Below are 115,343 nucleotides of genomic sequence, written 5' to 3'. Positions count from 1 at the left end.
GCGCATATCCGGGCTTCCGAGCGCCTCATACATGTCTTTGCGGACCAAGAACGTTTGGTTGGAGGTAATGTTATCGCCAAACTTCTCATAGTCCTTCGGTGAAGAGGAGGCATTCGGATAACCGTAAATATTGCCGTCATCCTTGGTGTACCACGACACCTTCGCAGGGTCGGTTACTTTATAGAAATACGGATCGTATTGGTCTGCCAATTCGTTCAGCGGCAGAACGAGGTCGCCTTCAATCATTTTTTTGACAGCGTCTTCATACCATCCCAGCGTAATAAAATCAGGCAGTGTGCCGGAAGCAATCATCGTATTCATCTTCTCGACTTCGTTCCCTGCCGGTACGATGAAGTTGACGTTAACCCCCGTCTTCTTCGTTACGTATTGCGACGTAATATCCTCGCCCCATTTGTTCGGGAACCAGGCGAAGTTGATGTACCAATCAAACGTAATCGGGGAGGTATCGACTGCCCATCCCGGCTGATCCTGAGTCAATTTCACTTCTTCTGCCGGTTTGTCTTCCTCTTTTTCTTTTTCCGACGCGCCGCTATTATCACCGCCGGACGAGCATGCTGTTGTAAAGGCCATGACCAGTGCGAACATCAACAACAGAAGGCTCTTTGGCTTAAGCATCTTGCTCATGTGTTTACCCCTTTTCTTATTTAAAAATATGATTATATAGAACTCCCGCCGGATTAGGCAAGAGAAGCTACCGGTAAGATTTCCCCTCCCCGGGTCTCTCCGGGAGATGGGAAGGAAACATCAACGAACATTTTGTGATTCAACCTTTAATGGAGCCGATCATCATCCCTTTGACGAAGTATCGCTGCAGGAACGGATAGACGAATACGATCGGCGCCGTCGTTACGACCATGGTCGCCATTTTGATCGATTGGGAGGTGACCGTCTTGGCAACCCCGCCCGGCACCTGAGCCATCATCTGATTCGAGCTGGATTGAGCGACGACTTTATACAGATACGTCTGGATCGGCTGGAGGTCCGTGTTGTTGATGTAGATGACACCAGTGAAATAATCGTTCCATTGGAATACCCCGTGAAACAATGCGATTGTTGCGATGACCGGCATGGATACAGGCAGCACAACCCGGAGGAAGATGGACCAGTCATTAGCCCCGTCAATTTTTGCCGCCTCCTCCAGACCGTCGGGAATTTCCCGGAAGAAGGTCATGAAGATGATAAGATCAAAGAAACTGAACATAAACGGAATAATGTACACCAGGAAGCTGTCGAGCATATTCAAATCCTTGATCAACAGATAGGTCGGAATCAGTCCGCCGCCGAAAAACATCGTCACCGTTCCGAGCAAAATATAGAATTTGCCGCCGATCAGTCCCTTCCGCGAGAATGCATAGGCGACCATCGCGGTGAAGAGGACGTGGATGAACACGCCGATCACGGTTTTGGCTACGGTGATGCCCATCGCCGTCATGATGCCGGAGCTCTGGAACACCGCGCTGAAATTCTCGAGGCTGAACATCCGCGGCCACCAGTAGATTCCTCCGCGCATGGCGTCCTGCCCGTCATTGAAGGCATTCACCAGCACGTACCAGATCGGGTAGATCGTCAGAAAGCATACGATCAGCATGCCGAAATTGTTGAATATATCGAAGAAGGCTTCGCCTTTGGTTCTGCGTTTAAACATGGATTATTCGTCTCCCTTCTTGCTGGTCTCGCTAGAATAGTGATGTGTCGTTCAGTTTTTTGGTCACCTTGTTCGCGATCAACAGCAGGATAATCGCAATGACGGACTTGAACAATGCAACGGCTTGCGCGTAGGAGTATCGTCCGTTCTGCATCCCGGTGTGGTACACGAAAATATCGATGACGTTGCTCGCGCTTTCGTTCAGCGTGTTTCGGAGCACCAAAATCTGATCGAAGTTGGAGTTCAGCACACCACCAACCGCAAGAATAAAGAGGATGGATATGGTCGATTTGATACTGGGAAGGGTGATGTACCACATCTTCTGAAACCGACCTGCGCCATCTATCGTCGACGCCTCGTACATTTCAGGCGAAATGCTGGCAATGGCCGCCAGATAGATAATCGCGGACCATCCAAGCTCCTTCCATATATCCGAGGTGATAATGATTCCCCAGAAATATTTCGGTTCAGCCAGATACGTGATCGGCTCATCGATCATATGCAGAGCCATCAAAATATTGTTGATAATCCCGATATCCGCCAGCCAGGTCATCAGAATCCCGCCCAGAATGACCCATGACAAGAAGTGAGGCAGATAAGAGATCGTCTGAATAGTCCTCTTGTATCGAACAGACCGAATTTCGTTCAGAAAGAGTGCAAATATGATCGGAAGCGGAAATCCGATAAACAGCTTCAGCAAGCTGATCCCGAGCGTGTTCCGCATAACGTTCCTAAAGTCCTCGTCTGAGAAAAACTCCTTAAAGTGCGCCAACCCTACCCATGGAGCTTCGCCGATGGACTTCACGATATTGAATTCCTTAAATGCAATGATGACACCATACATCGGAATGTAGTTAAAGATGATCATCCACGCAACGCCGAGCAGCGCCATAATTTGGAGATGTCGTTGGCCGTAGAGCTTTCTGAGCCATCTTTTTCTGTCAAGCTTCTTCTGTACAGAAGGCTCCATCGAGGGACCGACACCGGTTTCGGAAACGTCGGCATGAAGTTGATTTTGCATGGGTTATGACCTCCAGGTTGATCCTATCATTTTGAAAACCTTTACATTCTCTATGTTTATATTGTAGATCGTCCTTTCTCTGCACGAAAGGTTTCAGATTTCGTTTCAAGGGGCTCATTTTTCGGGTACACTTCGCTATTTACGAAATAATGCAACTCAAAACGAAATATTGTACCCTCTACTCATTCCAGACACAAAAAAAGACATGGACAGCAGCCTCCACAGCTGCCATTCATGCCTTTCCTCTTGCTCTAACGATCTTTCGCCACAAGCGATCCATCGGATCGTTACGGCGGCGTTATCGTTTTTCGTCACGTATATCAAACGGTTTCCCAGTTATTCCCCTTTGTCTTCCTCACGTTGTTCCTGTTTGCTTTCGTGTTCCTGTTGGTATTTCTCACGCATCAGCTTCTGCATGATGAATTTCTCCTGATCGTTCAAGCCGCCTTGGTTATCCTGGATGATCATGTTGTCAATGTTCCTCTTCAGTACCTCGGTTTGCATGTTCAATACATTTCACTCCTTTGAATTTTGCGTCCCTTATCCGTAAAATCATTCTGAATCAGAATGAAAGGGTACACGTATTACTAACCATTCTCCTTCCAATGAAACAGAAATAGACGGATTTACCATAAAATCCGAAGGTAGCTTCAAGAAGAATTTGTGTTTGCCCAGCGCTTTCTCTAGGTATTAGCTGCTATTTGCGCTCGATCTGAATCCCCTTAGCCAGAGATTTCTGTTGTTTGTTGGTATTAACTAGCTGCGGCAGGCTTCTCGTTTCCTTGACCATAGGGGATTGACACAAATGGCATACCGGTTCCGTGTCGAACGCAAAATCGTCCCGCATCCACCCTTTGCAGTCTTCCTTAGTGCATGCCCAAACTTCCGTTATTTCTTCAGGAATACTCTCCATCGAGTTTTTACGCGAATACATGAACGCTCCTCCTTATTCTCGTCTTAGAAAATAGAAACGCCGTATAAAAGAAAACTGCCCTTAATGTCACACATTAAGGGCAGTCTTCAATTGTAATTACAATTTAACAACGTTCTCAGCTTGTGGTCCACGGTTTCCTTCAACAATGTTGAATTCAACGCGTTGGCCTTCGTCAAGCGTTTTGAAGCCGTCGCCTTGGATCGCGCTGAAGTGAACGAATACATCGTTACCGCCTTCAACTTCGATGAAACCAAAGCCCTTTTCAGCATTAAACCATTTAACAGTTCCTGTTTGCATGGGGGAATCCTCCTTGATATATATTTACATGACCTTTTTTCTTCGCAGACGGAATAAAAAAATTCACATATTGCACAAGGTTACCAGAAATGACAACCCTCTACAATATGTGAATTCAGGTCGATTTCGATATTCATATCTTAACACATTTGACTGCCGATAGCAAATACCAAAGCAAAAGATTCTGCGGAAAAATTAAAGTTATTTTCTTCGGCATCATTCCGATTAGGCATGGCAGGCATATACAACTCCCGGCATATGCCGGGAGCCTAGATCTTAAGCAGGTTTTTGCGCGTAAACGTTTACTTCCGCAATTCCTCCAGCGTTTCCTTCCAGCGCTGCAGGACTTCACCGGGGTCGTGCAGCTGAAACTTCACGGCCGATGTGATATCCGCATACTTCGCGATATCCTCCCGAACAGCCACGACCGTGGCTTCAAAACGCTGCAGCGGATGCCGGGCATCCGGCAGATCGGGAAGCGCTTGAAGACGCAGCCGAACATAATGGGCCGCTCCATCATGAATCGCCACCAAGGTTGCCTGTCCTGACCGAAGGAGATTGCCTGTCGTAGCCGTTCCCTGCCATAATGCAATCCGGAGTCGGCTCCGTTCCAAGGCCAAGACCTCCCCTACGCTGAGCATGGCCGTATGCGGCCATCCCTCTTCCGTTACGCTCAATAGCATCATCGCTTCGTGCTGTTTCGATTCCAGATTACTTCCATCCAGCCATTGGTGCAGCCCTTCCGATATTGCGGCCTGTTCCGTCACAGCGCCATCGCCCCTTCAACTTATAATTTTAACGCGCTTCGGTAAATTCCAGCCAATCCAGCTCGATTCGGCCCTTATTCACCATGAACACCAGATCCACAGGACCTTCCTCAATCGGCATAGCCTCAACCACTCTATGGATGTGCCATTGTCCTTCGCCAGAATCAGACAAGGAAATAAGCTCAGGCTCCCGATCCCCGATCTGAAGCATGATATCCACCTTACCCTCGGAAATCCGTCCCCGAATATCCAGATGAAAGATGTCTGCGGAAGCGCAATTCGCAGCATAAGCGAGCCAATCTCCCTCCCGGAGCTGCACGCATACCAGATTATCCTCTATCCACGGCTTGCCGCCTTCCGGAGCGTAGCTTGGTTTCTCTGCCTTGCCCGTTATCATTCGCATCGGAACACCGTCAGAAATCCGGAAACCGATATCCTGGCTGGCCTTTGTCTCAACATGATACGAAACGCCCTCGCCCCGATATCCGTAAAACTCCGCCGGAATCTGAATGGGCAGCCGGCGAAGCAACGACCGTGATATGTTCGGGTAAGCATCGCAAGCTGCCAGCGGAAGATGATCCAGGTATTCGCCCAGAATCGCTTCAGCTTCAGCTGAAGAGGGCCTCTCTCCGCCTTCCAGGTAACCCGTCAGCTTCTCCCAGCCTTTCGGCATGCGAATCGAGAAGGGTGAGTTTTGAGTGTTCATCTTCTTCCAGGTCCAGAAGTTCCAGGATATGTTATGGTCCTCAAACATTCGGAATGCGCCCGTATACCACTGCGGGTTATTCTCGCCGCCTTCACCCATGAAGATCGGCACATTCCATTCTTCGCGCAAATCCAGATACTTCTGAATGCTCTCCGTGTCGGGATTATTCCAGTATTTATGGAACTGAAGCATCAAATTATCGTCAAACTTGTCGTCAAAAATACTCCAATCCGTAGACCAGTGGACGCCTTCCAAAATGATCATATGGCGCTTGTCCACTTCGCGTATAGCCGCGGTGATTTCCTTATACAGCGGCATCACCCGGTCATTGTACTCGCTGAACCAGTCCGGCAGCGGTTCGTTAAGCAGGTCGTAACCGGCCACGATCCACTCGTCTTTATAGCGTTCCGCCAGCAAGCGCCATAGCGCCACCGTCCGCTCCGCGTTCCATCGGTCCGTGAACAACTCCGGCAAATCCCGCTCGGAATCGTCGATATTGGCGCCGGTCTGTCCGCCTGGCGCGCCATGCAAATCCAGAATAACATACAGCGAATACGTCCTGCACCAATCGATCACCTGATCAATAAGCCTCAGATGACCTTCATGATATACAAAAGGCGGGTGCTGCCCTTCCTCCATAATGAACCTCGCATTGATCGGTACTCGAATGGAATTGAAGCCTTCTGAAGCCATCTGCCGGATATCGGCTTCCGTGATATAACGCTCGTAATAGGTCTCCCAGAACGCAGCCGCCTTCTCCTCACCGATCAGCTCCCTGACCATGCCTTCGATGCGCCGCGGACGGTCTCCCTGCTCCGGCATTTTCCACATGTATCCTTCCGGCAGCAGCCAGCTTCCAAGTCCGACTCCCTGCAGCAGAATTTCCTGACCCTCCCCATTGACTAAACGTTGGCCGTCCGCCTTAACGAAACCGTTTACTAAAGAATCTCTGGTATCCTTCATATTGGCACCCCTCCGGTTATCATGTCTGTAACGAATGTAATTGACCTGTGCTTAGCAACGACTTCCTTCCGCCAACAGACCGAACATCAAACAAAATATAACATGACGTCCCTAGTGATGAGCCTCATTGCCGAAAATCAGGGTATCATTCTGAAATATCGCCACCCGGGCAAAAGAAAAAGGCGCTCTCCTCTGTTCGAGGATTGCACCTTTCCACTTATCAAACTTACGAAGAAACCTCCGTAACCGGCTTGGCCGGAACAGGGTGACTTGGTGATCTTCCCTTCCGCAAGGCGCCCGGCAGTTTACCAAAGAAGATCCAGGTCCAGCTCCCGAGACGACTCATGCTGTACACCACCATATACGAGACCACAAGTGCACTGATAAGTCCGCCAGCATACCACGCCAGAAGCAGCCAGGAGTTCTCCGTCTGCGGAGGAAAGTCCCGGTAGAGGAGCAGAACCAGCGGATGCACCAGATACACACCGAAGGAATACACGCCGAGCCGCCTGAACCCGTTCAACCACCGTGCCCTCTTATTCCCGAAATGGAGAGCAACCTGAAGCATGACCAGTGCGGTGGTCAACGTATGCACATTCCAGAAGGCATCGTAGAGCAGTGGATGATACTCCGTCCCCAGCAGCCGCTGATTGTATCGAAGGCCGATATGCACCAGCGCGGCGCCCAGCCATACTGCCCAGAGCACGATCCAGCCCAGCTTGCGCAGCGCCGGTCTTGCGGCAAACTTCGTTGAAGTTAGCCAATCCTTGACCCGGTCATAATAAATACCGATCCATGCCCCGAGAAAATAATACGACAGAAACGACAGCGACCAGCTGTTCCGGTTCGTTACGTCCCACCAGGCATCATTGCCGATATAGAACAACCACTGCAGTACAATGCCGACCAGCACGCAGACCGCCGCGAAGCCGCGGAATCGCTTCAGCAGCATCAGCACGAGCGGGAACAGCAGATAGAACTGGATGTTAATGAAGATGAAATATAAGTGCGTGTAAGATTTCCCCGTTGCCAGCTTGGGCCAGAAACTCTCCAGCATTGCCGCCAGATTCGGCTCGCCTCCGCGATGATACCAGGCCACCGTAAAAAATATCACCGAGAACAGCAGGTACGGCACTAGTATATACATCAGCCGGTTTTTGAAGAACCGCGCCAGGTCACGGCCTCTGAACGGACGGTGATAGTAGTTATAGAACAGCACGAAGCTGCTCAGAAATACGAAGGTCGTCGTTCCAACCTTCGAGAATATGTTCAAGAAGTTATACAAGCCAAAAAAATCGTCCCCGCGCATCTGAACTGTGGCGAACGACGTCGCATGCACCATCAGCACGCCCATCATCGCAAAGCCCCGAACCAGGTCGATTTCGGTTATTTTTGCACGTTTATCCATGTTGCCTCCTTCATATGAATACGCCCCCTATTATATCTCACTCCCCACCGCTTGGATACTAAATTTTCCTAAAAGTGGCATGGAACAAGCTCCCTTTGCCATACCAGTGTAAAAAGGGCCTGGCACCAAGACAGGACACAAGCTTACATGATGCAAGCGTCCAATTCGAAGTGAATAGGAGGGGATCTCTACTGATTGAATTTAGCCGTGTCAACAAATTTTTCGGAACCTTCCATGTTCTGAAAGAAATCGACCTGACCATTTCCCAGGGGGAAGTCGTTGTCATCGTTGGACCTTCCGGCTCAGGTAAAAGCACGCTGCTGCGGTGCATCAATCGGCTCGAAAGCATTACGGATGGCGAGCTTGTCGTGAATGGCGTCAAGCTGCATGACAAGAAGATCGACATTAATACGTTCAGGCGAAATATCGGGATGGTCTTCCAGCATTTCAACCTGTACCCGCACAAAAAGGTGATCGACAATATCATTCTCGCGCCCATGAAGGTGCTGGGGATGTCCAAAGCGGAGGCAACGGAAAAAGCAATGACGTACCTGCAGCGAGTCGGAATTGCGGACAAAGCGGACAGCTATCCCTCTCAGCTCTCGGGGGCCAGCAGCAGCGGGTTGCGATTGCCCGCGGATTGACCATGAACCCGAAGATTATGCTGTTTGATGAACCGACGTCCGCACTCGACCCGGAGATGATCGGCGAAGTGCTGGATGTCATGCGTTCACTCGCCCACCAAGGCATGACCATGGCCGTGGTTACCCATGAGATGGGCTTCGCCCGCGAAGCCGCGGATCGAATCGTCTTTATGGACGAAGGCCGGATTATCGAGGATGCGCCCGCCTCCGATTTTTTCAATCAGCCGCGGGAAGAAAGAGCACGGGCGTTCCTGAGCCGCCTGCTGCATCACTAACCCGGACTTGGTGCGTAGGGGCGGAAAGAAATTGCCGCTTGGCTCTTTAGGAGCTTGCTTAGTAAGAGAAATCATATCTTTAAGGGGGATCTGGTGTATGAAGAAAAGATTGACGAGGACCTTCAAGTGGAGCGCGGCCCTGCTAGCTTTAGTCATCATGCTGGTCGCATCCGGATGCGGAGGTTCCGGGAATACGGACACCCTCGAGGCGATCAAGAAACGGGGCAAGCTTGTAGCCGGGGTGAAATATGATACGAAGCTGTTTGGGCTGCAGGACCCTGCCTCCGGCAATGTGGAGGGCTTTGATATCGACATCGCCAAAGCGCTGGCCAAAAAAATTCTCGGTGACGAGACCAAAGTCGAGCTGAAGGAGGTTACCTCCAAAACCCGGATCGACATGCTGAAGAACGGGGACATTGACATCATTATCGCCACGATGACTATAACGGAGGAGCGCAAGGAGCAGGTGGACTTCAGCGATGTGTATTTTGAAGCCGGCCAATCGCTGCTCGTGAAGAAGGGAAGCCCGATCACGGGTCTGGAAAGCCTGAACAAGGATACGAAGGTGCTTACCGTAAAGGGCTCTACCTCTGCGCAAAATATCCGCGAGAAAGCGCCCGACGCGGTCATTCTCGAATTCGAGAACTATCAGGACGCCTTCACCGCCCTCAAAGCGGGACAGGGCGATGCCCTGACCACCGACAATTCCATCCTCCTCGGCATGCAGCAGCAGGACCCCAGCTTTGAGCTGGTCGGCGGCAACTTTACGGATGAACCCTACGGCATGGCCATCAAAAAAGGGAATCCGGAGTTCGTGAAAACCGTCAACGAGCTGTTGAAGGAGCTGAAGGATAGCGGCGAATACGACAAACTGTATGAGCAATGGATGGGCGTAAAACCGGAATAACCGCAAGCATATAATGGTCGGCCGGGCTTAAGGTGTCATGGCTCCAATCAGGTTCCCCCCTATTATCGGACGGAACAGCCTGGCTACTTTTGACCGGCTAAACGACCATCATCCCCCATTGGAGGTGAGGCATTTTGACCTTGTGGGATTTTAACATTCTGGTTCAGCATTGGGATCAATTCATGGCTGGCCTGGGCCAGACCATTCTCGCCAGCCTGCTTGGGCTGATCGGCAGCCTGGTGCTGGGCACCTTGATCGCTATCCTGCGGATTGCCCCATTCCGCATATTGAAAGCCATCGGCGCCATCTATGTTGAGTTTATCCGCAACATTCCGCTCTTGGTGGTTGTCTTTTTCTTTTTCCTGGGCCTGCCCTCTCTCGGCATACCGGTTGACCCGTTTACTTCGGGTACGCTTGGGCTGATGGTGTATACGGCCGCCTTCATTGCCGAAGCCATTCGGGCGGGGATCCAGGCGGTACCCTCCGGACAGTCGGAGGCGGCTCGCTCCTCCGGGCTGAGTTATATCCAGAATATGCGCTACATCATTCTTCCGCAGGCGATCAAAATCGTACTGCCGGCGATCGGCAACCAATTGATCAATCTGGTCAAAAACTCCTCGGTCCTCGGCGTTATCGCCGGACTGGACCTGATGTATTATGCCGATCTGATTAACCTGAGCACCTTTAAAGGCATTCCCGTCTATACGTTTGTGGCCCTGTTCTACCTGCTCCTGACCATACCGCTCAGCCTGGCCGTCCATTACATGGAGCGCCGCTTTGCGAGAAGCAATTGACGTTAAACGCAAGTTTGCCTAATAAACAGGAGGTGGCATGAGATGGATTTTATCGGTGCGTACTCCTGGCCGAATCTGCGATATCTCCTTCAAGGCTTTTGGATCACGGTGCAGGTTGCCGGCTTATCCATTGTATTCAGCTTCATCATTGGAACCGTGCTCGGGACCGTGAGATATACGAAAACACCCTTCCTGTCGAGGACAACGGCCATATTCGTGGATATAATCCGCAATCTGCCGCTCTTGCTGATCATTTTCTTCATCGGCATGGTTCTGCCGCAGACCGGGATTCGAATCCCCACCTTCTGGGCGGCCGTCGTCGGCCTGAGCATCTTTGAAGGAGCCATGATCGCCGAAATTGTCCGCAGCGGCCTCGTATCGGTGGATAAAGGCCAGATTGAAGCGGCCCGGGCCTCGGGTCTCTCTTATATGCAGACATTGCGGCACGTGATTCTCCCGCTGGCGCTGCGCCGAATGTCCCCGCCCATGGTGAGCCAGTTCATCTCGCTCATTAAAGACACATCGCTCGCCGTAATCATTTCACTGCCTGAGCTGATGCGCAATGTGCAGATTCTTAGCGGTTCCAGCTATGACTATGTAATACCCGCCCTTGTTTTTGCGTCCTTGCTGTACTTCACGCTGAATTATCTTCTGTCCGTCATCGCCAGACGGCTGGAAGCAAGACAGATCTAACCTGGCCTGCTGTTCCTGCTTCTATTCTGGACTACTAACCATCATCGTGAAAAATGCAATCGACCCGCGATACGCGCGCCCAGGTTCAACCCTGCTCCGCAGCCATTTGGCTTGCGGGGTATTTGCGCTTCCGGCAGAAACTAAGAATTTGATACTTAATCCTCCTCGGAGCCATCTAGCATAGAATTTTTTCCAAGTAACGCTGCAACAATGGCGAAATCCTCCTCGTCTAATACATAATCATCCAAAAAGGAGACTACGAAAAAAATACAACCATTCTCCTTGCCATACGTATACAACGTATAAGAACTGCGTTTAGACGACAGGAGGATGAGAAATGATCAAAAGATTAATGTTGATTTCACTTGTTCTGGGAGTTCTCTCCGGCTGTTCCTTGGTGGACAGCGTGAACAATTCCTTGGATTATACGAAGGAAGCCACCACTTTTATAAATGAAACAACCCAATTTGCCGAGTCCATTCCGGAGCTTGCCCAGCAGGCCGCCACGAATACAGATGCCAAGGAAACGCTGACCCAAGAGCTCGAGGCGATGAAAACCCGGATTTCGGAGTTTAATGGCATTGATGCCCCTGCCTTTGCGCAGTCCATCCATGAACAGCTGGTCGGTTTAAACGACACGCTGCTGACCGACATCAACGGCTACATGGATCAAATCCAGAACGGAGTGACCGACTTCCAGAATTCCAACATCGTTCAAACCATCACTAAAATTAACGAAACGATGGATATGCTCCAAAATCTTCAGCCGTAATTTGCCAAGGTCATGACGATAACATAGAAACCCTGCTCTGATGAGCGGGGCTTCTATGTTTACTAAGGTTTATGTATATATTTATTCCTCATCTAAAAAATGATTCCAGATTGGCAGTAAGCGTCTGCTTTACCACATATCGAATTCCGTCTTCGCCAGGCGCCATAATCCAGTATGTCCCTTGGTATCCTGCTTCATCCTTCGGGTCCCAAGCCACAATGAATCGCCATGCGTCGCCAAAGCTTTTATTATATTCTTCTCTATAACTCCCAGCCAAATTCTCCTGCGGAACCGATTCGATTGAAATATGCTGCACGCTTTCAAAAGCTCTCATCCATTCCGTAAATTCCACCATGTCCCGGACGTACTGACCCGAAAAGTATCCCTCGTCTCCACCCGATATCGCATAAAAGGTTTCCGCATCCTCCGCCTGTGCTGCCTGATACAGCAAGGAAACGGTCTGTACCGGACTCCATACAGGCTGCTTCGCTTTTGCTGCCAGAAATGTCCTGTCTTCCGCCGTATGCTGGATCTCTATAGCGATAAGCTCTTCCATTGTCGCCTCTCTTCCAAGCTCATAGGCCCCGGGGTAGATCGTGGATTGCTCCACCACTTTAAGCCCATCCGGGAACGCCGTCACAAACCACAAGTTATGATCGCCCTGACTTAGCTCCTCCAGCACAACCTCGGCCTGGCTGCCGTACGTAAGTGATAGCAGCTGGCGACTTTCCCCATCCAGCCCCTCCTTATCAAAAAGCTTGAATCGTTCCGGTCTCACCTCACGCTTGCCGGCGTCTTCGAACAACACCTTCAGCATGGCGGGGGACATACGGACGCTCGCAATGTCAGCATGACGGAAATACGATGCAGAATCGTTAGCCTGAAGAGCCTCATACATGTTGAGAACCGCTTCAATCGGATCATGGTTGGACTCCCCCGCTGGCGGCTCTACTTCTTGCTTAACCTGGTGATGGCTTTGCTCTTCCGAATGGAATGCCGTACGCAAACTCTCCCTAGCTGGCGGCTGCATTTCCGATGCATTTCCAGCTTCTCCTGCGCTCAGCGTGGCGGCGGTTTGCTGTACGGATACGGATTCCGGTACCTCCTTCGTGCATGCCACCATTAACATCATCGTCATGACAGCCATAATTAGGATCTGTCCGGATCGCAGATACGGCCTCTTCCTCGTCTTCACTTCGTTCACCTCCATATATAACGAATACAATCGTATTTAGGATTGGCGCTGCACCGATCTCTTTATATTCATCATCGTCATAACAGAGGGGAATGTTTATCATTGTAGATGAAAAAAAGCTCCCGCCAGATCTAAAGACTTGCAGCGGGAGCTCCTTCTCATATTATGCATCATTTAAAATCGATTATAGCTTACAAATTCCAATACAGGCTTGCGATAGCCCCGGGGACGTGGCTTTCTTGCATCCTCCTTGCCAATCGCGATCAGCATGGCAGGCACATAAGAATCCGGAATGTTCAGTTCCTTCTGCAGAATCTCGGGATCAAAACCGATCATCGGGCAGGTATCCCACCCCTTGTCTTTAGCCACCATCATCATTAACATCGCAGATAGGCTGGCATTGCGGATGGCTTCATCCCTCATGAAGGATTCTCCGCCCGCTTCATAAAAGTTCGTGACGGATTCAACCGTCATGTCATATTCGAGCTTGTCGATCACGCCCAAATTCAGGAAACCCTCATTCATTCTCCCGATTTCCCGGTAGGCCTGCCGGTTCCCCAGCACAACGATGACGGCCGACGCGGTGAGTATCTTATGCTGCTTGTGGGCGGCTTCGTAAACCTTGTGCTTGACATCGGGAAGCTTAACTACAACATAGTGTGTATGCTGCAAATTAAAAGCCGAAGGCGCATATTTAACTTCATTAAATATATCATTCAAATCCTGATCCGGAATTTCGATCCCTTCCATAAACCGATTGGCCGATCTCCGGCTCTTAATTAATGTTGTCAGATCACTCATATCCGCACGCCTCCATCATCGATTAGTTAAAGATTACCGCATCCAGTGAATATGCACCCGCACCCGTGAATACCAGTGCAACTGCGACTGCGATCAACAGCAGATTATACTCGTACCCATTCGCTGTAGACCAATACCCGTTTCGGCCATGCACCTTCACGATTGCACCCAGCATCGTCAGCGTGATGAGCGCTGCACCGAGCACCGTGAGAAATCCAGCCGCGAACAACAGCCCGCCAACCAGCTCCATCAGTCCTGACAACACCGCAATTGTGACACCAGGCTTAATGCCAACCGATTCCATCCAGCCGCCGGTCCCTTTGGGGCCGTAACCGCCAAACCATCCAAACAGCTTCTGCGCGCCGTGCGCCATGAACGACAAACCAACCACCAAACGAAGTAACAACAATCCAATATCTATAGCCATTTTAATCGCCTCCATTTTATTTTTCATTTTCATAATTTATAGAAATCCATCGACACCGTTCACCGATATCTTGATTTAAAGATATATACATATAGAATGATTAACCAGCTTCATCTTCGCTAACGTTTAAACACTTTAAACTTACCCCTTTCAATCAACTAACTTTTATATAGTCACTTAACTTAATATTAAGATATATGAAATACATCCTCCTGTCAACCGTTTATTTAAACGCCAATACAAAAAGCGTGCAGACGGTAGTCTGCACGCATAACTCATGATTCATCGTGTAAAGTCATTCCGCCAGCTTCTTGATTTCGCTGTCGGTTAGCGCCACGTTGTAAATCCGCACCTCATCCAAGCTCCCGTTAAAATAAGGGTCGGCCGCAAAACGGCTTTTACCTAAATAAGCTTCCGTTGCCAGCAGTTCATTCGGATTCAGCTTCATATGATCACCGGATGCTACGACTTGACCGTTCACGTACAGCTTACCGGCATCCCCTTGCAGCGTGACCGCAACGTGCGTCCATTCATTGCTCGGCAGTGGTGCCTTTGACAGGAGGCTCTGATCTCCCATGCTGCCATGAAGCGTGAATTGAAGAACGCCCGAATGTTGGGATGGTGTCAGAAACATATGCCTGGCAAGTCCGTTCCCTACGTCCAGCACTCTCTGCCACGGTGCTCCACCCTTCCAATATACCCAAGCAGCAAAGGTAAAGTCCTCTGTATCCGCAACCCGATTCGGCAGTTCAATATAGCCGTCCGAGCCGCCAAAGTCCATTCCGCCTCCCTGCCGGCTCTTCTCATTCCACTGGACTCCTCCAAGGACCTTGCCATGAAATCCATTATCCGAGTTGTCTAATACCGAGCCGCCCTCATTCTCACTGAATGGATAATTCAGCAGCAGCGGCCCTGCTGACTGCTGCAACACGGTCACGTCAAAGGTCTTGGAAGTCTTCGCTTTGCCTTTCGTAATCTGAGCGGTCAGCGTAACCTTCGCGTCCCCGGCCCCGGCAGCAGGACGATGGACCTTCCCTTCCGCTGATACGACCTGGGAATGAGAGGAACTCCAGCGAATAACCGCACCGCCGGAACCCTCTGACGGCAGATCAAGATCGTAGAAAACCCCGCTCACATCCCCGAGAGACAGGTCCTTCTGCACGGCATCCACGAGTTCCTTGTCGCTTCGATCAAGCTGACGTGCGCCCCACACAGCTGTGCCATCGGCCGAGAGAGCCGTAAAGGTCATCGCCTGCCGCTTCCCTTCCGGGTCCCACTGCAGAGTCAGTACGCCTTTATAACTCTCTCCATCCAGAGTAAGCAGCACATCCCGCTTGCCGCTGATCTTCCATGTCCCGGATGCTCCGCCCGTCACTTTACCGTTCTTATGAAGCTCAATCGGCATCGATTCTTTAATAACGGACGAAATATCTTTCCCATGTTGAATCAGCTTGTAGTCTCCGGCTGCATCATTCGGCGTAATTTTCTTGGCTTCTTTGGCTTCTTCACCCGCATAGCGGTATGGAGCCGCTACCGGCCAGCCGTCCTGGTTCATATACAATTCATGCACCCGGATTTCATGCTCTTCTCCCCGCTGCGGAAAGCGGCTGTGAAAGATTAGGAATGTTCTTCCGCTCTGTTCATCATAATAGACGGAGTTATGGCCCGGCGATACAGCCCCGGTGCCGATCCCCGTTCCCGGATCGCCGATCAAGCGCTTGAACAAGTAGTTGCCCATCAGTTTCACGCCATACGGCTCAATCGATCGGTCATCAAAAATCGGAAGGGAAGGATCGGCCTTCACCTCTCTCATATCGTTGCCCTCCGCATCGTAAAAAGGACCATCCGGATTTTTGGAGCGGACGACCCGCATATTGTAGCCGCCAACCGCATCCAATCCCCCGTAGGACAAATACAGGTAGTAATAGTCCGTGGTCGGGTTGTAGAGCATGTACGGCCCTTCAATCCGGCTGTGGTTGCCGCCGAGCAGCTTCTTGCCGTATCCCTGTCCAGGCAGCGGTTTTCCGGTCTTAGGATCCAGCTCCATTATAAAAATCCCGCCGGAATAGGAGCCGTATACCATCCACAGCTTGCCGTTCTTATCAAAGAACACATCCGGATCCACCACATTCGGGTGCTTCGTTGCATCATAGACGGTTCCATCCTCACTGATCTCGTCCCACATGCCGGATTTCAGAATAATGCCGGTGTCCTTATACGGGCCTTCGATCTGATCGGCTACAGCGATGCCCATAGCCGAGCGGGGGGAATCCCCTTTGCAAGCATTGTAGTACATATAGAATTTGCCGTCGGCAAGCTGAATCACATCCGCTGCCCACAAGGTATCGCTCTGTGCCCATTCCAGCGTTTCTTTCAATTCCTCCGTCACGTTCGGAATCAGCGGGTTGCCATTCGAGACCCCCGACGCCACCATGTTCCAGCTCATCAAATCCTTCGATTTTGCGGCGGCCAGATGAGAACCGAACACATAGTATATATCCCCTGTCTTGATGACGGACGGATCATGGACGGATGCCTCTCGGAATATAGGCGCTTTCTCTCCCTTCTTCACCTGCGTCTCCTGCGCCTCCTGCGCGTATACCTCAGGACCGCTCGCTGCAGGTCCTTGGCCTGAAGCGCCTAAACCTCCCACCATTAAAACTGCGGCTATCCCTGCCGCAGCCGTCTTACTCAGCATGCTCTTGTGCATATGATTCTCCCTTCGTCCCCGTTTTTTGTAAACCCTTACATAAATGAAAAACCAAGATGTTTGTTTCGTAAATTCGTCGCTGTTTAATTTAGATTAATATAAAATGTTTTATATTTGATAAGATATTAACACTGCTCGGCATGAAATATCAATGCAAATTCTTATTATTTATGGCTACAAATCAATTATTGGTAGGAAAGACCTAACAAAACCCTGATCCAATGCGGATCAGGGTTTTGTTTTATGTTTACATAAAATTAAAGGGCGTCATGCGTTAATATGTCCACCAGTTACCCGACATGACGATCATCGAGAACAGCTTGATGCTTTCCTCATAATATCCCTCGGCGGATGCATTCGCCGTGTAACTCCATACCGAATTCAGCCAGCTCTGGTGGCTGGACGAAGTCATCGCACTTACGCCAAAAGGAGCATAGAACGCCCCACTATTATAAGTCACCAGTGCACTGCCGTTCAGGTTATACCCTGCCTTGATGTTGGCAGGACTGCTGCTTGTGGCTGATTTAATGAACGTGTTCATCTTGTTCAATTGATTCAGCGCGCGCGTATCGCCGGTCATCAGATAGTCGGTCGTAATCCGCCAAGGGGTCCGGGACGAATTATAATAATACTTCCCGTCATTTGCCCCCTCCAGGAATCCCGCTTCTGCAGGCTGATAATTGCTGTCCGACATGACTACGAAATCCGGAAGCAAGCCGGTATTGGAGCTGTAGCCGTTATAGATGGAGTTGATGATGGTATAGGTTTTATTAATGACGTTATCCCAGCGGGCATCGCCGGTAGCCGCACGGAATGCCTTCATATGGTTCAGCATGAAATCCGATGGCCGCGTAGCGGTGTCGAAGATGCCGCTTGTTGCCCAATCGCCTAAGCGCAGCGTCCACTGCGACTGATTAACGTCATTGCTCATGATGGCATTGATCATATCCTTTGCTGCCTGCAGGTAATTGATCGCCCCGCTGCTTCCCCACTGCTTGTCCGCAAGCAGGAGTGCGTAGGCAATGTCCATATCGCCGTCCGTTGCCGAATTGGCTCCCCCTATATTCTGAAAGCTGCTGTTCTGCTTCCAAGCCATCAGATACGGATTGTTATTACTCGGATGCGCTTTATAATAGCGATAAAGTCCGTCGAAATACGACTGGGCATTACTATCGTATCCCGCCATCAGAACGGTGAAGAGCATCCCGTAGCCATGAGCCTCGGACACCGTCTCGCCCGCCGAATTGTATTTTACGTAATATTGCCCTGTCGCTGCAGGCTTCAGGAAAGACCCTTTCCAGCTGTTCCATTTGCTCTTGACCGCATTGTCCATCGCTGACTGCGTCACATTGTTCGGTTTAATCGAACCGCTTGTATACGACGTATGCTGGGGAAACGGCTTGTTGGCCGCCAGAGACAATCCGGCTGGCAAGATCAGTAGAACAGCGCAGAACAACACAGCAGACTTACGGATGATCGAATTTCGGAATACTTTCATCACGCTTCGCTCCTTTGTTTTTCGAATTGGAAAGCCATTACCACTACAGCCTGGTAAACCGGTTTCGAATCAACCACCACCCTTCCAATAATCGATGGAAACGAGGAACGCTGCTTATATGTATTAATATCAAGAAAATTAGATATGTAACTGCCTCCATATAACAAAAGATATTATTCATATCTACTACTAGTATAATAGAATTGTATATTATTGTAAATTAATAGTTTGACGGAATTGATTCCGACGCAAGCAAAAAGCCGCCTTTCTGCAGCGCCATCACTGCTCGGAAAGACAGCTATCATGTTTCCTCTTCCATTCCTGTGCCGGAATCCCATTCCCGGAACTCAAGCGTTGTCCGCGTAGTTAAATATCGTCCCCAGCGTCGTTGATCCAGGGCCATACCGCTCATAAGCCTTGTCCGCTTCATCCACGGGGACCACATGCGAGATCAGCGGTTTAACCGATATTCTCCCTTCCGCCAACAGACGAATATACTCGGCGATGTTGCGGCCTTCCGTCCAGCGCACAAAGCCGATCGGGTAATCCGTATTGTTGAGTTCATAGCTTGCGTCGTAACGGCCCGGACCGCCTGCTCGCGATATGAGCACCTGCGCCTCCTTGCCAAACATCCGGTCCCGGGCGTAAGTCATGGACAAATCGCCGACAATGACGATTTTTCCCTTATCCCGAATCCATGACATCGAAGAGTTGATGAGTTCCTCCCCGGGACCGCTTGCGCACAGAATAACGCTGTCGGCTCCATATCCGCCCGTCATAACCTGAATCTGCTCCTCAAGCTGCTCCCGGTTATCATAGGCATAAGGAATATGCCGCTTCATCCCCTGCACCCGCTCCGGGTTCAGGTCAAATCCGGCAACCGGGCAAGCCGCCGCGTGCGCGATCTGGGCAATGATCTGCCCCAGGATGCCAAGTCCGACCACCACGACCGATTCGCCAAAGCGCAGATCTGCCACCCGCAGGGCATGGATCGCAATCGCTCCCAGTCCCGCAAAAGCCGCTTCCTGCGGATCCACGCCATCCGGAACCATCGCTGTTAGGTTGGAAGGCACTGTAAGCCACTGGGCATGGCGCACGTAAGGAGCCCCATAACAGGCCACCCGTTGACCAACGGTTAGCCCCTGCACGCCGTCCCCCATGTCTTCGACAATTCCAACAGCGCTGTAACCCATAATGACCTTCTGATCCGATGCTCTTCGTATAAAAATCATCTCCGTGCCCGGGCTGACCGCCGAGTATTCGGTACGAATCCGCACATGGCCTGCCGGCAATTCAGCCGGCTTCTCGATTTGATCAACGATCACTTTTCCATGAATCGTGGCAACAGCCTTCAATATGAACCCTCCTGCTCCACCTCTTATTTTCCTGATGCTTTCCGATATTCGCTGGGCGATACGCCGCTATACTTCTTAAACGTCGTCGTAAATGTGGAAGAGTTCGAATACCCCGTTTTCTCTCCGATTTCGGCAATGCTGAGATCCGTGTTCCGGAGATATTCACGTGCGTGCGATAGTCGGACCTTGTTCAAATACTCCACATAATTGACGCCAAATGTCTTCTTGAAATAATTCGAGAAATATTTCGAGCTGGTATCCAGCACTTCAGCCATATGGTCCAAATACAGATTCTCCATATAATGAAGTTCGATATATTGGGAGATGAAGGCGGGATTCAGCTTGCTCCGCGGATCATGGTTCCGCGTATTGGCCACCACGCGCATCACTTCCATCAGCGCCTTCTGAATCTCTTCATAGGTGTAGGCTTGATCGACCTTGCGGATGAAATCACTCTCCAGCCGAAACAGCTCATTGCGATCAACGGACGGCGAGTCCGCCTGCTTCATGACGAGAAAGAACATACTCTTCGCAATGTGCACCAGCTGATGATGATGGATGTGAAGATCCGCATTCTGCTGAACAATGTCACTCACGATCTGGAGTCCTTCGTCCACCTTGCCGCTCAGCATGCAGTTGCTCAGCTTCTCAATCTGCTGAAGCGGATAATAAATATCCGGGACGTAGCGGATTTGCTCCGTGTCGACCATATCCGTGTCTGCCTTCACATTCCGGTATAACCGGCCATCCTTAATATTCCGGTATGCCTCGCAGCAGTTGCTGATCTTGGACTCATATGTCCGGCTAACGCAGCCCCACACCGTGAACATATCCGTATACTCCTGGTTGCACAGACGGATATAGTCTTCGAATTTCCGTACCAGCTGCTTGCGGTCCGACGGCTGATCCAAACCGATAAGCGCAAGGAATCTCAGTTCTTCCACATGATAAACCACCACATGTTCATAGCGTTCCTGCAGGCTGCTTCGAATCTGGGCCGTCAACTCCTCCAGGACAAAGTCCGCCTGGGCCGCTCCCTTGCCGGCAGGCTGCAAATACACGGCCGCCATCATGAAATGCCGGCACTGGAAAAAATGCGTGTAATGCTTCTGCATCTGCATTTCCTGCTCGCGCGAATGGTGATGGCCATCCAGGGTTTGCAGAAACACGCCGCGGCGAATATCCTCATCCACCAGGTCCATCTGCTTCTTCAGGGATTCATTCTCCCGCTGGACCTTGATGATGCCGCTCTGGATTTTTACAAAATCATTCCCTTTCAGAGAACTGCCTCCGAGCAGCTGCACAATGTTCTTCACCGGCCGGTACAGATAGATGCTGAGCAGCACCGACAAGATGACGTTTAACGCAATCGCGCCGTACATAATCCAGGTATTGGCATTCGTGACGGAATCGATATTTTGAAACTTATACGGCAATTTATTGATATATATAAAACCGTTATAGTCCGATTTGTAGAAATTGTACTCAAAATCGTCGTGCGTGAGGGAGGCTTCCTGCGACGGATTGAAGTATACGTCGTTCAGAATGCCTACCAAATCCAGATCCTTCTCGGTGCTCAAGATGACGTTCCGGTTCGCATCCAGCACGATGAGCGAGGCGCCGGGAATCATCGAGTTCAAATCGATCCCTTTCAGCAGCCGGTTCACGTTGATCAGGACCATGAGGTTTTTGTTCGACATCCTGACCTTGTTGCCGTCCACGGCTATCATCAAATTACGGCCATATCCGCTGCTCTGATCCGCATAAACCTCTGCCGGAAAGATGGTAAGCTCGTGCTCCGATCGGGTAAACGTCTTCCAGAACATCGAGTTGAACTTCTGGGACTTGTACCGCCTGTCAAACAAGGCGTCGAGGTTGCTGGTTCCGCGCGTCGTAATGGCCAAATCATGATTGTCGAACGAGATGACCACATCCTCCACGATGTCCACGTTGGACACAATGCTGGAGACGCTGTCCTGCAAGGAGATGACTTTCTCCATGTCCAGCATGCCGTTCTCCATCAGCATCCGATCTGAAGGAAGCGCATGGATATTAAAAATCAGGTTGTTTACGGAGGAGAAACTGGTATCAAACGACTGAATGATATTTCTGATCACCATCCGGTTGTTCTCGCTCACCTTGTCGTAAATTCCGGTAATGGAATTCTTGTACACAATGTAATTGAATATGAACATGATGCCGACGACCAGTTGCAGAGCGAAGAAAATCTGGAGCAAACCTCTGTTGGCGATCAATCGATTCATACGGATTCACCTCTCTTGGATGTCATCCCTTCATATTCAACATGAAAGCCCTCGTCACCTCCCCGTTATCCCTTCTCGGAACCTAGCATGACCCCTTTGGCAAAATACTTCTGGGCAAACGGATAGATCAGCAGCACCGGAATCATCGACAGCACGATGGTTGCATTCTTCATGGCTTGCGGAGCAAGCGCCGACGCATCCACCAGACTCGGGTTGCTGCCGTTCTCGCTGAAAATCAGCATATCCCTAAGCACGACCTGGAGCGGATACATATTCGCATCGTTCAGATAAATCAGCGGGATAAAGAAGCTGTTCCAGTGACCCATGAAGTAAAACAATCCGATTGAGGCCAGCGCCGGTTTGGACAGCGGAAGCACGATCTGGAACAGAATACGGTACTCGGAAGCGCCGTCAACAACAGCTGCCTCACGCAGAGATTCCGACATGTTCTCGTAGAAGCTTTTGAGGATTAACAGTTCAAAGGTCCAAATCGCATTCGGAAGCACGAGCGCCCATACGCTGTCCAGCAGGCCAAGCTCCGATACAATTAGGTAGTTCGGAATGATCCCCGGATTCAGGAACATGGTCATGATGATTGCCAGCAGAAAGAACTTGCGCCCGAAAAAGTTTTTACGTGCGAGCGGATAAGCCGCTACGGCCGTAAGCAGCAGATTAATCACCGTACCGAGCGCGGTATAAAAAATCGTGTTCAGGTAGGCGCGAGGCACCCGGTCATCATTTAGCACCTGGGCATAGGCATCCAGATTAAATCCCTTGGGAAACAAGGTGATATTCCCTTGCACCACTTCGGAAGTTGCACTGAGGGAAACGGCGGTGATATACACGACAGGGTACACGGTAATAATGGCAAGGCACGTCAGAATCAGCGTATTGATGATGCCAAACAATGAGATATTCCGAAGGCTGAAGCGTTTGTTGTTTACCATAATCCGCTACCTCCCAGCCGCTTGCTGAAGTAGTTGGAGGACAGCAGCAATATCATGGCAACCACGGCTTCAAACAAGCCCACGGCTGCGCCATAGCTATAGTTGCTCTCCAGGAGCCCTTTCCGGTAGACATAAGTCGAGAATACGTCCGCTACCTCGTAGGTCATCGGATTATAAAGCAGCAGTACCTTCTCGTATCCGATCCGGAGCATCGATCCCGTCTTCAAGACAAACATGATAATAATCGTTGGAAGAATGGCGGGAATCGTAATTCTGAAGATCATGTGGCGTCTTTTGGCACCATCCACCTTGGCCGCTTCGTAGAGCGACGGGCTGATCCCTGCGATAGCAGCCATATAGATAATGGCCTCATAACCGACGGTTGCCCATATATCCGAGGAGACATAGATGGTTCTAAACCAGCTCGGTTCTATGAGAAAGTAAGTCTTCTCAAAACCTAGCGCGGCGATAAGCTGGTTAATGATCCCCTGATTGGGCGACAGGAAGTCGATGATCATGCTGCTGATAATGACGACCGACAGGAACGAAGGCAGATAGCTGAGTGTTTGAACCGACTTTTTGAACCATTTCACTCTGACCTCGTTCAAGAGAATCGCCAGAATGATGGGAAAAGGAAAACCAAAAATGAGATTATACACGCCGAGAAGCAGCGTATTTTTGAACAACAGCCAGAAATCTGGACTGTTAAAAAATTTCTCAAAATGCTTGAGCCCCACCCAGTCGCTCTCCAGGATGCCGGTGAATACGCTGTAGTCCTTGAAGGCAATGATTAAGCCGTACAGGGGCCCGTATCGGAAAATAATATAAAACAACAGGCACGGGATAAACAAAATCAACAGCTGTCTGTCCCGCTTCATATGCTGAAAGGCCGAAACCATTCTTCTTCCAAGCCCGCCGCGGGGATTGGCGAGATTCGTCTCTGTCCCTGCACTTGACATGGTGTCCCCTCCTTAAGATGATGAGCAGCACCCGAGCGTGGTACCCGGATGCCGCCATCACTCCTATTTCTTCTGCAGATTAATTCGTGGCTTCATCCAATCTCTTCTGGGCTGCGTTGAAAATATCGACGAGCTGTTTAGCTCCCTGCTTCTCAGCCTGAACCTGCCATTGCTGCCACTCGGCATCGCCGTAGTTTTTGTTCAGAATGTATTTTGCGTTAAATTCATCCGCCAATTTCTTCAGCGAGGTTTGGATTTCCGCAATCGTTGCGGTTTCGTCATCCGTAAAGTTCACAACCGGATCCAGCGGCTCGAATTTATTTCCGTTCAGCAGCTTATCCTGAGCTTCCTGCTCCTTCTCCGTGTAGTTGAAGTACACGCTGCGCTTATCGGAATTGACATACAGACCTTGCAGCCACAGACCATAACGGTCCTCCAGCACGCTGATATCCACCAACGGCACGTCGGTCAGCTCCGGATAGACGGCTTTATCGCCTTCCATCTTGAACGTCTCGCCTTCCACGCCCATCGTTACCAGCGTTGCGCCGGACGGGCTCGTCAGGTAGTCGAGCAGCTTCAGGGCAGCTTCCTTGTTGTCGTTGTTTGCTACCGCGATGCTGAAGCCGTTCGTGATGCTCTCGATCGTTTTGCCGTTGCCGGTCGGTCCAACCGGATTTCCGTATCTCAGGTCATAATTCGGGTTTTGATCCTTCACCTGGTTGTAGAACAGGTCCAAACGTCCGATCCAGTCATAGGTCACAAAGGATTTATTGCCTGACGTCATTTTCGCCGTCCAGGAATCGTCGGTATCCGTCATGAATTCCGGATCCAGGAGTCCCTCGTTATACAGCTTCTTCATAAAATCGAGCATTTCTTTGTGCTCTGGCTGTATCGTAGCGTATTTCCACACCTTCGCCGTCTCGTCGTAATACGTCGGATAGTTGGCTCCGCCGATTCCCCAGCCGAAGGCCCAGTCGCGGAAAATGTGCTCCTTCGTCTTGGAGGCGTAAGGATAGGAGTCCGGATAGGCTTCCTTCAACTTCTTCAGAGCCTGGTAAAACTCATCGGTATTCGTCCATTCCTTGATGCCCAGCTCATCGAAAATATCTTTGCGGTACAGGAAGCCGTGGTTGACGTCACGGTTAATGTTCGCAACCGGCCAGGTATAGATGTTGCCGGATTCGTCTCCGAAGGACGGAATGACCCACGGGTTCTCGTCCACATACATTTTTTTGAAGTTCGGCAGCATGTCGAGATATTCGTTAATGGCAACAACCGCTTTCTGTTTGCCGATCTTCTTCAGCTCCGGAGGCGTCAGCCCATGGATAATGTCCGGGAGCTTGCCGGATGCAACGGTTACTTTCAGTTTGTCTTGAAACGTAGCCGAGGAATAAGCCTGGAAATTCACTTTGATTCCGGTTCGCTTCTCGATTTCCTTGGCAAGCAAGGAATCGTTCAGATTGGTTTTCTCGCTGACGACCATCCAATTGATCGTTGTCGGTTTATCGACCAATGGAAGCGCGAGGCCTCCTGTATCTCCATATTGATCGGGATCTGCCGGTGCCGTTGGAGGTGCTGTGTCTCCGTCCGTTTCGGGAGCTGCCTCTTTATCTCCTCCGCTGCATGCGGCCAGGATCGAAATGATTAATGTAAATACGAGTGCCATGCGAAACCACTTTTTTGTCATGTTCGTTCCTCCTCATAATTCATCATTTAAATCAGGCTGTCTGAATCTGTGCGATCGCTACTCTACCCCCGTCATTTCCACTCATCTGTGTATGTTTGCTTACTTATCCGGTCTGCGCTGCTGATGCAAGTCGCTTTCTACCATTCCTCCTTGTTGGCGAAGATCCCCAGCTGAGCGCAGGGAATATTCTAAAATCATTCGGGCAGCCGATGCCGATCCCCGGCACGGATTTTTCTACCCATCCACATCATAAAAACGCTTCCACGATTCGTAAAGAAGCGTATTTCTGCGAGATGGTGTTTTTTCTCGATCAGGCGGATAAAAAGCCAAAAACCCGCATGATATCAGGCTTTTTGGGCAGGTGGAAAATGCTAAAGCGGTAGAAATAGATAAGAAAAACCTCTATCGAAGCCAATTAAGAACGAGCGACCGCGATTCAAAGGTAAGTTTTCTTGCGATATAGAATTTCATCAGCGCAGCAAGATAACTTATAAATTCTAGATCTAAAAAAAATGAGGGATTTCATAAAGAAATCCCTCACGGAGCATGTTAAATTTTTTCTCTTCCTCACAGATACATTAGAGAAGCTAAACGCCTTGGTCGTTATATGAAAATGGGAGTGAATTCATTCACCCATTTCGTCTTTCTTGGCTTTGGCACCCTTTTCCCGTAATTTCTTGCCTTCCTTGCCGTACAAATCCTTCAAGATTTTTTTTCCTGTCGGCGTCTGCGCAAGTCCGCCCTTCGCCGTTTCCCGGTGCTTGGCCGGCATAGCCGTGCCGACTTCCAGCATCACGTCAATCACTTCATCCGACGGGATGACGCTTCGAACGCCGGCCAGCGCCATATCCGATGCCGCCAGCGCGGTCACGGCGCCGAAGCCGTTGCGCACGATGCAAGGAATCTCGACCAGTCCGCCAACCGGGTCGCAGATGAGCCCTAAGGAATTTTTCAGTGCAAGTCCAACGGCATGAACCGCTTGCTCCGGCGTGCCGCCCCTCAGCTCTGTCAGAGCGCCTGCCGCCATGCCGATGGCTGAGCCCACTTCGGCTTGACAGCCGCCCTCCGCACCGGAAATAAACGAATTATTGGCGATCACGTAGCCGATCGCGCCTGCGCTAAACAGCCCCATCACCAGACGCTCGTCTTCCCAGCCGAAGCGCTCCTGCGTGCTGACGAATACGCCGGGGATAATGCCGCAGGAGCCTGCTGTCGGCGTGGCCACGATGCGCCCCATGGAGGCATTCACTTCGGACACGGACAGCGCGTAGGCCAGTGCCGTGCAAGCGTCGGTACCGAGCGCAGGCACCCCGTTGCTCATATATTGATGGACGCGCACGGCATCCCCGCCGGTCAGTCCGCTTTTGGAAGGAACAGGTTCATGGATCCCCCGGTGCACCGCTTCCTTCATAATGCCGTAATAATCGGCCATTTGTTTAAACGTCTCTTCCTTGCTCTTGCCGGTTTCCTTGATCTGCTCATTCAGCATCAACTGGCCGATTGTAACCTGGTCCTCCCGGCAGCACGCAATGATTTGCTCCAGCGTAGAAAACTTCATGACTGCGCCTCCTCTACTGTCAAATCCGCAACGACGACGCGGTGCACGCTCGGCAGCCCTTCGATATGCTTCATCAACTCAGCCGGGACCGCTTCATCCGACTCCACCACCGTCATGGCATCGCCGCCTCTTCCCTTGCGGTCCACGTCCATATAGGCAATGTTGACGCCGCCTGCCTCCAGGAGCCGGGTGATATGCGCGACCATGCCCGGCGTATCATCATGAAAGACCAGCAGCACCGGATAATTCATCGTAAACTTAACGTCGAAACCGTTCACGCGCAGCATTTCCACACTGCCTCCGCCAATGGAAGCGCCTGCAATGACGTCGGTATGATCGCCGTCCGTCAGCCTCAGCTCAACGGTGTTCGGGTGAAAGGCCACATTCTGTGCCGTTTTGAAATTAAGTTCAATGCCTGCCGCCTCCGCAAGCTCGATCGAATTCCGGATACGCATATCATCCGTGGCAAAATCGAGCAATCCGCCCACGACAGCCAGATCGGTGCCGTGGCCGCGGTAGGTTTCGGCAAAAGAACCGTAGAACACAATTTCCGCTTGATCGGGGAATGCTCCAAATATGCGCCGCGCAGCCCTTCCGATCCGCACGGCCCCAGCGGTATGAGAGCTCGACGGCCCCACCATACTGGGCCCAATAATAGAAAACACATCTTTAAACCGCATGCGCGATTCCCCACTTTCAACTATTCTGCCCTCATTGTATCAGTCCGCCAGCCAACTTTCCAAGTGCTCTTGTATAAAATCGTCATCGTTCAAATGCGGATAATCCCGGTAGACTCTGTCAATCTCTTCGGATTGTCCGGGAGACAGCGTTTCATGCGGATTCAGGCACCATGTGCCTTGCAGCAGCCCCTGCCTGCGGAGCACCTCATGGATGCCCGGAATACAGCCTGCAAACTGATGTGCGGGATCAAAAAAGGCCGCATTGGAGTCGGTAATCTCCACATTGCGTATGAGCCACTCCTTCGCGAATTGCTTCTCTGTGCGTGCCTCCTTGATTTCTTCCAGCAGCTCTACCGCTTTCTTGGTCCAGACCGCCCAATGACCGAGCAGACCGCCGACGATAGGCTTGGTGACCAGCGTCCCGTCCACTTGGAATTGATACGTCGTCAGCAAATCGTTGACGATGTTATCATCATTCCCCGTATAGAGCGCAATGTCATCTCTGCGGCTCGAATAACAGACGGCACGGACGACGTCAATCGTCTGATAGCGGTTGAAGGGAGCCATCTTGATTGCCACGATATTCGGAATTTCGGCGAAGGCGCGCCAAAAGTCGAAGGAGAAGATGTTGCCGCCAACCGACGGCTGAAGGTAGAACCCGATCACCGGCATCCTCTGCGCAATCTTCTCCGTGCGCCTTAGAATGTCTTCTTCACTCCAGCCGCTTAAACCGCCCATGCTGAGGAGGACGGCGTCATAGCCGAGCTTGCGGGCGATCTCCGTTTCCTCTACAGCCTGCTCCGTGGGGCCGCAGACGCCGGCCACCATAATGAACGGCCGATCGAGCCCCGCTTTTCGAACCTCTTCTGCCGCAAGTCGCAGCACGGGTTCATACAAGTCGATGCCCTTGTCACGGATCTCGAATTGGGTCGAATGAACGCCGACGGCAACACCGCCCGCACCGGATGCCGCATAATAGCGCGTTAATGCCCGCTGGCGTCGTTCGTCCAGCTTTCGGTTCTCATCCAAAGCAAGCGGGTGAGCCGGTATGACAAGCCCTTCATGCAGAGCTTTAAGCTTCTCGGGGGCTAAACGTTGAGTTGCAGGAACCTGTCCGCTCATTAGAATTTCCCCTTTCTCTCTTGGAAGTGAGTCGGCTTATTCCAGCTCTCGCCGCCCGATTGCACCCATGCTGCGGTCCAGTCCAGCATCTGCAGCAGAGACACCTTCGGATAACCGAACAGCTGGTGGGACTTCGCAGCATTGTTCAGGAGTGCGGTCTCGGATTCCGTACCCGTAAAGGTCACTTCCTTGCCCATCCGTGCCGCCATTTCCTGTGCCGCCCAGCGGATCGACATCGTCTCCGGTCCGGTAATGTTGATGATCTCCGGAGGAGAGCTGCAGTGCAGGAGCGAACGGAGCGCCATCTCATTGGCATCTCCTTGCCATATGATATTCGCATGCCCCATCGCCAGGTGAATCGGCCGGTCCTCGTGAATCGATCTGGCCAGCTCATGCAGAACGCCGTACCGCATGTCGATGGCATAATTCAGGCGGTAAATCGCCATCGGCGTACCATTCTGGTGGGAAAAATATTCAAAGACGCGCTCTCTGCCGAGACAAGACTGCGCATACTCTCCAACCGGCTCCGGCGCAACGGATTCGTTGACTCCGCCACTGCCCACCGGTGAGAACGGGTACACATTTCCTGATGAAAATACGACCATTCTGGATTGCTTGAATTTCTCGGCCACCCGGCCCGGCAAGTACGAGTTCATCGCCCAAGTAAAATATTCACGCCCGGTCGTGCCGAATTTATTGCCCGCCATGTAGATCACGTTCGGAGCCTCGGGCAGCTGCTGCAGTTCCCCATCGTTCAGCAGGTCGCACGACATCGTCTGAACGCCCGCCTCCTCCAGCTCACGTCTAGCCTCCTGGTTCGAGAACCGCGATACGCCGATGATCCGTTTGCCTCCACCGCCTTCCCGAACGGCGTTGGCCGCCAGCCTTGCAAGGCTGGGACCCATTTTCCCGCCGACGCCCAACACAAGAATATCCCCCTCCAAAGATGCCAGATCGGCAACAAGCTGTGCTGAAGGCTCCGCCAGCTTCGCTTCTAATTCCGCAACGGTTAACATGAACAATCTCCTCCTCCGATTGATGATTCTTCTTCATCATACGGCCCCAATTGATATAAAGACAAATCTTTAAATCGTCTTTAAATAGGTAGATAGATCGTGTTTAGAGGAAGTTTTACCTGCGAAATAAAGATGCTAAGCCTCGGATGTTTATATTTTCTCATCTCCTAAAAAAAGCTCCCTGGTTTCAGGGAGCAAACGAAACGTTCAGCACGATGTGTCGAAGCACGAGGAAGGCAATGATAAAGGAGGCTGCCAGCCCCAGCATCGTGAAGATGACGATTTTCTCAACGCGAGTAAATTTGACCTTCGTTTTATTCATCACGATCACCTCGCCCTCCATTATAATACATATCTGATATCCTATTCCAGAATGGTGAATCTGAAGATTTGCCTTTGCCTTCCTCGGGATTTTATGATTGTTTTTTGATGTATTTGGTCTGCTCCTGCCGTTATTCGTCTTTCAATCGTTTATCCTCGTCCTTGTGGCCTTCCGGATATCCTTGCTCCGATGTCACGCCGTTATTGAGCAGCTTTCGTATTCGGGCTGCCTCTTCCCGTTTCCGCTGCCCCGATCTTCGTGCCAGCCATAGGATGAGCAGAACGAAGGCCGCGATGACCAATAAGGGAAGTGAGCCGGAAAGGATGACGATAATCCATTGGATGATGATGGTGATCACATCGATGCTGCCCTGAAAAGCTTGGGAAACCCGCTGTCCGAGCGGCGCTTGAATGGCGGACGTTTTGGGATCATCCTTTTTTTCGGGCGACTCGTAAAGCCTGATTTCTACCGTGGAGTAAGACACGTTTTGATCAATGTAACGCATCCGGCCTTTCATCTGCTCGATTTCGGATTGAATGCGCTCCAGCTCGTTGGCAAAAGCGACAAGGTCGGTCGTTTTTGTTGCTTTTTTCATGAAGGCGACGTACTGCTCCTCCATGATTTGCTTGGCCTTAAGCCTGGATTCCAAATCGATGTATTCCTCGGTCACGTCCTGCCCTTCGATGCTTCGCTGCAGGCTTTCATGCGCAATGTTCTCCAAACGGTCTATAAAGGAGGAGAAACCGTTCGCAGGAACTTTCACAATAAACGTGCCGCCTTTTTCGCTGCTGGACTGGGTTTCGCTGAAATTAACAATATAACCGCCGGAAAGCGTCACTGTGTTCCGGACTTCCGACTGCGCTTTTCCATAGTCCTGAATCTCCATCACGATATTCGCTTTGTACATCAGCTTTTGGTTGAGGCCGCGTGACAAATCCTGCGAGTTAAACCCTGCGCCGGAAGTCTGGGCAGGCGATGGCATATTCGGAAGCTCAGCATCCGCCGATGCCGGCTCCTCGGCGCTGTTCTTGCTCTTATCCGCCGTTGCGCTTTCGGCTTCCGCCGCACCTCCGTCTGTTTTGTTTGAGGCATGATCCGTCGATGTTACTTGCTTTTCGACGGGCGCGGCACTTCCGGCGCTTTTGTCTTGAGAACCCGAAGAGCAGCCGCTGACCAGCAATACGATAAGCATCAAAGCAGCAATCCATGAACCCCGCTTTCCCATACTTCAGCCCCCTGTAGATAAATATTTCCCATTTTATCTACTAACGGTTCCATCATCTGGAAGGTTGCAGGCGCGCTAAAAAAACTCTCCTAGCGGGACCATTCCGGAAAAGCGCCTCCTCCGTCGCATAACGGAAGAGGCGCCAGTGTTCCCAAAGTTATTTCACAACGCTACTCCAAAAACGTGAATCTGAATATCTGCCTTGGCCTTCCCCTTGGCACCTTCTCGATTCCGGCTATCTCAACCAAGTCGTTGTCGGTCCACAGTTGGAGCAGCCGATGTGCACTGCGGACGGTAATGTCCAGCAGGTGAGCGAGCTCATGGACCTTGTATTCATATTTACCCGAACGGGCACGCTGGTTCAGCAGCTTGCTCAAGTAGGCGCTCGTCATCCCTGCGTCCTCTGCCCGCTTGATCAGCCCTGCATCCGTAAAGGACAGCACCTCCTGCACAGGGTCGGACATCTCCAGCGGTCCGATCAGCGTGCCGTCCTCACGCACGATAAAGCAGGCGTTACCGCCCACCTCCTTGGATTTCCGCATCGCGATTCGCGCATTGGTTCCCGCCATGCTGGCCGACTGGCCAAAACCCATGCCGATGCTGAGCGAAATGCCATAGGTTTTGTTCACGTCTTTAGCCAAGGGGATCGTTTTATAGCCGCCGGTTTCCCGTTCAAAGATGCCGCGTGTCGTGAAGAACAAATACTCGTCCCCGCCCAGATGGGTCAGATATCCGTCCAGCGATTCCACATAATCGAGCACCATCCGGTGAATGTCCAGCTTCAGCTTCTGCACCTCATGCTCATTATTCCGTCTTAACGCCTGGGTTCCAAAATCATCTATATTAATCATCCCAACAACGATTTGGCCTTCCCTGCTACGACGGGATGCCGTAGACAGCAAAGCCCGCTCCAGCGATACCACGATATCCTGATCGGAAGGCAGCAGCCACTCATTAGGGACCCCGAGCCTCGTCAGCTCATGGGCCACCGCTTCCACGCCCGTGAACGCAACGGAGCACGCGCCGGATTCATATTGTAAACGGTGAAAAGCAACCAGGTTCTCCTTCGGGGCATAAGCCGGTCCATCGTAAATGGCGGCCTGTACGGCCGGGATACCCAGATCCCTTATCGTCCGGACCACCATCGTCTCGGTTAAAGTATCCACCGATATGCCGCCAGCCAGTCTTCCCCGCTGCCCGGCATGGAACAACGCTTTATATAAACCCGCGTCCGTGACGGGGACATAATGCACAGGGATCGAGACCTGTCCGAGCTCCTTCACCTTGCGCTGGGTCAGCGGATCCGAGAGGAACAACACCTCAACCTCGCCTCCGATCCGCTCAGCCAGGGCCGGCGCTTCGCCATCATCCTGAAAAACAAGCGGTACGGGGTCAAAGGAAGGAAAGGTTTCAATGACCTTCATAATTTTATCAACGATCGTCTGGCTTCCGATAATACCGATACGAATTTGCTGGACAGGGAGTTGCCTCCGCTCCGTCATGTTTCATTCACTCCCATCTTTCCCATTGCCGGGAAGCCGCTTATCGGCAAGCCGGGATGGATACCTAAATCATACCCGCTATCGGAAATTTGGCAAGTGAAAGAACCAAAAGCGAAGCAACTCCCACTTTTGGTTCTCAACCGATTCGTCATTCCACTCCAGTTCTAATTACTGCCATTTCTCCGGCACTTTCGACTGATGGCCGTTCTTGATTTCAGAGAAGAGACTAGCAGCGGAGCTGGTCTCCGATTGAGGTGTGGCAGGGACAGGGACAATCTGGCTAATGAGCGCCATAAGCTGGTTAATATCCTCTTTTGTAGCCGGTTGCTTATGGCTCTTCAAGGTGTATCCCAGATTTCCGCTGACCTCCAGCGTAGCCCACTCCACGTCCGATATATTGGCGATTCCCGCCTGTCTTAGCCTCATCTCCAGCTTATCCACCGTGAGTCTCAGCTTGTCGAGACTGGCCTCATGAAGTTTGCCGTGTTCAATGACCACCACCGATTTGCCGGAGATTAACGTCTCCAGCCCGTCAGCCTTATACTCGATGTACTCCATAATAACCATAGAGAGAATGAGGACGGCAGCAACCCCGATCGTAACCCAATAGCCCTGACCGCTTAGAGGCTGTACGAGCAATGAACCAATCCCGATCATAATGACAACCTGCGTAATGGTCATCTGTGAGATGGATTTTCTGCCGCCGATCCGAAATAGGATGGTTCCGGCAACAATAATTCCCACCGCCTTCAAAATCATGATCCAGCTCACCCTTGGACCTCCCTTCCTTTTTAGGTATAGAGTTTCCTTATTGGTACAATCTATCCATCTGCTACACACCGTAAATAGGCTTCTGACTGATCAGACTCCAAACCTCCTATAAAATACACACGGTGAAGAAACTAAACGGCTTATACGCCTGCTGCCTGCCTCTATAAACCCCCGCAAAAAAGAGCCATTACGGCTCTTTAATCGACTTTCTTTCCTGGGCATATAACGATTCCATGCATCATGCGTAACGGTACAGTCCAGCCGGATGCTTGGATGCTGTCGGCCATATGCCGATTATTCACCCTCTGGCTACCAGCCTAATTCCAGCGTCTTCCCCGTCTCCGCATAGGTCTTCAGAATGCTCATGGTCATCCACCAGCCTTCCGCTGCCTTGGCACGGGACGGGTGATTTGGCGTATATTGATCATTGACGAGCGTCAGCTTGGTACAATTCCCTACCGGCTCGAGAGTGAATGTAATCCGAGACTCCAGCTCCTCATGATTGGCATAATACGACGGCCCCGGATGCTCGGACAGACTCAGTGTCTTCTGCGGCTCATAAGCCAGAACCTTCCCATAGACATGAACCGTCTCCTCCCCGTCATTCCCCGGACCCACATAAGCATAAGGCTCCCCGACTTCAAATGAAGATCTCAGTTCGCTCCCGAAAAAGGTGGCCCGCGTACCCTCCGGCGAAATTAAGACATCCCATACCTTCTCCGGCGAAGCACCGATATAAAACTCATATTGCAACGGCTCCATGCAGCTTCCTCCTACCCTCTATAAAATGCGCAGGAAGACCGACTTGTCCTCCTGTGATATGATGATGTTATCAAGCAGTTGCGATCCAAGTATTGTAAAAATGCGACAGGCTGCAACCTATGGAATCACTTCAAATCACTTCAAATCACAAGCACAAGTCCCGTATGGGGCCAGTGATCTATGGTCTATCGATCCAGGCCTGCTACGGATTAATTGGAGGTGTTTATGTCCATGATTCAGCATCCTCATCAGTCCAGCCTTGGCATTTTGAACATGAAAAGAGCCGGAGAGAAGTTCCAGCTCCTGCGAATTCCCCCATCCAGCGACCTTTCCTATTTCATCAAGCATTACTGGATCATTCATTGGGATTTAACCGGTCAGGAGCCTCATCTGCAGGATGTTGTTCCTAATCCTTGCGCAAACTTGGTCGTCCAGCTTCATCGAACCGCTTTTTACGGCGTATCCAGCACCAGGCATTCCCACCATCTGGAGGGGAGGGGCCAAGTATTCGGAATCAAGTTCAGACCCGGCGGATTCTATCCGTTCGTGAACACATCCATGGACCGTCTGACGGATTCCTCCATAGGGACCATGGAGATTCTCCGAGTCGACTCCCATACGCTGGAACAGCAGCTATTGACCGCAGAAGAACCGGAGCAAAAAGTCAGGTACATGGAGGAGCTTATCCGCCGTGTTCTCCCCGAAGAAGACGAACATATCGAACGGATTCATACCATCATCGATCACATTCATCACAACCGGGACATCATCCGAGTCGAGCAGGTTAGCGAATGGTTCCAGATGAGCCCGAGATCACTTCAGCGCCTGTTCAAGCAGTACGTCGGGGTAAGCCCTAAATGGGTGATCCGCCTATACCGGCTGCAAAATGCCGCCGAGATGCTTGAAGGCCTTGATCAACAGGATGCACTGCAATTGGCCATGGACATGGGCTATTACGACCAGTCGCATTTTATCCGGGATTTTAAAGCGGTGATCGGTAAAACGCCGGAAGTTTATATGAAGGAACGATAACCTAAAAGGAGGTTAACGCATGTATACGATACAGGCAATCGGAATGGTCCATAACGAAAGAAAGGCGATTCAGGATGATTACTGGGGGGATGTCATCTCGGAGATCAAGCTGGGCGAAGCGTGGGATGAAAGCTCCCTGGATGGGATTGAAACGTTCAGCCACCTCGAAATCATCTATGTATTCCATCTCGTCCAGGACGACAGCATCCAGTACGCGGCGAGACATCCGCGAAATAATCCGAGCTTTCCCAAGGTCGGTATCTTCGCCCAGCGGGGCAAGAACCGACCCAACAGACTAGGAGCCACCATGGTGGAGTTGGTAAGCAGAGAGGGCAGGTCCGTTTTCGTAAAAGGGCTGGATGCCATAGACGGGACTCCCGTCGTTGATATCAAACCTGTCATGGAGGAGTTTTTGCCGAAGACGCAGACCAAGCAGCCCGAATGGGCTACGGACATTATGTCCCGTTACTGGGAATAAGGATGAAGTACTTCATCCTATAACAAACAGCGCTGGCATGCCCTGTCCTTGAGTTCTAAGGACTGGCTTGGCCAGCGCTGTTTCTATGGAATCCATATCGATTAAGCCTACTCCTCGTGCATGACGAATTGAGCGATGTTCTTACTGTGGTCTCCGACACGTTCCAAGTTGCTCAGAATATCCAGATAGACCGCTCCAGAGTTCCCTGTGCACAGATTCTGGTTCAACCGCTGGATATGACTCTTGCGGAACCTAACTTCCATCTCGTCTAATTGCCGCTCATAGTCCAGCACCTCTTGAGCCGCGGCCACGTCATTATGCTCTAACGCAGTCAGCGCCCGTTCCACCGCCTTGTCGGCTAAGGACAGCATTTCCTTCAGCTCGCGCCCGGCTTCCTCTGAGAACTCAACCTTTTTATTAATGCTGAATTCGGAGAGCTCCACGATATTTTCCGCATGATCGCCGATCCGCTCAATATCGTTCACCAGTTGGAACCAACCGGAGGCTTTTTCGGACTCCCCTTCCGGCAATCCGTTCTGCTGCTGGATTTTCACCATATAATCCGTAATTTTCCGATTCAATTCGTTGATAAGCTCTTCCTTCTGCAGGGCGAGTTCCCCCACCCGGGGTTCCCTGCTGAAAAAGAAAGCAGACGCATCATTGAGCGTCTCTCGGGCATATTGCCCCATGCGCAGAATTTCATGCTGGGCTTGTCCAAAAGCGACAGCCGGTGTGGCCAGTAAACGTTCATCCAAATAAATCGCCTTAAATTCAATTTCCTGCATTTTGCCGGGAATGATCTTGGTTACGATCCAGGCCAGAGTCGGAATTAGAGGCAGGAAGATCAGGGCATTGGTCGTATTGAAGATGCCGTGAGCGTACGCGATTTGCATCCGAATATTAACGCCTTCACCCAGCCACGCCACCAGAGAATGCACGGGAATCAGCAGAATCATAAAGATAATGGCACCGATGACGTTAAAGATGACGTGCACCAAGGCTGTTCGCTTTGCGGCGACTGTTGCGCCAATCGAAGCAAGCACTGCCGTAATGGTGGTCCCGATGTTATCGCCAAACAGGATCGGTAGCGATCCTTGGAGGCTGATCATGCCTTCGTCTGCAATCGTCTGCAATATACCGATAGTCGCGCTTGAGCTTTGCACAATCACCGTGAACAAAGTACCAACAATAAGAGCCATGATCGGTTGGTCCTTTAGCTGGATCATAAAATCCGTGAAGGCAGGAAGCTGACTAAGCGGCTTCACCCCACTGCCCATAGTCGACAACCCTAGGAACAGGGTACCAAAGCCAAAAATCACTTGGCCAATATATTGAAATCTTTTCTTGTTAAAGAAAAATAAAAAGAACGCTCCTACCGCAATAATGGGCAGTGCATATTCTTCAATTTTGATCCCCACGATAAATGCAGTCATGGTTGTGCCAATGTTGGCGCCCATAATAACGCCTATGGCTTGTCGAAGTGTCATCAGTCCCGCATTGACCAGTCCGATCGCCATCACGGTCGTTCCTGATGAGGATTGAATCAGAATCGTGACACCGACACCGACCAGCACGCCCAGCACCGGGTTGGACGTGTATTTCTCCAGCAACCCGCGCATTTTGTCTCCTGCTGACTTCTGCAGTCCGTCCGACATGTACTTGATGCCGAACAGAAAAATGCCCAAGCCGCCTACAAACTTAAATAGGATATCCTGCCAATCCAAGAAAAAAATCCTCCTTTAGATGTCAACCTCGTAGTGTGGATATAAAAACCCTCTAATAATTTAGCATAATATCACAACAAGTTACACCTATCTAAGTATCGACATATTACGAGATCGGCAGACTTATTTCGACCGATGTCCCTCGCTCTTCCTCGCTCCGGATGACAATCCTGCCATTATGGCTCTCCATGATCCGATGGACGATCATAATGCCAAGGCCATTGCCGTCCGGCTTGGTCGTATGAAATGGCTCCCCAATCCGCTGGAGCACATCGTCCGTCATGCCGGAGCCGTTATCCGTAAAGATCACGCGTTGATATCCTTCCTGCACATCCAGATGAATGTGAATGTTCCCGCCATGCGGCAAGGCTTCCATCGCATTCTTCAGAATATTAAGAAAAACTTGCTTAATCTGGTTCCGGTCGCATAGAATCGTAGCATTCTGCCCGATGTTTCGGGTCATTTCAATCCCGCTAAGCTCCGCCTGGATCGCAAACAAGTGGAGCACCTCATCCAGAATTTGACCGCAGTCCTCAAGCTTAAAGACCGCAGCCTGGGGCTTGCCCAAAATCATAAATTCCCCTACCATCAGATTGGCCCGTTCCAGCTCGGACATGATCAGATCATAGTGCCGAAGACAGGCCTCCTTATTCGCCAACTGGAGCATTCCCTTCACCGTGGTGAGCGGGTTACGCACTTCATGGGCGATGCTTACGGCAACCTGACCGGCAAACACCAGCTTTTCCGTATTCCGCAGTACTTCCTCCGTACGCTTCAACTCCGTAATATCACGAAGAAAACCTACCACCCGCATGAGCTGTCCCCCACGGTCGTAAGCAGGCTGAACATCCAGTATATAATGATTCATGTTTCCGGATATCTCAAGCGAAAGCTCTTCTCCGATGCAGATTTGCTGCCGGTGTATCACCTGCTCATAATACTCGCCAATCGGCTTAATACCAAACACCGAGCGACCCACATATTGGGTTCGTCTCCGATCACTGCCGCCTTTGTACAGCAGGCTTAAGCTGGTTTCGTTCATCTCCAGAATCTGACCCTTTGCATCGGTAATGATCACGCCATAATGATTCGTTCCGAGAAGCACCTGATTCAAGGTTTGCAGCTGCGTGTTCTGTTTGCGGGTAACCATCTCCCGTTCCAGGGAATCGGCCATCGTGCACAACAAAGCATGCAAATGTGGGTGAACAAACTCCCTGTTCGTCATTAGAGAAATGGTTCCTAGGATTTCCTTCCCATCCACGCTGTGAAAGGGAGCCGAATAACATGCCATACGGTGCAGAATGTGATGAAAATGATCCTCTCCTATCAACGTAAACGGACGTTCGTACCGGAGACACAGATCAATAGAGCTTGGACCATCTTCTTGGGAATAGCCGTTGCCCTCGGTGATACCCAAATACCGGGCTGTTTCTATGATGGTCGGGTCCCCTTCCATATCAAGAATGAATCCCTCGTTATCCGTAATCGTAATCACGACAGGGTTTCCTGATCCTGAAGAAAGAAACTTATTCACGAAAACCTGTATCACTTCGATGTATTCTTTATATTTTGCACGCCTTGCGGCCAATACTTCGTCATTCAATCGATTCGTATGTGTTGGAATCAGCTCCGGGTTCATCCCCTTGTCTATACACTGCTGCTTCGTTTGCCGAATGATCTCCTGATCGGTTATTTCACCACATCGATTATCCAAAACCACATGCCCCTTTTTATCATACTGCCACTTTAACGTAACCTAACGTTTATTCTATCACTTTTATCGGCAAATGGAGCCTGCCAGTAAAACTTAATCGAATGTGAACATGGCAGCTTTCATCTTAACATTTATCAAGGTATACGGGATAAGCAGATATTTGGAAACATATTCTTATGTTCTCCTCCTGTTTATGTAACTATTTACAGCAAATATCCGTTTAGGATGTAAAGGAGATGAGAATCCATGTTCAAACCCAATATGGCTTACTTGTTCCTCATGGCTGTCCTATTTCTTGTAACAGCCTGTTCGAGCAATCAAGCTGAAGCGCCGGCTCCATCATCCAAACCTCCGACAACTGCAGTGGCGGACTACAACAGTACGGCGGAAAACGTATTTTCATTATATGAAGGAGAAGACATGAGTACCGAGGATAAAGTCACGAACATGCTTGCTCAATTGGAAGGCATGGACTGGACAGAATACAACCGCCTGAGCAGTGGCAAAACATTGGAGACTCTTGAGCTGCTGTATACCCACCGGTCCCTTATCAAACCCGAACATTACAGGAGCCTGTTCATGGCAACCACCAATCTCGACGGTGCCTCTGCCGAGCAATACGCCGCCATTGCAGGAGAATTGTTTGCCAGAGACACGAAGGGCGTGGTTCGAGCACTCGCTGATTTGAGTGACAACGATATGAGGCAAAGCGTCATTTCCAATATTGCTTACCATCTTGGTTATCAGAATGTTACACAGGTGGAGGAAGAGCTCGAGCAATGGCAAACGAACAAGGAGCTGGATGATCCCGAGAAGAACGTCATCGCCTCTCTTATAGCTGCACTCAACAATCCATAACACCAATCACACCCTTGCTCTGCTGGTCATATGTTGCAAATAGACTCACACGGTTTCATAAGCCTTTATCTACGACATCCGTCAGAGATAATCGACAGCACCAAAAAAGAGCCGACCAAGATGACATCTTGGTCGGCTCTTCGTATCGATAAAACAAGGGTACACCTTATTGGTTCAGCAGGAACTCTTCTCCGGCAATACCTGGAGATGTCATATGATAAGGGTCCAGAATGACCTGGATCTGTTCCTCTGTCAAAAGACCCTGCTCCAGAATAATCTCCCTGATGCTTTGACCTGTCTTCTGCGCTTCCTTCACGAGTCTGGAGGCTACGTCATAACCCAGATGCGGGTTCAATGCCGTAATAATGCCGTAGCTGTTATCCACGAAGTACTTGCAGCGTTCCTTATTCGCCGTAAGATCGACCATCAGATTCTTGTAGAACACATCCATGCCGTTCTTCAGGATTTTGAGGGAATGCATTAAGTTGTTCGCTGCGACAGGAACCATGACGTTAAGTTCGAATTGCCCGGCTTCGCATGCCAAACTGATCGTATGGTCATTGCCGATAACTTGGAACGACACCTGGTTCATGACCTCGGCCATCACCGGATTGACCTTGCCCGGCATAATCGACGAACCCGGTTGTCTTGCCGGTACGTTCAATTCGTTCAAGCCCGCTCTCGGACCGGAAGCCATCAAGCGGATATCGTTGCACATTTTCGAGAAATTCACGGCACACACTTTGAGCGCAGCCGACAATTCCATATACGCATCGGTGTTCTGGGTGGCATCGACCAAATCTTCGGCTTGCTTCAAGGAGAAGCCTGTCTGCTCAATTAAATGCTGGACGACACTGTGCATATAGTCCGGTGTTGCATTAAGCCCCGTACCTACCGCGGTCGCCCCCATATTAACGACTAGCAAGCCTTGCGCGGCCCGCTCGATCCGGTTGATGTCACGTGTCAGAACATTGGCATAAGCCCCGAACTCTTGTCCGAGTCGAATCGGTACCGCATCCTGCAGATGCGTGCGCCCCATCTTGATGACATCATCAAATTCCTTGGCCTTCTCCTGAATGCCGGCAACCAAGGTCCGGAACACCTCAAGCAGATCCTGCGTCAGACGGTAAGACGCGATGCGGATCGCCGTCGGGATGGCATCGTTCGTGGACTGCGACATATTAACATGATTATTAGGATTGCAGTAGAAATACTCGGCCTTCTGTTTCCCCAAAATCTCCAGCGCCCGGTTCGCCAATACCTCATTCATATTCATATTGATCGAAGTACCTGCTCCGCCCTGGATGGAATCGACAATAAATTCGGAACGGAGATTACCCGCGATGATCTCGTCTGCCGCCTCTATAATGGCACTGCCTATCATTTTCGGCAGCAGGCCAAGCTCCATGTTCGCCAGGGCAGCGGCTTTCTTAACTTCGCCCAGTGCAGATATCAATTCTGCATGGATGGGTACCCCGCTGATCGGAAAATTCTCTACCGCCCTAACCGTATTAATTCCGTAATAGGCTTCCACAGGAAGCTGTTTTTCCCCCAGAAAATCTTTTTCAATTCGATACTGCATATCCATGGACAACATCACCATCGCCTTTTGATTATTTTGTATCATGCTTGTCACCTGTTATCATCCAGCTTGCCCGGATATATACAGAATTCTGCCTTCCCACTTGAAATCCTCTATAGCTTACGCGTTTTGTTAGAGAATATTGAATGATATGTGCGAACGCGCAAAAAAAGAGGCCTTATCTAAGTATAATTACCCAGAAAAGACCCCTCTTACCCTATCTTTATGATTCTGTCTGTAGACCTAGATGGGGACACACCTGAACTAGAAGACGGTGGTCTTCCTATGCGGAGGGAAACCAACCGATATGACGGCCCCTCCCTCCGTTCGATTCCCTGCCGTGATCAGACCTCCGCAGCGCTCCACGATGGCGCGAGCAATGGCCAGACCCAGACCGGACTCCCCATTCTTGCCCTTCACAAACCGGTGGAACAAATACGGAAGCAGTTCCTCGGATATGCCCTCGCCATCATCAGAAACGGTGAGGAATACCCGGCTATTTTGGATACCGGCTTGAATGTATATATGCTTGCTCGCGTGCCTTGCTCCATTCGAAACGATATTCAGCAGCGCTTGCAGCAGCTTATCCCGGTCAGCATACACCATTAACGATTCGTTATCGCCATAGGAAGGATGTACGAACAGTCCTTTTTTCACCAAGACCGGATTGACTCTTTCGATCGTTTCCTCCACGAGCTCCTTCAAATTGACCGCCGTTGCCTTAAAGATGTCGTCCTCGCTGTCCAGCTTCGCGAGCAGCGTCATCTCGGTCACGATATTGGTCATGCGGCTGCTCTCACTCATAATGATATCCAGCCCTTTGCGGATCTCCTCCCCTTCGAATACCCCGTCCCGAATTCCCTCCGCATACCCGGAGATGGACATGAGCGGCGACTTCAGCTCGTGGGATGCGTTCTGGAAGAATTGCTTCTGCACATGATTGTACCGCTCCAGCTCACCCGCCATTTCGTACACGGACTCTGCAACTACGCCGATCTCTCCGCTTGCCGATACCCGCTGAACTTCGGAGAACTGGCGCTCTTTCACCTTCTTCAATTCCTCCCGCAGCAGCATGAGCGGCTTAATCAATCTCTTGGTGATGAACAAGCTTAAGATAACCATGATTACGCCTCCCACAGCAAATACGAGCATCAAACGCCCCATCAGCGCCTGCTCAATGGCCTTAATCTTGCTGATCGGAGTGATCAGTGTCATCGTCCCTTGAGGAACCGCCGTCACCTCGGTGAGGAATTGACCTCTCCCCGCTGCGGATGAGTACGGAGCCACATAGTCCGGACGAATCGCCTGACTTACCATGAATTGAGCGGAGGGAGTTACCGGAATCGAGCTGACCACATTCCCTTCGTTATCCTGGATGATTACGCCTACTTCCGCTACCTGTGCCGAGGTCAAGCCGCTAACCGCCAAAGGAGCACTCTCAATAGGAATGCTCTTGGCAGCGGCAGTTTCGAGTTTTGCCGTCAGCTCAGCCCCTATGGTCTGCATGTCCTTTCTCTGCGTCCCGATAAAATGGTCCATCAGCACATAATGAATCACAACCGCCGTCACGGAGAGCACGAGTATTAGCGACAAGGCAAACGCAAGATTGATCTGATGCACCAGCTTCATATCGATGATTCCTCCCCATCCACTCTCATTCGGTATCCATGCCCCCAGATAGCCTCGATCGGCAGCTGCTCCACCTTCTTGCGAAGCCGTTTAATGAGATGATCGACCGCACGGTCGCTTCCAAAATAGTCGTCGCCCCATACGGAGGTTAGCAGCTCATCCCTTGTAAACGCACGGTTCGGATGCTCGGCAAACACTTTCAGCATCTCGAATTCTTTGTTGGTCATATCCACTTCTTCCCCATCCCAGAATACACGCCGTTCCTCCAGCATTAACTGAAGGCGTCCGTTGCTAAGCTCCGGAGAAGCCGGCGCAAGCCGCGGAACACGCTCCTCATGATGGAATTTGTACCATCGGTTCAGCTGTCGTTTGATTCGGGCAACCAACTCGCGCGGGCTGAACGGCTTGACCATGTAGTCATCGCTTCCCAGCTCAAGCCCCAGTATTTTATCCACTTCGCTATCCTTGGCAGAGATCATGATGATCGGGACCTCGGCCTCTGCACGGATCCGTCGGCACAATTCGAAGCCGTCCATGCCGGGCAGCATAATATCCAGCACCCACATATCCGGCGGATTCGTTCTCCACATCTCCCAGCCCTCCTCTGCCGTGCCAAGGCCAACCGTCTTGTAGCCCTCCTTGCGCAAATAAGCTTCCACCAAATTACGTATATGCTGATCATCGTCAACCACGGCGATGAGATAATTTTGGTTCATATATAGACCTCCGGGCTTCATCTCCTTTCAGTATACCAAGCTGTAGGAAGATGAAGGGGATTGCCATTATTTTTCCACAAATACACCAATGTTCTGCCAATGCTGACTCGTACACTGGGTACTGTAAGACAAACCAACCCCACAAGGAGTGTTAAACGATGAAACACAAACTGTTTGGCAAGCTCGCCCTGTCCGCCGCCCTGCTCGGAACGGCAGCCGTCCCCGTACATGCATCAGGAGCTGACACAAGTGATGTACCAAAACAACCAGGCAAAAGCGCACCTATACAAGCCGCCACTACCATCTCCATTCTGCCGAACCCGCTGGAATTGGCAGAGAAATATGCACCGGAAACGGTACAGGATTAGAAAGAAACGCTTGAGAAGTACGGCAAGCTTGCCGGAGCCGAGGGAACCTTCTTCTTCTCGGAGGCTGCAGCTGTCGACGCAGACAACGGTGATGCACAGCCGGTTACGGGTGATGGCGAATTCGGAATTGCAATTGCCGTGAAGGCTACTCCGGCTGTAGATATCAACGGGTCCCCGGGCAGCGGGGATATCAAGGAATTCAAAGCGATCCAGATCAAGGAGTTTACTCCACTAGAAGGTACGGCAATAGAAGTAGCCGAAGCTGTTAAAACCGATGCCGGCATAGTGAAACACGACGTGATCCATAGCGAGGCAGCTGGTTTGGAGGCAGTGAAAATCAGCGATGAAGATCTGGCTTTCATCCATGCCAGAATCGACCTCTTCAAAGCCGTAGGTTCCAAGAACTCGGATGCCATTAAAGAGGCATTGGCGAAGCTGCTGGACCAATACAAGGAACAGATCGCTATGCTGGAAGCTGAAGCGAAGTAAACTTATACGTCAGCAGCATCTAGCATCGGTCGGAGAAAGCCAACCGTACTTAACAGACAAACAAGCCCTGCCGGTGCCGCGGCAGGGCTTGTTTTGGCATAGACTTACGTTTTTTTGGCCATTGCCTTCATCAGCTTCATGGCCGAGCGCACGCGCGGCTTCTTTAAATGCTCCTCTACATAACGGTAATCCGTCAGAATCACCTTGGCATCCCGCAGTCCGTAAGCAAAATCGTCATCGAACAGCAGCCGGTACTCCCATACCCGCTTCTCCCAATGCGGGATATTCGCCAGCATCCATTCATCTTCCGCTCCGGGATGGACGTAGGTTTCACTGACCCCTTCAGGGAGTCTGTACAGCTTATCAATCAGCGATTGCTTGAAGCTCTCGTAAGTCTCTCCCTCAACAACAGGAAACGGATGAGAGAGCAGATAATCCGGGATCGGCACGCCAAACGTGTCAGCAAGGCCTGAAGCGAGCGCGACCGGACGCTCGATATTCGGCAGCGAGCTGAGCAGTGGATCCTCCGGGTAGATATAGCGGAATAGTCGCGCGGGGAGGCGCCAACGCGAAGTCTTCCACAGCATCTGCGGAATGAGGCTTCGCCCCGTTTCCATCCCGTACAGGCTGCCCATGTGATTATCCACATGGCTGATGCGGATCCCGGCCTGGCTCGCCAACCTATACTGCGCCTCCAGCTCTTTTAACACGGCACCCGTCTCTGCCCCGCGTTCAAACTCCTGAACGGTCCGGTATTGATGGCCGCTGGCATCATGAAGGGAGGAATGCCCTGTTAAGCTGCTCCATCGCAGAGCCTCGAATTCGCTCGTCATGGTGAGGTGCAGCCCCACATTCGGTTGGCGTCGGCGTGCCGCCCAGGAGGCCGCCTCTTCAAAGCCGGGAGCCACGGTCATAATGGTTGCCGAAGAGACTTTGTTCTCCTCCAGCAGATGCCGGATCGCCTCATTCATGGCCTTGCTCTGCCCGAAATCGTCACAGTTGATGATCAGTCTTCGCTCCATGGTCGTGCCCGCCTCCTATGGTTTTTGAGAATTCGATTTTGGTTGCAAACGATAACAGGAAGGAAATCGCCAGCAAGCACAATGGAACGACACTAATCAAATACCTGAAGGTCGATTCCGGATCGCTCCCCGGGTTGTCACCGCTTTCATACCCGAATATCATGCCTACCACAAAAAATGCCAGGGCAGAGATCAATCCGCTGGAACGCGTAATAAATCCGCTGACAGCCGTATAGATCCCCTCTCTGCGCAGCCCCGTCCGCTCCGCATCTTCGTCGATGATGTTGCCGCTCACCATGGCCGGCGTTACCAGAAATCCCGCAAGACCGAATCCCACGCCGATGCCTGCCAGAATCCCGCTGATCAGATCATAGCCAAACCACAGAGGGATGACGGATAACCCATATACTCCTAGCGACAAACGCCATGCCTTCACGCCGTCCATCCGGCGGATCATCCAGTACCAGACGGATACCAGCGGAATGACCGATACAAACACAGCTGCCAGCAGAATAGATACTTGATTATCCGGGATGTTGAGCACATATTTTGCGTAAAAAGGGATCGTCGAGCTTATTAGTCCATTTACCGTCTGGGCGAATGAATTGGAGATGTTAAACACCCAGAACTTCTTGTTGCGCAAGGTTTCGCGGAATGCTTGGACAAGCTTGAGCGGCTCGCTGGCGCTGTAGGCCTCCTGCTCCCGGACGCTCATCATGCAGAGGAACATGAACACGCCGAACAGCAGCGCGTACAGAATCGCCATACTCGAAAATCCCATGGCGTCATAAATAATCGGGGTCAGCGCGGTACCGATCAATAACGCCACAACCTGGTAGCCCTGCTGAATGGCCGAGGCTTTCGCCCGGATGCGGTCTCCGCGGAACAGCTCAGGAAACAGCGCTCCATAATTGACCCATAATACGGTCGCTACCGCTTCATACAGGATAAGGGCAACTAAGAACCACAAGAACAGTCCGTTCTCAGACAATCCTTCCGGCGGCGAGAACACCAGCACGAAGGTCAGCATAAACAGCGGAATGGCGCCGAATACCCACGGCCTGCGCCGCCCCAGCCGGGTCTTCGTACGGTCGGACCAATACCCCATCAGCGGGTTATTAACCGCATCCCAGATCAGGAATACGGTTCGTGCCAGGGATGCCAGCCCTATGCCAAGACCCAATGTATCCACGTAGAAAAAGATGTAAAAGGAGCTGAACGCCTGGCTCGGAACCATCATGGCAAACATGCCAAGCGAATATGAATACGGCGAATTCACCCAACTGCGCTTCATCCGTTTCCCTCCATCCGTCATGGACGATTTTGTTGTACAGTATTCTGCGCATGGCACGAATATACCTGCTCTTGCTGGAGGGAGGGAAAGAGGTCTCACTATAAAGTTCATGCAAGGCCATTTTGCAACCATAAGTTTAGATGATCTTCCGAAAGGGTCTGTGCCATGGAATCCCTCAAATCCCCATTCCCCCGCTTTACATTAACGACTAAGAAGCCTGGCGTATCCGCCAGGCTCCTTGTTTTCATTCCTTATTGAAGAACGATTTTGATCGCATTGCCGATCGGCGGCAGGCTCTTGGTGAGCACCGGGCTGTAATAACCGATAATCTCTGCATTATCAGCCAAATCGCTTGCTTTCAATGTTTTTCCGTCTTTATTCACGACAACCGTCTCAGGCGTCAAATTCAGGACGACTTCATTCGGCGATTGTTCCGTTAATCCCTTACCCTTAATCGTTACGCGCAGGCTGCCGCCATCCGCATTGATGTCTGCGATGGCACCGGCTGTAGCGAGCTGCTCCGTCTCTTCCTTGTCCGACTTCACGCTGATTTCATAAGCATAGGTCTGCGGAGGCAGGCTCATAGTCATCGCCAGGCTGTGAACGGCTTCAATCTCCATCCCCTTCGCAAGATCCTTAAACTCGATGTCCTTGCCTTCTTCACCGCGGATAACGGTGTTCTCATCCACGTTCAGAAGGATTCCTTCCGTTCCCGTTCCGTTTATGTGAACGGCTTGGCGATCTTCGTTATTGATAATTTCGGTGATTTTGCCAGTGACGGTTTCCTTCTTCACTTCTTCCTCGGACGAGATGCTCACTTTCGTGCCATCGGCCGAGACGTTAACATGGAGCACTTCGCTGAAGAAGTTAGCCGGAACATAAAGCGTACCCTTCACATTCACCGGCGCAGCGCCGAGGGACTTATACATTTTGTTAACCGCATACTGGTCTTTGCCCGTTTGCACGAGAGTCCAGATCGGGGATCCCGGTTTAGTCAGCTCCGCAGAGCGGTCCTGTTGATTCCAGCTCAGTTCAAGTCCGAGCGCCTCGGATACACTCCGCAGCGGAATCATGACCTGCTTCGCATCGGCGTTCATATAACCGGTGCCCGCCACTTCCTTACCGTTAACCAGAACGCCATAATCCATTACAGCCGAAATTACGACCGGTTTCTGTTCCTGGCTGCCTCCAGTTTGGGGTGCCGCATAAGCCGCTGCTCCACCGGAGACAGCGATGGCCGCAACCATCAGTGTCGCTGCTTGCTTCTTCCATTGTTTGTTCATGCTCATCATCCTTTCTAGGTGCCTTAACTTATCATGTACTACTATACTGACGGGCGTATTTGCCAAATGTTGCAATGAAATGATAAGTGAATGTGGAAGATAGCACGCAAAAAGGCCGTTCCGGGTTAGACTTATCAAGTCTTCCGAAACGGCCTCTATTATCTGACTTAGCGATGAATAAACAGCGGGTCAACAAAGCTTCTGCAGTATTCCTCCGCTATCTGCTCCGCGCTGTATCCCACATCACGCATGTATAGAATGATATCCGCGCGCGGCAGAGATGCGAGCATCACAGAGGTAAACTGAGGGTCTAGCGGCATCAGTACTCCCTGCTCCGCCGCACGCTCCAGCAGGCGCTTGATCTGAAACCGCAAAAACGTGAAGGGCGGGTTCTCACACATAATGTTCTTGGTGTCCTCCAGCCGGTCAGAGGTCAGCATTACCCGTAGCCACTCCAAATCTTCATTGAAATGGAGAATGACCTTCGTCATCACCGTCCGCAGCCGATGAGCCACCGGTTCACCTTCGCTGCTCTGAAGGTAAACCTCCAGCCCCTCCATAAACCGATCGATCTTGGCTTCCATCAGCGTAAAGCAAATCTTGCTCTTGCTGGGGTAACGGCGGTACAAGGTGCCTTGCCCGATCCCGGCCGTTTTCGCCACTTGATGCATGGAGACGTCCTCGACTCCGTATTTATTAAATAAAGCCTGAGCCGTATCCAAAATCTTTTGACCCAACTCGTCATTCTCTTTCGGCAATGCACGCATCCCTTTCTAATTTGAACACACGGGAACCTTATGCAGCAGACTGTTCTTCTTCAACGGGTGAAGTTGTGCGTTTAACAAATAATCCCAGTACTAAAGCGATGATTGCAAGAACAAGTCCGATTACGAAAGCATTATGAAGACCGGCAACCATGCTCTCTACCGGATTGAGATCCCCGGTTGTTTCAACGTAATTTTTAGCACCTGCTGTCATGATGCTGATAAAGAGCGCCATACCTACGGCTCCTGCTACCTGCTGCAGTGTATTCATGATGGCTGTTCCATGCGGATACAGCAAGCGCGGCAGCTGATTCAAAGCTGTAGTCTGGGCCGGCATCATAACCATCGAAATCCCTATCATCATCATAACATGAAGGAAGATAACATAACCACCGGTCCATGAAGCGTCGATGCGCGAGAACAGGAAAATAGCGATACTCAAGAGAGCAAGACCTGGGATAATCAGAACCCTCGGTCCGAACTTATCGAACAGCTTCCCTGTAATCGGAGCCATCAATCCGTTGATGATACCACCAGGCATCATAACCAGGCCTGCCGCAAGCGCAGTTAAGCCCAGTGCGTTCTGCAGGAACAATGGCAGCATGATCATGGTGGAGAACATGCTCATCATTAGCACCAGCATCAGAACGGTCACGAGTGAGAACATCGGGAATTTGAAGGTACGCAGATCCAGCATCGGTTCCTTCATCTTCAGTTGGCGCCATACAAAGAACAGCAAGCTGATGGCCCCTGCCGCAATGCACCAAATCACCTTCGGATCAGACCAGGTGCCTTCTCCGGCGCTGCTGAATCCATATACGATACCCCGAAACCGATGGTAGACAGAATAATCGAAATATAATCGACCTTCGGCTTGGTCAGTACGGATACGTTCTTCAGGAAAACCGCAGCAAATATGATGGAGAACGCAGCCAATGGAATGACCAGATAGAACAACCAGCGCCAGTTCAGCGCGTCCACGATCAAGCCCGAAAGCGTCGGTCCGATCGCCGGGGCCGTCATGATGACAAGACCGATCATGCCCATAGCAGCTCCGCGATTCTGAGGCGGATAAATACTAAGTATGGTGTTCATCAGAACAGGCAGCATGAGCCCCGTTCCGACCGCTTGCAGGATACGCCCTACCAGCAGCACCCCGAATACCGGTGAGAAGCCGCAGATAATCGTACCTATAAGAAATAGCGTCATGGCGCCTATAAACATCTGTCTTGTCGTGAACCACAGCTGCAGCAGCGCCGTGACCGGCACCAGAATACCGACAACCAGCATATAGGATGTTGAAAGCCACTGAACCGTCGACTCTCCAATACCAAACTGCTCCATCAAGCTTGGGAAAGCGATGTTCAGCAGTGTCTCATTCAAGATGGAAACGAACGCGCCGATAATCAGTGCGGCAACAATCGGCCCTCTCTTTATTTTACTTAAATCAATCTTGGCCGAACTTGGCCCCACTCCCATATCCAAGACCTTATCCTCCCTTATCTCTGTATACGGACAATTGTCCGGTAACGCGTTTTTTATTCTAACGGACAATTGTCCGCAGGTCAACTGAAAATTTTCATTAAATTTTCAAATTCGGCAATCCGAATAAAGCCCGCCGCATTATCCGCTAGTATAAGCAGCAGAACACGCAGGATATCAGATATTTAAACCCATTAATTAACACAGGACCTGCCCCCGCTCCAAGACCAGGACAGATCCTTTGATACATACACCTGCCTACTCCAGGGACCGTCAACGGGCGTTTCCCCTAACCTTATAAATGCAAGCGGCGCCTTGTACATATCACCCAGCTTGCGCATCAGTTTTTCTGGAGCCGTTAGGCGTTCAGCGCAATCTTCTCCTTGTATACTCTGGCCCAGCCCTCCAGATTGTTCGTAACGATCAAGAGCTCAGGGTATTGGGCAAGAGATGCCAGTACAGCCTCATCGTCCGGCGTCCAGACAATGAGCTGGATGCCCCGCTTGCGCGCCTCCTCCATAAAGGAAGGAGTCACGTACACATATTTGACGGACACATAACGAGCCCCGATCTTCTCCAGATAAGGGAACACCGATGGCGTAGCTCCATAAATCACAAGGCCCAGCTCAATGTCAGGATCCAGGGAGCGTGCCCGTTCAATGGAATAATGATCGAAGGAGGTGAGAAACACCTGCTTCTCCATGCCCGTATCCTTAATTACGTCAATGACCTTCTGTTCCAGGCCGGGGTAGGTATCCCCCATCTGCTTCAGCTCAATGTCAACGATCATCCGATCCTTGGCAAAACGCAGTGCTTCCTCCAGCGTGGGAATCACTTCTCCTGAACCTGCATCCAGCTTGCGTATTTCCTCCAGCGTGAAGGCATTGATTGCCCCTGTTCCGTTGGTCGTCCGGTTTACCGTCGCATCATGAATCACAACGGGCACGCCGTCCTTCGTCAGCTGAACATCCAGCTCCAAGTGCGAGAAGCCAAGCTCCAATGCTTTCTGAAAGCCCAGCATCGTGTTCTCCGGGTATTTCAGCGGATACCCTCTATGAGCCAATCCACGTACTTCCATGTGCAATTCCTCCATATCTAGTCGATTGATGGCCTCGATCACGCCAGTATCTTACGGTAACGGACTGACTTACGTAATCGGGGTGGTATTTAAAGCTCTATAGGACTGTTCGCCATGAACTTTCCGATCCCTGCTGTCTGCAGCAGATCATAACCTTCGGGAGAATACAGAGAGACGGCATAGCGGTGTATCCTTGCCCACCGTTTCCATGCCGTCTTGAATACCGCTTCATTCGGTTATGTGGTTATTTAAACGTTGAATTCGCCATCGCGGCCACAATATGTTTCTGCATGACCGTAAAGACCAGTACGATCGGGATAATCGCCATGACGCTGGACGCCATAATGACATTGAAGAACATCGCTTCATTTCCGGCAATGGAATCCCGCAGCATCGCAATACCTACCGTAAGCACACGCATGTCGTTGTTGTTGGTCATGATCAGCGGCCAAAAATATGAATTCCAGGACGAAATGAAGATCAGCACGCCCATGGTGACGATCGTCGGCATCGCCATCGGGAACAACAGCCTGTACAGAATGGAGAACCGACCGGCTCCATCCACGCGTGCCGCTTCCAGCACGTCGTTGTTAATCGATTTGAACGCCTGCCTGAGCAGGAATATCGCATAGGCGGACGCCCCGTGAGGTACGATAAGCGCCCAGAAGGTGTTCAGCCAATCGAGTTTGGACATCATGACGTACACGGGAACGAAAATCACCTGCTCCGGAACGATCAACGCGGCAAGCACCAACAGAAACAGCGCGTCCCGTCCCCAGAACTTCCCCTTCGCGAATGCATAAGCGGCCATGAGCGCCACGTTCAGCTGCAGAATAATGGTGCCGACCGCCATGAGCAAGGTATTGCCGAAGAACCGGGCGTAAGGGATAACCCGGAAGGCTTCGGCAAAGTTCTGCCAGGCAAAGTTTTCCGGCCAGAATGTAGGAACGGCCATTCGCATCTCGGACTGCGTCTTGAGCGCGCTGATCAGCAGCCAGTACACCGGAAAGAACATGACGAGGGTCACGATCACGGCTCCGATCACGCGGAGCGTCATCATGGCCTTCCGGTTCTTGGCGGATCCAGCCATATAATTATCCTTCATAGTGCACCTTCTTCCTGCTGACCACCCATTGTACCAATGTTAACAGCAATATGATTACAAACAGAATCATGACAAGCGCCGAGGCTCTTCCTGTTTTGAATTCATCAAAGGCCATCGTATAGATCCAGTACACAATCGCATTCGTTGCCTTGAGCGGACCGCCGCCCGTCATGACGTCGATCGACTGGAACACCTGCATAGAGGAGATAAAGCTGGTGATGACCAAAAACAGGGTCATAGGCGACAAGAGCGGCAGCGTAATGTTGCGGAACTGCCGGAACTTGCTGGCTCCATCAATCGAAGCTGCCTCATAATACTCGGCCGGAATCCCGCGCATACCTGCAATAAAGAGGATCATCGCAAAGCCGACGCCCTTCCATACGGAAACGGCAACCAGCGCCGGCAGTGCCGTCGAAGGGTTGGTCAGCCATTCGACCGGCTCCATGCCGAACCAGGAAACAATGGAATTCAATAGCCCGTATTGTCCATTGTAAATCCATGTAAATACCATGGCCGCGACAACCATCGAGATGTAATAGGGCATAAAAATGACGCCGCGCATGAATCCGAACAACCGTGACGACGACACGTTGAGCAGCAACGCCAGCAGCAGTCCGATGACAAGCGTAAATACAACGTCCATCACGGTATACAAGAACGTGACCTTCAAGGAGTGATAGAAATCCGAGTTCGACAGCAAGCGCGTATAGTTATCGACGCCCACGAATTTCTTCACGGGACGGGTCATGTTCCAGTTCGTAAAACTAATGTACACGGAATAGCCCAGGGGATAATACAAAAACACGCCCATGAATAACAACGCCGGAACCGCGAACGAAAAGTCCTTCCACTTCTCGATCAACGTATGAGACATCCGTTTAGAGACCGAAGCGGTCGCCCGATTGGACGCCGCCTTTGTCACTTGTTTATTGGTCTCCATAGGCATCACTCATAGTCAGCCAGAATATCGTTGATCTTTTTGGCTGCATCCTGCATAAGTGGTGTCGGATCTTTTTTGTTCAGCACCATTTCCCCTACGACTTCCTTATAAACTTCGCTGAATTCAGGGTAAGCCGGGTGCTGCAGACGCGGCGTTACTTCATCAAAATGCTCGTATACCGCTCTGTATTGCGGCCATCTTTCGAAATATTGATTGCCTTCCTCAGACTCGATTGCGGATTTTCTTGTCGGCAGGTATCCAACGGATTCAGCCCACTTAATGTTTTGCTCCGCCGAAGTCATGAACTCGATAAATTTCCAAGCCGCTTCTTTCTCCAGATCCTCGGCACCGTCCATCATGACGATCCCCGCGCCGCCAATGTTGGAGGTCCGAACTTTATCGCCAGGGATAAAGGATACGCCAACCTCAAAGTCCGCATTCTCGCGGTACATCTTGAGCAAAGCCGATGAATGCTGAACCATGGCGATCTCGCCGCCCAGGAACATTTGGCGCATATTATCGGAAGCACCCTTCCCGAAGCCCATATGCATGTGGCCTTCATTTTGCCATTTGTAGAAATTCTGAAGATAACGAAGCGACTCTTCATTCTCAACGGCCGATGCACTCAGGTCCTCGGTCAGGATTTGTCCGCCGCCGTTAATGTTCCACGGATCGTAATACCACGTATCCCAGCCAGGAACGGAGAAGGCATAACGCGTCGTTTTGTCGCCTTCTTTTTTCGTTACCTTCGCATTAAAGTCATCGATCTCATCCCACTTTTGCGGCGGCTCTACACCCAGCTCGTCCAGCATCGTTTTGTTGTATACAAACACACTGGTACTAACGATCAGAGGGAACCCATATTGCTTGCCGTTGAATGCATATGCATTCAGCATTCCTTTGGCGAAATCGTCCATCTTCACTTCATCGCGCTTAATCCATGGGCCCAAATCAGAGAACACACCGCTGTCCGCAAAGTTAGGCAGGGACGCAACTTCAACATTCGTTACAGCCGGCACGTCATTCGCAGCCACTGCAGCCGATAATTTTTTGTGAAGATCAGGATAGCCGCCCTGGAACACCGGCTCTACCGTAATATGCGGGTACTTCTTCTGGAATTCTGCGATCATGTAGTTCAAGCCTTCCAGTTGAGCATCCGCGTGGGCATGCCAGTACTGGATTTTGACAGGTGTTGTATCATTCTTCATATCCATCGAAGCGGCTTCCACATCGTCGAGCGAAACCTCTCCTCCGGCGCTTTCACTTCCACCGCCGCCTCCGCAAGCTGTGGTAATAACCATAAATATGGTCAGTAACATTAACAACCATGATTTCTTTTTCATAGATGATCAATTGTCCCCTTTCGAATCTACTCATCATTCATCTTCATCACTGCTGTCCATCCACTTCAACAAAATGGCCGGTTCAACGGCACGCGGATCCTAAAGGAATGAGGGAAATCTCCCATCCACTCAACCCGTCTACCCCTTAAAAAGCGCACAAAAATAGAGACGTCAAAAAGAGCGCAACCTAAGAGCCACCACCTCCTATAAAAGCTAAAGTAGCTGCTACTCGGGTTATCTCATCGTCTCCACCCCTAGCAAATATGTAATTATAGTTAATCCATCACCGTACAGGGAACCTTACGTCCAAAAACGCGTATCTCCTGTAGATACGAGGTCTGCACCGTTTGCCAGCGCCTCATCGATTTCTTCCTCGCTTCGTAAAAAACCTCCCACAATAAGCGGACAGTGAATTTCCTTCTTCAGGTCGCGGATTACGCGGGGCATGAGTCCCGGCATTAGTTCCACCTCATCCGGACGGGCTTGTCCGATCATTTTCACTGCGGTTCTTAAAGCTGTCGTATCAATGGCAAACACTCGCTGTATTGAGCTAATGCCCGCTTGGCGCGAAGCCAATACCGTATTCGTCTTCGTCGTAATGATCCCGTCGATCTTGTACGAATCGGCCAAATACTGCACCGCCGAATTATCCCGGCCAATGCCGCTTACCATCTCCAGATGAACAAACACTTTTTTGCCTGAGGAGTGAAGTCGATTCACGATATCCCTGAGTTTCAAAATATCGCCTGTCATCAGGTTCACCCGTTCCACCGTGCTGTTCACAGCCGCATCGATCTGTTCCAGCTTGGTAATCGAAGCGATTACGGGAAGACGCCGTGTCCTTTGTTCTGCCATAAGTGCGTGTCCCCCTTTTACCGAACACTCTTATGGTAAGGCGTTAGGATCATGAGAGTATTAACGATATGTAAAATCTGTGTTAACGGCACTCATCAAGGCTTCGACACATCATGTATGCGCTTACCATTCAATTAACGGATTCTGCTATGTCCCCTGGTTTGGTGGATTCCCCCTAGACTTAGGATCATTCGGTTCAGCGAAGATCAGGATAGCGCTTTCAGAATAGCTTGCCAAGCTATTTAATATCTATCATAGAGGAATGATTTAGCCGTAGTCTATAGCGAAATTTGTATTATTTTGTCGAATTTAAAAGAATATCAATTCAATGTAACAAATATCATGGCGCGAACGACGAATTTATGATGCTGCAAGATATAAAGGACCCGAATCCGGAAGGGAAATTCGAGTCCATGTAAACTTAAATCTATGGTTAATATCTGCACAATTCGCTTCGAAGGGTTTCCGAACCGGCAACAACCGCTGTATGTTGAGCGGCTTTACGTCCCGATCGTTGCGCGGCCCTGCCTTGATCTCCTCTTCCTGGCGAAAACTATTCGAATAACGGAACCTTCGGATCCTTCCCGTTACAGTGAACCAGCATCGCATGCAGTTGTCCTCGATGGTGATACAGATGGGCGACGATTTCAAGCAGCCATTCATACCTTGAATAGGTGACGCCCCAGTAGGAAGTCTTCTCTTGATGGAGCTCTTCTTCCGTCATGTCTCTGAATGCCTGCTCCAAATGTGAATAGCTGCTTAACAATTCGGCCTGTATATCCTTCAGGTTATTTAACGACACGCCCTCATAATAAGCATCCATCTCCTCTTGCGTGGCCCCGCCCGATATGTAAAAATCAGCCCGGCAGATCACTGCAATATGCTTGAGCAGCTCTCCAACGGAATGCTTGTCTTCTGTCGGTTGAACGAGCAAATCCGATTCATCCAGCCTGTCGATAATCGCAACAACAGAGATGACAGCCACCTCGATTTGATGCAATGCATATGTACAATAGGAATTCATAGGTTCTCCCCAATCTGGTATGTATAAAACACTTATAGGTTCAAACTCGCTTCATCATTATAGAACATACGTTCCTGATATTTCAACAAAAAACAACCTGATCTTAAAAGCTAAGAGACAGGTTGCTCCTCCATACATCGTATGACCGATCGGCCAACGAGTTGAAATCCGGTTGCATTCTCAAGAACTAACGCCGCAATCAGCTTTTTCTCCAGACTTAAGTGAAGCATTTTCTGCATTAGTTTCTTCATGAGGGTGTCTCTCTCTTCTCGTTGTTCATTATGATCGTCCTTTATCGCGCCGTACCGCTGATCCGGAATTGTCTCGGCGTCATCCCCGTAAAATTCTTGAATAATTGCGTATAATAACTCTGGCTGCAAAACTTGAACGTAAACGCAATTTCCGATATCGACTGATTCGTATTGGCCAGCAAATGCTTGGATTCCTCGATCTTCCGCCGATTAATAAAGGTTGTCAAGGGTTCGCCCGTCTCCCGCTTAAAGCGATCGGACAGATAACTCGGATGGACTTTCAAATACTCCGCAACCCTCTGCAGGGACAACTCCTCGAAAATATGCTCCCGGATGTAATAGATCGCCAGATTCACAATGTGAGAGAACGACACGTCTTCCTTCTCGGAGCGAATCATCGACACAAACTGCACCAGCATCTCATATTCAAAATGAACCAGCCGCTCCACATCGGTCATTTTCTCAATCTCAAGGATCATCGTATCACTTAAATGAAAGGCAATCTCAGGATCTACGCCGCCTTTGATGATCGCCCGGGTAAATAAGGTACAGGACGCAATCAGGGCATTCTTCTTCGACCGAAGCGGATACGTCGCAAGCACAGCCGCTTCCAGCTCGTTAATCTTACGAAGCATATCCATGGCTCTATTCTCATCGCCGAAGCGGATCGCTTCCAGCAGTTCGTGCTCATAATCAAACGGGGGATGGATAAAATTCTCGCGCAAATAATGCATACGGGAGGACAGATAAAACGGACGGTTTCCCGAGCGTGAAGGCCCTTTCATTATTTCTACACCACCTAAAAATATTGATAAAAACCTTGATACTTTAGTATAACATAACCCCGATTGGCTCTAAAATTCAAGCATAAACCATGCTAGGAAGGAAGTGTAGAACATGACCTGGAATATATCAAATCCTGATTTGTCGCAGCAAGCCCTGCTGAATATGGAAAGTATTTTTGCACTTGGAAACGGTTACTTGGGTGTACGCGGCAATTTCGAAGAAGGCTACGGAGAGAGCATGTCCACCATCCGCGGTACCTACCTGAACGCTTTCCACGACGTGATTGAAATTCCTTACGGCGAGAAGCTCTTCGCCTTTCCTGATACACAGCAAAAACTCGTTAACAATATTGATGCCCAGACGGTCCTGATCTATCTAGGCGACGAAAAAGAACCTTTTTGCCTCGATCATGGAACGATCACTGCCCATGAACGCCGCTTGCATATGGACAAGGGGTATTCCGAACGCATCGTGCAGTGGATATCGCCCGAAGGCAAAGAGATCAAGCTGACCTTCCGACGTCTGGTGTCCTTCGCGCACCGGGAGCTGTTCGCCATCGACGTACGGATCGAACCGATTAATTTCAACGGCCAGGTTCGCATCGTTTCCACCGTCAACGGCAAAGTGAAGAACTATACCAATGCCAACGATCCCCGGGTAGGCGCAGGGCATGCGGAACGGATGACCGTCATCGATACAGGCGTCAAAGGCAGCGATGCCTATGTCGTTGACGAGACGATGGCGTCCAAACTGCGTGCAGCTTGCGTGACCCGTCACCGCTTGGATGCCGATGCGGACATTCGGCTCGAATCCGGAACCGGAGAAGTTACCTTCACGGCTGTCCTTCCATTGACCGGACCGATCCAGTTGACGAAATACAATCTGTATACCGACAGTCTTCGTCACGGGCAAGACATGATCGAGCGCGGCATTCACCTGCAGGAGGAGTTGAAGGATACTACGTTCGAGGACTTGCTTGCCGAACAGGCCGAGTATCTGAACGACTACTGGAAATCAGCCGACGTCGTGATTCAGAACGATGACCAGCTCCAGGAAGGCATCCGCTTCAATCTATTCCAGCTGCTGCAATCCGCCGGTCGGGACAAGCACAGCAACATTTCCGCCAAAGGACTGAGCGGTGAAGGGTATGAAGGCCACTATTTCTGGGACACGGAGATTTACATGTTCCCGGTATTCCTGATGACGCAGCCGGACATTGCGCGCCAGCTGCTGCTGTATCGCTATTCCACGCTGGAGCAGGCGAGAGGCAGAGCGCGGGAAATGGGACACCGGCAAGGCGCACTGTTCCCGTGGCGCACGATCTCGGGAACGGAATGCTCCTCCTTCTTCCCATCGGGAACGGCGCAATACCATATCAGCGCAGACATCGCATACAGCTATATTCAATATTACCTCGCCGAACAGGACCGGGATTTTCTCTTGTCCTACGGGGCCGAGGTGCTGATCGAAACCGCCCGCCTCTGGGCCGACATTGGTCACTATTATAACGGCGCTTTCCATATCGATGAGGTGACTGGGCCGGATGAATATACATGCTGCGTGAATAACAACTATTACACGAACGTCATGGCAAAGCATAACCTGAAATGGGCCGCCAAGAGCTGCGCCATTCTGGATTCCTATGATGCCCAAGGCTTCAAAGCCCTGTGTGAGCGGCTCGGCGTAACCGCGGATGAAATTTCGGCTTGGGCGAAAGCGGCGGATGCCATGCTCCTCCCATATGATGAAGCACTCGGCATTAACCCGCAGGACGATACGTTCCTCCGCAAAGCGGTATGGGATTTCGATAACACGCCGGAGGACAAATATCCGCTGCTGCTCAACTATCACCCGCTCACCATTTACCGTTATCAGGTGTGCAAGCAAGCGGATACGGTACTCGCCCACTTCCTGCTGGAAGACGAGCAAAGCTTGGAAACGATCCAGCGTTCGTATGATTACTACGAAGGCATCACGACGCATGATTCGTCGCTGTCTTCCTGCATCTTCAGCATCATGGCTTCGAAGATTGGGAATATGAACAAAGCGTATGAGTATTTCATCGAGACGGCTCGCCTGGACCTGGACAATACGCACGGCAACACGAAGGACGGCCTGCACATGGCCAACATGGGCGGCACTTGGATGTCCATCGTCTACGGCTTTGCCGGCATGCGCCTGAAGGAAAGCGGACTATCCCTCTCCCCGGCCATTCCGAAGGACTGGGAGAAGTATGCGTTCCGCCTGAACTTCCGCGACCGCCTCATCGGCGTATCCATCGAGAAGGAAGGCGTCACCTTGGAGATCGTCGAAGGCGAATCCATCGAGATCAAGCTGTACGACGAGGCCGTTATGCTTGAAGCCGGGAAACCTGTGAAACATTCATTGCAGAGCATATAACAATAGGCCATGAGGCGATTGCCCTCCCCATGCGCAGGGCATCAATCCCGGCTTACGAGGAAGACGATCGATCGACAAAATTCCCGACAAAATTTCCTATGAAAACAGACTGCGACTAACCGTCATTTTTCTTGCGATACCCAGAATGTCCCTGTTTCGGGTTTGTACTCTTCGATATCTCAAAAAGGAGTTATAAGATAATGAACGAAACACGAAAGCTGAAGGCTGTCATCTTTGACTTGGACGGTGTCATTACCGATACCGCGGAGTACCATTATCAGGCATGGAAAGCCACGGCAACCGAGCTGGGCATTCCCTTCACGAGAGAGTTCAACGAGAATCTCAAAGGCGTATCCCGCATGGATTCCCTGAAGCTCCTGTTAAGTCAGGCGGAGACGCCTGTAAGCTATTCCGATGAAGAGCTGGTACAGCTGACCGACCGCAAAAACAAGCTGTACGTCGAGCTGATCGAGACGATCACGCCAGCCGACCTGCTGCCCGGCATTACGGAGTTTGTGGGGGACATCCGGTCGGCCGGCCTGAAGACCGGCATCGCGTCCGCCAGCAAGAACGCCATTGCCGTTTTGACCCGGCTTGGCGTCATGGATCAATTCGACGTGATTGTCGACGTAACCAAGCTGAAGAACAACAAGCCGGACCCGGAGATCTTCCTCACCGCTGCTGCAGAGCTTGGCGTAGAGCCTGCCTACTGCATCGGCGTGGAGGATGCCGCATCCGGTGTTGACGCCATCAAGGGCGCTGGCATGTTCGCCGTCGCGATCGGCAACGCCGCGCATTTCCCGCATGCAGATGTCGTGCTGTCCAGCACGGCGGAGCTGAATTTCAGTGAGCTAGCTCAGAAATTCGAAGGTTGATAAAGAAATTGTAAGGGTGCTCCCTTAGGAGCGCCTTTTTCGTATGTCCTCCCATTTTTTGCAACCACCCGCGATCTTCGTTAGACTGTAGTTGGTAGTGAGTACAGTAATCTTCCGGTATGTAAGCATAAGCATCATATCGAGAATACGATAAAGGGGACTTTCCATGGAACAGGCTGTCTTGGATCAAGGGGCCGAACGATTCGGCCAAGGTTCTTATTCGCTGAAGTTACTTGGGGGATTCGATCAGAATGTATTTGAATACAACGGCGAAGACGGACGCCGCTTCATTATTAAATTTTTGAACGCATCCAAATACCGCAAAGCCTCGATCATTCGCAAGCTTACGTGGATGGCCTATCTCGCCGAGCAGGGTCTGAACATGGCCGAGTCCATTCGATCTGCCCAGGACCTTCTTATTGAAGAGGTAACCCACGATTCCAAGCGTTACCATGTCATTGCCTTTACGAAGGCTCCCGGCAGCCCGTTAACGGATGTAACATCGGATTTTTCGATAATCAAGCAGTGGGGACGCGGGATGGGCCGTATGCATAAGCTCGGCAAAAAGGACGCCACCGCTTCCTCACTCGTGCACCGAATGGCGTTTCCACATTGGAATGAGCATGTGATTTTTACCGATGCGTTCCCGGAGGCTGCAGGTGAAAGAGTCCATACGCAGTGGAAACAGTATCTTAAGGAATTGGAGTCGCTTCCGCAGGATCAGGAAGGCTACGGCATCGTCCACAATGACCTCCACCATCACAACTTTCACGTACATAACGGGGAGATTATCTTTTTCGACTTTGGGGATGTCTCGTACCATTGGTTCGCCTACGATATCGCCATCGCCATCTATCATGCAGTCCAGACGGTTCCGGAAAACCGGAAAGCCGAGTTTGTGGCCCGATTCTTCGACTCGTTTTTATCCGGCTACCTTCAAGAGAATACGCTGAGTGAGGATTGGATCGAGCGAATTCCATATTTCATCGACTTCCGCAATATCTACTCCTTTGTCTATTTCTCCAAATTCGTAAATTGGAATGAGATGGATGAACGCACCCGGAAATATCTGTTGGCGATGAAAGCGGATATTGAGGAAGGCAAATCCGTTGTAAAGCTGTCTATATAATAAGAGAAGGAAGATTGCTCTGCCATGAAACCAAGATCTAAACCTCACCGCAGGCTCTTATATATGGGCCTGGGGCTGCTCCTTTCATCCATTCTTCTATACCTGCTGTTCCTTCGCCCCACGCCCATCAAGGTGGGTGGATTTACATCCTTTACGGATGAAAACACCATCATCTTCGAGGTTATCAATGAAGGATTCGTCGATGTGGAGCTGCTGGACGTGCGGGTGAATACTGGCATGAAGCCTGCCAAGGCCGAGCTAGGCGTCAGTTATTCTCTTCATCTGGTCGGCGGCGGAGGCCTTGATGAAGATCCCGATATCGAATTCGTGGATATTCGGGAGGTGCCGTTAAAGCCTGAGCTCTCGCCGGACGAGAAGAGAGCCGCGCTCAATCAAGGTTCGCGCATTCCGCTTAATTACGGTGTCCGTCTTTATAACGATGAGCCCATCACCCAAATTGAAGTGAAATATAGGTATGGGGGGATCACTTTTACGAGAGAGATGCCGATGGGGCGATTTTTCAATAAGCCATAATACTCAAAGATATGTTTGCTGTTGGAAGTAAATAAGTAAACCAAAGCCTCTATCCGTGTCGGATAGAGGCTAATATGATAAAGACCTATTTCCGCTGATAGCTTTCCTCCGATACAATCTCGGCCCAGCGGGATAACGACTCCTCAAATTAAGATGACACAACATAATGATTCACAAAATCCCGCAGTGCAGCTTCCATATCAGACTCCCCATCGTCTTCGAGCCATGAATCCTGAAGAACAAGATAACGGCAGGCGCTGCTCTGCAAATAGCTGTAGATGATTTGTGCAGCATCGATATCTTCCCGGGTAACCTCGGCAGCATCGCATCCCGTATCCTTCGTGAAATAGCTGAGAATCAAGGCTTTGACCCTCCGCCTCAACGATTCAATATCCACTGTTGCAGCCACAGAGCATCGCTCGCTGTGCAGCACAACGTTCCCCTTAATCAGGAATAACTTAATCGTATCTTCGTTTAAATATTCGTAAACAACGATGCTGTGATTCTCTTCGGCGAACTCGATCACATCCCGTTTACTTAAAAGCAGGTTCACCGCCTCCATGCCATCCCTGTATTTTGCAGCCTGCTCAAAATCGAAACGCGCTGCGGCGCCCAGCATGTTTCGCTCCATTTCATCATATAAACGTCGGTCGTCCCCTTGAAGCAGAGCAATGAATCGATCCATGATGTCATCAAATTGCCGCGCGCTTTCGCCGCCAAGACACTTGCCAAGACAGAGGCCAATCGAATAATTCAAGCAGGGAGCATTTGCCGAAGAAGCGGCAGGTGTATGATTGCAGGCGATTTTACAGCATTCTTTAACCTTTTGCACTGCATGTTCAAGACTATGTCTGCTAGCTGTATAGGGGCCGAAAAAACGAGATCGGTCAGGGCCGCCTTCATCCAGTGTATCCGTAAATTCCAGCCATCGCCAATCTCGCTTTTGCCGCAATACGATATAACTATAACCTAGCGGATTTTTCATTTTTCGGTTATACATCGGCTTTATGTCCTGAATGAGCCTGCATTCCAGCATGAACGCCTCAAACTCCGTGTCGGTGACGATATGCTCCAGGTCTTTGACATGCTGAACCAGCCTCTTCACTTTTGGGGAGTGCGATTTATTGTTGTAAAAATACGATTGTACTCTCTTCTTGAGACTTTTGGATTTGCCAACGTAAATGACCGTTCCCCGCGAATCTCTCATGAGATATACGCCCGACGACAGCGGCAACTCTTGTATTTTTGTTTTCATATTGACTGTCGATCCTCTCAACGAATCTATCAAATATGGCGTTTTCGTTCACTTCCAAGATACCATATGCACACCAAAAAACACCACAGCCACGAGCTAATCCAACTCGATGAACGCGGTGCCTCTATTAGGGACTAGGGCTACAGCCTCTATGCGCAGAAATCAGAGCCATACACAAAGGCTGGGCTAGCTCCTCGCTGCAATAAAATAGAGACTATCTATTATCTTAATATAGCGTTTTCTAGTACACCAGAAAGAAGACATAGTCTATTCCTTTAGCTTCGCATTCGATACTGCTTCCTGTATGCCCTCGGCGACAGCTGAACCGTCCGCTTAAACATCTTCCCGAAATGGGAGAAGTTGCTGAAGCCTGATCGCCAGGCGATATCCGTGATGGAATCATCGCTCTCTCGCAGGAGGCGCTGCGCTTCCTTAACCCGAAGCAGGTTCAAATAATCGCTAAAGGTAAACCCCGTTGTCTGCTTGAACAGCCGGCTGAGATAGTGCGGGCTGATTCGGAACGCCTCCGCTACCTCGGGCAGCGTTAAAGCCTTCTGATAATTATCGTTAAGATACCGGACCACCGCCTGGGTCTTCGGATGAAGAACCGGCTCCGTATCGGCTGAACGAACCGTACCCAAATGCCGGCTGCGGTAGGCGAAGAGCAGCAATTCGACCGTTCGGTGCCGCAGCAGCCAACTGCTTCCCGCTTGAGGATGGATCATCTCATTCACCATTTCGCCGACCATTTGCTCCACCGCTTCACTCGCTGGCGAAGGAAGCCTTAGAATCGGAACATCCCAGCCGAACGGCTCCTTCAGCCCTTCGGCCAGCTCAGGCGGTACGGCCAGATCCGCGAACAATTCCGGGCTTATATAGAGGACAAGGCGATCATGGTCGGGCCGGCCGCTGTCCAGCGTCTTATGAACGGCATTCCGGTCCACGAAGACAAGATCACCGGCCCGAACTCTGTAAGAGCGATCCTTGATGAAGTAGATCCGCTCGCCCGATAACAGGTAGTACAGCTCATAATGATCGTGGAGATGGTCGACCGTCATTGAGAAATAGCCAATGCGGCGGTCATACTCCATGTTCAAATATCCGGTGGGATCGTGGTAATCTGCTCGAAACGGCTTGGTCATGCGACTGCCCCCTTTCCTTGGATTATAGCAAAATATGCGGCATTTGAAAGCGATTACGCATGAAATGCGGCGAAAGCAGTGCTCCCTTGTTATAGGCTAGAGCTATATTCAAGGAGGCGATAGAGATGAGTGACAAGAAACGTTATGTATTGGTCGGTACCGGCGGCCGCGCCGAATTTTTTTATGGCGCACTGGCCCAGAATTTCCGCGACAAATCCGAGCTTGCTGCCTTTTGCGATATCAACCAAACTCGCATGAATTACGCGAATCAGCTGCTGCGGGAAAAATATAATTACACCGAGGTGCCTACCTACCCCGCAGACCAATTTGACCGGATGATCGAGAACGAGAAGCCTGACTTCGTCATCGTGACCAGCATCGACCGGACGCATCACAAGTACATCATTCGCGCAATGGAGCTTGGGTGCGACGTCGTGACCGAGAAGCCGATGACGATCGACGAGGAAAAATGCCAGGCCATTCTGGATGCCGCCAAGCGGACCGGACAAAATATCAGGGTCACCTTTAACTACCGTTACGCCCCCCATCATACCAAGGTACGGGAATTGATCATGAATGACACCATCGGCCAGGTGACCTCGGTTCACTTCGAATGGCTGCTGAATACCCGCCACGGCGCAGACTACTTCCGGCGCTGGCACCGGGACAAGCGGAACAGCGGCGGATTGCTCGTCCATAAATCCACCCATCACTTCGACCTGGTCAACTTCTGGATCGGTTCCCATCCTGAAACCGTTTTCGCATTTGGAGATCTCATGTATTATGGTAGAGAGAATGCCGAAGCGCGGGGCGTTACGCAATTCTACAATCGCGCAACCGGGAACCCCATTGCCAAAGAGGACCCGTTCGCGCTCCATCTGGATTCGGATGCGCATCTCAAAGCCATGTACCTGGATGCCGAGCCGGAGGATGGCTACCAGCGGGATCAAAGCGTATTCGGGGACGGCATCAACATTGAGGATACAATGGGCGTCCTCGTGCGGTATCAGAACAAGGCCATATTAACGTATTCGCTGGTCGCCTATCAGCCGTGGGAAGGCTATCGCATCGCCATCAACGGCACCAAAGGCCGGATCGAGATGAACATCGTTGAACAATCCTACGTCAATTCACTGGGCGACAAAAGCCAAGAAGGCGCGTTAATCGGGAAAACGCTGCGGGTGCTTCCGATGTTCGATGCCCCGTACGAGGTTCACGTCGAGGAGCAAAAAGGCGGACATGGCGGAGGCGACCCTGTGCTGCTGAATGATCTGTTCGGGGAACCGGTGGAAGATCCGTATGCCCGTGCGGCCAACCATATCGATGGGGCGAGATCCATACTGACAGGAATTGCAGCCAACCGCGCCATCGCCACCGGCATGCCTGTACGAATCGACAATCTGGTTCGTTTCTAAGCCGTACACGGCTGCTTCAAGCAATTTTCCCTTCAAAGGCTGCGTATTTGCGCAGCCTTTTTTCACATGTCGCAGACCGCCTAGAAATCCGCTTTTCGTAAAGGAGGAAATGGATGTTCTTCTCATTAAAAAGCCGTTTGATCGCCTTTATCGTCGCACTCTTCGTCCTCTCTTTCGGCACGCTCTCCTTCCTGCTGTTTACGGAATCGCGCACCGTGATCCGCTCCTACATCGAATCCTCTGCCCTCGAGAAGATGGAGGAATACGGCTCCTACGTCGATATGGTCCAGATGCAGATTTATGATGTCGCTTCCCTCGTGTTCAACAGCGACACGGCCAAGAACTGGGATAACGCCATCAGTGACCCGCTGCTGCCCGAAGGGGAGAAAATGCTGGCCAATCTTGCCATGAGCCGATTTCTGACCCAGGCGACCAACAGCTACACCAGTATCTCCGATGTGTCCATCTACCGGCGCAGCGGACTTCGGATCGGCGGCGAGAACCAAGTCGAAAGCGACCCGGCCTTTTTGCGGGAATCGTGGTACACGAACTTCTTCGCGTCCGGAGACCGCTGGCTGCCAGCGCATACGGACCAGCATGAACGTGTCCGGGATCACGGCAATCCCGTCGTCAGCCTGCTGATGCCCATCGGGACCTTCCATCATGCCACGGCGCAGAACGTGATGAAGGTTAACGTCAGCGAGTCTTATTTTCTGGAGCCGCTCACCCGGATCCATCTGGCCAAGAACAGCACGATTTTTCTGTTGAACGAGCAAGGAAGCCCGATTCTATCCCAGCAGGCGCATGAACTTGGCACCGAAGCCCTATCGGAGATCGATCGCATTCGAAACGGCCCGCTGAAATCGGGCGTTGTCTATCTGACCAACGATGAAGGGCAGCGGAACATTCTGGTTTACAAGAAGCTGGGGCGCACCGGCTGGATGCTGGCTGGACTAGCGCCAGAAAAGGAGCTGTACTCCTCTCTTCACAAGCTTCAGAGCACCATCCTGGTGGTTACGGTCGTTCTGATTCTGGTCTCCCTGTTTGCCGCCGCATGGCTCTCCTATGGCGTCACCAAGCCTTTAACGCGTCTGGTCCTGGCGATGAGGCAGGTGCAGCGCGGAGCATTCGACCAGGCCGAGTCCGTACTGCCTCCCGACAAAAACGTAAAGAGCGAGGTCAGTTACGTCATCTCCACATTCCGCTATATGATCAGCCGCCTGCGGCAGCATATCCAGAACGAGTTCGAGCTGAAGCTGCTCCGCCAGCAGGCCGAATATAAAGCGCTGCTCATGCAGATCAATCCCCACTTCATGTTTAACACCCTGGAGCTGGTGAGCAGTCTTGCCATGCAGCGCCGGACGGACGATACCGTGCAGGTGATCGAGGACCTGGGCAAAATGATGCGCTTCTCCATGAATACCAGTGACGACCGGGTCCTCTTAGCCGAAGAGCTGGCTTATGTCCGCCACTATATCTCCATTCTGCAAACCCGCTTCGGGCATAAACTCGACATCTCCATCCACGAGGAAGGCCGGCTGGATTCACTGGTGATGATCAAGTTCATTCTGCAGCCGCTGATCGAGAATGCGGTCAAGTACAGCTTTCAGCATCAAACCACGGCACAGGTGGACATCCGGATCAGCAGGCAGGGCAATCGCCTGCACCTCCACGTCGCGGATAACGGTCCAGGCATGCCCTCCGAGATCATCCGCAAACTCCAGGATCCCGCGGCGACCTCTCAATTAGAGCCGATCCTCCGAAGCGAGAGCTGGCACATTGGACTCGGCAACGTGATTGCACGCTGCCGCTTGCATTACGGCGACTTATTTGCCGTTCATATTCGGAACGGGAGCGAAGCCGGCACATGCATCGAACTGATTCTACCGGTACAGGAGGAATATCATGTACAACGTATTGATCGCAGATGACGAGATCGAGGTTCGTGAAGGGCTAAAGCTGAAAGTCGACTGGGAGAGCATGGGCTTTTCCATTTCTGGGGAGGCCGGGAACGGCCGGGAAGCTGAAGAGCTCTTGAAATCCCATTCGTATGACCTGCTCATTACCGACATGAACATGCCCGTCATGGACGGCGTCCAGCTGCTCGACGTTTGCCGGAGCCACAATCCGACCATCCAGATCATCATCATTACAGGATACGAGGATTTTCAATACGCCAGAGCGGGCGTCCGCAGCCAGGCCATGGACTACTTGCTGAAGCCCGTAGCCCGGGACGACCTGAAATCCGCCTTAAGCAAAATCAAACAGGAATTGGATAAGAACCGCAAGGTACGGGACGATTCGGAAATGATGCAGTGGCGGCTATCCCAGTATTACAAAGAAATGAAGGAGCGCTTCCTGCTGGATCTCGTTCGCGGCAATCGTCTCCCCCCCGCCTCCCTGCCGGAACGGATTCGACTGTTCCACCTGGAGGACTGGCAGGACGGGTGCGTTTGCTTCATCACCGCGGGCATTAGGGAATGCAGCATGCAGAAAGCACCCGAAGGCCGCGCGCCCGAACATCTCCGCCTTCCGTTTCAAATGGTCTGCCATGAAATCGCCGAGTCTTATCCGGGCGGCGTTCAAGTGTTTCATGATGCAGCTCATCCCGGCATCATGCATTTCATTGCGCTTGACGGCATTCAGCATGAATTCGCGGATAAACTCGCCGCGCAGGCATCGTCCTATTTAACCGTGGAGGTGCAGGTGGGACTCGGGCTGCCCGTGTCGGGACTTGAGCGATGGAAAGAGGGGTATATCCACTCCCTCCTGGCCTGGAATCTGGCAGGACGCCAGAACGGACCGGATCAAGCACCCGTAACCGACCAAAGTCCGCTGCTGCCGGAGGAAACAAGCCGCGCGCTGCATCGCTGCCTGATCCGGGGCGAATTGGAATCCTTCCGCAGCATCATCCGGAGGGAGCTGAGCGAGGCATTCCGGCTATCGCCTTCCCGCTTGGTACGGAGCCTTTTTCAAATCACGCTGATTATGGAATCCGCCGCCGTCGACAACATACGGCATTCACAGGGAGGGGGGCCTCTATGGATTTCACCCGAATGGGTTTTATGGCTTGAGACCCCGGAGCAGGCGGAACGCCTACTGATGCAGTGGGCACAGGATTTTGTTGACCACCACCTGGAATCCGGAGACAAAGACGCTACCCTGATTGAATCCGCCAAGCGGTATATCGAGGAAAATTACATGCAGGAATTATCGCTGACCTCGCTGGCCGAGCAGTATAACTACCACCCTACCTACTTCTCGGAAATATTCAAGGAAGGGGCTAGGGTCTCGTTCATCCAGTACGTTACGGAAGTTCGGATGAAACATGCCGTACGCCTACTGCAGGAGACCCGATTGACGGTATGGGACATAGCCGAGCTGACGGGCTTCTCTTCACCCGGCTATTTCAGCTCCAAATTCAAAAAAATGTTCAATCAAAGCCCTTCCGAGTTCCGACTGTCGCAATCCGAAAAAATCGAACACGATGATCCGAAGAAATGAGATTCCGTCCTCTCGCCTCCCCCGGTATGATGTGTTTACCGGGCGAACCGACATCCCGATTGTAAGCGAATTCAAGCCGTCAGGTAACCGCCCATGCTCATCCATCCTGAAGGGAGGTACATTATGAGAAAGCTGTCCAGGCCCTTATACGGCCAGCAGAATAAGACAGCCTACTTGTTTCTTCTGCCTTGGCTCATCGGCTTCTTCTGTCTGACGCTGGGGCCGATGATTGCATCGCTGTACTTATCCATGACCAAATTCAACCTGCTCTCATCGCCGACTTGGACAGGACTCAGCAACTATGTCCAGATTTTTACCGAGGACGATACGTTTCAAAGATCCTTGTGGCTAACGTTCTACTATGTGTTCTTATCCGTGCCGCTGAGACTTGCGTTCGCGCTGCTGGTCGCCATGGCCTTGAACAAGGGCATCCGCGGACTCGGCATTTACCGGACCGTGTATTATATCCCTTCCTTGTTGGGAGGCAGCGTTGCCATTGCCATCGTCTGGCGCCAAATCTTTGACGGCAGCGGTCTGGTCAACCAGTTCCTCGGCTGGTTCGGCATCTCGGGCCCCTCGTGGATCGCCCACCCCGACTATGTGGTGTATACGATTATCACGCTGTCCGTCTGGCAGTTCGGATCGGCCATGGTCATCTTCCTTGCCGGTCTGAAACAGATTCCGACTGATTTATATGAAGCATCCGGCGTAGACGGTGCCGGAAAGATTCGTCAGTTCTTCGGCATTACGCTGCCGATGCTGTCACCCGTTATCTTTTTCAATCTGATCATGAGCATGATCAATTCGTTCCAAGCCTTCACGCCGGCCTATGTCATCGGAGACGGGCGGGGAGGGCCGCTCGACGCCACGATGTTCTACACCTTGTACCTGTATCTGAAAGGCTTCTCGTTCTTCGATATGGGTTATGCCTCGGCTCTGGCATGGATCATGCTGATCATCATCGGCGTGTTCACCGGAATCGTTTTTCTCACATCAAAGTTCTGGGTCTTCTACGGGGATAACCAGGAAGGGAGGTAATGGATATGCCGCTTAAGCGACAACTCGTCCAAGCCGGGAGGCATGCCGCCATTATCCTCCTCGGCCTGCTCATGCTGTATCCGGTGCTGTGGCTCGTCTTCAGCTCGTTTAAACCGAATCATCTCATCTTTACCAACAGCAGCCTCATTCAGACTGCCTTCACGCTGGATCATTACGTGAACGGCTGGAGCGGGCTTCAGGGCATTTCCTTCGGCCGATTCTTCGGCAACTCCGTGCTGATCTCGGTCATGAGCGTCATCGGGAACATCGTCTCCTGCTCCCTTGCAGCCTATGCCTTCTCGCGATTGAAATTCAAATTCAAAGGCCTGTGGTTCAGCATCATGCTGGTAACGATTATGCTGCCTTACCACGTAACGCTCGTGCCTCAATACATTCTGTATAACGAGCTGCATTGGATCAATACGTATTTCCCGCTCATCCTGCCCAAATGGCTGGCGCACGACTCCTTCTTCATCCTGTTGATGGTTCAGTTCATCCGCGGCATTCCGCGGGAGCTTGACGAGAGCGCGACCATCGACGGCTGCGGACAATCGCAGATCTTCTTCCGCATCGTGGTGCCGCTTCTCGTCCCTGCGCTGATTACGACGGCCATCTTCACCTTCATCTGGAGCTGGGACGACTTCTTCAGCCAGATGATTTATTTAAGCAAGATCGATTTGTTCACTGTACAGCTGGGGATCCGATCCCTGTTCGATCCTTCGGGGCAATCGGATTGGGGGGCGCTGCTCGCCATGTCCACGCTGTCGCTGCTGCCTGTGACAATCATCTTTCTGGTGTTTCAACGGTATTTTCTCGAAGGCATTGCCACGACCGGCCTGAAGTAGTCTCAGAAGCTGCCTGTCGTGGTGCGAAGGCGTGCTGCAAACGAACCAATTATGATTAGACTGGGGGATTATCCATGTTGAAGAAATGTTTCGTTGGAATATTGGCTTCGCTCCTGTTATTCGTCACCGCTTGTTCCGGAACGGATCACACTGGAGAAGGCGGGAGTACGGGCGCAGGGGCCGAGCCGAGCGGCCAGGTCGAGCTGCGCATGATGTGGTGGGGCGACCAGAAACGGGCCGATATTACGAACGAAGCCCTGAAGGTGTTCCAGAGCAAACATCCGAACATCAAAATCGTCGGCGAATTCTCGCCTTCCTCCGGATATTTCGATAAGCTGAACACCCAGCTCGCTTCCGGCACCGCGCCGGATATCTTCTTCCTGGGCGGAAACGTGGTGGACTATGCCAAAAAAGATGTGCTGCTAAACCTGGATCCGTATGTCGGCAGCGAACTGAAGCTGGACGGCATGGATGCCACCATGGTGGAATACGGCCGTCTGGATGGGAAGCTGCAGCATATTTCTGCAGGCGCAAACGCCCGGGGAATCGTCATCAACAAGGCACTATTCGAAAAGGCAGGCATTCCTCTGCCGGAGCAGGATTGGGATTGGGAGGAATATGCCGCCATCAGCAAAGAATTGTCCGACAAGCTTGGCGACGGCGTATACGGTACTTATAATTTCACCGTCGACGGAATGGATATCTTCCTGAAGCAGCGCGGAAAACAGCTGTATGATATGGAGAACGGAAAGCTCGGCTTCGCGAAGGAAGACATTCAGGAATGGTTCGAGTATTGGGAGCAGGCATCGAAAGCCGGCGGTGTCGTTACGCCTGAACTTCAGGTGTCCAATCCGCACGATGATACCAGCAAATCCTTGTTAATTACGGGCAAAGCGGCCATGAGCCTTCTCCCTTCCAATCAACTGGCCGCATTCCAGAGCCTGACGGAAGATCCGCTCATCCTCCACCCGGTACCTAGAGGTCCGAAGGGAACGGGCGTAGTATTCGAGTCCAGCCAAGGACTATCCGGATATGCCAACACCAAGCATCCGAAGGAGGTCGCCACGCTCATGGACTTCTGGATCAATGATCCCGAAGCGGCCAAAATCCTCGGTAACGACCGCGGCGTGCCGGTAACGGAAGCCAACCGCAACCTTCTCCAGGAGGAAGCAGGCCCCGTGGAAGAGATTGTGTACAATTACACGAGTCTCGTATCAGAAGCCACGAAAACCGAGCCTTTTGACGTAAGTTATAATCCGCCGGGATTCGCCGAGTTCTCCAAGCTGGCCCAGACGACGACCCAGGAGATCGGTTTCGGCCGGAAAAACGTCGAGCAGGCCGTTGCGGACTTCTATAACGGCACCGTGCGCATATTTGAATCGAATCAATAACAAGTTTTCAAGGAGGCGGACATGACAGAAGTTATGCTGGACCGGCTGCACCGGATTTCGATACCGGACCGGGTGCAGCCAGGTAAACGGGAAGATCGGAAACTGCTGCAGGAGTGGCAGACGACTGGCGTCCGATTCGCGGCATCGGGCGGACTGCTCGAAGCGGCTTATTATACGGCGCTGGAGAAGCTGCTGGCCTGCATCGTGCCGATGAACGGCGGCGATCCGATTCTGCAGGAGGGCGGTATCTATCTCGGCTGCTGGCTGGAGAGCACCGGCACCATCAATGCCGAACTGCTATCGCGACTGATTCCTTCGGTCTCGGAAACCACCTACCTCGCTTTTGCGGATCAGCAAAGGGAGGATGGGCTGCTCCCTTATAAACTGACGGAGAACGGCCCTTCGTTCCGCCAGATCCAGCTCGTCACACCGCTGGCGCGCTGCGTCTGGAACCACTATGAGCTTCATGGAAGGGACCTCTCCTTCCTGAAGACCATGTACCAAGCCATGTCGCGTTACGACGATTGGATTGCGCGTTACCGCAGCACCCGGGGGACCGGCTGCGTGGAGGCTTTCAGCACCTTTGATACCGGGCATGATCTGTCGCCCAGGTTCTGGCATGTTCCGGACACGCCCTATAGGAACGATGCCGCCGCCTTCCACCCGGACTCCCCGGTACTGCCCTTCCTGGCACCGGATTTGACGGCCAACATCTACTGCCAGCGTATGTATTTGGCGCGCATGGCCGAAGAGCTCGGCGAATCCGGAGCCGATTGGAGGGCCAAAGCCGAAGCCAGCCTGAACAGCCTCTTCCGTTACTGTTATGACGTGGAGGATCAATTCTTCTACGACCGAGATCGGAACGACGAGCTGGTCCGGGTCCAATCCGACGTGCTGCTGCGCGTGATGGCCTGCGAGGTGGGCGACCGCGAGTTGTTTGACAATATGCTGCGTCGCTATTTGCTGAATACCCGCAAATTCTTCGCCAAATATCCGTTTACGTCCATGGCGATGGACGATCCGCGGTTCGATCCTTCCTCCTCTTACAACAGCTGGGGCGGGCCGTCCAATTTCCTGAGCTTGATCCGGGCGCCGCATGCCTTTGAACATCACCACCGCTATGTCGAGCTGACCTGGGTGCTGCAGCCCATTCTGTCCGCCTTGTCCAAGGCGAAGCGCTTCCCGCAAACCTTGAGCCCTTGGACTGGTGAAGAGGGCTTTACCGAGGCGTATTCCCCTTCCATTCTGTGCCTGCTGGATTACGTGGAACGGCTCTGCGGCATCATGCCGATCGGATCGGATCGGCTGTGGTTTACGGGACTGCTTCCCGTCGACATGGATCATGGCGAAGAAGTTGCCGGCAACACGGCCTATAGCCGAACCGTGAACGGGCTGCACTACGAATTGGTGAATACCCCGGACAACGTCACCGTATACCGGGAAGGCCGCGTTCATATTCAAGGCCCCGCCGGGATTCGGCTGGTCACGGACCGCAGCGGACAATTGGAGGGCGTGATCGGCATGAGCGTGCGTACCATTGAAGGCGAGCTCCGCTATCAAGGCACATCCATTCCGATCCGGATCAAAGGCAATGAGATGCAGTTGTATTCAGACGGAGATTTAAAGACGGAGAGGGATATCGGCATCATCTATCCTGCCTATCGTTAATTGAAGGAGGTAAACGGCTTAAGCGTGAAAACTCAAGACATTCAGCTTCGGGACCCCTACGTACTGCCTGACCCGGCACAGCGAATATACTACATGTACGGCAGCACCGACAAAAATATTTGGAAGGAAGGGACCGGCTTCGATGTCTATATCAGCCGTGATCTCGACGATTGGGAAGGCCCTTACACGGTCTTTCGCAAACCGGACGGTTTCTTTGCGGACGTGAACTTCTGGGCACCCGAAGTCTACTATTACCATGGGCATTACATCATGTTTGCCACCTTCCGCCGAAAAGATAACGATCGGCTGGGCACTGCAGTGCTGTCTGCAGAGGAGCCGATGGGGCCCTTCTCCCTCCATAGCGAAGGGCCCGTAACCCCAGCCGACTGGAGTTCCCTGGACGGCACGCTCTATATCGACGAAACGGATCAGCCGTGGATGGTGTTCTGCCATGAATGGCAGCAGGTCGGGGACGGCGAGATCTGCGCCATGCGCCTGAGTCCCGATCTCACGGAAGCAGCCTCGGAGCCCGTGACCCTGTTCCGTGCCTCCGAAGCCGCTTGGGCCACGCCGTTCCACTCGCCCCGCTTTCCCGGATCGGGCAACTACGTGACGGACGGACCGTTTCTGTTTCGGACAACGTCAGGGAGTCTGCTCATGTTATGGGCCAGCTTTGTGGACGGCCGATACGCGCTCGGCGTTGCCAAGTCGACAACCGGCAAGCTGACGGGGCCCTGGCTCCAAGAGCCAGAACCCTTATATGCCAGCGACGGCGGGCACGGCATGGTCTTCCGTACCTGGAACGGTCAGCTGATGCTGACCGTGCATACCCCGAACCGCACGCCGGATGAACGGCCGATCTTCATCCCCGTCACAGAGGATGCAGACAGCATCAAGATGGATGGGATGTATCGGACAACACGTATGCCCAAGTAAAATCTCTATACGCGAATAGGTCGCTCTCCATGAACATGGCAGAGCGGCTCTTTTTATAGGATTAACTTCCCAAAGCTATGCGTTACTGTCCCGTAGAAACAAAAGGAGGCCGTACGCGTACGGCCTCCTTCTACACTCATTTATTACAGCTTCACGATTTTACCCGTCTCTTGGGATTCGAATGCACCCAGGATCACGTTCAAGGAACGCAGTCCTTCCTCACCGGAAATGCTAGGCGGCGTGTTCGTGAGAATGGATTCGACGAACGCGTCGATGACGCCGCTCGGAACCTGCTTCTCATTGGTTGCCATGGCGCCAACCTTGTAGGTCTCCACCGTACCGTCGGTCAGCTCCACAACCACCTCGTCGCCGTTAACGGTACCGATCTTCATGGCACCTTTCTCGCACCACAACACTGTTCCGTTATCGCCGGATCTGTAATGCGTCCAGCTTGCCATCAGCGTGCCCACGGCCCCGCTCTTCATGCGAACGATGCAAGTCGCGTTGTCGTCCACATCGGTTCCTTCTTTATGGACCGTACCGATGAAACCTGCCACCTCCACGATTTCATCGTTCAGCAGGTAACGGATAAAGTCGGATTTGTGCACGCCGAGATCGCCCATGGCGCCCATAATCGCTTCTTCTTTACGGAAGAACCAGCTGTCGCGTCCATCCAGACTCCAGCTCTCCGGACCGCCGTGGCCAAAGGAAGTACGGAAGGTAAGCACTTTGCCGAGCTTGCCGGAATCCAGAATTTCCTTCGCTTTTACGTGCGGAGGCATGAGGCGCTGATTGTGGCCTACCATCAGGTACACCCCGTTCTTGCGGGCGGCCTCGATCATTTGCTCTCCTTCTTCAGCCGTTGTAGCCATCGGCTTTTCCACCAGCACATGAAGGCCGGCATTCGCAGCCGCGATGCTCATCGGAGCATGCAGATAGTTCGGCGTACATACGCTAACGGCGTCCAGCTTCTCGTTCTTCAACAGTTCTTGGTAGTCTGTATAGGCTTTACCGCCATACTGAGCTGCCATCTCTTCGGCGCGTTCTTTTACCGGATCGGCAAAAGCAACCAGCTCCACGTTAGCATTGTTCGCATATTCAGGAATATGTCTGCGCTGGGCGATCGCGCCGCAGCCAAACACTGCCACTTTAATTTTGCTCATTGAAAGTCTCCTTTGTGCTCATAAATTAAAATTGGTTCAGGTAGTTCTGCTTCAGCCAGTTCATGCTGTTCTCCACGCTTTGCAGCGGCGGATTCTGACATACGTCCTGCTCGACGATCAGCCATTCCGTACCTGCATCGGATGCAGCCTGAATGACGCCCGGCAGGTTAACCGAGCCTTGGCTCAGTTCCAGCGTTTTCATGTTGCCTTCCGCATCCTTGCTGAAATCTTTCAGGTGAAGCAGCGGAAGACGTCCTGCGTATTTCGGAATATAGGCAAGCGGATCTTGTCCGGCGAATTGTACCCAGCATACGTCCATCTCCACTTGCACGGCTTCCGGCGTCGTTGCGGAATACATTGCATCAAAGACGAACTGGTCATCAACCTCGGCTTCGAACTCGAATGCATGGTTATGGTATCCAAAGATCAGTCCCTGCTTGCGGGCTTCAGCCCCTACTTCCTCAAGGAAGGAGAAGAGGTTCTTCCAATCCTCGGCATCTTTACGATCTTCTTCGGCCACATATGGACACATCATATATTTAGCGCCAATGGTTTTCAGGTAATCAATTTCCTTCTGCAGATCTGCGCGAAGCAGATGCAGGCCCACGTGACTGCCGATTGCTTTCAGGCCAAGCTCTTGAAGAAGCGTTTTCATTTCCTCGGCCGGAATGTCTCCATAACCTGCGAATTCCACGCCTTCATAACCCAATTCAGCGACTTTGCGGAGCGTACCGCGGAAATCCTGTGCCGTTTCATCGCGCAGCGTATACATTTGCAAACCAATGTTCATTCTTCTCATTATAGCGCACCTCGATTCCAAAAATGAGTTACTGCTCTATCTGCTACTATCATACATGCAAATAGGCTAAAATGAACATAAACAATATTGCTGCAACATGAACTATCTGCTTATATTTTTACTGGGGGTTGTTACCATTATGGAAGCAAGGCTGCTCATCTGCGACTATTCCTATCACTTTCAGCAATTCAGCAACAGCCATCGGGGCGGCTTGACAACCTATCTGTTCCGACTCCAAACCGAAGGCTCCTGCGAAATCTACTGCAACGGCATCGAGCACCACGTGCAGGCAGGCGACCTGCTGCTGCTGAAGCCCGGAGATGAATACGAGCTGCGGGTAAAGGAAGACGGCGAGGATGGCCGCGTGTCCAGCGGGGATTATTTTATATTCTGCGATGGCTCCTGGATTGATAATTGGTGGAACCGCATCCCCCGCCCTGTCGTCAGTCATGTCGGGCTCGACGATTATTTACTGGGTCTGTGGAGACAAATGCTGCTGGAGAAGCGGCGCGGCCTGGAAGGGGAAATCGGGGAACTGACCGACTACCTGCTGCGCAGTCTCTGCCTCTGCCTGGACCGCGCCATTACCGAGATCAAGCCGACCGATCGCCTTGCCTTCACTGCCCTGCGGCTGAAGCGATTCGTGGAGGAGCATGCCACCCTTACCTTCAAGCTGGAGGAGGCCGCTTCCCATGTCGGGCTAAGCTTATCCCGGGCGGTTAAGCTGTTTAAGGAGTATTACGGAAAAACCATGATCCAGTACGCCCTCGAGATCAGGCTGAACGCAGCCGTCGAGCGCATCAAATACAGCACGATGACACTGGAGGAAATCGCGGAAACCTGCGGCTTCGCCAGCTACTCCTACTTTCACCGGGTATTTCGGGCCAACTATGGCGTATCCCCGGTCAAATTCCGGGAGACCGCAACGGTGCCGGCAAGGCCGGGGCAGGAGAAAAGCCCACGCTGAATTTTTTCCTTCTATATAATGGGGTAATAAAAAGCAGCCCAGGCTCATCCTTTAAGGCAGGAGCTAGGCTGCTTTCACATTAGTAACTCGATATGTTCTAGACTGCTTTTTCCAGCCACATTCATCGCATCGCGGCCCCGGCGGCAGCAAAGACCAGCATGAAATAAACGCAGACCCCTATCATATGATTGCGATTCCACTCCCGCCCCGGAGGCGACAATGCCGCCCGAAACGGCTGCCGCCATAGCTAGAATCGAAACCATCATCTGGTCTTTCCCTCTCTTTCGTACCTGCGGAACCGTACTGTGTGGTTGAAATTGAAATCGTGCGGGGAGCTAAGATTCCATAGGTAACGGCACTATGACCGTGCAGAACGTATCGATCTAATTACTCACATCTGTCGTATCATCCATCCGGGCAGCCCGCATCGGTGAGAACACGAACCAAATTCCGACTACAGCCAGTCCGGTGATAACAACGCCTAATGCTGTGCGAAATCCAAATACATCAGCGATGAAGCCACCCAGAGGCGCTCCAATAACGATCATACTGCGGTTGATAGACCTCATGGTGGCATTCATACGCCCATGCAAGTGTGCAGGTGTGATCGTCTGCCGGTAACCCATCTCAATCGGACCCTCAATACCTAATGCTAAACCATAAAACAGTTGCCCAAATCCGATCAAGAGGAAGGTCTGAATCAACAGATCACCGTTGTCAGTGGGTGGTGCCAGAACCATGAACAGGACCGCAGGTGCATACAAAAGTCGAGCAAACGTGATGCTGCGTCCAATTCCAAATCGCTTGCTGACCCGGGTTGATAACGTCGTGCCTATAACAGCGCCAATCCCTGCTGATGTCATGACAAGTCCCAGGGTTGACGCATGAAACCCTAATTCGGTGAGAGCGTACGTTACCAGCACCGTCCCCAGCATACTGTTAAATAGAAACCACGCATGGGTATTGAGTGCCAGCGTGCTGAGAAACGGATGCCGGTAGACCCAGCGCAATCCTTCCTTTATCAATTCAAGTATGCGTTCATTCGAGGCCTTTTCCGGTATGGGCTGATGTTTAATAAAAGCCATAACCAGCCCTGAAAACAGATACGAAGCTGCGTTAACCAAGATTGCAAACGGAGCCGTAACGATAGAGACTAATAAACCGGCAGCTGCGGGGCCGCTGGTTTCCGCAACGGCTGCGCTTTGCTCCAACCGCGCATAAGCGGACAATAACAACCTTCTCGACACGAGTTGGGGCACAATAGATTGAGATGCAGCATCATTGAATAACGACATCGCCCCGAAGAGTATCATGATGATCATCAGAATGCCCACATTGATTCCATCGAACAATGCCAGTAGGCATATCGCTACGAGCAAGATCCCCCGCCCCAGATCGGTCAGTACCAGGATGTTCCGACGACTGACGCGATCAATAATCACTCCCGCCACCAATCCCAGCAGCACATAGGGCAGCCACCTCGAGGAATTGATCCAGCCCACATCAACGGTGCTGCCTTCCAGATCAACCACCACCAGTACTTGGAGAGCGAGTGTGGTAATATACGTGCCAAAATATGAAATGGTGGAAGCTAACCAGAAAAATACGTAACTCTTATTCTTGGAAAGATTCATCTCTAACCTCCAACTGAGCGCCGTATTTTTCGGATTAATTGTATATTGGAGTCACTGCTGAATGAAGTCACGAGCGCTATAACTAGTTAAATTGTAGCATATCCGCAACAGATAGAGTCGTGCTCATTCCAATTCATTCCACGATAACCATCCGTCGACTTATCGATAGAATGAGTGTGTATGTTTCTTAACGTTCTACTCAAGGGAATTCGTCATGGCGCTGCCTTTAAAAATATCAAATCCGAGTTCCTGAAGAATCTTCACGGCATCTTCAACAGGCAATTTAGGGAGATGAAACTCATGATCGATGACCTCTCGCAGCTCGCTGAGATCGGATAAAATGCGCTTTTCTACCTTCCCGTTTGCATACCGGATACTCAGTACATTGTCGACCAGAGACAGCGAGCGCTGCTGGTCCAGTTGCCACAGCTGACAGCGTAATGAAGAGGTAAAGAGATCATTCGGTTGAAAATAGCTTGCAATGGCCGGCTGGAAATCATCGAATTGATACGTTACCCGCGTGTCGAATGACCAAACCAATTCTGTAATCAGCCGACCATCCGCATACCGATAGTACGTATATGTTCCCGGTTCATCCCCTGGGCGCAATCTGACTTCAATCCCGGCATATTGGGAAACTTGCTCGGGATCGCTCTCCAAACGTACGGGTTCGAAAAAAGGGGCGGAGTTTCCGCAATCCACGTACACTTCTTCTTGCTCACCCGGGATCCGCACCAGTAACCCAACATGTCCCCCGCCCAGCAGCGCATACCGGGTTTCGAAACCAAGCTGGTTCAAGAGCTGATGAAGACTGCTGTTAATCATATAACAAGTGCCTCCCGCATTCAGCTGCCACAGCTGATCTACGAATCTCTTCTCATCCTGCTCCAATCTTCCTTTTTGATGATATTCCCGATACTGCAGCAACGTGGTAATGTTCTCGAACGGTACACGCTGATGATGTGCGGTGCAAATTTCGGTTAAATATTCCAATGAAGCCTCCCTTATCGGGACTTGAATATATTGCAAATAGTTGTTTGCCCACTGAGGCAGTTGTCCTTGATTCTGCACAATGTTCACGCTCCCTTTTCCTCTGAATGTAAGGTATGCTCTTTATTTTAAACATTCTACATATCATTACGTCATACCAATGACTGCACGATCTATACAAAAAAGGTCTTACCTATAGGTAAGACCTTTTCTACGACCAAAGTCTACTATTCATGTATAGTCGCATTGCTCATCGATTTCTCATGATGGAGCAGCCACTGCTTGCGAGACAATCCTCCGCCGTATCCGCCCAATTCGCCGCTCGTATTGATCACTCGGTGGCATGGAATGACAATCGCGAGCTGGTTGGCGCCATTCGCTTGGGCAACGGCACGATAAGCGGTGGGCCTTCCCATGGTTGCTGCGATCTCGCCATACGAAGACGTTTGTCCGGGTGGAATCTGCAGTAACTGGTCCCATACTTCTTTTTGAAATGGCGATCCTAACAGGAACAAGGGCGTCTTGAATTCCGATAATTTCCCGTCAAAATACGCGCCGAGCTCAAGCTCGATCGAACGAATCGGTGCTGTGTAACCTGGAACGATTGCCGACTTAGTTCTCTGCCGAAGACGCTCAACCTCACGCTCCAAGCCCCGGCGGTCTACAAATTCGAGCAGATACAACGCCTCCTCATCCGCGATGGCCATCATCGGTCCGAGACGCGTATCGATCCATGAAGCTTTTAAGATGTTATGGTGCCCCGATCGGGTAGGCGCTACCCCCATAATCCGCGAAAAGGCATCCCTGAATCCGCTGCTGGACTCGTAGCCGGTCGACAGCTGCGCATCGATGACGGCGTGCCCCTCCCTTATCTGCTTCAGGGCAAGTCCCATCCGCCGGGCCCGTGCATATTCAACGAAGGTCATTCCGAACCGCTTTTTGAATTGGCGCCTTGCGGTCGAAGCATCCACGGACAGCTTCTGAAAGTCCTGGTTGGTCCATCTTTTTTCCGGGTTTTCTTCCACCGCCTCAACGAGCAGCCGGACCAGGTCGGACACCTGATTGGGATGTGATAGCGGACGGCATCGTTTACAGGGTCTGAAGGAAGCAAGCAGCGCTTCTTGAGCCGTCTCGTAAAATTCGCAATTTTCCATCTTCGGTTTCCGGGCTGGGCATGTCGGGCGGCAGAATACCCCCGTTGTTTTCACGCCAACATAAAAAACGCCCTCGTACTCCGATTTCTTTTCCAGCAATGCCTGGTAATACTCCTGTCGATTCGCAGCCGATATCACTTGGGGTTCCTCCCTCGATCTCATGTACTTTACTCTGTAGCCATCGCTTGCAAGCCATCCTGTCATGCTCTCATTGTCCTGGTGTTCCTATTATATTGGATATGCCGGCAAGACGTAGCCGAAAATCGTGCATGAATATTTTCGAGGGAGAAGCGAAAACTTTGCCAACTTCGGTGCTTAAACAACCCGCAATACGGGAATTAGACCAACCTGATAATCTTGGTTGACCTAATACTACGAAAAACCCCTTCCGCGGACCGGAAGAGGCCTTTCTTTTAAGAATATTGAGATCCCTTAAGACTAAAGATTCAACCTTTGATGGATCCTGCCACCATACCCTTCATAATCTGCTCCTGCAAGATCAGGTAAGCCACAATTGTTGGAATGACTGCGATCGCCATCGCTCCCATCGTCAAGCTGTAATCCGTACCGAAGCCGTCCGAGAACAGGGACAGACTGAGCGGAAGCGTCTTTAGCGCTTGCGTATTAATAAATACGAGTGCGAAGGAGAAGTCATTCCAGAATCGGAGGAATGCCAGAATCGATATCGTTGCCACGATGGGCGTACAGAGCGGAAGAATCATTCTGCCGAAGATTCCCCACCAGCCGCTGCCATCAATCATGGCCGCTTCTTCAATCTCTCTAGGAATGGATGACATGTAGGCCATCGCCAGGAAGATTGCGATCGGCAGCTCAAATGCCGTATACGGCAGAATGAGCGCACCGTACGTGTCGAGTAAGCCGATATTTTTCATCATAATAAACAAGGGCACCAGCGTACTGTGAATCGGAATCAGCAGCCCGGTCGTAAACAACACGACCACCAGCTTTTTGAACCGAAACTCGAATCTGGACAGTACATACGCCGCAAGTACACTGAGCAGGATGGTCAGAACGACGGCAGTAATCGTCACAACCGTTGAATTCAGCATCGCTCTGCCCATATTTCCAAGCTCCCATGCCCGGAATAAATTCTCGGTCATCCACTCCTTCGGCAAGCCGTAAGGGTTGGTGAAGAAATCCTGATTCGATTTAAACGCGCTCGTAAAAAGCCAGTACAAGGGATAGAGCGTAAGAATCGCATACACAATCAGCAGCAATTTTACGAACCCGGTTAACCCCTTCGTGATGACGCGTTTCCCTGAGGCACTTCCGGTCCCGGTCGTCTGTAAATTCACATCGCTCCCTCCTTCATGTTAACTTGGCTTTCTGCGCGTTGCGAAATAGTTAAGCGCGATAAGAATGGCGCTGACGATCATAATCATCGTGGAAACGGCGGAGCCGTAACCGTAGCGATACACGCTGAACGTGCTGTTGTACATGTAGGTGGCAAGCAGCTCGGTCGATTGCGCCGGTCCGCCGCCCGTCATGACGATAACATGATCAAAAGCCTTCAGGCTTCCCGAGATACAGAGCACAATGGTTACGACAACCGTGCTCCAGATCATCGGCAGCGTGATTTGCATCAGCTTGTTCCAGCCGGTGGACCCATCAATTTTGGCCGCATCATGGATCTCCGGTGAAATATTTTGCAGTGCTGCGATAAAGATGACCAGATAAGGGCCGATGTTCGCCCAGTTAATCGGGATCGATATCGCCAGCATATTGACTTTTGGATCGGACAGCCAGGCACGGGTCCATGACTCCAGACCGAGCATCTCCAGCACATAGTTAGCGATTCCGAACTGAGGATGGTAAATGTAACCCCAGATGAGACCGACAACAACCGTGGAGAGAACCATCGGCATGAATACGGCAGACCGGATGAACCTGGAGAAGAACGAATTCTTGAACAATACAATGGCCAGAATCAACGCGATTGGAACCTGACCAATAATGGATGATACGACCAGAATCAGGTTGTTTCGAAGCGCCCGCCAGAAGATCGGATCCTTGAACATCTCTATATAATTATCAAGGCCGATAAATGTGGCGTCTCCGAACCCTTTCCAACTGAAAAATCCGTAGTAAGCTGACCAGAAGACCGGAATAATGACAAATATCAGAAACAACAGAAGCGCAGGAAGAAGAGCTATGGCTATAAATCCTTTGCTTCTCATCGCTGTAGGCATGGCAGCCTCCTCCCTCCTAATCCTTATGCAGTGGTGAATGGTTTCTTATGGAGTAGCGGATCTGGCTTGCGCGTCCTGCAGCTTCTGGGCCACACCTTCGACGGGACCGCCCATCATAATTTCCTGCAGACCGTTGTTGATGACTTCAGCCGCCTCTGCAGACAGATAAGCATCGTACACCGGCGTAATGCCTGTGGATTTCACCAGGTTAAAGGCTTTGTAGTACAAGGAAGTAACTTTCGACTCATCGATTTCGGTATCGTACATGACCATGGAGTTGCTCTCGGCAATCGCTTTTTGCGCTTCCGGTCCGCTGACCGCATAAATCAGCTCCAGCGCCAATTCTTTCGCTTTCCCTTCCGTTCTGCTGCTAAGAGCCAGACCGCCGCCAGCTCCGCCGGAGATGGTGTTAGCTTCGCCTTTGCCTCCAGGGATTGCAGGCAGAGTCGTCACTTCAATATCCTTCATCTGCTCTTCCGAGGAAGAAGCCGCCAAGTTGGTGAGCGTCCACGCGCCGCTGATCATCATCGCTGCATTGCCTTGGATGAAATACTGCTCAGCTTGCGTGTTGTCGATGCTGTTGGCACCTTCTTGGAATGCTTTGTTGTCGACGAGCTCTTTGAAATATCCAAGCGCTTCGATAAACTCAGGATCGGTAAATTTCGCGCCATCCTGTGCTGCCGCTTTCTTAAACCATTCGGTGCCTGTCACACGGTCGGCAATCGATCCGATAATGGTGGATTGCGCAACCCATGGCGCTTTGTTTCCGAGCGCGATCGGCGTAATGCCGTTATCGTTGAACGTTTTAACCGCTGCCATCATTTCTTCCCAAGTCGTTGGAACTTTTACGTTATGTTTGTCAAACAATGCTTTGTTGTAATAGAGAATCGAAGTTGCCGACATGCCTAGTGGAGCGGAGTAGATCTGGCCGTCCTCGAACTCGTACGGATCAAACGCTCCCGGCAGGAATTTATCCTTCCAATCCGAATGCGCATCGAGCACCTCTGTAATCGGCTGAAGCAGCTTCGCCTGATGAAGCTCGGCTGACTGACTTCCTGCATATACGAAGAATACATCCGGCATTTCATTCGCAGCCGCAACCGTACTCAGACGTTGACGGTAGCCGTCCGGCGGAATCGCTTGTGCATCGAGCGTCACTTCAGGATGGTCCTGAGCAAACTGATCGATAAAACTTCGGACTGATTTTGCACGCAGATCATCACCGGCAAAGTTATGCCAGATGGTCAGCTTGACCTTCTCTTGATTGCCTTCATTTCCTCCCGCCTGCTCTTTGCTCTGCCCGCCTCCGCAAGCTGCAAGGACCAGTGACATCATCAGCAGTACAAGACCTATTTTACGTTTTGGTCTCATGGTCAATCCCCCTTTTTAATATACGAAAATGATGAAACGTCTTAGATGATTAGTCCAAGTATATAAAAGGATATAACGCTTACATAGGGGATATAATTCAGTCCATAGAGGGACAAAATTCAGGATTTGCCCGATACTCCGACGGGGTTTGTCCCGTCCATTTCTTGAACAGGCGGTTAAAATACTTAATATCCTCATAGCCGATTTCATTCGCGATTTCACTGATTTTGGCTGGCGTTTCCCTTAGCAGGTGCATCGCTTTTCGCAGTTTCGCCTGGGTCACGAATTCGATATAATTCTGTCCGGTTTCCTTCTTGAACATCTCGCTGAAATAGTTGGGGTTCATATGAACATGCTTCGCCACTTGTTGGAGAGACAAGCTCTGTCCCAGATGCTCATGAATGAAGGAGATCGCTCGCTGGACGGGACTTGTCGTCGACACCATATCACGGTACTCCTTCATGATGAGTCCGAGCGAATCGATCAGTACCTTCTCCGGATTCTTGGTCAACTCGCGGATATCGTACGTCTCTTCCACTTTCACCGGACTGGTATAGCCGATAGACGTCGCAGCCCGTATAAGCCATCGTTGTGCCGAGATGATCAGGGAATGCAGGTAAGCCTGAACCGAGCCGGGCGTTGCCTGGCTCTGACTTTGGATGCGCCGCAGCAAATCCGTCACCCATGCCTGCAAGTCGGCGGATTCTCCCGAACGCAGCAGGGATGACAGTTTGGTTTCTTCCTCCATCGAACAGACCGTGCGGATGCCTGTTCGTCCTTCGATATCTTCATAACGGATATGCCGTTCCGATTGCAGCAGCCACTCGTAGGAGCTGGCCTCTACCGCGGTAGCCAGCGCAATGTGCAGCTCCCTGGCGTTTGCGACCCGTCGGCCGCTGGCAGCCGTGATGCGGCAGGCGTGCGTGGATTCCATCTTCCGCAGAGCGGAATCTACCCGCCCCCAGCCATTATTCGGCTCTGCCCGCACCAACAGAAGCAGGGAGCCGTTCCACTCCAGCCACGCGCATTGCAGCTCTTCGGCCAACTCCGTGCCGATTAATCGATGCAGCTCGCTAACGTTCGATTGTTCCTCTTCTTCTGGATGCAGCGGATATATCGACAGCATCCAGATCTGCAGCACCGAGCCGTTCGATTCCAAACGCAGCTCCGGGTATCGCTCACACAATTCGGCCTCGGCATGCTCGTCCAGCGGAGTGCCGGAAGCAAGCAGCCTTCTCAGGAAACCCCGGCTGACTACCAACTCCTGCGCCCTTCCCTTCGCTTGTGTAAGCCTGCGCTGTAACAAACGCTCTCTTGCTTGGACAGCAGCCTCGATAATTTCCCCGGTCCTGCTCGTCTTCAGCAAATAGTCACTTACGCCTTCCCGCATTGCCTGCTGCGCATATGAGAATTCATCATATCCCGATATAACAATGATTTCGATCTCGGGATACTGCTGCTTGACTTCATGTGCCATATCCAGTCCGCTTATGCCTGTCATGCGAATATCGGTAAAAATAATTTCGGGCATTTCAACGGGAATACGCTGAAGGGCTTCCTCCGCTGAAGCCGCGGGCGTCAGCACCGTAAAGCCGTTATCGGCCCAATTGATCACTGTACTCAGACCATTTCGAATGATCACTTCATCATCAACGATCAGTACCTTCATTGTCGCCATCCCCTTTGCTGGATAATTCAGATTGTTGAATTTCAGGTAAATCAGGTATCGTAAACATCACACGCGTTCCGGCTCCTTCCGTACTCTCCACACGCAAGCCCGCATCCTTGCCGTAATGAAGGAGCAGCCGTTTATGGACATTTCGCAGCCCGTAGCTTCCGCGCGGGGTCTGCCCCTTCTCGTACTGCAGCGGATTCTCAACCAGCTGATCCTGAAGCCATTTCAGGCGATCCGTCGTCATTCCGATGCCGTCATCCTCCACCACGAAGTGGATCCCTTCAGGCTCGCGATGCCCGCGAATCGTAATCGTCCCCATCCCGTCACGGCTCAAAATACCATGCAGCATGGAGTTTTCAACCAACGGCTGCAGCAGCAGCTTTAACATAGTGTGCTGATACAGCTCTTCCTCCACATGAACCTCAAACTTGAATTTTTCCGGATATCGGATGGTTTGGATATTCACGTAATGACGGACATGCATAATTTCCTGCTGAATCGTGCAATATTCCTGCCCGTTATTGAGGCTGAACCTCAGGAAATCACTGAGCGATCCCACCATCTCGGCAATTTTCACATCCTGGTTCATCAGTGCCAGCCAATGGATGGATGACAGCGTATTGTAGAGGAAATGCGGATTGATCTGCACTTGCAGCGCATGCATATCCGCCTCCTTCTTCAGCGACTCGTTCAGCTTCACTTCATCGGTAAGCTTCACAATTCGCGAGCTGAGCCGGTTATAACTGATAATGAGCTGTCCGACCTCATCGACCGTCTTAACCGGGAGCGCAGGCAGCGGCTCCTCCGGGCTTGAGTTCTTGAGAAACTTCGTTAGCACGGACAGCGGATTCGTAATTTTCTGGATCAGGAAAAGTACCAGTATAATGGCGAGCAGGATGGCCACCGTGACCGCAACCGCCGTCAATTTGATAAAGTACTGATTCTGGGAACGGTATTCCTGTGAGGGAATGATGCCGACCAATTTCCAGTTCACGCTGGACATTTTCTTATAGAGAATGGTCTTCTTGTTGCTCCCCTCGCCATAGTCTATATTTCCGCTGAGCCCCTCAAACTCTCCAATCGCAGGATAATAATCTGCAAGCGTAAGATTGGTCTCCATATCCGGGGGACCGGCGATAATCCGATTATTCTCGTCAAGAAGAAGGACAAACCCGGTCTTCTCTAGAACGGCCTGCCGGAATTGATTGGCAATGACGCCCTGGTCCAGGTTAATCTGCAGGTTCCCGATCGGCTTATATTTATCCGTGCTCCGAATCGGTCTGGCCAACGTAATGACTTTCCTAACGCCTTCGAAGGTCCACTGGCGATGAACAAAGGACCACCATTTGGGATGCTGCTCGTAATAGTCGGGAACCATTTCGGTAATATCCCGGAACTCGGACCGTACCAAGGATTTATGCGAGATTGCATCTTTGCTGCCGAGCGGTTCGACAATGATGTTGGCTATATAATCTTTGGAAAAGGCCAGGTTCGTCAAAAAATTGATAACCGTCGTCTGCTGGACATAGTTGCTCTGCTCGGTCTTCAGATAGGCCTGAACTCCGGTATGCCCGATGAGAAACAACGAGATGTTCTCCACGTCTTTGACCATTGTATCCAGGTAAGCTTCCAGCTGCCGAAGCGTATTCATTCCTGTAATCTTGGCCTTCTCCTCCGTCAGGCTCTTGGCTATGTTAAAAGAGAAAATACCAAGAAACAGCAGCGGCACCAGCGTAGCGACAATTATAAGTAACGACAATTTATGCTTTAGCGATTTCCCAAGCCATTGCTACATAAAAACACCTCGTTCATAGTCCCTATGGTATGGGCTTGTTATATTACTTGACATTGAATGCGTTTACTTCGAAATCACTCTCTTTTCCTAGCAAAAATGTGTCAGGTTTATTAACTATCTTAGAGGAATCTTTAGACTCAAGTAAATGGTAATAAAGGCCTATGAAAGGGGATGAAATCTTCTTGCATATGTTCCATATGTGCCACTTCCATTCGTTCTTTTTTGGAGATCGGGGAGGGGATAAATTAGGATGAATTGGATTAAAAACGTAAAAAAAGAGCGCCGCAGCACCCTTTTTATTAGCAAGACCTATCATACTATCAAGATTAGTGGCTTCTCGTTCAAGTTTATCCCCTCTTATTGCATATGCGTTTATATGTAGTTCTAAAGTTATGTGTGCAATAAACGATTACTTCTCCTACTCTTCCAGACTGTATTCGATGCTATCCACCACAAACCGGTTCGACTCTTCTTGAAATCGATACGTTATTTGCAGATTCCCGGCAAAACCGGCCGGACTTATGCTCCCTGCCGCTTCCGTAACAAGCCGGCCTTCCGCTAGTTTGTGCCTGACGATGGCGCCGAAGCCAACCTTATCATATAAGTAGCTTTTATCCTTGGAATCATCCTCGACCCTTTGGACATACTCCTTCCCGTCGATCAAAAGCTTGATAACAAAGTGATCCGCATACTTCTCGATGTTGGATTGCACATGGCTCAATACCGCCTGCTCCAATGATTCGATAGGGATTTCCTTCAGAGTCTCGGCGTCGACAACATGCATCTCTCCCATGTAAAGCCCCGTGCCGGTCCCGTCCACGTAGAACACCACAACATCAGGCTTCCCATCGCCTGTCACATCCTGATATTGAATGACGGGTTTACGGGTACCGTCCCCGCCGTTCCAGTCTTCAAAGACCCGCTTCCTTCCCTCAACCTCGACCACCATGCCTTCATATCTGCCGTATTTCGTAACGCTTACCGGATACAGCTTTACATGCCCGTTCTCCTCCGCCGTTGACACGTCGACATCCGGAGTATAGATGTAAATCATTCTCTCCTTCGTATCCCAGCCTACTTCTGCATCGTACAGCTCCGCTATAAATCGAATCGGAACCATAACGTGGCCATCCTTTAACGCTGCGGGAACGGATAGTGAATATGCCTTCCCTTTTCCCTTCGCCTTCATGCTTCCCATCTCTAACGTGACTTGATCGGCACCTGTGTTGACAGTTACCGTCTTGTTTTTGTTGTTCCAGTGAAGCTCCATGGGTTTCAAGTAGTCCTTCATAACGCGCAAGGGAACCAGCGTGGTCTGATTCACGATGACGGGATTAACATCCGTCGTAACAATCCAATGATTGATGTTTAATTCCATTTCCTTCTTGGGTGCAGCTTCAGCCTGAGCCTGTACGAAGGTACTCATCAGCATGGTGGCCGCTATAGCGCCGCTTACTGCTATTCTTGTCCATTTCCGGGTGATCATGTTCTCTAAATCTCCTTGGGTTGTAATATAAGGTTTATATAACTAAAACGCATCGTGACCGGGATTGGTTCGTTCATATCCATAAATGATGTAAATACTTCCTCTGTCGCCCCCTTCCTGCCGGGCATCCAATCATTCACCCCATTCAATGGCAAAAATCATGACCACGCTCCTTCTGTTATGTTAGAATCAGATATGATTGTTATATTATGGAATAATTAAAATTCTAGGGTATTGGCTTTCATTCGGAATACCAACGAGATGAATGTCATGGAGCGGGCAAGCTCTCTCCTGTATCCGAGCTTTTAGCTGTGAGTCCAGCCGTCACCTGATCTTAAGGCTACGTCAGCTAAAATGTTCGATATCGATTCATAAAACCATACCTTGAAGGGAGGTGAGATCTTTGAACCAGGGAATATCCTTTTTCGGCATGTTTTCCATGCTTAGCGTTATCGTATACGGGCTATTCGCACTTCTCGGTTTATATGCTTTGTATCTCCTCATTAAATTGATGATCCGGGCCATAACCGCGCTCGAACTCTACATCGATGAGAAAAGAAACCGGCGGTTGTGAAGGTAAACTTCAGTTAATTCAGGGTTGAAACCACTGAATCTCCTGTGGTAAAGTCTAGGCAACCAGAAATGAAAGGGTGAACCAAAAGCCAATGATCTACTAATCCTGTCCCAAGCATTTGGAAAACACTTCGATTTCGATACGAGGTTTTCGGGATAGGATTCGTGCGGCTTTTTTTATATGTGACAGGTGGATGTTTGAGACTTCTACATGAAAGTCTGCATCTTCCTTGTTCATATTAGCCTCCTATTCCGAAATCTCGGAGTGGGAGGCTTTTTCTATTTCAATAACACCAATTGAGAGAATGGAGATTATCCATGACAGGCACTCATCCAAACATCCAAGACTGAACCTCCCCGATTACGGGCAACCGGAGCGAGAGACATGTTTACGCTCAGACAAATGAAGAATCCGTCTTATAAAGCATTCCTAACAACTACTTTCTAAACAGGAGGCATGTTTGCATGCAGATCGCCGCACAGGAATACAAGACAGCGAATCGGGAATCGGGACCTTATGGTATTACGGCAAGACAAGATGGGACCATATGGTTCACGGAACAAAAAGGAAACCGGATCGGACGGCTCACCAAAGATGGGGATATACGCACGTTCGAAGTGCCGACTCCAGATGCCGGGGTCATGTCCATCCTCTCTGCCCATACCGGTGACCTCTGGTTTACGGAGTACAAAGCGAATAAAATCGGAAGGATGACAATGGATGGAACATTTGCGGAATTCGAACTGCCTGAAGCCAATTCGTCTCCTTACGGCTTGGCTGAGGGCCCGGATGGAGCCATATGGTTCACCGAGCTTATCGGCAACCGAATCGGAAGTATAACGCCGGCAGGCATTATCACGGAATATGACTTACCATGCGAAGGATCGTACCCTTCCTATATTACAGCCGGTCCGGACGGCGCGTTGTGGTTTACGGAAAACCAGAACAACTGCATCGGCCGAATTACGATGGACGGGAAGATTACCGAGTACCGGATTCCAACAGAGCAATCCGGACCGGTCGGCATCACGACAGGTGCCGATGGCGCTCTATGGTTTGTTCAAATCAACGGCAATCAAATCGGTCGGATTACAACGGCCGGGGAAATTACGGAATTCAAGCTCCCGTCCGGGAATGCCAGACCCCATGCCATCACGGCGGGTGTTTCCGAGGATCTATGGTTTACCGAATGGGGAGCCAATCAAATCGGACGAATTACCTGTACCGGGGACATTACCGAGTATCCAATCCCTACCCCCTCCGCAGAACCTCATGGCATAACCGTGGATTCCGGCGGCGAGGTCTGGTTCGCCGAGGAATGCGATCAGATCGGCCGGTTTACGATTCAGTATTAGGTTTAGGGCGAACACATATCGCTCCGCCCATAAAAGAAAGCCCGTGCAGCCTGTTGCCGGGCTTTTCCAGCGAGAAGCTGCCCTGGCTTGTTTCTTCATCTATGGGAATGTGATAGATTAAATGGATACTTAGAATTATTTCTCTTAGGAGACCGTCCGATGATGAACTCAAACGAAACGTTAGATGATATACCATGGCAGACGCTGATTCAACAAACCGCCGGATTTTTCAGCGATTTGACCATTAAACGGGGATTTCAGTATTACAAGCAAGGTCGTGTCCACGCCAGCGAGCCGGCAGATGAGACCGGTGTGGTCGAGGCTTCCGTGGATGGAACGGAAACCTACCGTACCAAGCTTAACCTTCGCTCCTTGAGCGACAGCGAATGCAGCTGTCCCGTTAAGGATGGCTGCAAGCATATGGTGGCTGTTCTGCTTGACTATGCTCAACTTCAGGGTCGTTCCATTCACGCCCTGGTTAATGCGCATTCCACCACATATGCTTCCACCTCTTCGTATGACCGAAGCGAGTCCGGCTTCAGCCCAGCGCAGGACCGACCGTCTGCCGGAGCATCAAAATGGAGAGTCAAAGCGGATCATTTGCCCGACCTGCCAATCTCCGCATGGCATGAGCTGTTCGAAGTTTGCACGGCTTCGCTGGGAACGAATACGCAGAATTCGTTTTACGCCAAAAATGCGCTGGCTTCCCTCCATCACATTAAACCCCCGCTTCCGCCGGATCTGGATCCGTTATACGAGCTCCATGCGCATCTCTTCATTCTCGAGAAGCTCGTCAAGCAGCCCGCCAGTGCCTGGAATTCCTCCGGCTCCTACATCGGCTATCATACGCAGGTGGCAGCGGATCATATCCTGGCCAGAATCAAGCGCATCTTCCACGAAGGGCTGGAGGTCAGCGAACATGGGGAGGCATTCAGGCAGCGGTTGACCGAGACGATTTCGCATGCCCGGCGGAGCATGCTGAGCGAGCCGCGGAACCGCAAATTTTACGCCCAGATCTACATGCAGCTCTGGATGTACTGGATCTATCCGTTTTCGAAAAAAGACAGCAGCTTAATCCAGGCGGAGTTAGAGCAGCTGCAGACAGCCGAAGCCGAATTCAGCAGCAGTCTTTCACGCGCCTCATGGTATATGGCGCAGGGCTTAATGGCCTTCTATCTCGGAGAAGATGAATCGTCCTGGGACCTGATCAGGGAAGCAGACAAGGTCAGCAGCCTGCCCCCCGCTTCCGTCCTTGGCTTCTTCGACATGCTGCATTCAGGGCAGCAATGGGACCGCTTGGCCCGCTGGCTCCCGGAGATCGGCCCGCTGCTTGGCAGTCACCGCAACGAGCATCTCAGCAGCTATCAATACTACTGGGATGCCGTCATAGAGCACTTGCCCGAGGAGGCTGAACGGATGTGGAGCAGTCTTGCCGACATGCTTCCTTATTCGAAGGACATCTATCAGAATGCCTTGATCACGCACGGGAGATGGCGGGAATGGATCGACTATCAACTAAGCACAGGCCGGGAGCCGCTGGAACTCCGGGTCAGCGAGCTGGCACCGATCGAGAAGAACGCACCCGAGCTTCTGCTGCCTTTTTACCATCAGGCCGTTGAGCGGTACATCCTTCATAAGAACCGAGCCGGATATAAAGCAGCCGTCAAGCTGCTCAAACGGTTAGCCAAGCTATACAAAAAGCTCAAGCAGCAGGAGCGCTGGGATCTGTTCATTATCTCGTTATCTGTACGAAACAGCCGGCTTCGCGCATTCCAGGAAGAGCTGCGGAGAGGAAAGCTGATATCATGAGCAGACACACAGAAACCATCACGGTCCACATGGCGCTAAGCGAATACGGAGATGCCGTCATATACGGCTCTACTGTCATGCAGGGTTATGTGTCCGGACAATACCTGAAGCACCGTTTATTCGCGTGGCACGAAGCTTCCTTCTACGGAACAGAGCTTACCGTTCAATCCGTTCAGGACATGGAAGTGGTCATCCTGCCTTCCGAGCAGGTCATACCGTTCTTTGCGGATGGACGGCTGCTGGAACATATTGAATGGGTATGGGACGAGGATTGCCTTCCCTTCATTGAACTTGCGCCTTCGCTGGCAGCTTGCATTCAGAATAAGCAATATGCGCCCAGCTTGAGCGCCTTCAGATTGGGCAAGCTGCAATGGATCTGGGATACAGAGGCGTTCAAAGCGGAAGAGCAGTCCCGTCTGTCCCTGCTGAATGCAGACGAGATATGGAATGAAGGCTTGCGGGCAGCGTTCTCCGCCGCCGTGCAAGACCAGTGTTACGGCAGCGAAGAGTCGGCGGCTGACCTGCGCAGAGAATACCCGCTTCTCTTCTCGCCGAACCGCACGGCAGCCGAGGGCATGGACGACAAGTCATGGCTGATCGCCATCGGATGGCGACCGGATACCGCTCCATTCCGGCCGCTGCTGCAATTGTTGGAGCCTGACGAAGACGAAGCCGAATGGCGTCTTCGTCTTGTATTGCAAGACAAGCAAGACGCCGCGGCGCTTGCAGCCGTTCGTCTGGCTGAAGACGGGCAGGCATACGGATCATGGCCGGAGACATGGACACCTCATATCAAGGAGCGATCCCCCGGCTGGCTCCAAGGATTGCAGGCAGCACTGCCGGCAAGGGTGCTTCATGCTCCGGCTGAAGACGTGCTCGGTAGGCCGCTGTCCGACGAGGCCGCATGGCAGTTCCTGACCGACGACAGCCAGCGGCTGCTCCAATCAGGCTGGCTGGTCCTGCTGCCCGCATGGTGGGAAGCCGCCAGTAAGAAGAAGCCCAAGCTGCGGGCGAAGGTACGCTCGGGCGAGGGCGAGAACGCCGAGCGAAGCAGCGGCGGTTCCCTGTTCGGTCTGGACGCGCTGGTCAATTTCGATTGGCGCATCGCCATCGGGGAAGCTACCCTTTCCGAGGCAGAATTCGCCGAGCTTGTTGCCCGGAACGAACGGCTGGTACGGTTCCGGGGGCAGTGGATTCCGCTGGATCCCGCCCTGGTTGCCCAAATCCGCCAGATGATGGCGGGCGTAGACCGTGAGGAAGGTCTATCGTTTCAAGATATTCTGCACCTGCATCTGCTCGGGAACAACGATGAGTCGGAGCAGATGAAGCAGGATTCGGAGGAAACACAGGATCCGGAGCGGATCAAGCTTGAGGTGGAACTGAACGAGCACCTCGTGAAGCTCATAGGCCAGCTCGGCCGCCAAAACGAATGGCCGAGCCTCCCTGTCCCGGCTGGGCTGAAGGCCGAGCTGCGGACTTATCAGCATGACGGCTTTGCCTGGCTTGCCTTTTTGCGGCGTTACGGGCTTGGTGCATGCCTTGCCGATGACATGGGTCTTGGCAAAACCGTGCAGTTTATCGCCTACCTGTTGCACGTGAAGATGACGATGGAGCGGGAAGAAAGACGCCTCCCCTCCCTGCTGATCTGTCCCACCTCAGTGCTGGGCAATTGGCAGAAAGAGCTTGAACGGTTTGCCCCCTCGCTCCGGGTCATGCTTCATTACGGCGGCAAACGAAGCAGCAGCGAGGATTTCTATAAAGAGGCTTACCAAGCCGATATTATCCTTACCTCTTATGCTACGGCGACGCTTGATCAAGAAATGTTAAGAGACATGAAGTGGGAAACGATCGGCATCGACGAGGCCCAGAACATCAAGAATGCCGACACCAAACAATCCGCCGCCGTGCGAAGCTTCCCGGCAAGGCATCGCGTCGCGCTGACCGGCACACCGATTGAGAACCGGTTGTCCGAACTGTGGTCCATCTATGACTTCATCAATCCCGGATATCTTGGAAGCCTGCGGGCGTTCAATCTCCGGTTCATCCAGGCCATCGAAAAAGACAAAAACGAGCAGCGCACGGCCGACCTACAGAAGCTGATTAAGCCCTTCATGCTTCGGCGCAAGAAAAAGGATCCTGCGATTCAGCTCGACCTGCCGGACAAAAATGAGATGAAGACTTATATTCATCTTACGGCCGAGCAAGGCGCGCTTTATGATCAGACCGTGAGCAGTCTCCTGGAACGCATGCAAAAGCTTGAGGGCATTGAGCGCAAAGGCGCCATTCTGGCAGCTCTGACGCAGTTCAAGCAGCTCTGCGACCATCCGGCTCTGCTGACGAAGGAGCCGCTCCCGGAACTGCCGGGAGGCGGCGGCTTGCTTGATACCGAGGCCGTGGTCAACCGTTCAGCGAAGCTGGAGCGGCTGTTGTCCATGGTGAAGGAGCTGCGGGACGAGGGCGAGCGCTGCCTGATCTTCACCCAGTATATCGGCATGGGCGAGATGATGCGGCAGGTGCTGCATCAAGAGCTGGGTGAACCCGTGCTGTATTTGAACGGTAGCACACCGAAGCGGACGCGCGACCGCATGATCGAGCAGTTCCAATCCCAGACCCTGCCGCCCGAAGAACAGCCGAATGTCATGATTCTCTCCATCAAGGCCGGCGGCGTAGGTCTGAATCTGACCGCGGCGAACCACGTGTTCCACTTCGACCGCTGGTGGAACCCCGCTGTGGAGAATCAGGCGACCGACCGCGCTTATCGGATGGGACAGACCAAGGATGTCCAGGTGTACAAGTTCATCTCCATGGGGACGCTCGAAGAGCGGATCGACGAGATGCTGGAGAGCAAGCAGCAGCTGAGCGATCAGGTTATCGCAAGCAGCGAGGGCTGGATTACCGAGCTGTCCACCGATGAGCTGAAGGATCTCTTCACGCTGCGGCGCGACTGGGCGTAATCGTCATATCAAGGAGTAAACGGAGGATAGGCGATCTTGGATACTCGGCCCCGAAGGGGTGAAGCACAGCGGAATACCTATGGAATTTCTAGGCGGTTACCAGATGCCGTTCTATTACCATATCGTTGAATAAAAGAAAGCCCCGTGTGAGGACACGGCCACTGAAAAACTTGCCATTTTCGGAGGCCCTGAGCCAACGCGGGGTTTTTGTTATTTGGAGGAGTTTAATGCTTAACAGGATTTCGTTTTGTTTACGCGTATGAAGCTTGTATGACTAAGGATTCTAAGGTTCGAACCAGTTGAAGTCCTGTGTCTTGGGTAATCCGGTTCAACTTAAGATACTCTTGCTTAGAAGGTAATCCGAATCAACTTGAGGTGCTCCCGCTTAGAGGGTAATCCGAAATCAACTTGAGGTACTCTTGCTTAGAAGGTAATCCGGCTCAACTTGAGGTACTCTTGCTTAGAGGGTAATCCGAATCAACTTGAGGTACTCTTGCTTAGAAGGTAATCCGAATCAACTTGAGGTACTCTTGCTTAGAGGGTAATCCGAAATCAACTTGAGGTACTCTTGCTTAGAAGGTAATCCGGTTCAACTTTGAGGTACTCTTGCTTAGAAGGTAATCCGGCTCAACTTGAGGTACTCTTGCTTAGAAGGTAATCCGGCTCAACTTGAGGTACTCTTGCTTAGAAGGTAATCCGCCTCACCAGCTCAAGATAGTCAGTACCAAAACGTCATGCCAGGTAGAAGGGTAATAGGTGGCGATACTATCCATAAACGGACACAGAATACGTTATTTAGGAAAAAATCCACCATTTTTGAGCTCGAACGGACCCTAGTTCCGTTATTTGCTCCAAAAAACGATGAAAACGCCGAATATGAGCCCAATAACGTACCTAGTGTCCGCTAAGTTTGAAAATAGGGCGTTATCTCATAAAATAGCGGAACTGGTGTCCGATAAGTCGGGTGCAACAAGTAGTAGATGACTTCAAGAACAGTAAGTGAGGCGCGAAATCCGCCTCACCTGCGCAAGACAGTCAGTACCAGAACGTCGGGCCTGGTAGCAGGGTAATAGGTGGAAATACTATCCATAAACGGACACAGAATACGTTATTTAGGGAATAATCCACCATTTTCGAACTCGAACGGACCCTAGTTCCGTTATTTGCTCCAAAAAGCGATGAAAACGCCGAATTCGGGCCCAATAACGTACCTAGTGTCCGCTAAGTTTGAAAATATGGCGTTATCTCATAATATAGCGGAACTGGTGTCCGATAAGTCGGGTGCAACAAGTAGTAGATGACTTCAAGAACAGTAAGTTTGCCACGGAATCCGTCTCACCTGCGCAAGACAGTCAGTACCAGAACGTCGGGCCTGGTAGCAGGGTAATAGATGGAAATACTATCCATAAACGGACATAGGATACGTTATTTAGGGAAAAATCCACCATTTTCGAACTCGAACGGACCCTAGTTCCGTTATTTGCTCCAAAAAACGATGAAAACGCCGAATATGAGCCCAATAACGTACCTAGTGTCCGCTAAGTTTGAAAATATGGCGTTATCTCATAAAATAGCGGAACTGGTGTCCGCTAAGTCGGGAGCAACAAGTAGTAGATGATTCAAGAACAGTAAGTTTGCCACGGAATCGGCCTCACCTGCGCAAGACAGTCAGTACCAGAACGTTGGGCCTGTAGCAGGGTAATAGGTGGCGATGCCATCCATTACCAGACACAGGATACGTTATTCAGGAAAAAATCCACCATCTTTGAAATCGAACGGACCCTAGTTCCGTTATTTGCTCCAAAAAGCGATGAAAACGCCGAATACGAGCCCAATAACGTACCTAGTGTCCGCTTAGTTTGAAAATATGGCATGATCTCATAAAATAGCGGAACTGGTGTCCGATAGGTCAGAGCAACAAGTAGTAGATGACTTCAAAAACAGTAAGTTTGCCACGGAATCCCTACTCTTGGCGCAGCTACTGCAACCGGAACTGGAGTCTTCTACTTCAGGCGCAGCTAGTGAAACGGCAACGGAATCCCTACTCTTGGTGCAGCAAGTGCAATCGGAACTGGAGTCCTCTACTTCAGGTGCAGCTAGTGTAACAGCAACGGAATCCCTACTCTTGGCGCAGCTACTGCAACCGGAACTTGAGTCCTCTACTTCAGGCGCAGCTACTGCAACGGCAACGGAATCCCTACTCTTGGTACAGCAAGTGCACACACCACTGGAGTCCCTTACCTCAGCCGCACCAACAGCAAGCAGCAACCGAATCCTACACCAGGAGCAACAGGAGCAGCCAGCGCCGCTACTCCCCTCGATAGCATCACCCAGCCCCGCCACTCCCCTCGATAGCATCACCCAGCCCCGCCACTCCCCTCGATAGCGTCCGGGGCCCCGCAAATCCCTTCTACCGAGCCCCCCTCCGCTTACTTCTCCTCCATCAGCTGCCGCAGCTTTGCTTCCGTGGTCGTATCCGGAGCTGGCGTATAAATGCTGCACCGCAGATCATCATTTCCGTATACTTTGAGCGACGTGAGCTCATATACCATTTTTCCGGCCTTGGCATGCCGGAATTCCAGATGTACTTCCGGGGCATAGCTGACCTGGCTCTGCTCCCACATCCGATTGAACTCCGGATGCCCCTGTTTCATCTCTTCCAGAAAACGGTCATACCACTCATCCTCGACATATTGACCGTAATAGGACCGGAACATCGACAGGAAGCCGCTGGCGAACTGCTCCCAGTTCACCGCCAGCCGCTGAAACTCCCTGCGGGTGAAAAGCAGCCGGATCATATTCCGCTCCTCGGGCGGGATGCGGTCAAAATCAAGAAACACATACGCAGCCGCACGGTTCCACCCCACGATGTTGCACATCCGATCCGAGATCATGACGGGGCAATATTTCAGCTCGGTGATGATTTTTTGCAGAGACGGGCTGATCTGCACCGCTTCTTGTTTGACCGTATAAGGCTCCGCCCCGCTCTCCAGCGCCAGAGAATACAGATATCTTCGCTCATCCGCGTTCAGCTGTAGCGCATTGGCGACGCAGTCCAGCACGGACGACGACACCTGGATGTCGCGTCCCTGCTCGAGCCAGGTGTACCAAGTGGTGCTGACACCTGCCAGCTGGGCCACCTCTTCTCTGCGCAAGCCCGGTGTCCTTCTTCGTGACCCGGGCGGCAATCCGACGGACTCGGGCGAGATTTTGGCACGCTGTCCTTTCAGGAAAGCCGACAAAGCTTGGAGTCTAACCTGGGAATTCATCTTATAAGCCTCCTTCATCCAACTAAAGATAGCAGTATTTATACTAGGATAAACGGTATCTTGTAATAGGATACTACACGTGACATTATAACCTTAAGATTGACAAGTTATAAAGTCTTAAAGGAGGCTTGAACCATGGAAAGAGTCGTTATCACCGGTATGGGCGTCATATCGCCGTTGGGCCATGATGTTGAGACGTTCTGGTCCCGGCTTGTACGAGGAGAGTCCGGTATTACACATATAGAAACTTTGGACACATCAAGACAGAAGGTACAAATAGCAGGTGCCGTAAAGGAATTCGACGCAAACGCGCTGTTCGGCGCCAAGGAAGCCCGGCGTATGGACCGCTTCTGCCAGTTTGCGCTGGCTGCGGCGGATCAAGCCATAAGCCAGTCGGGACTCGATCTTGATCAGATCGATCATGAGCGGATGGGGGTATATGTCGGCTCCGGCATCGGCGGCATCCAGACCCTGATGAATCAGAGCGGCACGCTGTCATCGCGGGGTCCCGAACGGGTCAGTCCTACCCTGGTACCCATGATGATTCCCAATATGGCGGCAGCGCTCATCAGCATTAAATACAAGGCGCTGGGCTCCACGCAGGCCCCGGTTACGGCATGTTCGATCGGCAATACGGCGATCGGCGAGGCTTTCTTTAACATCCAGGCCGGCCGATCCGACATCATCATCGCGGGAGGCTCCGAAGCGGCGTTGACCGATATTTCACTGGCCAGCTTCGCGAACGCAACCGCCCTTTCATCCCGCAACGATGAACCGGGCCGGGCCAGCCGGCCGTTTGATACGGACCGGGACGGATTTGTCATGGCAGAAGGTGCCGGCATCCTCGTCCTGGAATCGCTCTCCCATGCCTTACGCAGAGGCGCCGTCATTCTGGGCGAGGTCATCGGTTACGGTGCCAGCTCGGATGCCTATCATATGGTCGCCACGCCGGAAGACGGCAACGGTGCGGCACGGGCGATGAAGCTGGCCCTGACCGAGGCGAATCTCGCCCCATCTGATGTGGATGTCATCAGCGCCCATGCCACAAGCACGGTCATCGGTGACCGTTCGGAGACAGCGGCCATTAAGCAGGTGTTTGGCAAGGAGGCGTATCGCATTCCGGTAACGGCGAACAAGTCGATGACCGGACATATGCTGGGCGCATCCGGCGGCGTAGAGGCCATCGCACTCGTGAAATCCTTACAGGAAGGCGTCATACCGCCGACGATCAATCTGGAACATGCCGATCCGGCATGCGATTTGGATTACGTACCGAATCAGGCGAGAAAGGCCGAGCTTCGGATTGGCATGTCGAATTCCTTCGGCTTCGGCGGACATAATTCGGCGATTGTTATCCAGAAATATGAGCACGAATAACCCATGCGTCCCGGACCCCAGTGAAAACTGGGGGCTTTTTCTTGTTGCGATTCTGGAAGGCTGGGCTGAATAATGAGACAGAAACAGAAACAACGGCTTTTTTAATTTTTTTCGCAGAATCAAACTTTTTGCAAGACTCGCACGTCTTGCTTCCGTAAGTCAATTGCAATTGATGGTTACCCGCGCGGGCCCAAAGGAGTGTCATATTTACATGAGAGGCGGCCGGAAGCTTGAGAAGCTTCTTATCCAATGCATAACCGAACATCAGGACAGCGCCTACCGGCTGGCATACAGCTACGTTAGAAATCAAGAGGATGCCCTCGATATCGTTCAGGACGCAATCCACAAAGCATTTATATCCATGGAAAAGCTAAAGCAGACGGGTTCATTAAAAAGCTGGTTTTTCCGAATTATTGTAACAACCTCCCTGGATTTCATTAGAAAACAGAAAAAAGTCCACGTCATGGACGACGAGAACCTGGAGGTTATATTACCCGGCAGCCATGACCACTATCCGAATCTGGATCTGGCCCAATCTTTGGAGGAATTACCCGACAAGTATCGGGTCGTCATTATACTCCGGTTTTTTGAAGATATGAAGATTGACGAAATTGCCGAAGTGCTCCACGAGAACGTCAGCACGGTGAAAACGAGATTATACCAAGGACTACAGAGACTGCGGGTGAACTTAAGCGAGGAAGATCAAGAGGAGGCACAACGATAATGCATGACAAGCTGAATAGGATGAAAGAGCAGTACGAGAGCACTCCTATTCCTGACGAACTAAGCTCGATTGTCAACAAGACCATAGCAACCAGACGAAAAAAAAATAGAGCGCTGCCCTGGCTCGCTAGTAGCGCAGCTGCATGCATCCTACTGTTCGCCGGAGTGAATACCAGCCCTGCCTTGGCCCAGGCCATGTCCGATGTGCCGGTTCTGGGCCATATCATCAAGGTGATCACCATCCGTGAATATGCCGAGCAAGACGATAACACGGAAGTGCATATCGAAACACCCGGCATTGCCAACCTAGGAAATACGGAGCTTGAGCAAACCCTGAATAACAAATACCTGGAAGAAAACAAGAAACTGTATGAGAACTTCAAAGACGAAGTGGCCCTATTAAATAAAGAAGGCGGCGCGCATCTGAGTCTTACTAGCGGTTATGAAGTGATCACCGACAATGAACAGCTGCTGACGCTTTCGCGCTATATTGTCGAATCTGCTGGAAGCTCTGCCGAATCCAGAAAATACGATACGATCGACAAGAAGAACCAGATGGTGATCACGCTGCCGAGTCTGTTCAAGGATGATCGTTATATCCAGGTCATCAGCGACAATATCAAGGAGCAGATGCGCCACCAGATGCAGGCTAATCCGGACAACATCTACTGGGTGGAGCAGCCTGGCGTGGAGTCCGATGCATCAGAGGATCTGTTCCAAACGATCGCCAAGGACCAAAACTTCTATATCAACCAAGACGGCAAACTGGTCATCAGCTTTAATGAATATGAAGTTGCACCCGGCTATATGGGTGTCGTGGAATTTACGATCCCAACGGAAGTAATCGCAGACCAGCTCGTCAGCAGCGAATACATCCGATAGATCAAGGCAAATGCAGATCACAAATAATAAATATCAACCATATACCTGGAGGTAACATAACATGAAAAAAACAATGAAGCACACAACCCCAATCACCAAAACCCTGGCGGCTGCCGGATTAGCGGGCATCCTGATGATCTCCGCTTCGGGTCTGCCATCCGCTCATGTCCATGCCGAAACCAAAGCTGCAGCGAGCACGAATCGGGTGACCGCTCCAACCGTTGCCCCGCAACTGGTAACATCCAAAACGCTGCAATCCAAGCAAAAATGGCTGAAAACCAATATTAAGATCCCTGTATTCCAAGGTTTGACTGACACCAAATATCAAGACCAGTTGAACGACATTATCGAATCCCATGCCTCCAAGGATATGGACAAATGGGAGAAAGAAGCGGCGGAAGCTGCTGCAAATGCACAAAAGAACGGCTATACCATGCACCCTTATCAGCTGAACATCACTTATGAGCTCACATCGGATGGTAAAGACGGCAGCTTGATCTCCCTTAAGGTCATCACCGAAGGCATCGGGATGAACAATGGCGATCCCCGCGTGGATACGTACAACTTCACGAACGAAGCCGAAGCACAGCGCGTGACGCTTGAAGACCTGTTCGGCAAAGATTACAAATCCATCGTGGATCAAGCGGTCAAAACGGCGATTGCCGCGGATCAAGACCATTACTTCTCGAACGAAGACGGGTTTCAAGGCATAGACGCGGAGCAATCCTTCTATGTCGCGGACGGAAAGGCCTATATCGTATTCCAAAAATACAGCATCGCCCCTGGAGCCACAGGTACACCGGAATTTGCCGTAAAACTGCCTGATAAAGGATCCGACATAAAGCCTGCTGCAGCCGTATTGAAATCAGGCGCTTATTACAAAGATAACAACGGCAAACTCATGGTTCAGGTATCCGTGCTGCGCCAGCTGCAGTTCAATGTCAAGTGGAACGGCAAGAGCAAAACCACGGAAGTCTCCAAGGGAGCCGTCTGGAGCGCGGTGAAGCTGAACAAGGATGCTTACACTTTCGGCAAAATGGCCCCACGTTCGCTGGGCTCGGCTCCTGTCATGAAAAAAGGCCACGTCTATGTTCCGCTTGCTTTCCTGACAGACGTTCTGAATCTGAATGCAGATCAAAGCAAGCATGGCCAGATTACGGTAACCGCAGCAAAATAACATAGAAACTACTCCATTCAAAGTCTGCGCCTCCTGCACACGATCTTTCCTAAGCAGGGACAGCATAGTCTGCGGTAAAAAGAGAGGCCCTCTCCAACACGGAGACGGCCTCTTCATATTTTCATGTTAAGTTAAGAACGTTTACCTCAAGCGAGGCCCTCCGTGCCCTGTTATAGTGCAGCAATCCGTCAGCAGTACCCCACCGACAATGCTTCTCCAGCCTTGCCGCCCCATTCATCATCCATCAGATACCGGGCTTGAAACTTTTCTCCCTCATGAACAAAAGTGAAGCGATAATACACTTCTTCATCCTCGCAAATCTCAAAATACAGTGCATATCGCCCTGCTTGCAGCGGAAGCTCAATAGCGGCGTCCGACATGACGGACAACAGCTCCAGCTTCCCAGGATCCAGAACATCAAACGGCACGACCATCCGCCGCTGCGCGTTCGGATCTTCGATGAACGCCTCTTTCAAGGCCAGCTTTACCCAGGCGCCGAAAGCATCATCAGGGATAGGATCAAAGGTGAGATAACCGGGATGAATGACAACGCCCTGCTTGATATTGGTTTCTCCCCATTGGCACAAATCCTCATCAAAGTCCCGTGAGCGGACTTGGATCTGATGGTGCGAAATGGTAAGGTCCACCTCTTGAGTCATTTTCGTATGCTGCATATGTAAAACACCTCGCTTTTGGGATACCTGCATTCTGTTTAAATATCGTTCGCCAGATGCTCATACTGAACCCTCCCTGCCAAGAAAGGATTATCCTCCGAAGCCTCCACTTCGAACTGCCCATATGCCAATTGGTACAGCATGTTGAGGTCAGACCCTTCCAGCCTGTAGTACAACGGACGAAGCTCCCCTTGTTTATCGGTTGTGGCAAAGCCGGCCAGCAGCGGCCATGCATCCACTTGTTCACCATCCACATCAACGGCCAGCTGGTATTTGGTCAGGACCACCTCATTCTGAAAAAGCCCATACGTGCGCCCAATAAAGTAACCAGGTATCAATAACGTGGCTGCAGGATGATCACTCCCCAGAGGACCCGCCTGCCTTTCATGCTGTCACCTCCCCTCGCAAGTTCTTCTCTTCAGATGACCACGCACAAGCGACGCTGTTGCAAGCATCAAGAGCGCTTCCTGGCGTTCCATCAGTAGTCCACCTCTTCAATGTCGGTGCGCAGATTGCGGTTTGACGCCTGAAGCAGCTCCGTGAAGGAAGGCGCGATATAATACACAAAATCAGGATCATGCACGTACATGATGATCTGCCCGGACGTTCCCGGCTCAGCCGGATCGAAATCCAGCATCAAATACAACGACCCGCCTGCCATCGTGGCAAACGGATACCAAGCCTTGTGAAACAGGTAAGGCTTAATCTCCGGATCCAGCTGCTGTATTTCCTCCGAACTGTAATACGCATCCAGCGGTTCATTCCGTTCGCAGAAATAAGCTTTGACCTCCCTCATCTCATCCAGGCTCATCAGATAAAACGGCGTGTATTCCCCATCCCCTTCATTACCAGGGTAGAGTACGTGAAACCCATATCCGCTGCCGTTCTTCTTACTGTAAAACGAACGAAAGTCCTGTGGCAGCTCGATCTCGAACTCCGCTTCAAAAAGCTGAAATTGATCAGGAGCCGCCCCCTTCAATTGTTTATATTCATCCAGCAAATCCCGAAGATCTTCGGCGACCTTCTCCTCCAACTGCTGCTCCAGCTCGAGCATCAGTCCATCCATAACAGCACTCATAAAATAACCTCCGTATATTGCATGTCCACTCACCCCAAGCGGATTGCTACCCTTTCCTACAAAGTATATAGAACGCTGCAATGAAAACAACATGTCCTGCGGCATGCAAAAAAAAGGACAAAATCCCTCTTGAGATGTTGGTTTTGGTTCTTTTATGAAAACACCCCGGGGTATTTATGGCTGAAGCGCAGCGATTTCATGGCGGAATCGGCTAATTGGATACCAGGGATAGGCATTACGGGACAGAGATAGCCCATTCTCCTGCCGGAGAGTTAACACCATTTTCGCATAAGCAGCTCCATGGGACCTCGCCTCACTCGTTTTCTCCATACCCAAGAGAAGATGACAGCCATCACAAAGTAACCGCAGCCGTAAGCAACCGCAAAGCCCAGATTGCCATGGTTCAAATACCCGATCGCTTCCAGCAGCCCCAATCCAATGAAGATATGACCGAGATAATGGGAGAGTGAGAGCTGCCCGGTCCATATAAGCCACCCTGTCAGGCGGTTATTCTCAAAACGCTCAACGATATAAAAACAGATTGTAATCACGGCAACAGCCAGACAACCCGCAGAACATACATAGAGCAGCGTCGGCGGCATCGGCTTGGTTGTAAACAGATAACTAGCCGAGTCGGCATCAAGCCACGGGGACGTCCCGCGAATGAGGAAGCGGGATAACAGCTCGAATATTACCGCCCGAGCAATGAATACATCATGAGCTTCCGCCTGTGTTTGCCGCCCCACCAGCCCTTTCTTCCAAGCCACATGCCGATGAGGAAAAAGCTGCTCCATGGAAAAAGAGGATGATATCCGTTGAACATCAAATTGCGGATGAATCCTTCCACCGTCCAAAAGTCGGCATATCGATGAAAACCGGGATCCCAGCCCTTGCTGTAGTCCAGCAGGATCAGCATGGATGACGATACGATCAGAACTAGTCCGGCCAGGATCAGGAGCGTTTTGTCCGATACCGTTATGAGTACCGAGGCCAGAAGTAAAAATACCGCATAATAATGCAATATATCGGCGCTCCATCCGGTCAGCAGCAGAAGTGTCCCGGCGATAAACAAGAATACGGCTCTCTTCACCAATGTCTTGCGATTCTCTCGAATCATGTGTTGATTGCGGGAAATACTAGCCTTCGCAGTCATTAAGGACACACCGACGCCAGCAAGTACCACGAACAATGCAGAAGCTCTTCCTTCAAACAGACCGGCGATGGTTTGCAGCCAATTGGCTCCATGATCCCCCACCTCCATGGCAAGTTTATAATTGACAATAATCATGCCGAAGATGGCCCAGGCGCGAGCATAATCGAGTGCGGTTAAACGCGTTGTGTTAGAGCTCATTCCCCTCAGCTCCTGTCATCACCTGGTTGACTGCTTGCGTCCAGATCACCTCATAGTCGTATTCCAGACCGTAACTCATGAAGTTATCCATGCTATCAATGATCATGGTCAGCATCTGTGCCTGAACTCCCATATTGCCGTCCGGAAGAGCTCCAATGGAAACTCCATATTTCAGCAGCTCCGTAAAGCCGGAAGTGAACCCTTCCAGAATACCGATTAGTTGCCGTGCATATTTAGGATTGCGGTAACCCAAGGCCTGATACTGATTCATAATTCGAGTATAGTGTTCATCCTCCTGTTGCGTATGAATCATGTTCAACCCGTCAGAGGTAAGCCTCGCGCTGAAATTCTCCGCCGTATATTTCTCCAGTTGAAAATAAACATGAAAACCGATGCTGCGGCAAATCTCTTCAAAAAGCTTGTCAATAAGAGCTTCCTTCGAGGAAAAATGATAATAAAGCGCAGGTTTGGATACATCCAATTCCTTGGCGATCATCGCCATGCTCGTTTTCTCAAAGCCTTGTTCCGCAAACAAGCGATAGCTTGTATCTAAAATAACCTCATACGTTGATGGATTACTCATCCTGATTTAACAACCCCTCATAATTCTACTTACCGGTCGGTAAGTGAATAATAATACAGGATGAACTCTTTTGCAACACGATTCTCTCCGCAAACACAAGAATGCCGCACAGCAGATATGAACATCCACCGATGCGGCCTTCTGGTTTATATGGATATGCTAAATCATATCGACGAACTCCAGCTTCCCAAAACGTGAAGGAATATGGTAATTCACCTCACCGGTTGGGCTCCATGCCTGATACTCCCGGTTTCCTTGGGTGTCCTCATCAATGCGGTAAAAATTCACGTTCCAGCTTCGTCCCGCTTGCAGGGGATTCTTGAAGTTCGCAGCCGGAATGCGAATTTCATACATTATATTCCCCTTATCGTAATGCTCTACCGAGGTCTGTAGGCCGGCAAGATTCCACTTCACATCGCTGCTTGTGATCGACTTTTGTCCATCGCTTTGGATCAGGGCGTCAAATATAATATTGTTCGGACTCACCTCAAGCTCGATATATTCCATTCCCGTTCCTGCTTCGTCTATAAACAATTCCACGACATCCTGTTCATACAGCGGATCATCCCGATGCTGGTACTCCGATACGATATGAGAATCCTGGCAAACAAACCGTACATAAAAGTATTCGGAGCTCCAGCAGGCGCGAACCTCGGTCGCTTCCTTCGCAGCAAGCCCGGTCACGGTATCGCTCAGGGCCACCGCTTCATATCGGTCCCAATCGATGTTCCCACGATGCTCTCCCTGCTGGATGTATAGGGCGGGCTTGCATGAGTAATTTGCCGTATAATGCATGATCATCCCTCCGAAAAAATTCAATGGTAAGTCTATCCTCTATGATAAGACATACAGATTCGGTTAGCTATTCCATGGTAAGAATAAAGAACATATGGGAAATCCCATCTTTTGCTCTATGTCCCCATAGTGAAAATAAGCGCATGCTGTGCTACAATAATAAAATTGCAAACTCTAGGGAGGGTTATGGATTCGCCATGCTCATAATTGGTATTGCCGGCGGCACCGGATCGGGCAAAACGACGGTTGCCCGCTCTGTCATTGACCGTCTTGGTTCAGATAAAGTCACTTTTATTTCGCAGGATAACTATTACAAGGATCATAAAGAGCTCAGTTTCGAGGAACGCGAAGCGATTAACTATGATCATCCGTTCGCCTTTGACAACGAGCTGCTCGTCGAACATCTCGGCATTTTGAAAACAGGACAACCCGCATTTGCACCGGTGTATGATTTTACCGCCCATGCCCGTTTCACGGATCAGACCATTGAACTGAAGCCGAACAACATCGTCATCATTGAAGGCCTGCACGTACTGTCCGATGAGAATCTGCGCAAGCTGCTTCACATTAAAGTGTTTGTGGATACCGATCCCGATGTACGCCTGCTTCGCCGGGTCGTGCGCGATATCGAGGACCGCGGCCGGACCATCCAGTCGATCCATAATCAGTATCTGACAACCGTCAAGCCGATGCATGAGGCGTTCATCGAACCCTCCAAGAAGTACGCCGACCTGATCATTCCCGAAGGCGGAGAGAATGAAGTCGGCATTCGCCTGCTCTCCATCTTGACCGAGAAATATTTGACCGGCGACCGCACATTGTCGGGTGAATCATAGGACAAGCCTGCGTATCAGCAGTTTGGCAGCATGGAAAAGCCCACAGGACCATTTAAGTTAAAGGTCTGTGGGCTTTTTGGTGTTATCCGTGTCAATTGCGTTAGGATTGCATAACCCGCTCGTCATGTTTGCGTTCTTCCGTTTCCACGTTTGTTGGGTTTCTGTGTTCTTGCTTTCCGGAATGTTCGTTCCATGTTCGTTCTCGGTGTTCTTCTTTTCCGAATTGTTGCGTCTCCGCGTCTACTGCGGTTTACTGCATTTCCTGCATTTCCTGCATTTCCTGTATTTCCTGTATTTCCTGTATTTCCTGCACTTTCAGCATTTCCAACGCCTCTTGTGTCCCCGGTCCTCTCAAAAACGTTCAGCTCCCTGCGCTGAAGCCGTCAAACGTGCGGATCGTAATCCCCAACCACCAGCACATCCATATGCCTTGCGCTTCTTAGCAGGCCCCGGATCATTCTCCGCTGGGCGTACAGCTTCCATCCGGCCATCTGCGGCTGTCCGATAATCAACTGGGTGGCCTTGACCGCATCTGCTGCTGCGACCAATTGGGAAGAAACGGCGCGGGTTGGCCCCTTGTTTACCGGGAGCACGGTGAACGTTCCCCCGAAACGTTCCGTTAACGTCTGAAGGGCCGTCAGGCGTTGTTCGTCGTCAAGAGACAGACTGTGATGCCGCTCCAGAGGGACTGCCACATACCAGGCCGCTTTCAGCCGATGGGCGATCCGGAAGCCACGGCGAATGAGCCGTTCTCCCTGGGGACCTTCACCAAGCATGACATAGATAACCTCCTCGCGACGCCACGGCCCCCGCAGCGAGCTGCTGCGCTGCCATGACTCCAGTCTCTCGTCTACATCATCCGCAATTTCTCTTAAGGCAAGCTCTCTTAAGGCAATAAGGTTTCCCGTCTTAAAAAAATGGCCAAGGGCCTGCGGGATTTTCTCCGGCGCATAAATTTTGCCGTCCTTCATCCGCTGCCGCAGCGACTCCGGCGTAACGTCGATGAGCTGAACCTCATCGGCCAATTGCAGAATATGATCCGGCACCGTCTCGCGAACACGAACACCGGTCATTTGCTTGACGGCATCATTCAAGCTCTCCAAATGCTGCACGTTCATGGTCGTAATGACGGAGATGCCAGCCGACAGAATATCCAGCACGTCTTCATACCGTTTCGTGTGCTTGCTTCCGGGAACATTCGTATGCGCCAGCTCATCCACAAGAACCACGTCAGGCCTGCGACGAATGATCTCATCGGTATCCATCTCCTCAAGGCGTGATCCCTGGTAGTCCATCTCTTTGCGCGGAAGAACCTCAAGATCACCGATCTGTGATCGCGTATCCATCCGGCCGTGCGTCTCCAACAGTCCGGTAAGAACCGTCAATTCCTTCTTTAGCAGATCATTGCCTTCGCGCAGCATCGCATACGTCTTGCCCACGCCCGGGGCAGCCCCGATATAGACTTTAAACCGCCCGCGCTTGACCTGCTCCATCTTCCGGTCCAGCTCTTGCTCATTCAATCGGTGAAACGAATCGGAGGAAACTCGCCGCGGATGGATCTGCGCCGGGATGATCCGTTCTCCGTCATGCGCCGCCCGATCCGCCACAATAAAAATATCGATCCCGCGCGTTTTCTTCAGCAGATCCTGAAGGAGCGAGCCCTGCCGCATCTCCTGAAAGCGGGTCTGCTTCGAGTGACCCAGCACAATGCGGGTCACATGGTGCTCCAACGCATATTGAACAAGCACGTCGGCCAGCTTCCTACGCGAATGGAGAGGCAGCTCTTCAAGCTTGACGCCGATACGCTCCGACAGTTTCAGCAAAGATCGCTTGAAGGCCGCCTGCTCTTTCGTGAGCTCTAACCTCGGATTCACAAACGTAACGGCCATAAGCTCACCGTTCAATCTCTTCGCGATCTGCTGTCCGCGCCGCATATAAATGGATCCGTTCCAATGATACTGGGTGGATACCAATATTCGCTCATGGGCTCCCGATGGGCCGACCAATCCCCGTTCCTTGCGGTGCCGCTCCAGCGAGTGGTTTACCCCTTCGGCTACGAGGCGCAGCGTCAGCTCCCGAAGCACGGCCAGATTACCCTCCTTCCATACGCTGCCACCCCCGAGCAAGCCACCTTGTGCCCGCTCCAGCATCGTTTCAGGCGTTACATCAATAAGCACCACCTCGTCTGCGTTTTCTAGCGTATCGGCAGGAACCGTATAACTAGCCTTAATGCCTGTCAGCTTGACTGCAATATCTTGGACGTCCTCCAGCTCATACACATTGACCGTCGTGATGACGCTAATCCCCCGGCTTAACAAAAATCGGATGTCATCCAGCCGCGTGGCATGCTTCGCCCCCTTCCGATTCCGGTGGGCAAGCCCATCGACAAGCACCACCTCCGGGTTGCGCTGCACCAGCAGTTCCAGATCAAGATCCTTCTTCTCTACGCCGTCCTCCACCCAATGGATGCTGGGCACCCGCTCCAGATTCCGGACCTGCTCGACCGTTTCCGGACGCTGCATCGTGGATACCGCGCATATAACAACATCGATGCCTTGCAGTTTCAAGGTATGTCCTTCGCGAAGCATATGATAAGTTTTCCCCGAACCGCTTACGGCCCCGATATATACCTTAAGCCTTCCATGGTGGAGCTTCGCAATCGACCTTAAGATTTCCTCCGGTGATTTTCTCCGAAAGAGGTCCATGATCAATCAAGAAGCTCGGCCAGCGCCAGGTTCAGCTTCAACACATTGACGCGCGGTTCACCGAACACGCCCAAGTCCCGTCCTTCTGTGTGCTCCTCTACCAACTGATTAAGCTCTGCCTCCGTAATTCCAGTCAGCTTGCTGATCCGCGGAATCTGAATATTCGCGGCCTGCGGCGAGATGTGTGGATCCAATCCGGAGGCGGAATTCGTAACCAGATCCATCGGAACCTTGCTCACCGGAACATCCGGGTTGTTCTCCTTCCACGCTTCAATCGAGGCCTTCGTCCGATCGATCAGGTCCGGGTTGGAAGGTGCATAGTTATTGCTGCCTGAGCCGGCTCCGTTATATTCAATGCTGGACACCCTGCCGTGAAAATACTGAGGCTCCGTAAAGTTCTGGCCGATCAATTCCGATCCGACCACCTTTCCGCCGGAATCTGTGACCAAGCTGCCGCCGGCTTGCTTCGGCATGAGCAGCTGCGCGGCTCCCGTCGTAATCAGCGGATAGAGAAAACCGCATAACACGATAAATACAAGGCTCGTTCTTAGGGCCATGCCCAGAGAGACGCGGACTGCCCCCGCCCCGGCGCGAGGCGCAGCGGATGATTTTTGCAACGAATTATTCATGGTTCCTCGATCCCTTCCTTCATATCTTCCATATAAACCATTTTCGAGTTATCTCTATTCCCCGGCACGATTATCATATCTAGATCCATAGATGGACAATCATGTCGATCAGCTTAATCCCGAGGAACGGTACGAGCACGCCGCCTAAGCCATAGACCAGCACATTGCGCTGGAGCAGCTTCGACGAGCTCATCGGTTTGTAGGCTACGCCCTTCATCGCAAGCGGAATGAGCAGCGGAATAATGATCGCATTAAAGATCAGCGCCGACAGAATCGCCGACATGGGAGAACCCAATCCCATGACGTTCAGAACATTCATGCTCGGTATGGCAGCTGCAAACATCGCGGGAATGATGGCAAAATATTTGGCGACATCGTTCGCGACGCTGAACGTGGTCAGCGCGCCACGCGTCATTAGCAGCTGCTTGCCGATGGCAACCACCTCGATAATCTTCGAGGGATCCGAATCCAGATCCACCATATTGGCCGCTTCCTTGGCTGCGGTGGTACCGCTGTTCATCGCCAGCCCCACATCGGCCTGGGCCAGCGCCGGGGCGTCGTTCGTACCGTCACCAGTCATCGCAACCAGCTTGCCTTCGGCTTGTTCTCGGCGAATGACGGCAATCTTATCCTCGGGCTTGCTCTCGGCGATATAATCATCGACACCTGCTTCTTTGGCAATCGTCGCTGCGGTAAGCGGATTGTCGCCCGTGCACATAATCGTCTTGATG

Annotated in this window: 101 protein-coding genes and 2 pseudogenes (2 of these 103 cut by a window edge); 33 read left to right on the top strand and 70 right to left on the bottom strand. The window is 51.4% G+C overall.

Annotated elements, in window-relative coordinates; translation table 11 throughout:
• The 9 genes from BJP58_RS22735 to BJP58_RS22695 all read right to left on the bottom strand — a co-directional run.
• Positions 1-645, bottom strand: partial view of an extracellular solute-binding protein gene (locus BJP58_RS22735; RefSeq protein WP_194540676.1) — the beginning only. Its footprint begins 1,029 nt before the window's first position; 645 of the gene's 1,674 nt are visible here — the first part of the coding sequence; the start codon lies at positions 643-645; its stop codon lies beyond the left edge, outside the window.
• 139 nt (positions 646-784) lie between these two features.
• Positions 785-1,666, bottom strand: coding sequence for a carbohydrate ABC transporter permease (locus BJP58_RS22730; protein ID WP_194540675.1), 882 nt, complete (start codon positions 1,664-1,666; stop codon positions 785-787).
• Positions 1,667-1,697: 31 nt separating this feature from the next.
• On the bottom strand, positions 1,698-2,687 hold the full coding sequence (locus BJP58_RS22725; protein WP_194540674.1) for an ABC transporter permease: 990 nt from the start codon (positions 2,685-2,687) through the stop codon (positions 1,698-1,700).
• A 336-nt stretch (positions 2,688-3,023) separates the two neighbouring features.
• Positions 3,024-3,197: a hypothetical protein gene (locus BJP58_RS22720; RefSeq protein ID WP_194540673.1), complete on the bottom strand. Its 174-nt coding sequence runs from the start codon at positions 3,195-3,197 to the stop codon at positions 3,024-3,026.
• 187 nt (positions 3,198-3,384) lie between these two features.
• Entirely contained in the window at positions 3,385-3,621 is a 237-nt protein-coding gene (locus tag BJP58_RS22715) for a cold-shock protein (protein ID WP_071222231.1), read from the bottom strand.
• Between the two features lie 96 nt (positions 3,622-3,717).
• Positions 3,718-3,918, bottom strand: coding sequence for a cold-shock protein CspD (gene cspD / locus BJP58_RS22710; protein ID WP_006207896.1), 201 nt, complete (start codon positions 3,916-3,918; stop codon positions 3,718-3,720).
• A 302-nt stretch (positions 3,919-4,220) separates the two neighbouring features.
• Positions 4,221-4,685 carry a pyridoxamine 5'-phosphate oxidase family protein gene (locus BJP58_RS22705; RefSeq protein WP_194540672.1) on the bottom strand — a complete coding sequence of 155 codons (465 nt, stop codon included), beginning with the start codon at positions 4,683-4,685 and terminating at the stop codon, positions 4,221-4,223.
• Between the two features lie 28 nt (positions 4,686-4,713).
• Positions 4,714-6,354, bottom strand: coding sequence for a glycoside hydrolase family 5 protein (locus BJP58_RS22700; protein WP_194540671.1), 1,641 nt, complete (start codon positions 6,352-6,354; stop codon positions 4,714-4,716).
• 226 nt (positions 6,355-6,580) lie between these two features.
• Positions 6,581-7,762, bottom strand: a complete 1,182-nt coding sequence (locus BJP58_RS22695) for an acyltransferase (protein ID WP_194540670.1) — start codon at positions 7,760-7,762, stop codon at positions 6,581-6,583.
• Between the two features lie 170 nt (positions 7,763-7,932).
• Between BJP58_RS22695 and BJP58_RS22690 the strand changes: the two are divergent.
• The 5 genes and pseudogenes from BJP58_RS22690 to BJP58_RS22670 all read left to right on the top strand — a co-directional run bounded on the left by BJP58_RS22690 (position 7,933) and on the right by BJP58_RS22670 (position 11,847).
• Positions 7,933-8,681: pseudogene (locus tag BJP58_RS22690) on the top strand (amino acid ABC transporter ATP-binding protein).
• Between the two features lie 97 nt (positions 8,682-8,778).
• Positions 8,779-9,588, top strand: a complete 810-nt coding sequence (locus BJP58_RS22685; protein WP_194540669.1) for a transporter substrate-binding domain-containing protein — start codon at positions 8,779-8,781, stop codon at positions 9,586-9,588.
• Between the two features lie 134 nt (positions 9,589-9,722).
• A complete protein-coding gene (locus BJP58_RS22680) occupies positions 9,723-10,382 on the top strand; it encodes an amino acid ABC transporter permease (RefSeq protein ID WP_083397713.1) in 660 nt (219 codons plus the stop codon).
• Between the two features lie 42 nt (positions 10,383-10,424).
• Positions 10,425-11,075, top strand: a complete 651-nt coding sequence (locus BJP58_RS22675) for an amino acid ABC transporter permease (RefSeq protein ID WP_194540668.1) — start codon at positions 10,425-10,427, stop codon at positions 11,073-11,075.
• Between the two features lie 337 nt (positions 11,076-11,412).
• Complete coding sequence (locus BJP58_RS22670; protein WP_194540667.1) at positions 11,413-11,847, top strand: DUF6376 family protein; 435 nt, start codon at positions 11,413-11,415, stop codon at positions 11,845-11,847.
• 88 nt (positions 11,848-11,935) lie between these two features.
• Here the strand turns inward: BJP58_RS22670 and BJP58_RS22665 are convergent, their stop codons facing one another.
• From BJP58_RS22665 to BJP58_RS22575, 19 genes are all read right to left on the bottom strand, one after another.
• On the bottom strand, positions 11,936-13,042 hold the full coding sequence (locus tag BJP58_RS22665; protein ID WP_233354734.1) for a hypothetical protein: 1,107 nt from the start codon (positions 13,040-13,042) through the stop codon (positions 11,936-11,938).
• A 174-nt stretch (positions 13,043-13,216) separates the two neighbouring features.
• Positions 13,217-13,843 (bottom strand): nitroreductase family protein, encoded by a 627-nt coding sequence (locus BJP58_RS22660; RefSeq protein ID WP_194540666.1) that lies wholly within the window; start codon positions 13,841-13,843, stop codon positions 13,217-13,219.
• Positions 13,844-13,865: 22 nt separating this feature from the next.
• Positions 13,866-14,270 (bottom strand): DoxX family protein, encoded by a 405-nt coding sequence (locus BJP58_RS22655; RefSeq protein ID WP_113059259.1) that lies wholly within the window; start codon positions 14,268-14,270, stop codon positions 13,866-13,868.
• A 295-nt stretch (positions 14,271-14,565) separates the two neighbouring features.
• A complete protein-coding gene (locus BJP58_RS22650) occupies positions 14,566-16,980 on the bottom strand; it encodes an arabinan endo-1,5-alpha-L-arabinosidase AbnB (RefSeq protein WP_194540665.1) in 2,415 nt (804 codons plus the stop codon).
• A 274-nt stretch (positions 16,981-17,254) separates the two neighbouring features.
• Positions 17,255-18,478, bottom strand: a complete 1,224-nt coding sequence (locus BJP58_RS22645) for a family 8 glycosyl hydrolase (protein WP_194540664.1) — start codon at positions 18,476-18,478, stop codon at positions 17,255-17,257.
• 347 nt (positions 18,479-18,825) lie between these two features.
• Complete coding sequence (locus BJP58_RS22640) at positions 18,826-19,833, bottom strand: zinc-dependent alcohol dehydrogenase (RefSeq protein ID WP_194540663.1); 1,008 nt, start codon at positions 19,831-19,833, stop codon at positions 18,826-18,828.
• A gap of 23 nt (positions 19,834-19,856) precedes the next feature.
• A complete protein-coding gene (locus tag BJP58_RS22635; RefSeq protein ID WP_194540662.1) occupies positions 19,857-22,097 on the bottom strand; it encodes a helix-turn-helix domain-containing protein in 2,241 nt (746 codons plus the stop codon).
• A gap of 65 nt (positions 22,098-22,162) precedes the next feature.
• A complete protein-coding gene (locus tag BJP58_RS22630; protein WP_127593775.1) occupies positions 22,163-23,044 on the bottom strand; it encodes a carbohydrate ABC transporter permease in 882 nt (293 codons plus the stop codon).
• Entirely contained in the window at positions 23,038-24,003 is a 966-nt protein-coding gene (locus tag BJP58_RS22625) for an ABC transporter permease (RefSeq protein ID WP_083397714.1), read from the bottom strand. The genes BJP58_RS22630 and BJP58_RS22625 overlap by 7 nt, the downstream gene beginning before the upstream one ends.
• A gap of 79 nt (positions 24,004-24,082) precedes the next feature.
• Positions 24,083-25,690: an ABC transporter substrate-binding protein gene (locus BJP58_RS22620; protein WP_194540661.1), complete on the bottom strand. Its 1,608-nt coding sequence runs from the start codon at positions 25,688-25,690 to the stop codon at positions 24,083-24,085.
• A gap of 625 nt (positions 25,691-26,315) precedes the next feature.
• Positions 26,316-27,248, bottom strand: a complete 933-nt coding sequence (sdaAA, locus tag BJP58_RS22615) for an L-serine ammonia-lyase, iron-sulfur-dependent, subunit alpha (protein ID WP_194540660.1) — start codon at positions 27,246-27,248, stop codon at positions 26,316-26,318.
• Positions 27,245-27,928 (bottom strand): L-serine ammonia-lyase, iron-sulfur-dependent subunit beta, encoded by a 684-nt coding sequence (gene sdaAB, locus BJP58_RS22610; protein WP_071222255.1) that lies wholly within the window; start codon positions 27,926-27,928, stop codon positions 27,245-27,247. The genes sdaAA and sdaAB overlap by 4 nt, the downstream gene beginning before the upstream one ends.
• Positions 27,929-27,967: 39 nt before the next feature.
• Positions 27,968-29,050, bottom strand: a complete 1,083-nt coding sequence (locus tag BJP58_RS22605) for a dihydrodipicolinate synthase family protein (RefSeq protein WP_194540659.1) — start codon at positions 29,048-29,050, stop codon at positions 27,968-27,970.
• Complete coding sequence (locus BJP58_RS22600; RefSeq protein ID WP_194540658.1) at positions 29,050-30,066, bottom strand: NAD-dependent epimerase/dehydratase family protein; 1,017 nt, start codon at positions 30,064-30,066, stop codon at positions 29,050-29,052. The genes BJP58_RS22605 and BJP58_RS22600 overlap by 1 nt, the downstream gene beginning before the upstream one ends.
• Positions 30,067-30,253: 187 nt before the next feature.
• Complete coding sequence (locus tag BJP58_RS22595) at positions 30,254-30,391, bottom strand: hypothetical protein (RefSeq protein ID WP_194545157.1); 138 nt, start codon at positions 30,389-30,391, stop codon at positions 30,254-30,256.
• A 127-nt stretch (positions 30,392-30,518) separates the two neighbouring features.
• Complete coding sequence (locus BJP58_RS22590) at positions 30,519-31,613, bottom strand: DUF4349 domain-containing protein (protein ID WP_194540657.1); 1,095 nt, start codon at positions 31,611-31,613, stop codon at positions 30,519-30,521.
• Positions 31,614-31,783: 170 nt separating this feature from the next.
• Complete coding sequence (locus tag BJP58_RS22585; protein ID WP_194540656.1) at positions 31,784-33,115, bottom strand: hypothetical protein; 1,332 nt, start codon at positions 33,113-33,115, stop codon at positions 31,784-31,786.
• Between the two features lie 168 nt (positions 33,116-33,283).
• Positions 33,284-33,886, bottom strand: a complete 603-nt coding sequence (locus BJP58_RS22580; RefSeq protein WP_194540655.1) for a DUF421 domain-containing protein — start codon at positions 33,884-33,886, stop codon at positions 33,284-33,286.
• A gap of 309 nt (positions 33,887-34,195) precedes the next feature.
• Positions 34,196-34,648, bottom strand: coding sequence for an SRPBCC family protein (locus BJP58_RS22575; RefSeq protein WP_194540654.1), 453 nt, complete (start codon positions 34,646-34,648; stop codon positions 34,196-34,198).
• A 225-nt stretch (positions 34,649-34,873) separates the two neighbouring features.
• On the opposite strand from BJP58_RS22575, the gene BJP58_RS22570 reads away from it, so the two are divergent.
• Together BJP58_RS22570 and BJP58_RS22565 are read left to right on the top strand one after the other, a co-directional pair.
• Positions 34,874-35,680 (top strand): helix-turn-helix domain-containing protein, encoded by an 807-nt coding sequence (locus BJP58_RS22570; protein WP_233354733.1) that lies wholly within the window; start codon positions 34,874-34,876, stop codon positions 35,678-35,680.
• Positions 35,681-35,699: 19 nt separating this feature from the next.
• Entirely contained in the window at positions 35,700-36,158 is a 459-nt protein-coding gene (locus BJP58_RS22565) for an SAM-dependent methyltransferase (RefSeq protein WP_194540653.1), read from the top strand.
• A 107-nt stretch (positions 36,159-36,265) separates the two neighbouring features.
• Here the strand turns inward: BJP58_RS22565 and BJP58_RS22560 are convergent, their stop codons facing one another.
• Together BJP58_RS22560 and BJP58_RS22555 are read right to left on the bottom strand one after the other, a co-directional pair.
• On the bottom strand, positions 36,266-37,882 hold the full coding sequence (locus BJP58_RS22560; RefSeq protein ID WP_194540652.1) for a Na/Pi cotransporter family protein: 1,617 nt from the start codon (positions 37,880-37,882) through the stop codon (positions 36,266-36,268).
• Positions 37,883-37,988: 106 nt separating this feature from the next.
• A complete protein-coding gene (locus BJP58_RS22555; RefSeq protein WP_194540651.1) occupies positions 37,989-39,602 on the bottom strand; it encodes an ATP-binding protein in 1,614 nt (537 codons plus the stop codon).
• A 240-nt stretch (positions 39,603-39,842) separates the two neighbouring features.
• On the opposite strand from BJP58_RS22555, the gene BJP58_RS22550 reads away from it, so the two are divergent.
• Positions 39,843-40,454, top strand: a complete 612-nt coding sequence (locus BJP58_RS22550; RefSeq protein WP_194540650.1) for a hypothetical protein — start codon at positions 39,843-39,845, stop codon at positions 40,452-40,454.
• A 166-nt stretch (positions 40,455-40,620) separates the two neighbouring features.
• Here BJP58_RS22550 and BJP58_RS22545 read toward each other — a convergent pair whose 3' ends face one another.
• The 3 genes from BJP58_RS22545 to BJP58_RS22535 all read right to left on the bottom strand — a co-directional run bounded on the left by BJP58_RS22545 (position 40,621) and on the right by BJP58_RS22535 (position 44,381).
• On the bottom strand, positions 40,621-42,081 hold the full coding sequence (locus tag BJP58_RS22545; protein WP_233354732.1) for an aspartate ammonia-lyase: 1,461 nt from the start codon (positions 42,079-42,081) through the stop codon (positions 40,621-40,623).
• Positions 42,082-42,300: 219 nt separating this feature from the next.
• Positions 42,301-43,665 carry a sensor histidine kinase gene (locus tag BJP58_RS22540; RefSeq protein ID WP_194540649.1) on the bottom strand — a complete coding sequence of 455 codons (1,365 nt, stop codon included), beginning with the start codon at positions 43,663-43,665 and terminating at the stop codon, positions 42,301-42,303.
• Positions 43,662-44,381, bottom strand: coding sequence for a response regulator transcription factor (locus BJP58_RS22535; protein ID WP_194540648.1), 720 nt, complete (start codon positions 44,379-44,381; stop codon positions 43,662-43,664). Before BJP58_RS22535 ends, BJP58_RS22540 begins: the two co-directional genes overlap by 4 nt.
• Before the next feature lie 158 nt (positions 44,382-44,539).
• Between BJP58_RS22535 and BJP58_RS33730 the strand changes: the two genes are divergently transcribed.
• The 3 genes from BJP58_RS33730 to BJP58_RS33725 are packed head-to-tail and all read left to right on the top strand — an operon-like array spanning position 44,540 to position 45,238.
• On the top strand, positions 44,540-44,749 hold the full coding sequence (locus BJP58_RS33730; protein ID WP_233354731.1) for a hypothetical protein: 210 nt from the start codon (positions 44,540-44,542) through the stop codon (positions 44,747-44,749).
• Between the two features lie 10 nt (positions 44,750-44,759).
• Entirely contained in the window at positions 44,760-44,891 is a 132-nt protein-coding gene (locus tag BJP58_RS33965) for a hypothetical protein (protein ID WP_267907833.1), read from the top strand.
• Entirely contained in the window at positions 44,888-45,238 is a 351-nt protein-coding gene (locus tag BJP58_RS33725) for a hypothetical protein (RefSeq protein WP_233354730.1), read from the top strand. The genes BJP58_RS33965 and BJP58_RS33725 overlap by 4 nt, the downstream gene beginning before the upstream one ends.
• Positions 45,239-45,342: 104 nt before the next feature.
• On the opposite strand, the gene BJP58_RS22525 is transcribed toward BJP58_RS33725, so the two are convergent.
• From BJP58_RS22525 to BJP58_RS22465, 13 genes and pseudogenes are all read right to left on the bottom strand, one after another.
• On the bottom strand, positions 45,343-46,260 hold the full coding sequence (locus tag BJP58_RS22525; protein ID WP_194540647.1) for a polysaccharide deacetylase family protein: 918 nt from the start codon (positions 46,258-46,260) through the stop codon (positions 45,343-45,345).
• Complete coding sequence (locus BJP58_RS22520; protein ID WP_194540646.1) at positions 46,232-47,554, bottom strand: MFS transporter; 1,323 nt, start codon at positions 47,552-47,554, stop codon at positions 46,232-46,234. The genes BJP58_RS22525 and BJP58_RS22520 overlap by 29 nt, the downstream gene beginning before the upstream one ends.
• Positions 47,555-47,805: 251 nt before the next feature.
• Positions 47,806-48,837, bottom strand: a complete 1,032-nt coding sequence (locus tag BJP58_RS22515; protein ID WP_194540645.1) for a copper amine oxidase N-terminal domain-containing protein — start codon at positions 48,835-48,837, stop codon at positions 47,806-47,808.
• Positions 48,838-49,004: 167 nt separating this feature from the next.
• Positions 49,005-49,604, bottom strand: a complete 600-nt coding sequence (locus BJP58_RS22510; RefSeq protein ID WP_233354729.1) for a TetR/AcrR family transcriptional regulator — start codon at positions 49,602-49,604, stop codon at positions 49,005-49,007.
• Positions 49,605-49,632: 28 nt separating this feature from the next.
• A pseudogene (locus tag BJP58_RS22505) lies at positions 49,633-51,080 on the bottom strand (MDR family MFS transporter).
• A 361-nt stretch (positions 51,081-51,441) separates the two neighbouring features.
• Positions 51,442-52,161, bottom strand: a complete 720-nt coding sequence (locus BJP58_RS22500; RefSeq protein ID WP_194540643.1) for a glycerophosphodiester phosphodiesterase — start codon at positions 52,159-52,161, stop codon at positions 51,442-51,444.
• A gap of 244 nt (positions 52,162-52,405) precedes the next feature.
• Positions 52,406-53,266, bottom strand: a complete 861-nt coding sequence (locus tag BJP58_RS22495; protein WP_194540642.1) for a carbohydrate ABC transporter permease — start codon at positions 53,264-53,266, stop codon at positions 52,406-52,408.
• On the bottom strand, positions 53,256-54,212 hold the full coding sequence (locus BJP58_RS22490; protein ID WP_374198218.1) for a carbohydrate ABC transporter permease: 957 nt from the start codon (positions 54,210-54,212) through the stop codon (positions 53,256-53,258). Before BJP58_RS22490 ends, BJP58_RS22495 begins: the two co-directional genes overlap by 11 nt.
• Complete coding sequence (locus BJP58_RS22485) at positions 54,212-55,549, bottom strand: ABC transporter substrate-binding protein (protein ID WP_194540640.1); 1,338 nt, start codon at positions 55,547-55,549, stop codon at positions 54,212-54,214. Before BJP58_RS22485 ends, BJP58_RS22490 begins: the two co-directional genes overlap by 1 nt.
• 300 nt (positions 55,550-55,849) lie before the next feature.
• A complete protein-coding gene (locus tag BJP58_RS22480) occupies positions 55,850-56,404 on the bottom strand; it encodes a glycerol-3-phosphate responsive antiterminator (RefSeq protein WP_194540639.1) in 555 nt (184 codons plus the stop codon).
• A 553-nt stretch (positions 56,405-56,957) separates the two neighbouring features.
• Positions 56,958-57,428, bottom strand: a complete 471-nt coding sequence (locus BJP58_RS22475) for a DinB family protein (RefSeq protein ID WP_194540638.1) — start codon at positions 57,426-57,428, stop codon at positions 56,958-56,960.
• 110 nt (positions 57,429-57,538) lie between these two features.
• Entirely contained in the window at positions 57,539-57,679 is a 141-nt protein-coding gene (locus tag BJP58_RS22470; protein WP_194540637.1) for a hypothetical protein, read from the bottom strand.
• A gap of 41 nt (positions 57,680-57,720) precedes the next feature.
• The gene (locus BJP58_RS22465; RefSeq protein WP_194540636.1) at positions 57,721-58,464 is read right to left on the bottom strand and encodes a helix-turn-helix domain-containing protein; all 744 of its coding nucleotides are present in this window, start codon (positions 58,462-58,464) and stop codon (positions 57,721-57,723) included.
• Positions 58,465-58,576: 112 nt separating this feature from the next.
• Between BJP58_RS22465 and BJP58_RS22460 the strand changes: the two genes are divergently transcribed.
• The 4 genes from BJP58_RS22460 to BJP58_RS22445 all read left to right on the top strand — a co-directional run bounded on the left by BJP58_RS22460 (position 58,577) and on the right by BJP58_RS22445 (position 63,403).
• Positions 58,577-60,865, top strand: coding sequence for a glycoside hydrolase family 65 protein (locus tag BJP58_RS22460; protein WP_194540635.1), 2,289 nt, complete (start codon positions 58,577-58,579; stop codon positions 60,863-60,865).
• A gap of 200 nt (positions 60,866-61,065) precedes the next feature.
• Entirely contained in the window at positions 61,066-61,740 is a 675-nt protein-coding gene (gene pgmB / locus BJP58_RS22455) for a beta-phosphoglucomutase (RefSeq protein ID WP_194540634.1), read from the top strand.
• Between the two features lie 166 nt (positions 61,741-61,906).
• Positions 61,907-62,869, top strand: a complete 963-nt coding sequence (locus tag BJP58_RS22450) for a phosphotransferase enzyme family protein (protein WP_194540633.1) — start codon at positions 61,907-61,909, stop codon at positions 62,867-62,869.
• A gap of 24 nt (positions 62,870-62,893) precedes the next feature.
• Positions 62,894-63,403, top strand: coding sequence for a hypothetical protein (locus BJP58_RS22445; protein ID WP_194540632.1), 510 nt, complete (start codon positions 62,894-62,896; stop codon positions 63,401-63,403).
• A gap of 148 nt (positions 63,404-63,551) precedes the next feature.
• On the opposite strand, the gene BJP58_RS22440 is transcribed toward BJP58_RS22445, so the two are convergent.
• Together BJP58_RS22440 and BJP58_RS22435 are read right to left on the bottom strand one after the other, a co-directional pair.
• Complete coding sequence (locus BJP58_RS22440; protein ID WP_194540631.1) at positions 63,552-64,658, bottom strand: GIY-YIG nuclease family protein; 1,107 nt, start codon at positions 64,656-64,658, stop codon at positions 63,552-63,554.
• A gap of 275 nt (positions 64,659-64,933) precedes the next feature.
• Positions 64,934-65,800, bottom strand: coding sequence for an AraC family transcriptional regulator (locus BJP58_RS22435; protein WP_194540630.1), 867 nt, complete (start codon positions 65,798-65,800; stop codon positions 64,934-64,936).
• Positions 65,801-65,925: 125 nt separating this feature from the next.
• On the opposite strand from BJP58_RS22435, the gene BJP58_RS22430 reads away from it, so the two are divergent.
• From BJP58_RS22430 to BJP58_RS22395, 8 genes are all read left to right on the top strand, one after another.
• Positions 65,926-67,215 (top strand): Gfo/Idh/MocA family oxidoreductase, encoded by a 1,290-nt coding sequence (locus BJP58_RS22430; protein ID WP_194540629.1) that lies wholly within the window; start codon positions 65,926-65,928, stop codon positions 67,213-67,215.
• Positions 67,216-67,328: 113 nt separating this feature from the next.
• The gene (locus BJP58_RS22425) at positions 67,329-69,146 is read left to right on the top strand and encodes a cache domain-containing sensor histidine kinase (protein ID WP_194540628.1); all 1,818 of its coding nucleotides are present in this window, start codon (positions 67,329-67,331) and stop codon (positions 69,144-69,146) included.
• Positions 69,121-70,719, top strand: coding sequence for a response regulator (locus BJP58_RS22420; RefSeq protein ID WP_194540627.1), 1,599 nt, complete (start codon positions 69,121-69,123; stop codon positions 70,717-70,719). Before BJP58_RS22425 ends, BJP58_RS22420 begins: the two co-directional genes overlap by 26 nt.
• Positions 70,720-70,842: 123 nt before the next feature.
• Complete coding sequence (locus BJP58_RS22415; RefSeq protein ID WP_194540626.1) at positions 70,843-71,757, top strand: carbohydrate ABC transporter permease; 915 nt, start codon at positions 70,843-70,845, stop codon at positions 71,755-71,757.
• A gap of 5 nt (positions 71,758-71,762) precedes the next feature.
• Complete coding sequence (locus tag BJP58_RS22410; RefSeq protein ID WP_194540625.1) at positions 71,763-72,602, top strand: carbohydrate ABC transporter permease; 840 nt, start codon at positions 71,763-71,765, stop codon at positions 72,600-72,602.
• 74 nt (positions 72,603-72,676) lie between these two features.
• The gene (locus tag BJP58_RS22405; protein ID WP_194540624.1) at positions 72,677-73,993 is read left to right on the top strand and encodes an ABC transporter substrate-binding protein; all 1,317 of its coding nucleotides are present in this window, start codon (positions 72,677-72,679) and stop codon (positions 73,991-73,993) included.
• 21 nt (positions 73,994-74,014) lie between these two features.
• Positions 74,015-75,661 (top strand): MGH1-like glycoside hydrolase domain-containing protein, encoded by a 1,647-nt coding sequence (locus BJP58_RS22400; protein ID WP_194540623.1) that lies wholly within the window; start codon positions 74,015-74,017, stop codon positions 75,659-75,661.
• A gap of 24 nt (positions 75,662-75,685) precedes the next feature.
• Positions 75,686-76,597 carry a glycoside hydrolase family 43 protein gene (locus BJP58_RS22395; protein ID WP_194540622.1) on the top strand — a complete coding sequence of 304 codons (912 nt, stop codon included), beginning with the start codon at positions 75,686-75,688 and terminating at the stop codon, positions 76,595-76,597.
• Positions 76,598-76,740: 143 nt separating this feature from the next.
• On the opposite strand, the gene BJP58_RS22390 is transcribed toward BJP58_RS22395, so the two are convergent.
• Both BJP58_RS22390 and BJP58_RS22385 read right to left on the bottom strand, forming a co-directional pair.
• Positions 76,741-77,760, bottom strand: coding sequence for a Gfo/Idh/MocA family protein (locus BJP58_RS22390; RefSeq protein ID WP_071222294.1), 1,020 nt, complete (start codon positions 77,758-77,760; stop codon positions 76,741-76,743).
• Between the two features lie 25 nt (positions 77,761-77,785).
• A complete protein-coding gene (locus tag BJP58_RS22385) occupies positions 77,786-78,559 on the bottom strand; it encodes a sugar phosphate isomerase/epimerase family protein (RefSeq protein ID WP_194540621.1) in 774 nt (257 codons plus the stop codon).
• 97 nt (positions 78,560-78,656) lie between these two features.
• On the opposite strand from BJP58_RS22385, the gene BJP58_RS22380 reads away from it, so the two are divergent.
• Positions 78,657-79,526 carry an AraC family transcriptional regulator gene (locus BJP58_RS22380; protein WP_374198219.1) on the top strand — a complete coding sequence of 290 codons (870 nt, stop codon included), beginning with the start codon at positions 78,657-78,659 and terminating at the stop codon, positions 79,524-79,526.
• A gap of 383 nt (positions 79,527-79,909) precedes the next feature.
• Here the strand turns inward: BJP58_RS22380 and BJP58_RS22375 are convergent, their stop codons facing one another.
• The 9 genes from BJP58_RS22375 to BJP58_RS22335 all read right to left on the bottom strand — a co-directional run bounded on the left by BJP58_RS22375 (position 79,910) and on the right by BJP58_RS22335 (position 91,841).
• The gene (locus BJP58_RS22375; protein WP_194540620.1) at positions 79,910-81,160 is read right to left on the bottom strand and encodes an MFS transporter; all 1,251 of its coding nucleotides are present in this window, start codon (positions 81,158-81,160) and stop codon (positions 79,910-79,912) included.
• A 195-nt stretch (positions 81,161-81,355) separates the two neighbouring features.
• On the bottom strand, positions 81,356-82,240 hold the full coding sequence (locus tag BJP58_RS22370; protein ID WP_194540619.1) for an arylamine N-acetyltransferase: 885 nt from the start codon (positions 82,238-82,240) through the stop codon (positions 81,356-81,358).
• Between the two features lie 137 nt (positions 82,241-82,377).
• Positions 82,378-83,442, bottom strand: a complete 1,065-nt coding sequence (locus BJP58_RS22365) for a bifunctional transcriptional activator/DNA repair enzyme AdaA (RefSeq protein ID WP_194545031.1) — start codon at positions 83,440-83,442, stop codon at positions 82,378-82,380.
• A gap of 308 nt (positions 83,443-83,750) precedes the next feature.
• A complete protein-coding gene (locus BJP58_RS22360) occupies positions 83,751-84,620 on the bottom strand; it encodes a carbohydrate ABC transporter permease (protein ID WP_071219105.1) in 870 nt (289 codons plus the stop codon).
• A gap of 18 nt (positions 84,621-84,638) precedes the next feature.
• Positions 84,639-85,514 (bottom strand): carbohydrate ABC transporter permease, encoded by an 876-nt coding sequence (locus BJP58_RS22355; protein WP_194540618.1) that lies wholly within the window; start codon positions 85,512-85,514, stop codon positions 84,639-84,641.
• Positions 85,515-85,559: 45 nt separating this feature from the next.
• Entirely contained in the window at positions 85,560-86,885 is a 1,326-nt protein-coding gene (locus BJP58_RS22350) for an extracellular solute-binding protein (RefSeq protein ID WP_194540617.1), read from the bottom strand.
• 97 nt (positions 86,886-86,982) lie between these two features.
• Positions 86,983-88,554, bottom strand: a complete 1,572-nt coding sequence (locus BJP58_RS22345) for a response regulator transcription factor (RefSeq protein WP_194540616.1) — start codon at positions 88,552-88,554, stop codon at positions 86,983-86,985.
• Complete coding sequence (locus tag BJP58_RS22340) at positions 88,535-90,319, bottom strand: sensor histidine kinase (RefSeq protein ID WP_233354728.1); 1,785 nt, start codon at positions 90,317-90,319, stop codon at positions 88,535-88,537. Before BJP58_RS22340 ends, BJP58_RS22345 begins: the two co-directional genes overlap by 20 nt.
• 454 nt (positions 90,320-90,773) lie before the next feature.
• Positions 90,774-91,841 carry a copper amine oxidase N-terminal domain-containing protein gene (locus BJP58_RS22335; RefSeq protein ID WP_194540615.1) on the bottom strand — a complete coding sequence of 356 codons (1,068 nt, stop codon included), beginning with the start codon at positions 91,839-91,841 and terminating at the stop codon, positions 90,774-90,776.
• Positions 91,842-92,244: 403 nt separating this feature from the next.
• Here BJP58_RS22335 and BJP58_RS22330 point away from each other — a divergent pair, with 403 nt between their 5' ends.
• The 4 genes from BJP58_RS22330 to BJP58_RS22315 all read left to right on the top strand — a co-directional run bounded on the left by BJP58_RS22330 (position 92,245) and on the right by BJP58_RS22315 (position 98,533).
• Positions 92,245-92,415 carry a hypothetical protein gene (locus BJP58_RS22330; protein WP_181469823.1) on the top strand — a complete coding sequence of 57 codons (171 nt, stop codon included), beginning with the start codon at positions 92,245-92,247 and terminating at the stop codon, positions 92,413-92,415.
• A gap of 464 nt (positions 92,416-92,879) precedes the next feature.
• Complete coding sequence (gene vgb(C), locus BJP58_RS22325; protein WP_194540614.1) at positions 92,880-93,770, top strand: streptogramin B lyase Vgb(C); 891 nt, start codon at positions 92,880-92,882, stop codon at positions 93,768-93,770.
• A gap of 159 nt (positions 93,771-93,929) precedes the next feature.
• Positions 93,930-95,579, top strand: coding sequence for an SWIM zinc finger family protein (locus tag BJP58_RS22320; RefSeq protein WP_194540613.1), 1,650 nt, complete (start codon positions 93,930-93,932; stop codon positions 95,577-95,579).
• Entirely contained in the window at positions 95,576-98,533 is a 2,958-nt protein-coding gene (locus BJP58_RS22315; protein WP_194540612.1) for a DEAD/DEAH box helicase, read from the top strand. The genes BJP58_RS22320 and BJP58_RS22315 overlap by 4 nt, the downstream gene beginning before the upstream one ends.
• A gap of 2,429 nt (positions 98,534-100,962) precedes the next feature.
• Here BJP58_RS22315 and BJP58_RS22310 read toward each other — a convergent pair.
• The gene (locus tag BJP58_RS22310; protein ID WP_194540611.1) at positions 100,963-101,802 is read right to left on the bottom strand and encodes a helix-turn-helix transcriptional regulator; all 840 of its coding nucleotides are present in this window, start codon (positions 101,800-101,802) and stop codon (positions 100,963-100,965) included.
• A gap of 135 nt (positions 101,803-101,937) precedes the next feature.
• Here BJP58_RS22310 and fabF point away from each other — a divergent pair, with 135 nt between their 5' ends.
• The 4 genes from fabF (at position 101,938) to BJP58_RS22290 (ending at position 105,961) form a co-directional block, all read left to right on the top strand.
• Entirely contained in the window at positions 101,938-103,179 is a 1,242-nt protein-coding gene (gene fabF / locus BJP58_RS22305; RefSeq protein WP_194540610.1) for a beta-ketoacyl-ACP synthase II, read from the top strand.
• 211 nt (positions 103,180-103,390) lie between these two features.
• On the top strand, positions 103,391-103,903 hold the full coding sequence (locus BJP58_RS22300; RefSeq protein ID WP_194540609.1) for an RNA polymerase sigma factor SigV: 513 nt from the start codon (positions 103,391-103,393) through the stop codon (positions 103,901-103,903).
• Positions 103,903-104,784, top strand: a complete 882-nt coding sequence (locus tag BJP58_RS22295) for an anti-sigma-V factor RsiV (protein ID WP_194540608.1) — start codon at positions 103,903-103,905, stop codon at positions 104,782-104,784. The genes BJP58_RS22300 and BJP58_RS22295 overlap by 1 nt, the downstream gene beginning before the upstream one ends.
• A 61-nt stretch (positions 104,785-104,845) precedes the next feature.
• Positions 104,846-105,961, top strand: a complete 1,116-nt coding sequence (locus tag BJP58_RS22290) for a DUF3298 domain-containing protein (protein WP_194540607.1) — start codon at positions 104,846-104,848, stop codon at positions 105,959-105,961.
• Positions 105,962-106,149: 188 nt separating this feature from the next.
• On the opposite strand, the gene comJ is transcribed toward BJP58_RS22290, so the two are convergent.
• The 7 genes from comJ to BJP58_RS22260 form a co-directional block, all read right to left on the bottom strand.
• The gene (gene comJ, locus BJP58_RS22285; protein WP_194540606.1) at positions 106,150-106,635 is read right to left on the bottom strand and encodes a competence protein ComJ; all 486 of its coding nucleotides are present in this window, start codon (positions 106,633-106,635) and stop codon (positions 106,150-106,152) included.
• A gap of 38 nt (positions 106,636-106,673) precedes the next feature.
• Positions 106,674-106,973, bottom strand: a complete 300-nt coding sequence (locus tag BJP58_RS22280; protein ID WP_233354727.1) for a hypothetical protein — start codon at positions 106,971-106,973, stop codon at positions 106,674-106,676.
• A gap of 140 nt (positions 106,974-107,113) precedes the next feature.
• Positions 107,114-107,713 (bottom strand): SMI1/KNR4 family protein, encoded by a 600-nt coding sequence (locus BJP58_RS22275; protein ID WP_194540605.1) that lies wholly within the window; start codon positions 107,711-107,713, stop codon positions 107,114-107,116.
• Between the two features lie 272 nt (positions 107,714-107,985).
• Complete coding sequence (locus BJP58_RS33720; protein ID WP_233354726.1) at positions 107,986-108,459, bottom strand: DUF418 domain-containing protein; 474 nt, start codon at positions 108,457-108,459, stop codon at positions 107,986-107,988.
• Complete coding sequence (locus BJP58_RS33715) at positions 108,405-109,064, bottom strand: heparan-alpha-glucosaminide N-acetyltransferase domain-containing protein (RefSeq protein WP_233354725.1); 660 nt, start codon at positions 109,062-109,064, stop codon at positions 108,405-108,407. Before BJP58_RS33715 ends, BJP58_RS33720 begins: the two co-directional genes overlap by 55 nt.
• Positions 109,054-109,647 (bottom strand): TetR/AcrR family transcriptional regulator, encoded by a 594-nt coding sequence (locus BJP58_RS22265; RefSeq protein WP_194540604.1) that lies wholly within the window; start codon positions 109,645-109,647, stop codon positions 109,054-109,056. The genes BJP58_RS33715 and BJP58_RS22265 overlap by 11 nt, the downstream gene beginning before the upstream one ends.
• A 159-nt stretch (positions 109,648-109,806) precedes the next feature.
• Positions 109,807-110,442, bottom strand: a complete 636-nt coding sequence (locus BJP58_RS22260; RefSeq protein ID WP_194540603.1) for a carbohydrate-binding family 9-like protein — start codon at positions 110,440-110,442, stop codon at positions 109,807-109,809.
• Between the two features lie 197 nt (positions 110,443-110,639).
• On the opposite strand from BJP58_RS22260, the gene udk reads away from it, so the two are divergent.
• Complete coding sequence (gene udk / locus BJP58_RS22255; RefSeq protein ID WP_071219124.1) at positions 110,640-111,278, top strand: uridine kinase; 639 nt, start codon at positions 110,640-110,642, stop codon at positions 111,276-111,278.
• A gap of 383 nt (positions 111,279-111,661) precedes the next feature.
• On the opposite strand, the gene BJP58_RS22250 is transcribed toward udk, so the two are convergent.
• From BJP58_RS22250 to kdpB, 3 genes are all read right to left on the bottom strand, one after another.
• Positions 111,662-113,983: a histidine kinase gene (locus BJP58_RS22250; RefSeq protein ID WP_194540602.1), complete on the bottom strand. Its 2,322-nt coding sequence runs from the start codon at positions 113,981-113,983 to the stop codon at positions 111,662-111,664.
• 2 nt (positions 113,984-113,985) lie between these two features.
• A complete protein-coding gene (gene kdpC, locus BJP58_RS22245; RefSeq protein ID WP_194540601.1) occupies positions 113,986-114,612 on the bottom strand; it encodes a potassium-transporting ATPase subunit KdpC in 627 nt (208 codons plus the stop codon).
• A 79-nt stretch (positions 114,613-114,691) separates the two neighbouring features.
• Positions 114,692-115,343, bottom strand: the 3' portion of a protein-coding gene (kdpB, locus tag BJP58_RS22240; protein WP_194540600.1) for a potassium-transporting ATPase subunit KdpB. Its footprint extends 1,382 nt past the window's final position; the window shows 652 of its 2,034 coding nt (coding positions 1,383-2,034); the start codon falls outside the window, past its right edge; the stop codon is at positions 114,692-114,694.

Source organism: Paenibacillus sp. JZ16, from assembly GCF_015326965.1.
GTDB lineage: Bacteria > Bacillota > Bacilli > Paenibacillales > Paenibacillaceae > Paenibacillus_AQ.
The sequence above is the reverse complement of the archived record's forward strand: the minus strand, read 5'-3'. Positions and strand labels throughout refer to the sequence as shown.

Coding starts and splice junctions, on each gene's coding strand:
- BJP58_RS22730 (WP_194540675.1), bottom strand. CDS start 1,666: ATGTTTAAACGCAGAACCAAAGGCGAAGCCTTCTTCGATATATTCAAC.
- BJP58_RS22725 (WP_194540674.1), bottom strand. CDS start 2,687: ATGCAAAATCAACTTCATGCCGACGTTTCCGAAACCGGTGTCGGTCCC.
- BJP58_RS22715 (WP_071222231.1), bottom strand. CDS start 3,621: ATGTATTCGCGTAAAAACTCGATGGAGAGTATTCCTGAAGAAATAACG.
- cspD (WP_006207896.1), bottom strand. CDS start 3,918: ATGCAAACAGGAACTGTTAAATGGTTTAATGCTGAAAAGGGCTTTGGT.
- BJP58_RS22700 (WP_194540671.1), bottom strand. CDS start 6,354: ATGAAGGATACCAGAGATTCTTTAGTAAACGGTTTCGTTAAGGCGGAC.
- BJP58_RS22695 (WP_194540670.1), bottom strand. CDS start 7,762: ATGGATAAACGTGCAAAAATAACCGAAATCGACCTGGTTCGGGGCTTT.
- BJP58_RS22685 (WP_194540669.1), top strand. CDS start 8,779: ATGAAGAAAAGATTGACGAGGACCTTCAAGTGGAGCGCGGCCCTGCTA.
- BJP58_RS22675 (WP_194540668.1), top strand. CDS start 10,425: ATGGATTTTATCGGTGCGTACTCCTGGCCGAATCTGCGATATCTCCTT.
- BJP58_RS22670 (WP_194540667.1), top strand. CDS start 11,413: ATGATCAAAAGATTAATGTTGATTTCACTTGTTCTGGGAGTTCTCTCC.
- BJP58_RS22660 (WP_194540666.1), bottom strand. CDS start 13,843: ATGAGTGATCTGACAACATTAATTAAGAGCCGGAGATCGGCCAATCGG.
- BJP58_RS22655 (WP_113059259.1), bottom strand. CDS start 14,270: ATGGCTATAGATATTGGATTGTTGTTACTTCGTTTGGTGGTTGGTTTG.
- BJP58_RS22650 (WP_194540665.1), bottom strand. CDS start 16,980: ATGCACAAGAGCATGCTGAGTAAGACGGCTGCGGCAGGGATAGCCGCA.
- BJP58_RS22645 (WP_194540664.1), bottom strand. CDS start 18,478: ATGAAAGTATTCCGAAATTCGATCATCCGTAAGTCTGCTGTGTTGTTC.
- BJP58_RS22635 (WP_194540662.1), bottom strand. CDS start 22,097: ATGAATCGATTGATCGCCAACAGAGGTTTGCTCCAGATTTTCTTCGCT.
- BJP58_RS22630 (WP_127593775.1), bottom strand. CDS start 23,044: ATGGTAAACAACAAACGCTTCAGCCTTCGGAATATCTCATTGTTTGGC.
- BJP58_RS22625 (WP_083397714.1), bottom strand. CDS start 24,003: ATGTCAAGTGCAGGGACAGAGACGAATCTCGCCAATCCCCGCGGCGGG.
- BJP58_RS22620 (WP_194540661.1), bottom strand. CDS start 25,690: ATGACAAAAAAGTGGTTTCGCATGGCACTCGTATTTACATTAATCATT.
- sdaAA (WP_194540660.1), bottom strand. CDS start 27,248: ATGAAGTTTTCTACGCTGGAGCAAATCATTGCGTGCTGCCGGGAGGAC.
- sdaAB (WP_071222255.1), bottom strand. CDS start 27,928: ATGCGGTTTAAAGATGTGTTTTCTATTATTGGGCCCAGTATGGTGGGG.
- BJP58_RS22605 (WP_194540659.1), bottom strand. CDS start 29,050: ATGAGCGGACAGGTTCCTGCAACTCAACGTTTAGCCCCCGAGAAGCTT.
- BJP58_RS22600 (WP_194540658.1), bottom strand. CDS start 30,066: ATGTTAACCGTTGCGGAATTAGAAGCGAAGCTGGCGGAGCCTTCAGCA.
- BJP58_RS22590 (WP_194540657.1), bottom strand. CDS start 31,613: ATGGGAAAGCGGGGTTCATGGATTGCTGCTTTGATGCTTATCGTATTG.
- BJP58_RS22585 (WP_194540656.1), bottom strand. CDS start 33,115: ATGACGGAGCGGAGGCAACTCCCTGTCCAGCAAATTCGTATCGGTATT.
- BJP58_RS22575 (WP_194540654.1), bottom strand. CDS start 34,648: ATGGAGCCGTTGCAATATGAGTTTTATATCGGTGCTTCGCCGGAGAAG.
- BJP58_RS22570 (WP_233354733.1), top strand. CDS start 34,874: ATGTCCATGATTCAGCATCCTCATCAGTCCAGCCTTGGCATTTTGAAC.
- BJP58_RS22565 (WP_194540653.1), top strand. CDS start 35,700: ATGTATACGATACAGGCAATCGGAATGGTCCATAACGAAAGAAAGGCG.
- BJP58_RS22550 (WP_194540650.1), top strand. CDS start 39,843: ATGTTCAAACCCAATATGGCTTACTTGTTCCTCATGGCTGTCCTATTT.
- BJP58_RS22545 (WP_233354732.1), bottom strand. CDS start 42,081: ATGATACAAAATAATCAAAAGGCGATGGTGATGTTGTCCATGGATATG.
- BJP58_RS22540 (WP_194540649.1), bottom strand. CDS start 43,665: ATGAAGCTGGTGCATCAGATCAATCTTGCGTTTGCCTTGTCGCTAATA.
- BJP58_RS22535 (WP_194540648.1), bottom strand. CDS start 44,381: ATGAACCAAAATTATCTCATCGCCGTGGTTGACGATGATCAGCATATA.
- BJP58_RS33730 (WP_233354731.1), top strand. CDS start 44,540: ATGAAACACAAACTGTTTGGCAAGCTCGCCCTGTCCGCCGCCCTGCTC.
- BJP58_RS22525 (WP_194540647.1), bottom strand. CDS start 46,260: ATGGAGCGAAGACTGATCATCAACTGTGACGATTTCGGGCAGAGCAAG.
- BJP58_RS22520 (WP_194540646.1), bottom strand. CDS start 47,554: ATGAAGCGCAGTTGGGTGAATTCGCCGTATTCATATTCGCTTGGCATG.
- BJP58_RS22515 (WP_194540645.1), bottom strand. CDS start 48,837: ATGAACAAACAATGGAAGAAGCAAGCAGCGACACTGATGGTTGCGGCC.
- BJP58_RS22510 (WP_233354729.1), bottom strand. CDS start 49,604: ATGCGTGCATTGCCGAAAGAGAATGACGAGTTGGGTCAAAAGATTTTG.
- BJP58_RS22500 (WP_194540643.1), bottom strand. CDS start 52,161: ATGGAAGTACGTGGATTGGCTCATAGAGGGTATCCGCTGAAATACCCG.
- BJP58_RS22495 (WP_194540642.1), bottom strand. CDS start 53,266: ATGAAGGATAATTATATGGCTGGATCCGCCAAGAACCGGAAGGCCATG.
- BJP58_RS22490 (WP_374198218.1), bottom strand. CDS start 54,212: ATGCCTATGGAGACCAATAAACAAGTGACAAAGGCGGCGTCCAATCGG.
- BJP58_RS22485 (WP_194540640.1), bottom strand. CDS start 55,549: ATGAAAAAGAAATCATGGTTGTTAATGTTACTGACCATATTTATGGTT.
- BJP58_RS22480 (WP_194540639.1), bottom strand. CDS start 56,404: ATGGCAGAACAAAGGACACGGCGTCTTCCCGTAATCGCTTCGATTACC.
- BJP58_RS22475 (WP_194540638.1), bottom strand. CDS start 57,428: ATGAATTCCTATTGTACATATGCATTGCATCAAATCGAGGTGGCTGTC.
- BJP58_RS22470 (WP_194540637.1), bottom strand. CDS start 57,679: ATGAAGAAACTAATGCAGAAAATGCTTCACTTAAGTCTGGAGAAAAAG.
- BJP58_RS22465 (WP_194540636.1), bottom strand. CDS start 58,464: ATGAAAGGGCCTTCACGCTCGGGAAACCGTCCGTTTTATCTGTCCTCC.
- BJP58_RS22460 (WP_194540635.1), top strand. CDS start 58,577: ATGACCTGGAATATATCAAATCCTGATTTGTCGCAGCAAGCCCTGCTG.
- pgmB (WP_194540634.1), top strand. CDS start 61,066: ATGAACGAAACACGAAAGCTGAAGGCTGTCATCTTTGACTTGGACGGT.
- BJP58_RS22450 (WP_194540633.1), top strand. CDS start 61,907: ATGGAACAGGCTGTCTTGGATCAAGGGGCCGAACGATTCGGCCAAGGT.
- BJP58_RS22445 (WP_194540632.1), top strand. CDS start 62,894: ATGAAACCAAGATCTAAACCTCACCGCAGGCTCTTATATATGGGCCTG.
- BJP58_RS22440 (WP_194540631.1), bottom strand. CDS start 64,658: ATGAAAACAAAAATACAAGAGTTGCCGCTGTCGTCGGGCGTATATCTC.
- BJP58_RS22435 (WP_194540630.1), bottom strand. CDS start 65,800: ATGACCAAGCCGTTTCGAGCAGATTACCACGATCCCACCGGATATTTG.
- BJP58_RS22430 (WP_194540629.1), top strand. CDS start 65,926: ATGAGTGACAAGAAACGTTATGTATTGGTCGGTACCGGCGGCCGCGCC.
- BJP58_RS22425 (WP_194540628.1), top strand. CDS start 67,329: ATGTTCTTCTCATTAAAAAGCCGTTTGATCGCCTTTATCGTCGCACTC.
- BJP58_RS22420 (WP_194540627.1), top strand. CDS start 69,121: ATGTACAACGTATTGATCGCAGATGACGAGATCGAGGTTCGTGAAGGG.
- BJP58_RS22415 (WP_194540626.1), top strand. CDS start 70,843: ATGAGAAAGCTGTCCAGGCCCTTATACGGCCAGCAGAATAAGACAGCC.
- BJP58_RS22410 (WP_194540625.1), top strand. CDS start 71,763: ATGCCGCTTAAGCGACAACTCGTCCAAGCCGGGAGGCATGCCGCCATT.
- BJP58_RS22405 (WP_194540624.1), top strand. CDS start 72,677: ATGTTGAAGAAATGTTTCGTTGGAATATTGGCTTCGCTCCTGTTATTC.
- BJP58_RS22400 (WP_194540623.1), top strand. CDS start 74,015: ATGACAGAAGTTATGCTGGACCGGCTGCACCGGATTTCGATACCGGAC.
- BJP58_RS22390 (WP_071222294.1), bottom strand. CDS start 77,760: ATGAGCAAAATTAAAGTGGCAGTGTTTGGCTGCGGCGCGATCGCCCAG.
- BJP58_RS22385 (WP_194540621.1), bottom strand. CDS start 78,559: ATGAGAAGAATGAACATTGGTTTGCAAATGTATACGCTGCGCGATGAA.
- BJP58_RS22380 (WP_374198219.1), top strand. CDS start 78,657: ATGAACTATCTGCTTATATTTTTACTGGGGGTTGTTACCATTATGGAA.
- BJP58_RS22375 (WP_194540620.1), bottom strand. CDS start 81,160: ATGAATCTTTCCAAGAATAAGAGTTACGTATTTTTCTGGTTAGCTTCC.
- BJP58_RS22355 (WP_194540618.1), bottom strand. CDS start 85,514: ATGCCTACAGCGATGAGAAGCAAAGGATTTATAGCCATAGCTCTTCTT.
- BJP58_RS22350 (WP_194540617.1), bottom strand. CDS start 86,885: ATGAGACCAAAACGTAAAATAGGTCTTGTACTGCTGATGATGTCACTG.
- BJP58_RS22345 (WP_194540616.1), bottom strand. CDS start 88,554: ATGAAGGTACTGATCGTTGATGATGAAGTGATCATTCGAAATGGTCTG.
- BJP58_RS22335 (WP_194540615.1), bottom strand. CDS start 91,841: ATGATCACCCGGAAATGGACAAGAATAGCAGTAAGCGGCGCTATAGCG.
- BJP58_RS22320 (WP_194540613.1), top strand. CDS start 93,930: ATGATGAACTCAAACGAAACGTTAGATGATATACCATGGCAGACGCTG.
- BJP58_RS22315 (WP_194540612.1), top strand. CDS start 95,576: ATGAGCAGACACACAGAAACCATCACGGTCCACATGGCGCTAAGCGAA.
- BJP58_RS22310 (WP_194540611.1), bottom strand. CDS start 101,802: ATGAATTCCCAGGTTAGACTCCAAGCTTTGTCGGCTTTCCTGAAAGGA.
- fabF (WP_194540610.1), top strand. CDS start 101,938: ATGGAAAGAGTCGTTATCACCGGTATGGGCGTCATATCGCCGTTGGGC.
- BJP58_RS22300 (WP_194540609.1), top strand. CDS start 103,391: ATGAGAGGCGGCCGGAAGCTTGAGAAGCTTCTTATCCAATGCATAACC.
- BJP58_RS22295 (WP_194540608.1), top strand. CDS start 103,903: ATGCATGACAAGCTGAATAGGATGAAAGAGCAGTACGAGAGCACTCCT.
- BJP58_RS22290 (WP_194540607.1), top strand. CDS start 104,846: ATGAAAAAAACAATGAAGCACACAACCCCAATCACCAAAACCCTGGCG.
- comJ (WP_194540606.1), bottom strand. CDS start 106,635: ATGCAGCATACGAAAATGACTCAAGAGGTGGACCTTACCATTTCGCAC.
- BJP58_RS22275 (WP_194540605.1), bottom strand. CDS start 107,713: ATGAGTGCTGTTATGGATGGACTGATGCTCGAGCTGGAGCAGCAGTTG.
- BJP58_RS33715 (WP_233354725.1), bottom strand. CDS start 109,064: ATGAGCTCTAACACAACGCGTTTAACCGCACTCGATTATGCTCGCGCC.
- BJP58_RS22265 (WP_194540604.1), bottom strand. CDS start 109,647: ATGAGTAATCCATCAACGTATGAGGTTATTTTAGATACAAGCTATCGC.
- BJP58_RS22260 (WP_194540603.1), bottom strand. CDS start 110,442: ATGCATTATACGGCAAATTACTCATGCAAGCCCGCCCTATACATCCAG.
- udk (WP_071219124.1), top strand. CDS start 110,640: ATGCTCATAATTGGTATTGCCGGCGGCACCGGATCGGGCAAAACGACG.
- BJP58_RS22250 (WP_194540602.1), bottom strand. CDS start 113,983: ATGGACCTCTTTCGGAGAAAATCACCGGAGGAAATCTTAAGGTCGATT.
- kdpC (WP_194540601.1), bottom strand. CDS start 114,612: ATGAATAATTCGTTGCAAAAATCATCCGCTGCGCCTCGCGCCGGGGCG.